At 37.2% G+C, this 115343-nt stretch carries 94 protein-coding genes (2 of these 94 cut by a window edge); 56 read left to right on the top strand and 38 right to left on the bottom strand.

The window, feature by feature from the left end; translation table 11 throughout:
- From OL225_RS15195 to OL225_RS15210, 4 genes are all read left to right on the top strand, one after another.
- Positions 1–451 carry the 3' portion of a carbonic anhydrase gene (locus tag OL225_RS15195; protein ID WP_047376472.1) on the top strand. The gene continues 218 nt to the left of window position 1, outside the view, so the window shows 451 of its 669 coding nt (coding positions 219–669); the start codon falls outside the window, past its left edge; the stop codon is at positions 449–451.
- Between the two features lie 21 nt (positions 452–472).
- Positions 473–772 (top strand): hypothetical protein, encoded by a 300-nt coding sequence (locus OL225_RS15200; RefSeq protein ID WP_047376470.1) that lies wholly within the window; start codon positions 473–475, stop codon positions 770–772.
- 146 nt (positions 773–918) lie between these two features.
- Positions 919–2511, top strand: a complete 1593-nt coding sequence (locus OL225_RS15205) for a SulP family inorganic anion transporter (RefSeq protein WP_264518815.1) — start codon at positions 919–921, stop codon at positions 2509–2511.
- A gap of 52 nt (positions 2512–2563) precedes the next feature.
- On the top strand, positions 2564–3199 hold the full coding sequence (locus OL225_RS15210) for a carbonic anhydrase (RefSeq protein WP_047376466.1): 636 nt from the start codon (positions 2564–2566) through the stop codon (positions 3197–3199).
- A 138-nt stretch (positions 3200–3337) separates the two neighbouring features.
- Here the strand turns inward: OL225_RS15210 and pth are convergent, their stop codons facing one another.
- The 7 genes from pth to mfd form a co-directional block, all read right to left on the bottom strand.
- Positions 3338–3901 (bottom strand): aminoacyl-tRNA hydrolase, encoded by a 564-nt coding sequence (gene pth / locus OL225_RS15215; RefSeq protein ID WP_047376464.1) that lies wholly within the window; start codon positions 3899–3901, stop codon positions 3338–3340.
- Between the two features lie 86 nt (positions 3902–3987).
- Positions 3988–4920, bottom strand: a complete 933-nt coding sequence (locus tag OL225_RS15220; RefSeq protein ID WP_264518816.1) for a hypothetical protein — start codon at positions 4918–4920, stop codon at positions 3988–3990.
- A 101-nt stretch (positions 4921–5021) separates the two neighbouring features.
- Complete coding sequence (locus OL225_RS15225) at positions 5022–5894, bottom strand: hypothetical protein (protein ID WP_264518817.1); 873 nt, start codon at positions 5892–5894, stop codon at positions 5022–5024.
- A gap of 152 nt (positions 5895–6046) precedes the next feature.
- Positions 6047–6784 carry a hypothetical protein gene (locus OL225_RS15230; RefSeq protein ID WP_264518818.1) on the bottom strand — a complete coding sequence of 246 codons (738 nt, stop codon included), beginning with the start codon at positions 6782–6784 and terminating at the stop codon, positions 6047–6049.
- 8 nt (positions 6785–6792) lie between these two features.
- On the bottom strand, positions 6793–7611 hold the full coding sequence (locus OL225_RS15235; protein WP_264518819.1) for a hypothetical protein: 819 nt from the start codon (positions 7609–7611) through the stop codon (positions 6793–6795).
- A 2-nt stretch (positions 7612–7613) separates the two neighbouring features.
- Entirely contained in the window at positions 7614–8435 is an 822-nt protein-coding gene (locus OL225_RS15240; RefSeq protein WP_047376455.1) for a hypothetical protein, read from the bottom strand.
- A gap of 372 nt (positions 8436–8807) precedes the next feature.
- Positions 8808–12176 carry a transcription-repair coupling factor gene (mfd, locus tag OL225_RS15245; protein WP_264518820.1) on the bottom strand — a complete coding sequence of 1123 codons (3369 nt, stop codon included), beginning with the start codon at positions 12174–12176 and terminating at the stop codon, positions 8808–8810.
- A 244-nt stretch (positions 12177–12420) separates the two neighbouring features.
- Between mfd and OL225_RS15250 the strand changes: the two genes are divergently transcribed.
- The 20 genes from OL225_RS15250 (at position 12421) to OL225_RS15345 (ending at position 38519) form a co-directional block, all read left to right on the top strand.
- Positions 12421–12816 carry a hypothetical protein gene (locus OL225_RS15250; protein ID WP_047376451.1) on the top strand — a complete coding sequence of 132 codons (396 nt, stop codon included), beginning with the start codon at positions 12421–12423 and terminating at the stop codon, positions 12814–12816.
- Positions 12817–12998: 182 nt separating this feature from the next.
- Positions 12999–13292 carry a hypothetical protein gene (locus tag OL225_RS15255; RefSeq protein ID WP_047376449.1) on the top strand — a complete coding sequence of 98 codons (294 nt, stop codon included), beginning with the start codon at positions 12999–13001 and terminating at the stop codon, positions 13290–13292.
- Positions 13293–13427: 135 nt separating this feature from the next.
- Complete coding sequence (locus OL225_RS15260; protein WP_264518821.1) at positions 13428–14927, top strand: GH3 auxin-responsive promoter family protein; 1500 nt, start codon at positions 13428–13430, stop codon at positions 14925–14927.
- Positions 14928–14996: 69 nt separating this feature from the next.
- Positions 14997–15359, top strand: coding sequence for a hypothetical protein (locus tag OL225_RS15265; RefSeq protein WP_047376445.1), 363 nt, complete (start codon positions 14997–14999; stop codon positions 15357–15359).
- A gap of 92 nt (positions 15360–15451) precedes the next feature.
- Entirely contained in the window at positions 15452–16687 is a 1236-nt protein-coding gene (locus tag OL225_RS15270) for an MFS transporter (RefSeq protein ID WP_264518822.1), read from the top strand.
- A 303-nt stretch (positions 16688–16990) separates the two neighbouring features.
- Positions 16991–17596 carry a tetratricopeptide repeat protein gene (locus OL225_RS15275; RefSeq protein ID WP_264518823.1) on the top strand — a complete coding sequence of 202 codons (606 nt, stop codon included), beginning with the start codon at positions 16991–16993 and terminating at the stop codon, positions 17594–17596.
- 168 nt (positions 17597–17764) lie between these two features.
- Positions 17765–19837, top strand: coding sequence for a T9SS type B sorting domain-containing protein (locus OL225_RS15280; protein ID WP_047376439.1), 2073 nt, complete (start codon positions 17765–17767; stop codon positions 19835–19837).
- A 102-nt stretch (positions 19838–19939) separates the two neighbouring features.
- The gene (locus OL225_RS15285; protein WP_047376436.1) at positions 19940–22087 is read left to right on the top strand and encodes a T9SS type B sorting domain-containing protein; all 2148 of its coding nucleotides are present in this window, start codon (positions 19940–19942) and stop codon (positions 22085–22087) included.
- 155 nt (positions 22088–22242) lie between these two features.
- On the top strand, positions 22243–23829 hold the full coding sequence (gene dnaB / locus OL225_RS15290; RefSeq protein ID WP_047376434.1) for a replicative DNA helicase: 1587 nt from the start codon (positions 22243–22245) through the stop codon (positions 23827–23829).
- A 65-nt stretch (positions 23830–23894) separates the two neighbouring features.
- A complete protein-coding gene (gene rnhA, locus OL225_RS15295) occupies positions 23895–24371 on the top strand; it encodes a ribonuclease HI (RefSeq protein ID WP_223598432.1) in 477 nt (158 codons plus the stop codon).
- Positions 24372–24535: 164 nt separating this feature from the next.
- Positions 24536–26794 carry a lectin-like domain-containing protein gene (locus tag OL225_RS15300; protein ID WP_264518824.1) on the top strand — a complete coding sequence of 753 codons (2259 nt, stop codon included), beginning with the start codon at positions 24536–24538 and terminating at the stop codon, positions 26792–26794.
- 159 nt (positions 26795–26953) lie between these two features.
- Positions 26954–29212, top strand: a complete 2259-nt coding sequence (locus OL225_RS15305; RefSeq protein WP_264518825.1) for a T9SS type B sorting domain-containing protein — start codon at positions 26954–26956, stop codon at positions 29210–29212.
- A 121-nt stretch (positions 29213–29333) separates the two neighbouring features.
- Positions 29334–29960 (top strand): NAD(P)H-dependent oxidoreductase, encoded by a 627-nt coding sequence (locus tag OL225_RS15310; protein WP_047376427.1) that lies wholly within the window; start codon positions 29334–29336, stop codon positions 29958–29960.
- Between the two features lie 33 nt (positions 29961–29993).
- Positions 29994–31565, top strand: a complete 1572-nt coding sequence (nadB, locus tag OL225_RS15315; protein ID WP_047376425.1) for an L-aspartate oxidase — start codon at positions 29994–29996, stop codon at positions 31563–31565.
- Positions 31566–31579: 14 nt separating this feature from the next.
- Entirely contained in the window at positions 31580–32227 is a 648-nt protein-coding gene (locus OL225_RS15320) for a hypothetical protein (RefSeq protein ID WP_264518826.1), read from the top strand.
- The gene (gene nadC, locus OL225_RS15325; RefSeq protein ID WP_264518827.1) at positions 32224–33084 is read left to right on the top strand and encodes a carboxylating nicotinate-nucleotide diphosphorylase; all 861 of its coding nucleotides are present in this window, start codon (positions 32224–32226) and stop codon (positions 33082–33084) included. Before OL225_RS15320 ends, nadC begins: the two co-directional genes overlap by 4 nt.
- Before the next feature lie 218 nt (positions 33085–33302).
- Positions 33303–35885, top strand: a complete 2583-nt coding sequence (locus OL225_RS15330) for a TonB-dependent receptor (protein WP_264518828.1) — start codon at positions 33303–33305, stop codon at positions 35883–35885.
- 86 nt (positions 35886–35971) lie between these two features.
- Complete coding sequence (locus tag OL225_RS15335; protein ID WP_034691532.1) at positions 35972–36403, top strand: hypothetical protein; 432 nt, start codon at positions 35972–35974, stop codon at positions 36401–36403.
- 67 nt (positions 36404–36470) lie between these two features.
- Positions 36471–37463, top strand: a complete 993-nt coding sequence (locus OL225_RS15340) for an aspartate-semialdehyde dehydrogenase (RefSeq protein WP_255813522.1) — start codon at positions 36471–36473, stop codon at positions 37461–37463.
- A gap of 57 nt (positions 37464–37520) precedes the next feature.
- Positions 37521–38519, top strand: a complete 999-nt coding sequence (locus OL225_RS15345) for a cation diffusion facilitator family transporter (protein WP_264518829.1) — start codon at positions 37521–37523, stop codon at positions 38517–38519.
- A 13-nt stretch (positions 38520–38532) separates the two neighbouring features.
- On the opposite strand, the gene OL225_RS15350 is transcribed toward OL225_RS15345, so the two are convergent.
- Together OL225_RS15350 and xrtF are read right to left on the bottom strand one after the other, a co-directional pair.
- Positions 38533–38973, bottom strand: coding sequence for an exosortase F system-associated membrane protein (locus OL225_RS15350; protein ID WP_264518830.1), 441 nt, complete (start codon positions 38971–38973; stop codon positions 38533–38535).
- Positions 38960–39490, bottom strand: coding sequence for an exosortase family protein XrtF (xrtF, locus tag OL225_RS15355; RefSeq protein ID WP_264518831.1), 531 nt, complete (start codon positions 39488–39490; stop codon positions 38960–38962). Before xrtF ends, OL225_RS15350 begins: the two co-directional genes overlap by 14 nt.
- Before the next feature lie 241 nt (positions 39491–39731).
- Here xrtF and OL225_RS15360 point away from each other — a divergent pair, with 241 nt between their 5' ends.
- The 7 genes from OL225_RS15360 to OL225_RS15390 all read left to right on the top strand — a co-directional run bounded on the left by OL225_RS15360 (position 39732) and on the right by OL225_RS15390 (position 44581).
- On the top strand, positions 39732–40757 hold the full coding sequence (locus OL225_RS15360) for an aminoglycoside phosphotransferase family protein (protein WP_264518832.1): 1026 nt from the start codon (positions 39732–39734) through the stop codon (positions 40755–40757).
- Positions 40758–40789: 32 nt separating this feature from the next.
- Positions 40790–41179: a GxxExxY protein gene (locus OL225_RS15365; protein ID WP_264518833.1), complete on the top strand. Its 390-nt coding sequence runs from the start codon at positions 40790–40792 to the stop codon at positions 41177–41179.
- 85 nt (positions 41180–41264) lie between these two features.
- Positions 41265–41681, top strand: coding sequence for an RNase adapter RapZ (locus OL225_RS15370; RefSeq protein WP_264518834.1), 417 nt, complete (start codon positions 41265–41267; stop codon positions 41679–41681).
- Positions 41682–41751: 70 nt separating this feature from the next.
- Positions 41752–42465, top strand: a complete 714-nt coding sequence (locus OL225_RS15375) for a nucleotidyltransferase family protein (RefSeq protein WP_047376403.1) — start codon at positions 41752–41754, stop codon at positions 42463–42465.
- 8 nt (positions 42466–42473) lie between these two features.
- On the top strand, positions 42474–43226 hold the full coding sequence (locus OL225_RS15380) for a TIGR00730 family Rossman fold protein (protein WP_052184639.1): 753 nt from the start codon (positions 42474–42476) through the stop codon (positions 43224–43226).
- A 58-nt stretch (positions 43227–43284) separates the two neighbouring features.
- Positions 43285–43755: a DUF6702 family protein gene (locus tag OL225_RS15385; protein WP_228408605.1), complete on the top strand. Its 471-nt coding sequence runs from the start codon at positions 43285–43287 to the stop codon at positions 43753–43755.
- A 277-nt stretch (positions 43756–44032) separates the two neighbouring features.
- Positions 44033–44581: an inclusion body family protein gene (locus OL225_RS15390; RefSeq protein WP_047376397.1), complete on the top strand. Its 549-nt coding sequence runs from the start codon at positions 44033–44035 to the stop codon at positions 44579–44581.
- 137 nt (positions 44582–44718) lie between these two features.
- Here OL225_RS15390 and OL225_RS15395 read toward each other — a convergent pair whose 3' ends face one another.
- On the bottom strand, positions 44719–46143 hold the full coding sequence (locus OL225_RS15395) for a DUF5689 domain-containing protein (protein ID WP_264518835.1): 1425 nt from the start codon (positions 46141–46143) through the stop codon (positions 44719–44721).
- Positions 46144–46169: 26 nt separating this feature from the next.
- The gene (locus tag OL225_RS15400; RefSeq protein ID WP_264518836.1) at positions 46170–49046 is read right to left on the bottom strand and encodes a carboxypeptidase-like regulatory domain-containing protein; all 2877 of its coding nucleotides are present in this window, start codon (positions 49044–49046) and stop codon (positions 46170–46172) included.
- 250 nt (positions 49047–49296) lie between these two features.
- On the opposite strand from OL225_RS15400, the gene OL225_RS15405 reads away from it, so the two are divergent.
- Entirely contained in the window at positions 49297–50487 is a 1191-nt protein-coding gene (locus OL225_RS15405; protein WP_264518837.1) for an endonuclease, read from the top strand.
- A gap of 51 nt (positions 50488–50538) precedes the next feature.
- Positions 50539–50958, top strand: coding sequence for a DUF6146 family protein (locus tag OL225_RS15410; protein WP_047376390.1), 420 nt, complete (start codon positions 50539–50541; stop codon positions 50956–50958).
- 71 nt (positions 50959–51029) lie between these two features.
- Here the strand turns inward: OL225_RS15410 and OL225_RS15415 are convergent, their stop codons facing one another.
- Both OL225_RS15415 and rho read right to left on the bottom strand, forming a co-directional pair.
- Positions 51030–51626 (bottom strand): superoxide dismutase, encoded by a 597-nt coding sequence (locus OL225_RS15415; RefSeq protein WP_047376388.1) that lies wholly within the window; start codon positions 51624–51626, stop codon positions 51030–51032.
- A 197-nt stretch (positions 51627–51823) separates the two neighbouring features.
- A complete protein-coding gene (gene rho / locus OL225_RS15420) occupies positions 51824–53653 on the bottom strand; it encodes a transcription termination factor Rho (protein WP_264518838.1) in 1830 nt (609 codons plus the stop codon).
- Between the two features lie 143 nt (positions 53654–53796).
- Between rho and OL225_RS15425 the strand changes: the two genes are divergently transcribed.
- From OL225_RS15425 to OL225_RS15440, 4 genes are all read left to right on the top strand, one after another.
- Entirely contained in the window at positions 53797–54186 is a 390-nt protein-coding gene (locus OL225_RS15425; protein WP_255813508.1) for a DUF4293 family protein, read from the top strand.
- Positions 54187–54354: 168 nt separating this feature from the next.
- On the top strand, positions 54355–55275 hold the full coding sequence (locus OL225_RS15430; RefSeq protein WP_047376383.1) for a M28 family peptidase: 921 nt from the start codon (positions 54355–54357) through the stop codon (positions 55273–55275).
- Between the two features lie 234 nt (positions 55276–55509).
- On the top strand, positions 55510–57348 hold the full coding sequence (locus OL225_RS15435; RefSeq protein WP_264518839.1) for an ABC transporter ATP-binding protein: 1839 nt from the start codon (positions 55510–55512) through the stop codon (positions 57346–57348).
- A gap of 18 nt (positions 57349–57366) precedes the next feature.
- Positions 57367–57714 (top strand): DUF1801 domain-containing protein, encoded by a 348-nt coding sequence (locus OL225_RS15440; protein ID WP_047376380.1) that lies wholly within the window; start codon positions 57367–57369, stop codon positions 57712–57714.
- A gap of 50 nt (positions 57715–57764) precedes the next feature.
- On the opposite strand, the gene OL225_RS15445 is transcribed toward OL225_RS15440, so the two are convergent.
- The 9 genes from OL225_RS15445 to rsfS form a co-directional block, all read right to left on the bottom strand.
- Complete coding sequence (locus OL225_RS15445; protein WP_264518840.1) at positions 57765–59567, bottom strand: hypothetical protein; 1803 nt, start codon at positions 59565–59567, stop codon at positions 57765–57767.
- A 295-nt stretch (positions 59568–59862) separates the two neighbouring features.
- A complete protein-coding gene (locus OL225_RS15450) occupies positions 59863–60183 on the bottom strand; it encodes a helix-turn-helix domain-containing protein (RefSeq protein WP_264518841.1) in 321 nt (106 codons plus the stop codon).
- Position 60184: 1 nt separating this feature from the next.
- On the bottom strand, positions 60185–60598 hold the full coding sequence (locus OL225_RS15455) for a hypothetical protein (protein WP_047376673.1): 414 nt from the start codon (positions 60596–60598) through the stop codon (positions 60185–60187).
- 98 nt (positions 60599–60696) lie between these two features.
- Positions 60697–61689: a helix-turn-helix transcriptional regulator gene (locus OL225_RS15460; protein ID WP_264518842.1), complete on the bottom strand. Its 993-nt coding sequence runs from the start codon at positions 61687–61689 to the stop codon at positions 60697–60699.
- A 431-nt stretch (positions 61690–62120) separates the two neighbouring features.
- Positions 62121–62777, bottom strand: a complete 657-nt coding sequence (locus OL225_RS15465; RefSeq protein ID WP_264518843.1) for a phosphatidylserine decarboxylase family protein — start codon at positions 62775–62777, stop codon at positions 62121–62123.
- A 4-nt stretch (positions 62778–62781) separates the two neighbouring features.
- Entirely contained in the window at positions 62782–63654 is an 873-nt protein-coding gene (locus OL225_RS15470) for a phosphatidate cytidylyltransferase (protein WP_264518844.1), read from the bottom strand.
- 24 nt (positions 63655–63678) lie between these two features.
- Positions 63679–64260, bottom strand: a complete 582-nt coding sequence (locus OL225_RS15475) for an LUD domain-containing protein (protein WP_047376366.1) — start codon at positions 64258–64260, stop codon at positions 63679–63681.
- A gap of 136 nt (positions 64261–64396) precedes the next feature.
- Positions 64397–66418 (bottom strand): ATP-dependent zinc metalloprotease FtsH, encoded by a 2022-nt coding sequence (gene ftsH, locus OL225_RS15480; RefSeq protein WP_047376361.1) that lies wholly within the window; start codon positions 66416–66418, stop codon positions 64397–64399.
- Between the two features lie 21 nt (positions 66419–66439).
- A complete protein-coding gene (gene rsfS / locus OL225_RS15485; RefSeq protein WP_047376360.1) occupies positions 66440–66805 on the bottom strand; it encodes a ribosome silencing factor in 366 nt (121 codons plus the stop codon).
- Between the two features lie 87 nt (positions 66806–66892).
- On the opposite strand from rsfS, the gene OL225_RS15490 reads away from it, so the two are divergent.
- Complete coding sequence (locus tag OL225_RS15490) at positions 66893–67606, top strand: biotin--[acetyl-CoA-carboxylase] ligase (RefSeq protein ID WP_264518845.1); 714 nt, start codon at positions 66893–66895, stop codon at positions 67604–67606.
- On the opposite strand, the gene OL225_RS15495 is transcribed toward OL225_RS15490, so the two are convergent.
- The 4 genes from OL225_RS15495 to OL225_RS15510 all read right to left on the bottom strand — a co-directional run bounded on the left by OL225_RS15495 (position 67600) and on the right by OL225_RS15510 (position 71088).
- Positions 67600–68712 carry an LptF/LptG family permease gene (locus OL225_RS15495; protein WP_264518846.1) on the bottom strand — a complete coding sequence of 371 codons (1113 nt, stop codon included), beginning with the start codon at positions 68710–68712 and terminating at the stop codon, positions 67600–67602. The genes OL225_RS15490 and OL225_RS15495 overlap by 7 nt on opposite strands.
- 6 nt (positions 68713–68718) lie before the next feature.
- Positions 68719–69849 carry a tRNA guanosine(34) transglycosylase Tgt gene (gene tgt, locus OL225_RS15500; RefSeq protein ID WP_047376354.1) on the bottom strand — a complete coding sequence of 377 codons (1131 nt, stop codon included), beginning with the start codon at positions 69847–69849 and terminating at the stop codon, positions 68719–68721.
- Positions 69850–69916: 67 nt separating this feature from the next.
- Positions 69917–70363, bottom strand: a complete 447-nt coding sequence (locus OL225_RS15505; protein WP_264518847.1) for a DUF4296 domain-containing protein — start codon at positions 70361–70363, stop codon at positions 69917–69919.
- A gap of 8 nt (positions 70364–70371) precedes the next feature.
- Entirely contained in the window at positions 70372–71088 is a 717-nt protein-coding gene (locus tag OL225_RS15510; RefSeq protein WP_264518848.1) for a polyprenol monophosphomannose synthase, read from the bottom strand.
- A 242-nt stretch (positions 71089–71330) separates the two neighbouring features.
- On the opposite strand from OL225_RS15510, the gene OL225_RS15515 reads away from it, so the two are divergent.
- From OL225_RS15515 to OL225_RS15550, 8 genes are all read left to right on the top strand, one after another.
- On the top strand, positions 71331–71999 hold the full coding sequence (locus OL225_RS15515) for a DUF4271 domain-containing protein (protein ID WP_264518849.1): 669 nt from the start codon (positions 71331–71333) through the stop codon (positions 71997–71999).
- Positions 72000–72011: 12 nt separating this feature from the next.
- Positions 72012–72752, top strand: a complete 741-nt coding sequence (locus OL225_RS15520) for a uroporphyrinogen-III synthase (protein ID WP_264518995.1) — start codon at positions 72012–72014, stop codon at positions 72750–72752.
- A 163-nt stretch (positions 72753–72915) separates the two neighbouring features.
- Positions 72916–74862 (top strand): T9SS type A sorting domain-containing protein, encoded by a 1947-nt coding sequence (locus OL225_RS15525; RefSeq protein WP_264518850.1) that lies wholly within the window; start codon positions 72916–72918, stop codon positions 74860–74862.
- Positions 74863–74990: 128 nt separating this feature from the next.
- Complete coding sequence (locus OL225_RS15530) at positions 74991–77036, top strand: S9 family peptidase (RefSeq protein ID WP_264518851.1); 2046 nt, start codon at positions 74991–74993, stop codon at positions 77034–77036.
- A 125-nt stretch (positions 77037–77161) separates the two neighbouring features.
- Positions 77162–77500, top strand: coding sequence for a hypothetical protein (locus OL225_RS15535; protein WP_047376348.1), 339 nt, complete (start codon positions 77162–77164; stop codon positions 77498–77500).
- A gap of 549 nt (positions 77501–78049) precedes the next feature.
- Positions 78050–78937, top strand: a complete 888-nt coding sequence (locus tag OL225_RS15540; RefSeq protein ID WP_264518852.1) for a hypothetical protein — start codon at positions 78050–78052, stop codon at positions 78935–78937.
- 1 nt (position 78938) lies between these two features.
- A complete protein-coding gene (locus tag OL225_RS15545; RefSeq protein WP_264518853.1) occupies positions 78939–79778 on the top strand; it encodes a hypothetical protein in 840 nt (279 codons plus the stop codon).
- 1 nt (position 79779) lies between these two features.
- Positions 79780–80607 (top strand): hypothetical protein, encoded by an 828-nt coding sequence (locus OL225_RS15550; RefSeq protein ID WP_264518854.1) that lies wholly within the window; start codon positions 79780–79782, stop codon positions 80605–80607.
- 111 nt (positions 80608–80718) lie between these two features.
- Here OL225_RS15550 and OL225_RS15555 read toward each other — a convergent pair whose 3' ends face one another.
- Positions 80719–81210, bottom strand: a complete 492-nt coding sequence (locus OL225_RS15555) for an SRPBCC family protein (protein ID WP_264518855.1) — start codon at positions 81208–81210, stop codon at positions 80719–80721.
- A 201-nt stretch (positions 81211–81411) separates the two neighbouring features.
- Between OL225_RS15555 and OL225_RS15560 the strand changes: the two genes are divergently transcribed.
- From OL225_RS15560 to OL225_RS15605, 10 genes are all read left to right on the top strand, one after another.
- Entirely contained in the window at positions 81412–82956 is a 1545-nt protein-coding gene (locus OL225_RS15560; protein ID WP_047376335.1) for a sensor histidine kinase, read from the top strand.
- 161 nt (positions 82957–83117) lie between these two features.
- On the top strand, positions 83118–83804 hold the full coding sequence (locus OL225_RS15565; protein ID WP_002982671.1) for a response regulator transcription factor: 687 nt from the start codon (positions 83118–83120) through the stop codon (positions 83802–83804).
- Positions 83805–83882: 78 nt separating this feature from the next.
- Positions 83883–84527, top strand: coding sequence for a hypothetical protein (locus OL225_RS15570; RefSeq protein ID WP_264518856.1), 645 nt, complete (start codon positions 83883–83885; stop codon positions 84525–84527).
- Positions 84528–84546: 19 nt separating this feature from the next.
- Positions 84547–84909 (top strand): hypothetical protein, encoded by a 363-nt coding sequence (locus tag OL225_RS15575; protein ID WP_052184635.1) that lies wholly within the window; start codon positions 84547–84549, stop codon positions 84907–84909.
- 69 nt (positions 84910–84978) lie between these two features.
- Positions 84979–87681, top strand: coding sequence for a TonB-dependent receptor domain-containing protein (locus OL225_RS15580; RefSeq protein WP_264518857.1), 2703 nt, complete (start codon positions 84979–84981; stop codon positions 87679–87681).
- A 460-nt stretch (positions 87682–88141) separates the two neighbouring features.
- Positions 88142–88903, top strand: a complete 762-nt coding sequence (locus tag OL225_RS15585) for a GntR family transcriptional regulator (protein ID WP_264518858.1) — start codon at positions 88142–88144, stop codon at positions 88901–88903.
- Between the two features lie 59 nt (positions 88904–88962).
- Positions 88963–92289, top strand: coding sequence for a glycoside hydrolase family 38 C-terminal domain-containing protein (locus OL225_RS15590; protein ID WP_264518859.1), 3327 nt, complete (start codon positions 88963–88965; stop codon positions 92287–92289).
- Positions 92290–92322: 33 nt separating this feature from the next.
- A complete protein-coding gene (locus tag OL225_RS15595) occupies positions 92323–93261 on the top strand; it encodes an ROK family protein (RefSeq protein WP_264518860.1) in 939 nt (312 codons plus the stop codon).
- A gap of 12 nt (positions 93262–93273) precedes the next feature.
- A complete protein-coding gene (locus OL225_RS15600; RefSeq protein WP_264518861.1) occupies positions 93274–95028 on the top strand; it encodes a class I mannose-6-phosphate isomerase in 1755 nt (584 codons plus the stop codon).
- Positions 95029–95033: 5 nt separating this feature from the next.
- Positions 95034–96386 (top strand): sugar porter family MFS transporter, encoded by a 1353-nt coding sequence (locus OL225_RS15605; protein ID WP_264518862.1) that lies wholly within the window; start codon positions 95034–95036, stop codon positions 96384–96386.
- A 93-nt stretch (positions 96387–96479) separates the two neighbouring features.
- Here OL225_RS15605 and OL225_RS15610 read toward each other — a convergent pair whose 3' ends face one another.
- From OL225_RS15610 to OL225_RS15660, 11 genes are all read right to left on the bottom strand, one after another.
- A complete protein-coding gene (locus OL225_RS15610) occupies positions 96480–96977 on the bottom strand; it encodes a phosphoheptose isomerase (protein ID WP_047376315.1) in 498 nt (165 codons plus the stop codon).
- Between the two features lie 24 nt (positions 96978–97001).
- Positions 97002–99284, bottom strand: a complete 2283-nt coding sequence (locus tag OL225_RS15615) for a GH92 family glycosyl hydrolase (RefSeq protein ID WP_264518996.1) — start codon at positions 99282–99284, stop codon at positions 97002–97004.
- Between the two features lie 21 nt (positions 99285–99305).
- A complete protein-coding gene (locus tag OL225_RS15620) occupies positions 99306–100166 on the bottom strand; it encodes an ROK family protein (protein ID WP_047376314.1) in 861 nt (286 codons plus the stop codon).
- 121 nt (positions 100167–100287) lie between these two features.
- Positions 100288–102696: an endo-beta-N-acetylglucosaminidase H gene (locus OL225_RS15625; protein WP_264518863.1), complete on the bottom strand. Its 2409-nt coding sequence runs from the start codon at positions 102694–102696 to the stop codon at positions 100288–100290.
- A gap of 59 nt (positions 102697–102755) precedes the next feature.
- Positions 102756–104909 (bottom strand): endo-beta-N-acetylglucosaminidase H, encoded by a 2154-nt coding sequence (locus tag OL225_RS15630; protein WP_264518864.1) that lies wholly within the window; start codon positions 104907–104909, stop codon positions 102756–102758.
- Positions 104910–105020: 111 nt separating this feature from the next.
- Positions 105021–106448 (bottom strand): glycoside hydrolase family 125 protein, encoded by a 1428-nt coding sequence (locus OL225_RS15635; RefSeq protein ID WP_047376312.1) that lies wholly within the window; start codon positions 106446–106448, stop codon positions 105021–105023.
- A 31-nt stretch (positions 106449–106479) separates the two neighbouring features.
- Positions 106480–108711, bottom strand: coding sequence for a GH92 family glycosyl hydrolase (locus OL225_RS15640; RefSeq protein WP_264518865.1), 2232 nt, complete (start codon positions 108709–108711; stop codon positions 106480–106482).
- 128 nt (positions 108712–108839) lie between these two features.
- Complete coding sequence (locus OL225_RS15645) at positions 108840–109811, bottom strand: glycoside hydrolase family 130 protein (protein WP_047376309.1); 972 nt, start codon at positions 109809–109811, stop codon at positions 108840–108842.
- Between the two features lie 30 nt (positions 109812–109841).
- Positions 109842–111143: an MFS transporter gene (locus tag OL225_RS15650; RefSeq protein WP_264518866.1), complete on the bottom strand. Its 1302-nt coding sequence runs from the start codon at positions 111141–111143 to the stop codon at positions 109842–109844.
- A gap of 174 nt (positions 111144–111317) precedes the next feature.
- Positions 111318–112943: a SusD/RagB family nutrient-binding outer membrane lipoprotein gene (locus OL225_RS15655; protein ID WP_264518867.1), complete on the bottom strand. Its 1626-nt coding sequence runs from the start codon at positions 112941–112943 to the stop codon at positions 111318–111320.
- 17 nt (positions 112944–112960) lie between these two features.
- Positions 112961–115343 carry the 3' portion of a SusC/RagA family TonB-linked outer membrane protein gene (locus OL225_RS15660; protein ID WP_264518868.1) on the bottom strand. It continues 578 nt past the right edge of the window, so the window shows 2383 of its 2961 coding nt (coding positions 579–2961); the start codon falls outside the window, past its right edge; it ends in the stop codon at positions 112961–112963.

Consider the following 115343-nt stretch of genomic DNA (forward strand, 5'->3'; position numbering starts at 1 on the left):
TTTAGATATGAGTTCCACAGCAGTTATTCAATATGCTGTAGAACATCTGAAAGTAAAACACATTATTGTATGTGGACATTACAACTGTGGTGGTGTAAAAGCAGCGATGACTCCTCAGGATCTGGGATTATTGAATCCCTGGCTGAGAAACATCCGTGATGTTTACAGATTACATCAGGTAGAGCTGGATTCTATTGAAGACGAAAACAAGCGTTATGACAGACTTGTAGAACTTAATGTTCAGGAGCAGTGCATCAACGTGATCAAAATGGCCTGCGTACAGGAAAGGTATATTTTAGAAGAACAACCTATTGTGCACGGCTGGGTATTTGACCTTAGAACAGGTAAGATCATAGATTTGGAAATTGATTTTGAGAAAATTTTAAAAGACATCCAAAAGATCTACAACCTTACAAGTTCAGATTGGGTAATGAGCAGAAAGACGAAGTAGTTTTTCTAAAAAGAATGTAAAATGAAATTCTGGAGTATTATTGTATTAACGTTTTTTCTGAATTTTACAGCGCTGCCAGGCATTGCTGCGGTAGCGGGCTGGGATATTGCAAGAACGAATATCATAATCAACGAAGAAGAACCACATTCTCACCCGTCTTCATTTATTGTTTACGAAAAGACGATTCCGAAACCTTTAGATGTTTTCGACTATCTGAAGTTTTCTGAACCTGATACTCAGGGCATGTCTTTTGTGCTGATAGATGATTCTTTTCATCTTTCACCCTTACTTACTATATTTTCTCCCCCTCCGGAAGCGTAACTCCTATAGTTAGATTTTTTTGATACTATTTCCATATCATTTTTTGATATCGGATACCCATGTACTTTAAAAATTATTTTTTCTCAACTTTTATAATTGACTTATTTAAAAACAAATAAGGAGGTTATACTTTACAGCTTCACATTATGAAAAAGACATCATTAATAGGAGGAATCAAGGAGAATTTTCCTTCAGGACTCGTGGTATTTTTAGTAGCACTTCCGTTGTGTTTAGGAATTGCTTTAGCATCAGGTGCTCCCCCATTATCCGGTATTATTTCCGGTATTGTAGGCGGCCTGGTAGTAGGAACAATCAGTAATTCTAATATTTCAGTTTCCGGGCCTGCAGCGGGTTTAACGGCAATTGTTTTAACAGCTATAACAGATCTTGGCGCATTTGAGCTTTTCCTTTGTGCAGGAATTATTGCGGGACTTATTCAATTGATTTTAGGATTTGTAAGAGCCGGGAGTATTTCCAACTATTTCCCGAATAACGTGATTGAAGGAATGCTTGCCGCTATAGGAATCATTATTATTTTAAAACAGATTCCGCATGCTTTAGGATTTGATAAAGATTATGAAGGTCATGAATCTATCTTTGATAATGGCTTAAACTTCGGATATTTTACAGAATTATTTGGAGCGATCCATCCGGGAGCTATCGTTATCACTTTGGTTTCTGTAGCTATTCTTATCGCATGGGATAAAATCCACGTTCTGAAGAGACTGAAAATGCTTCCGGGAGCTTTGGTTGCAGTAATTGTAAGTATTCTGTTGAATCAGCTCTTTAAAATGTCCGGGAGTTCTCTGGCTATTGAAACCCAGCATTTGGTTTCTTTACCTGTTCCGCAGTCTTTTGATGATTTCAAGAACCTGATTACCACTCCTGATTTTAATGGTTTTACCAATCCTAAAGTATGGATCGTAGGTGCTACTATTGCTATTGTAGCCTCTATTGAAACGTTACTTTGTATTGAGGCGTCAGACCGATTAGACAGACAGAGAAGAATTACGGATACCAATCTTGAGCTTAAAGCTCAGGGAATCGGGAACCTTATCAGCTCATTTATTGGCGGTCTCCCAATGACGTCTGTTGTGGTAAGAAGTTCTGCCAATGCTAATGCAGGAGCAACTTCTAAAGTTTCAGCTATTATTCACGGGATCTTTTTATTGATCTGTGTACTTTCTATTCCTGTTATTTTAAATTTAATTCCATTAGCTACTTTGGCTGCGGTATTAATTTTAGTAGGATATAAATTGGCAAAACCAGCTACATTCAAGCATTTCTGGCATTTAGGAAAATTCCAGTTTATTCCTTTTGTAGCAACGGTTGTAGCTGTTGTAGCAACAGATTTATTAAAAGGAGTAGGAATTGGTCTTACCATCTCTGTTTTCTATATTCTTCAGGGAAATATGAAAAGAGCTTATTATTTAAGCAGAGAAAGGCTGGATGATGCGGATGGAATTAACATAAAACTGGCTGAAGAAGTTTCATTTTTAAATAAGGCAGCTATCAAAAAAACACTTAAAAATATAAAACCAAGTTCTACAGTCATCATTGATGCCAGAAGTACTTCTTACATTGCAACAGATGTACTGGAAATGATTCAGGATTTTGCCAATATCCGCGCAAAGGAACAGGACATCAACGTCGAACTTCTAGGCTTTAAAACTTCATACAGAGATTACGAAAGAAGTGAGGACTCCCATATTCTGGTTACTCACAAAAGAGCCATGTAATCTCCATTTATAATTAATTTTTTTAACTTTAAATTTGATAATAATACATAACATGAAAGCACATACATACGAAACCCAGTCTACAATCACTCCAGAGAAAGCATTAGAGTTCTTAAAAGAAGGAAATCAAAGATTTGTAAACAACCTTAAGGCAAACAGAGACCTTCTTGAACAGGTGAATGCTACCCGTGAAGGGCAGTGGCCGTTCGCTGTAGTTTTAAGCTGTATAGACAGCCGTACTTCTGCAGAGCTTATCTTTGACCAAGGATTAGGAGACGTTTTCAGTATCAGAATTGCCGGTAATTTTGTTAATCAGGACATTCTTGGATCTATGGAATTTGGCTGTAACGTTGCAGGTTCTAAACTTATTGTAGTTTTAGGACACACGAAATGCGGAGCCTTGAAAGGAGGTCTTGACGCAGCACAAATTGAAGGATTGGGAATGGATAATCTTAACCACCTGATCAATCATTTCAACCCTATCATCGATGATATTATCGAAGAGAATGAGGAGCGCTCATCAAAAAACAGCTCGCTTCTGGAAAGGCTTAATCAGCAAAATGTAAAAAATGCAATTGATGATATCCGTAAACAAAGTTCAACACTTAAAAACCTTGAAGCAGAAGGTAAAATTAAAATTGTTGGGGCCAATTACGATGTTGAAACAGGTGCAGTAAGTTGGTTATAAAAGATACACTCATTAAATTTCAATTATAATTTACAGAAAATGCCATCGAAATTCGATGGCATTTATTTTTTATCATGATTTAGATGCGGGCAAATAAAAGTGAGACTCTCCTGTTACCTGGAATCTGCTATCTGTTTTCTATTTTCCATTAAAGGCAGACATTGTATTGTTCAAACCTGCAAAAACGAAAGAAAGGCTCGCCTTAGAAAAAGTTTCAATTCTTTCTGTAAGCTTTTCTGATTCTTCTTCATTCCAGGTTCCTAATACATAATCTACCTGCCGCCCTGCAGAAAAATCAGCAGAGATTCCGAAACGCAGCCTTGCATAGTTTTGAGTCTGCAGTACTTCATTAATATTTTTAAGCCCATTATGGCCCGCATCAGACCCTTTTCCTTTCAATCTTAAAGTTCCGAAAGGTAAAGCCAGATCATCTGTAACGATCAGTACATTCTCCAAAGGAATATTTTCTTTCTGCATCCAGTATTTCACAGCATTTCCGGAAAGATTCATATAAGTATCAGGTTTAAGGATAAAAACTTTTCTGCCTTTATGTTTTCCTTCTGCCAGCCAGCCAAAGTTGGAGGTATTGAATGGTACTTCAAGAGTTTCCGCTATTTTTTCAGCTACTTTAAAGCCTATATTATGTCGTGTATTTTCATATTCTGAGCCTTTATTACCAAGCCCGACGATTAAATATTTCATCAGAAATTTTTTGCAAAATTAAGGGATAAAAAATAAAAAACTCAATCTTAGGAAAGATTGAGTTTGAATATTGTTAAAAAAGTCTTCTATTGTGGTTTGTAGATGTAATTAACGCCATATCCTTTCGTCATATAAGTCTGAGGATCATAAACGTAATTAGTACTCTTTACAATCGGAGTTGGAATAGGTGGCGAAAGATCTGTCACCGACCATCTCTTAGGATTGTTTGGAGATAAAATAAGACTTTCTTTATCATTAATTACTGTAGATAATAGTCTTGAAATCTTGTATACATGTGGCAATAAAGTGAACGGGCTCACCTGATCGTCATAAGCGTAGTATTCATAGCTGTACTTTCCTGTAACAGCACCGAATGCACCTCCAGTCATTGTTCCATAGTTTCTTACCACTTTAGATACATTGTCTCCTACATATGTGTAAGCTGTCTTAGAGTAATCTGTGAAAGCAAGTGGCACTCCTGCTACATCCGGACCATTCTTCATGATGATAGAATCCAGTTTTCCTGTAGAGGTACTGTATTTAATAGTATAAAGGCTTTTCTCTTTTTTCAGTAATGTCTGCGGACCTGGAGTAGTTGCCGGTGGTACTGGCGGAGGTCTTCTGAAGATAGCACGGTTTTCAGAAATCAATTGTAGCTTGCTATTGTTTCCGTAAGTGAATAATTGAGTGTATGATACACTGTCTTTATCCAGTTTTCCGTTTCCGTCAAGATCCAAAAAGCCGTTGAAATTAATCTGGCTGATTTTATCTCCACTATACATAATATTAGTAATTGAGGCACTGTCTGTGATTACTTTGGTCACAAGAAGTCCGCTATACTGATATTCTGCGATAGTATCTTTATCTGTAATTTCTCTGTATAATGCTCTGGGGCCGCTTAATCCTCCTGTATTGTTAAGATCTAACAATGGATTTCCATCCTCATCCAGCATGTCCTTGCAGGAATGTATTGAGGAGAATCCTGCGATTAGTAAAATAAAATAGAAAATTTGCTTCATTTCCTTGTAATTGATTATTTTTTTTGACAAATATAATTTTTTTTTACCTAAAAATTATATGATTATGTTATATTCTGGTAAGATTAATAATTATCTTTCTCTTATAAATTTTTATAAGTAAAAGTAACATTCTGATTTTTCTCAATCACCACATACCCCTGATTATCATAAGAATAACTCTGAGCTGTATTAACAGGAGCAGTCGGTGACGGCAGTTCTATGAACATTGAAGTAGGATTATTCGGAGAAGTCTTATAGAATTGTGCCGGGTTTATCAGACTTCGTGTGATGAAATACACCGTTGGAAGTGTAGAGTAAGGGCTTTTCTGAGCGTCATAGTTTTGAAAGTTGTACTTGCTTACTACCGCTGTCCCCATATTAGGGTTTCCATTGATATCCAATAAACCTTTGGAACAAAGTACCTGAATAACATTTTCTCCGTTATACGTAAATTTATAGTCTATAAACTTGTTATAAGCACTGATTCCGCCTTCTTTTCTCTTCTCAAGAATCTTAGTAAGTTTATTGGTAGTTGGATTATAAGTAAAAGTATAGTCACTTATAACAGAGGCTGCTGGAGTGGCACCCGTTGTAGTAGAAGTGGCATTGTAAATCTTTTTACCTGTAGCATCAGGAACAATATTAAATTCATAAGCAAGACTTGATGCGGCTGAACTTACATATTTAATTTTAGTAATATTTTTATTGGTATACGTTATCGTTCCTGTATAAAAAGCACCTGAAGCAGATTCATCTTTAGAGACTGCAGTCTGTAGATCTCCGGTCACTGCTGCTGTAACATATTCTTCCTGAGAAATATTATTGGCACTAACCTTTGCTAAAACCTTTTTAGGTGGCGGTCCATCATCAGGGTTCGGGATAGATTCTGTGGGATCTGAAGTAGTAGTACATGTTGTCAGAAGCCCAAGAAAAGCAATACCGGCAAATATTTTAAAAAAATAGTTTTTTACCATATAGAATTTTTTTAGCTTGCCCAAATATAATTCAATTTTCGATAATACACTTCAATTTATATGGACAAATTCACAAGAAATAGAGTTAATAAACAAAAAAAATCTAAAAACATAACGTTTTTAGATTTCTAATTATTGTATTATCATAAAAATTAATAAGGCTGCAGTATAGATGTTGTCAAAACAGATTGTGACATATCACTATTAAGATAAGTAGCATCCACAGCTTTTCCTATTCCAAGATTTGTTCCTGAGATCGCTCTTTTAATGCAGGCCACTTTAACGCTATACTGGTTTTTAGGAGTCAGATTCGCAAGAGTAGCATTAAGATTAAAAATCTTGTATGCACCACTATCTCCTAATAAAACATCTGTTCTTACCGCTCTAAGTTTGTCATCTATAAAAATACCGCAGGCAAAACTCGCAGAACTTGTTCCTGTTTTTTGAACCGTAGTCTGAAAAGAAAATGTAGCTTTATTCACCATATTGGTTACAGAAAATGTATCCACTGCTCCGGGAAGCACAGTCCAGTTCCCTGCTAAAGCATCACCATCGTTATAAGGAGTAGTAGCTCCGTTTGGTGCAACAAAAGTAACTCCTGTTTTATCAGCAACGGTATTAATTGAAAAAACAGACATACTTCCCTGCCCATCTGCAATTTTTATCGCCTTCCAGTCATTTGTAATCAGTTCTGCGTTATTGTGAAATATATCACCTGCTGTTCCGGCAGATCCTCTCAGTACATCTGTACCTCCTGTTCTTAATTCTTTTCTAACATTCAGGTCTCCGTTTATATCCAGCATATTAGTCGGATTAGGAGTGTTAATACCCACTTGGGCAGTAGTTGCAACAGCTAACAGAAGTGATGCTACAAATAATATTTTTTTCATAATCCGCTTTAGTTTATAATAGTGTTAAACACTTCTGGAACTTCATACACATCTACTTTAAGAGATGACTGTGAAATAAAGCCATTAATATTACTATATACATTAGTACCTATCGTAAGGGTATTGCTGGCTGCTCCATAAGAACCCAATCTTGTACAGGCCACATCTACGGTGTGATCTCCTTTCGCAAGATTATCTACAATACCAATCTGAGTATGGGTAAGAAAAGGATATGAAGTACTGATTGCTTTTAAGTTTCTCTGTCTCAGATTCACCAGTTTGTTGTCTACAAAAATACCACAGGCATAATCTATTGAAGTATCTGTAGACCCTACTGCTCCGAAGTCTGCCTGTACAACAGTTTCAAATTGAAAATAAGCCTTGCTCTGAGTACTGAATACACTGATCACCTGCGAAAGATTATTTATTTTTTTAAAATTAGTAAGACTGCTGATTTCTTTTCCTTTGGTAAAAGTTCCTCCTCTTGAGGCTAAACTTACTGAGGAATCATCAGAAGAAGTAAATGAAATCCCTACTTTATCTGAAAAAGAGTTGTTGTAGATCAGATAAAATTTATTAGGCTCATATTCAGGAATACGAAGTGATTTCCAGATCGGGGCATAGCCTTCTCCCTGGGAAACCAGTAATTGGTCGTTATTTCCTTGAGAAATTGAGTTATCTGTAGCGTTAAGGACCGCAATTTTATTTCTGAAGTTAAGATCTCCGTTCACATCAAGATTTGCTTTTGGAGCCTCTGTTTTTATTCCTACCTGAGCTGAAACCAAAAGCCCAATGGTCAGAAACAGTGTTGATAATAGTTTTTTCATCATTAGTTTGTTTTATAGCTCACGTATTCAATAACGTCCATTTTCATTGTAGATTCCAAAGTAAATGCACTGGAAGCTCCGTTTGAAGCCTGTACATCACGTCCGATAGCAAATTGTGATGTAGAATTTGAAGTATCAATCTTTCTGCATGCAATCTCAATCGTATGTGCTCCAACGGGAACGTTCTGTTCGGTATAATTAAGGGTAAAGATATAGTCTTGAAGACCATTTTTTCCGCTGTTGTTGTTGGAAGCAATTCTATCCGGGCGTACAGCTACCAGCGTTCCATTTCTGAAAACACCGCAGGTAAATCTCACACTTTCTATCGTAGTAGACGTAGGTGCTTTTATTTCAACTCCTGTCTGAAATTGATAGGTAAGTCTGTTTTTACCATTTTTGATGGTAAAGGTATTTTTAAGACCATCAATCTTTTTCCAGACTCCTTTGGTTGCATCAGTAATATTATCTCCAACACTGTTTTTGTAAATACCATCACCAGCAGTACCATTGGTAAGTGATATAATACCAGCTTGATCTGACGACAGATAAGAGTTGATCAACTTATACTGTCCCTCTTCCATAAAGGAAATGTTCAAAGACTTCCACACGGGAGGCAAACCCTCCCCCTGAGAAACCAAAACCTGGCCGTTTAACCCGGCATTTCCAGCCTGAGTTGAAGTCCCGCCTACTCTAAGTTCTTTTCTTAAGGTGGTTTTTCCATTCACATCAAGAACAGATTTAGGTTTCGTAGTACCTATTCCCACCTGTGCATTGGCATAGAATGAAAGAAGTCCAGCCACGCAGCAATATATAATTTTTTTCATAATAAGGACTGCAAAGGTACACAATGAAGTCCTAAAAATTCCAGTTATACATCCATAAACCTATAGAAATAAACACATTACAACATAGAATTAATCACACATAAAAGTAGAATTATTTCTACATAACTCCACTTTTTACATTTAAAAAAAATCCATTAACGTCTCAAACCCTTACTGTACGGGAATCCACAGAATATTTTTAATCATTAAAAAGTGATTTTAAACCCCTTACAAAGGCCTTAATTCCCTTCTCAAGGAATATTACTCAACAAAAACATGATAACAATCACAAAAAAGCGTATAAAAATCTAAGATTTTTATACGCTTTCTACTCCTTTTACAGATTTGTTTACAAAAAACAAAACCTATAATTTAATTATGTTCAATAATAGCTTTCAGTAATGTATTGACCTCATCTACATTTTTTATCCTTTCCTTCCTCATCATCAGCTGATTACCTTCTTTTCCGGACTTTTCTTTAAGCTGGGCTTCGGCAGGATTTCGGGTTAGATAATTAATAATATGTCTGAATCTATCCGTCTGGTAGAATTTATCCTGAGGATTCCCCGGGAAGTACCCTAAGAACACTCCGTTTTTCATAACAATCTTCTCAAAACCTATATCAGCAGCAAGCCATTTCAGAGAAACGCTTTTCAACAGATTGACTGCTTCTTTCGGCAATGCTCCAAAACGGTCAATCAGCTCAAGTTCAAACTGATGAAGATCTACTTCATTATTAATTTCTGCAATTTTCTGGTATAGCATTAATCTTTCTTCGGTATTGGAGATATAGAAATCAGGCAGCATCAGCTCAAGGTCAGTATCGATATTGACATCTTTTACAGATTTGAAAAGCTTTTGTCTGTCTTCCTCGTTTTCAAACAGACTTTCAAAGTCAGCATCATCTTTCAGTTCTTCCAGTGCTTCCTGCATAAGTTTCTGATACGTTTCAAACCCCATTTCATTGATAAACCCACTTTGCTCAGCACCCAAAAGGTCACCGGCACCACGGATTTCAAGGTCTTTCATTGCAATCTGGAAACCGCTTCCAAGATCAGAAAACTGTTCAATGGCTTCCAGACGCTTTCTGGCATCCGAAGTCATCATATCATAAGGAGGGGTAATCAGGTAACAAAACGCCTTTCTGTTGCTACGTCCTACCCTTCCTCTCATCTGATGGAGATCTGCCATACCAAATCTTTGTGCATCATTGATGAAAATAGTATTGGCATTCGGGACATCCACACCACTTTCTACAATGGTTGTAGAAACAAGGACGTCATATTTTCCTTCCATAAAATCAAGCACATTCTTTTCAAGCTGCTTTCCTTCCATCTGTCCATGTCCTGTAATCACTCTTGCATCCGGAACCAGTCTCTGAATAAGTCCGGCAATATCTTTCAGATTTTCAATCCTGTTATTAATGAAATAAACCTGTCCATCTCTCTGAAGCTCATAAGAAACGGCATCACGAAGAATCTCTTCATTGAATCCAATTAACTGTGTATCTACAGGCTGCCTGTTAGGCGGTGGTGTTTTGATAACGGATAAATCCCTTGCGGCCATTAATGAGAACTGTAAAGTTCTCGGAATAGGAGTAGCTGTCAGCGTAAGCGTATCAACATTATTTTTAAGTGTTTTCAATTTATCCTTTACGGAAACTCCAAACTTATGCTCCTCATCAATAATCAGCAGACCCAGATCTTTAAACTTCACGGAACCACCTACCAACTGATGTGTTCCGATGATAATATCCACTTTTCCATTCTTTAAAGCATCTAAGGTTTCTGATTTTTGTTTCGCCGTTCTGAATCGGTTTACATAGTCAACATTTACAGGAAAATCCTTAAGTCTTTCTTTAAAACTTCTGTAATGCTGAAAAGCAAGAATGGTTGTAGGAACCAAAATCGCAACCTGTTTACCGTCTGTTGCTGCCTTAAATGCCGCACGAATTGCAACTTCTGTTTTACCGAAACCTACATCACCACAAACCAGTCTGTCCATAACAGTATCAGCTTCCATGTCTTTCTTTACATCTATTGTTGCTTTTTCCTGATCCGGAGTATCTTCATAGATAAAACTTGCCTCCAGTTCATTCTGAAGATAAGAATCCGGTGTATAAGCAAAACCTTTTGCTGTTTTTCGCTGTGCATATAATTGAATAAGGTCAAAAGCAATTTGTTTTACCTTCGCTTTCGTTTTTTGTTTCAATGATTTCCAGGTTGGAGAACCAAGTTTGCTCAAAACGATTTCTTTTCCATCCGGTCCGTTGTATTTTGAAATCTTATGCAAAGAGTGAATACTTACATATAATAAGTCTCCGTTTTTATAAGTTAGCTTAAAACATTCCTGAATCTTACCATCATTATTCACTTTTACCAGCCCCATAAATTTTCCTATTCCATGATCAATATGGGCAATATAGTCTCCAATCTTTAAAGACATCAGGTCTTTCAGAGTAAGCTGTTCTGATTTTGCAAAAGTATTTTTGGCTTTATATCTCTGATAACGGTCAAATATCTGGTGGTCTGTATACACAAGCAGCTTGTGCCCATTATCTACAAATCCTTCATGCAGTTCAGATTTAAAGCTTTTAAAAGGAAGTTCGTGTTCAAGTTCTTCAAAGATAGACTCCAGCCTTTCTTTCTGTTTTTCTGTTGAAAAGGAGATCCATGTATCAAACCCACTATGTTGCTTTTCTTCGATATCCTCAATCAGCAGTTCAAAGTTTTTATGAAAAGACGGCTGTGGAAGCTGCTCCATTTTGACTTCAGTAATCTCCTTCAATCCTTCAATCACTGATCCACCAAAGTCAACTGTTTTGAATTTTTTATAATCAAATAAAAACTCCTGATCAGAAATAAAAAGTTCCTGAGGAGTTCTGTGAGCAATATCTTTACTTAATGCATCATATTTTTCCAAAGACTTTTCATAGAAAGTCCTGATCTTCTGCATTCCTATCATTCCATTTTTAGAAACCACAAAACTTTCATTGGGCAATAGCTGCAGCAATGACACTCTGCTGCCTGTAACAGAAAAATTCATATTGGAAACCAATTGAAAATCCTTTACTTTATCTACAGAAAGCTGAGTTTCGATATCAAAAGTTTTAATACTTTCCACTTCATTACCAAAGAATGTAATCCTATATGGTTTTTCGTATGAGTAAGAAAACACATCTACAATTCCCCCTCTTACAGAAAACTCTCCCGGTTCTGAAACAAAATCAGCCTGCTGAAAATGGTAATGAGTAAGCAGTTCGTCTACAAAATCGAAATCAAGCTGATCTCCTACTTTTATATGATGAGAAATGGCTTTAAAATCTTCTTTTTTCAGCACTTTTTCAGACAAAGCTCCGGCATAGGCTACAATGACTTTCGGAGATCTCCCGGAATTGATTTTATTTAAAACTTCAGTTCTTAAAACCAGATTGGCATTTTGTGTTTTTTCCACCTGATAAGGTTCAAGATGGGTAGCAGGAAAATACAGCACCTTATCCTTACCAAGAAGGTCTTCCATTTCTGTATTAGCATACAATGCATCTTCCTTATCATCTACCAGATAAAGAATATTTTTCTTTTGAACCAAAAAAAGTTCAGCCACAAAAACAGAAACTGAAGATCCCGCACTTCCTTTCACAGCAATATGCTGGCTGTGTTCTAACTGAGTAAAAATTTCTTTCCCGAACTCTTTCTGCATCAGATCTGGAAGAAACTTTTCGTTGATGGATTTTAATTGCATAAATAGTAATGATATAAACGACAAAAGCGATTTCGGGAGTTTTCCGAAACCGTTTATGATATACAAAGGTACGGATATTTTTTTCTTCCGATTAAACCAGGATTGACTTTCTGATTCAAAATGAATGATTTAGCTAATAAATCTTAATTTTTTACAATTTTATCTAATAACCCGTTAAAAAAATTCAATTATCACCTAATGGCATAGTGTTTGGCATTTCAAGCCTAACCAAACATTAAGTATTATGAAAAAAGCAATTAAAATCTTAGGAGTGATGATGATGCTGGTATTTACAGCATTATCTTTTTCGTCGTGCAGCAAGGATGATGACCCGGTAAACAATGAATTCTTTGCAGGAACATATAAAGGGAGTATATCTTATAAAGACGGTGGATCTACTAATGTAAGCACAGATAACGGAAGTGTTTTTGTAACGAAGATCGCCAGCGGCACCAAGTATAATTTCGCTTTCTCAAACAGCATTCCGGATCTTAACGGAATAGAGTTTAATCAGGAAGGAGATCATACTCTTGTTATGATTGGTTCTACAGCAACCTCTTATATCAGAATTGACAACAATACGTTAAAAATCCTATACGCAAAGGATGGTAAAACGTGGACAGCCAACTGTACACGCTAGCCTCCTGTCTATTTATATATTATTGCAAGCCTGTTTTCATCTGAAGACAGGCTTTTCTATTGGAAATGAAGTGTTTTAATTTTTTTTTAAGCAGTAATAAACTTTAGTTAAGTTTGAAAATCTCAATTTTCTAGCCTGCTTTTTGTATATCTTTATTCAACAAAAAACAAACATTAATTCTTATGAAAAAACTATTATCTGCAATGTCATTGATCCTTGGATTAGGACTTGCAACTGCTCAGCAGACTGCTCCCGCTACAAGCACTCAGGCTCATCCTCCTGTTAAAACAGCAGTGAAAGCCGCTAAACCAGCAGAAGTAAAAGCTGCAAAACCAGCAATGGATGCAAAAGCAGCAAAGCCCGCTGCTCCTGCCGCCAAGATGAAAAAAGACGGCACTCCTGATAAGAGATATAAAGAAAACAAGCACCTGAAAAAAGATGGTACTCCTGATAAAAGGTACAAGGTGAACAAATAAGCATAACATTAACATATAGTTGTTATTTTCATAATCAAATTTCGAAAAGCCGGTGGAACTTGTTCCATCGGTTTTTTTATGTGAAGCTTCGTAAAAAATGATTCCATATTCTCTACTTATTTATAAATTTGACCCATGTTAAACTTCTTCAAGAAAAATGCAGCGCTGATCTGGGCAAAGAAACATGTTCTGAAAGCAGAGGAATTCAAAAAAAATGCAGAGAAAAACCAGGAGGATTTATTACTTTCTCTAGTTAATACGGCTCAAAAAACACTTTTTGGCCGGGAACATGATTTTGAAAACATCCGTTCTGTGAAAGATTTTCAGGACAGAGTTCCCGTAGCAGATTATGAAGATCTGAAACCTTATATAGAGCGGGTAAAAAAAGGACAGGCCAATATCCTATGGACAGAAACTCCTGAATATTTTGCCAAAACTTCGGGAACAACTTCTGGATCTAAATACATTCCGATTTCCAGAGATGGAATGCCGCTTCAGGTTGCTGCTGCTCAAAGTGCCCTGTTTCATTACATCAGTAAAAAGAACAATGCCGACTTTGTGAACGGGAAAATGATTTTTCTGCAGGGAAGTCCTGAACTGGAAGAAGTTTTTGGAATAAAAACAGGAAGATTATCCGGTATTGTAGCGCACCACATCCCGAATTATCTTCAAAAAAACCGTCTACCAAGCTGGGAAACCAATATCATGGAAGACTGGGAAGCCAAAGTAGATAAAATCATTGAAGAAACGGAACGTGAAAACATGACCCTGATCTCAGGAATTCCGCCATGGCTGATCATGTATTTTGAGAAGTTAACAGAAAAACACGGCAAAAAAATCAAACAGCTTTTCCCGAATCTGCAGCTTATCGTTACCGGAGGGGTCAATTACGAGCCATATCGGGACAAAATGGAAGATCTCCTGGGAGGGAAAGTGGATATCATTCAGACATTTCCTGCTTCTGAAGGTTTTTTTGCTTTTCAGGATGATTATACAAAAGAAGGCCTTCTGCTATTGACCAATCATGGAATTTTCTATGAATTTATTCCTTTGGAAGAATATGGCAAGCCAGGAGCTAGAAGATTAACGTTAAAAGAAATTGAACTTCATAAAGATTACGCCTTAATTCTCACAACCAATTCCGGACTTTGGGCTTATTCTATCGGAGATGTTGTAAGGTTTATCGGCAAAAACCCTTACAGGATTCTGGTAAGCGGCAGGACCAAACATTTCACTTCGGCATTTGGGGAACACGTGATTGCTTTTGAGGTGGAAGAGGCAATGAAAGCTACTCTTGAAAAACATCCGGCACAGATTACAGAGTTCCATCTTGCTCCACAGGTGAATCCTGACGAAGGACTGCCATATCATGAGTGGCTGATTGAATTTGAAAAAGAACCGGAGCATTTAGATACATTCAGAGATGAGCTGGATGCACAATTGAGAGCAAGAAACACCTATTATGATGATCTTATTTCCGGGAATATTTTACAGAAACTGCATATCACCAGACTTAAGAAGAATGCCTTTCACGAATATGCCAAATCTCAGGGGAAACTGGGAGGGCAAAATAAGACTCCGAGATTGGCTAATGACAGAAACATTGCAGATCTCTTAGAAATTTACAAAAATTAATCATATTTTTTCAATTCCAAAAACGTATATTCAAAAAAAATTATAAATTTGAAAAACTAAAAGAAAATAATGAAAGCATCTGTACTGTTGAAATCGTCTTTACTAACATCTTTATTTGTTATTACATCTTGTGCTACTACAAAATACAGCGAAGATATTTCAAAAAACAATTACTCCAATCTTGAAGCCGGAAAGATATACAAAGTAACTATGAGAGACGGCTCTCCAAAGCAGACCATCCTGTTCAGAAACGTTGTTGGTGATAATCTTGTAGGTACGGCAGGTAAAAAAGACAGCACAGAAGTAGTAATCCCTAAATCAAATGTAGCAGCTGTAAAAGACAGAAGGAAGGCAAGAATTGCTGCCGGAGCTACTATTATTGGAGCTGCGGGTGTTGCGGCAATTGTAATCAGTTCTTCAAGAGCAGACTAAAATAGATTTTATCTTTCAGGATATATTTAATATATCTTTTAAAAATCAACATATGAATAGTCCTAAATAAATTTTTAGGGCTATTTTTGTTCATGATTTCCTTTACTCCGTTACAAACATTACAAAATGTTGAATTCAGAAATCTTCTCACTGGGAGATTTTTTATTGTTTTAGCTTTCAGAATGCTGGCCACTTTATTGGGATGGTGGGTATATCAATTAACAAAAGATCCTTTTTCAATAGGCCTTATCGGCCTGTCGGAGGTAATTCCTGCTGTAAGCTGTGCGCTGTATGCCGGACACGTTATTGATATGAATGAGAAAAAGCGACTTCTTCTTATCTGCAATTATGCTTATATTTTCCTGATCGGGCTTCTTCTGGCACCTGCATTTTTTGATGTAGAGATGCATTTCACCGGCCATCAGATCACCTATTATATTTATGGAGTTATCTTTTTTACTGGGATCGCAAGAGCCTTTATCGGTCCTATTGTTCCTTCCATGATTCCTAAAATTGTAAAGAAAGAAAATCTTCCCAATGCGGTAACACTGAACCAGGCCACTTTCCTGATCTCTTCTGTCTGCGGACATGCAGTAGGCGGTATTCTTATTGGGTTTATTGGGGTAAAGTGGACATTGGTCGCTATTTTATCATTAATATTTGTTGCTTCATTATTTTTCTGGCAGCTTCGTAAACAGCATTCGGAATACAAAAAGGAAACTGTAAATGTAGTGGAAAGTATGCGTGAAGGAATCTCTTATATTTTCAAAACCAAAGAGATTTTAGGAGCTTTATGTCTGGATATGTTTGCCGTACTTTTTGGTGGTGCAGTAGCGATGATTCCGGTATTTGCTACAGATATTCTAAATTCAGGAGCCGAAGGTTTCGGATTGCTGAACGCAGCATCTGATATTGGTTCAATGTGTATTATTACTATTTTATCTATTGTTCCACTCCGAAAAAATCAGGGAAAAATACTTCTTGCTGTTGTTACCGGGTTCGGACTTTGTATTATTGGATTCGGTTTATCCAAATTGTATTGGCTGTCTTTCATGTTCCTTGTAATGAGCGGAATGCTTGATGGAATTTCTGTAGTTATCCGAGGTACCATTGTACAGTTAAAGACACCTGATCATATAAGAGGACGTGTTCTCAGTGTAAATTCAATCTTCATTATGTCCAGCAATGAAATGGGACAGTTTGAAAGTGGTGTTATGGCTAAATTACTGGGGGTTGTACGTTCTGTGGTATTTGGAGGCTGTATGACTGTTCTAGTTGCTTTACTTGTGGGGAGCACCAATCCTAAACTAAGAAAAATGCAATATTAACTTATTCTTTATCAATCTATTTCAAATTCCAAACAGTAAAAATAAAAATCCGAAATACTTAAAATCAGAATAGAACGTTTTCTATTCTGATTTTACTTTTATAGACCTTTTTTAAAAATAATTTAAACAATTAGATTTCAAATATTCATTCAAATCAATAATATCTTTACGATCTCCATATAATTTTAACCAACCCATAAAATACCATATTAAAAATCAATATATTACTTTCTTTAAATATATCTCAAAATCTTTAATTTAACGTTAATAATTTTTTATATTTGCCTTATAAAATATCCCCCTATGTACAAACTTTTACTAACTTTGAGCTTTTTCGTCACAGGTTCGCTGATGAATGCCCAATTTTTTTCAGATCAAACCTTACAGCAATCTGTATTGCAATTGAATAATGCAAAAACAGAAAATGACTATGATACTCTTTTTTCTAAGTTTTCAGAAACTAAAACTTCAGAAAAATGGCAGGCCAACTATTATGCTGCAGCAGCATTGTATCTTAAAACAAATTTCCTTTTAAAGAACAGCCCGAACAGCCCTCTTGGAGAGTCTAATGAATCTGCAAGAAAACTTGCTATGCAGGCCCTTGCTTCTGAAAAGAATAACGGAGAAGTAAATATTCTTCTTGCCCTCATCCACTTTCAGAAAATCAGGATAAAAACGGCTACAGATCCCCAAAAGGAGCTAAAGACAGTTACAAGTTTTATGACGAAAGCGGAAACCACTGTAAAGAACAATCCAAGACTTTCTTTCTTAAAAGCTGAAATGGCTGAAAAGCAAGGCAACAAGACAGAAGCGATCAAATTATATCAAAAAGCAGTCACAGAATTCGAAATATCAAATGCCTCATCCAGCTCACCTAACTGGGGAAGACAGCTGATCGGAACAAATTAACAGTAAGAAAATGTATGATCTCCTGAGTGAATCGGGCGGTCAGTTTTTATTTTGACACAAAAGACTTTAATGTTATATAATGTTCACAGGAACCTTTTGTATCAGATAAAGCACCACATTTTTTTAGTAATTAAACAATTTTACTATTTGTTTTTAAAATCAACTCTTATGAAAAAAGCATTACTTGTTTTCTCAATTATATTTTCACATCTTTTATTTGCCCAGTCAGACTGTCCTACTGCAATGGCAGTCTGCGGAAACTCGGATATATCATATACTCCGGGCGGGCATGGAGACATTGCAGAAGACCTGGGCGGATGTTTATCTTCCGATGAAAAGTACTCTGTATGGTACTCGTTTACGGTAGCAACAGCCGGAACTCTTACTTTTGAAATCATTCCCAATGATCAGACCGATGATTATGACTTCGGTGTATATGGACCTAACAAATCATGTGGTAACCTTGGAACTCCAATCCGCTGTTCTTATTCCGGAGCAGCTGGAAACACAGGTCTTAACATGACAGCTACAGACCTTAGTGAGGATGCTTCAGGAGATAAATGGGTGAAATACCTTGATGTATTACCTGGCCAGACGTACTATTTAATTGTAAATAACCACAGAGAGACCGCTAACGGATTCAAATTATCATGGGGTGGAACAGCTACTTTATCTTCTCCATTTACAGATCCGAATATACAGCCTCATCCATTCATTCCACCGGGAATTCCAGGAGCAAACCCTACAGATCCTAGAGAAGTAGTGGTGTGTGCAAACCCTGCAACTTTTGATTTCTCTTCATTAACAGCAGGAATTCTTAACGGTAACCCGAACTTCAGTATTAGTTACCATACAAGTCAAAATGATGCGTTAACAGGTAACAACCCTCTTGTTGGCCCTCAGACAGTTACTCCTGTAGGTGTTTATTTCTACAGTATCAACTACACTGATCCTACTAATCCGAACAGTCCTATTAATAAATGTAGACAGACTGGTAAATTTAAATTTAAAGATGGGACGATCAAGGCAACAAACGTTACTTTAACAAGCTGTAACAACAACAATGCAGGTACGGCAACTTATGACCTTACAACAGCCGCTGTTTTTGCAGATCCTACGGCAACAAAAAAATATTATTATACTTTATATGATCTGAATAACTCAATCAATGAGATCACCAATATCTATCAGTTTGTTTCTGCAGAGGGTAAAATATATGTAAAAGTAACTTCTGTATTCGGATGTACTGATATTGCAGAAATTACTCTTAAGTTCTATCCGCAAATTATTGCAAAAGATGCTGAGCTAAGATCATGTTTTATTGAAGCAAATCCTTCCACAGCTTTATTCAACCTTGATAACGCTGCTGTCATCACGCCACAGGCAGGTATCACGAAAAAATACTTCCCTTCACTGACAGACGCAATAGATGGGACCAACGAGATTTTAAATGCTAATTATATTGCACCAAGCGGCCTGGTATATGTAAGAGTATCTGATACCAGAGGATGTTTTGTAGTTGTAAAAATCGGTCTAACAGTTATTGCACCGGTAACATCCAGTGTTCTGAAAGACAAAATCATCTGTGTAGAAGACACTACCACATTAGATGCAGGTCCTGGATTCAAAAGCTATGAATGGAGCACAGGAGCTACAACACAATCTATCAAAGATGTAGGAGTAGGAGTTTACTGGGTAAAATTAAAAACGGGAGAATGTATTGCCACTCAAAAGGTAACAGTATATCCTTCTGAGCAGCCGGTAGTGACAAACATTGATGTTTCCAACACTACATTAACAATCAATGTAATAGGAGGAACTCCGGATTATCAGTATTCTATGGATAAAATCCTATGGCAAACCTCCAATACATTCTCTAATGTAGCAAGAGGAACATACAAAGTATATGTAAAAGATGCTTATGACTGTGAACCTATCGAAGTGACAATAGTAGTTCCTAACCTGATCAATATCATTACGCCGAACGGAGATGGTGTGAACGATGTTGTAGATTATTCTGCCATTGCAGACAAACAAAATCTGGTATTGAGTATCTTTGACAGATATGGAACAAAAATCCACCAGGGAGATAAATCCAACGGATACAAATGGGACGGAACAATTGCAGGAAAGAAGATTCCGACAGGCACATACTGGTACTCCATAACATGGAATGAGAATGACAAGAAGAATACTCCTTTCAAGTTTTCAGGTTGGATCGTTGTAAAAAACAGAGAATAATCCTTATACAATATGGAAAAGCCGCTTTGGCGGCTTTTTCTTTTAGCAAATCATGATAAAATATATTGATCCCAATTTTGTTTAACAAAAATCGTTTCAACAATGAAAAAAATACTACTTCTTTTTATTTTATTGATAACACAGATAGTCTACTCACAGTCAGATTGTATCACAGCAATTCCCATCTGTGGTAACTCTGATATTTCTTACACCCCTTCAGGACCCGGAAACATTATAGAAATTCTTAATGCAAATGGAGGATGTCTTAGCACCAATGAAAGATATACCGTTTGGTATACTTTCACTGTATCTACACCGGGAACACTTGCATTTAAAATAAAACCTAACGATCAGGGCGATGATTATGATTTTGCTGTATATGGGCCAACAGCCAATGGCTGTGCTTCCTTACAGAATGCAGATCATGTTTTCATACAACCCATAAGATGTAACTATAGCGGTACTCCGGGAGATACAGGTCTGGATCTTACTCTTGCTCCACCCGCAGTATTCCCTACCAATCCTCCTGGTACTACAGCGAGTATGAACAATGGTAAATGGAGCCCTTACATGGATGTATTGGTAGGTCAAACCTATTATTTAGTTATTGACAACTTCAGTAGATCTGTTAATGGTTTTTCTATGGAATGGTCAGGTACTGCAAGCTTAAGCTCTGCATTCAACGATCCGGTTCTTTCACCGAATCCATTCATTCCTCCGGGAATTCCAGGAGCTGCGCCTAACGATCCTAGCCAGGTGATGGTTTGTGCGTTACCAACTCAGTTTGATTTTTCAACACTTTCAGCAGCTATTATTAACGGTAACAATTCTAATTTCCAGGTAACTTATCACAAAACTACCAACGATGCTCTTACAGGAGAAAATCCTCTTACTATAGCAACTGTAGATGGAACAACAACATACTATTACAGAGTAGTATATAAAGACCCAACCAACCCAACCAATCCCGTCAACGGATGTTTCATAACCGGGAAATTTAAGTTTGTCAATGTGGGCATCTCAGCCAATACTGCCACTTTATACTCTTGTAACAATAATGGAGCAGGCACTGCAATGTATAATCTAACAACAGCCAATGTATTTGGAGGAACCGGAGCAACGATTAAGTATTATACGACCGTTACCGATATGAATGCAGAGGTGAATGAAATTACAGATCCAACCCATTATGTTTCTGCAGAAGGGACAGTATATGTAAAGGTTGTTTCTACTTTCGGATGTGTTGCAACCACTACAATCAGATTATCATTCTATCCAACAGTTGTATTGAAAGATGCTGTACTCCAAAACTGCTATATTGATACTGACGTTACCCGTTCAACATTCGATCTTTCTAAAGCTGATATCGGAGTAGCCGTTCCAACCCCTACAGGAACTATTATTAAATATTACACATCAGTAGCTGATGCCAAAGCTCAAACCAACCCTATTACAACACCATTAAATTATCTTTCAGAAAGCAAAACGGTATATGTAAGAGTAGACAATGATAAACAATGTTATTCAATTGCTAAAATAGAGCTGATAGTATTACCTCCGGTAAAATCAGCCGTATTAAAAGACAAAACAATTTGTGCTGAAAGCAAAACAACTTTGGATGCAGGACCTGGATTTGCAAGCTATGAATGGAGCACGGGCGAAACTACACAGTCTATCAGCAACGTGGGAGTTGGTGTTTATTGGGTAAAACTTCAGACTGGAAAATGTTTCACGCTTCAGGAAGTACGTGTTCACGCAAGCCTTCAGCCAGTAATCTCAGGAATCGAAATTACCAACAACAACATCACAGTAACAGCTACAGGCGGGGTTCCTCCTTACAAATATTCTGTAGACGGTGTTAACTGGCAGGATTCCAACATATTCACAGGACTTCCAAGAGGTGAGAATACGATATATGTAAAAGATACTTACAACTGTACTCCTATTCAGGTGACTGTGACAGTTCCTAACCTTATTAACGCAATCACTCCGAACGGAGACAATGTAAATGATGTTATTGACTATTCAGCATTAGCTTACAAGAAAAACCTTATCTTCATTGTGTATGACAGATACGGAAACAAACTTCATGAGGCTAACAGAATGAATAACTTCTCTTGGGACGGAACAGCCTTTGGTAAGAAAATCCTGACAGGAACTTATTGGTACACGATCTCATGGAACGAAAACAATAAAGACAATACAGAAACCAAATATTCAGGATGGGTATTGGTAAAAAATAAAGAATAAGCTATACTTAATCTTCTTGAAAAAATCACCTCAGACCGAGGTGATTTTTTTTATCAACAAGATCAACCTCCTGTTTACAGCATTTTCCGAAAGACTGCTAATAATTTGTTGAATACTATTTTTTTATTATTTTTTAAATAAACTATCTTTGCACCATGGCGCAGAAAGAAACATTATCATCCCTGACACACGGAAACTTTGCAAAAGAATTGTCTATTGCGGATGGAAAAATGCCTCCCAATGCAGTGGATTTTGAAAGACTTGTTATCGGAACTTTTTTGATTGACAAAAAGGGGCTTGACCATTCCATCGACCTTCTTACACCAGAAGTATTTTATGATCCGAGACATCAGGTCATCTTTTCTACCATCCTGAAGCTTTATGAGGGAAACCAACCGGTAGACTTAATGACCATTATTCAGAATTTAAAAAAAGAAGATAAACTAAGCCAGGCAGGCGGTGACCACTATATCATCGATCTGACGATGGGAGTAAGCTCATCTGCCCATATTGAATATCATGTACGTGTTATTCTTGAAAAATATATTTTAAGAAGCCTAATCAATGTTTCTGCCAACGTAATAGATTCTTCCTATAAAGAATCTACAGATGTTTTTGAACTTCTGGATAAAGCAGAACAATCTTTCTTCGAAATTACCAACGGAACAATTAAGAAGGGTTTCGATACAGCCAATTCACTGGTAAAACAAGCTATTGATACAATTAAATCTTTAAAAGATAAGGAGGGGCTTTCAGGGGTTCCTTCAGGATTCCGAGATGTAGATAAAGAAACCGGAGGATGGCAGAATTCTGACCTTATTATTATTGCCGCACGTCCCGCGATGGGTAAAACGGCATTCCTTCTTTCCATGGCAAGAAATATTGCAGTAGGACACAAAGTCCCCATGGCTCTTTTCTCTCTCGAGATGGCATCTGTACAGCTGATCACCAGGATGATTGCTTCTGAAACAAGGATTTCTTCTGAAAAATTAAGAAAAGGAACTTTGGATGATGAAGAATGGCAGAGACTATTCTCCAATGTATCTGAGTTGGAAAATGCTCCTTTATATATTGACGAAACTCCTTCCCTTTCCATATTCGACTTCCGTGCAAAATGCAGAAGACTTGTAATGCAGCATGGAGTAAGAATTATCATGGTCGACTACCTTCAGCTGATGACAGCAGGAAGCAGCGGCGGAAAAGGAGTCGGAAACCGTGAACAGGAGATTTCCATGATTTCACGTTCATTAAAAGCGATTGCAAAAGAACTTAACGTTCCGGTAATTGCTCTTTCACAGCTTTCGAGAAGTGTGGAGGCCCGCCCGGGAAAAAGACCTCAGCTTTCAGACTTGAGAGAATCCGGAGCGATTGAGCAGGATGCGGATATTGTATCTTTCATCTTCAGACCGGAATATTATAAAATTACCGTTTGGGATAATGATGAAGAAGGACAGGAAACTTCTACTGAAAATCAGGCTGAGCTGATTATTGCAAAGCACAGGAATGGTGCCACAGCAGATGTCCGGTTATCTTTCTTAAAACATTTTGCAAAATTCGGTGATATTGAAGCTGCAATGGACGGAGCCGGAGGAGGATATCCTTCTAACTTTGGAGAACCAAGCGGCTTTGACAAAATCAAAACTACCATTCAGCCAGGGGCAGCATTTGATCTTCCGGATAGCTCAAAACTTTCCGGCTCATCCATGAATGACTTTGATGATGATGATGATTTTCCGTTTTAAGTCGAAGACTAATCCAAATTCAGTTTAAATTCACAACCCATAATTCAATTTTTTAAAAAGCAGATTTGAGAATCGAAATTTATACCGACGGGGCTTGCAGCGGAAATCCGGGAAAAGGCGGATATGGAATTCTCATGCGCGTTCCTGAAAAAAATTACCAGAAAACATTTTCCAAAGGGTTTCGGAAAACCACCAATAACAGAATGGAACTTCTGGCTGTCATCACTGCATTGGAAAAACTAAAATCCACAGAAAATGACATCCACGTGTATACAGATAGTAAATACGTATCTGATGCAATCAACCAAAACTGGATTGCGGGATGGATCAAACGAGGCTGGAAGAATGTAAAAAACCCCGACCTCTGGAAAAAATTCGTTGAACTATACAATAAACACACTCCTAAAATGCATTGGGTAAAAGGGCATGCGGGCCATTTTGAAAACGAGCTTTGCGACAAGTTAGCCGTTGCAGCAGCCAATTCTTCTGATCTCGAAATTGACACTTATTTTGAGGGGTTGGATAGCAATTCTTTATTTTAATTTAATTAATATAAATAAGTAATTACTATAACAACATTCACCATTATATCATAATAAACTGTATTTTTTTAAAATATTATTAAAATTTTAGCAAAATTAACATTAAATACATATTATTTAATTGGGATTTAATATCTTTACACATTAATCAAAGTCCCATTTAAATGAATAAAAATCTATTATTGTATTTATCTGTTTTTTTACTTTGTATAGCTGGGAAGTCCTTCGCCCAGACTTATCAGCTTATCGGAAACCCAGTAACTACTACAGGATGGACGATGGTTTCCCCTACCCAGGTAAACACAGATTTTATTCAGCTTACCCCGGATACCAATGACCAATCCGGTTCTATCAGGCTGAATGACCCTATCAATTTAAAATATTGTGATAAATGGAGAGTGGAATTTGATTTCAGAATGGATTCCAACCAAACCTACAACGGAGACGGAATTGCTTTCTGGTATCTTGCCAATCCGCCTGTTGCAAGTGTATTGGGTTCCGGCCTCGGAGTATCTCAAAATGCGGTAGGTCTTGTCGTAGGATTTGACACCTATAATAATACTACAAGCACTACGATGAGCAAGGTTCACGTTGCTTATGGGCAGGTTCAAAATACAAGTGACACCAATAATGTTGAGTTCTTTAATGTTGCAGGAAGCTCTTTTCACTCGCCAGATCTGAATACCACCCAGCCATTTCAGGGGACAACTTATAAACATGTTGAAGTAACAGCACAGGTAAATCCTGCGGCACCTACCAGCTGGATATTAAAAATAACAATAGACGGTAATGTAATTTGTAATCAGTCTTTTGCTCCTTCCGGAACGGCTGCCGCAATGACTGTAGGATATTTTGGATTTTCAGCTTCCACAGGAGGTGCAAGATCAAGACACTCTATTAAAAATGTAAAAATTTATACTGATAAAGTTCCTATTTTACAAAATTCAGCCACCCAGTCTTTTTGTCCCAATCCTACTACCGGATACGGATCTGTAAACCTGACATCTTTCAATTCGCAATTTGTCAATAATCCTTCAAATTACACATTTACTTATTATCCACTGGGAAGCTCCACACCTATTGCTAATCCTGCCAATTATCAATTCAATGCTAATACAACAGTTACAGTTGTCATTAAAGATAATGCAGGCCTGCTTTGTGACAACCCGGATGGTAAGATATTACTGGTTCTTGCACCTTTCAAAGCTGAAGATAAAACCATTACGGTATGTAATAATAACAAAGCCGGCACCGCCACTTTCAACCTGAATACAGCAAATGTAACAGGCGTTCCGGGAGCTGTAAAAAAATATTATAAAACGTTAGCAGACCTCAATGCAGACACTAATGAGATTCAAAATCCCGGCAACTACATATCTGCTCCGGGAGTTGTATATGTAAAAGTAACAACTCCTCAGGGATGTACAGGTTCAGCAAAAATCACGCTGGAATTTTACCCTGACACTCCCGTAAAAGAAGCTTCATTGAGATCATGTTTTATTGAAAACAATATCACCAGTGCTATTTTTAATCTGATGACTGCAGATGTTACCACATTAACCACAGGTGTATCAAAAAAATACTACACTTCCATTGCTAATGCCCTTGACGGAACCAACGAGATTATGAACCCTCTTCAGTACCTATCCACAAGTACTGCCGTTTACGCAAAAGTAACAGACGCCAATGGATGTTTTAATATTGCTAAAATCAACCTTATTGTATTACCACCAGTACCATCATCTGTTCTGAAAGACAAAACCATTTGTATTGGTGAAAAGACAGATCTGGATGCAGGCCCTGGGTTTGACGGCTATGAATGGAGCACCGGAGCAACCACCTCATCTGTTAAAGACCTTGGAGTAGGCGTTTATTGGGTGAAGCTTAAAACAGGTAACTGTATCACTACACAGATTGTAAAAATAAACGCATCTGCAAATCCTGTGATCTCCAGCATTGACATTGATAACAACACGATAACGGTAAATGTAGCAGGTGGAAAACCCCAGTATCAATTCTCTCTGGATGGAGTCAACTGGCAGACCAGCAATATTTTCACCGGATTAGCGAGAGGAGAAGTAAGAGTATATGTAAAAGATTTCTATAACTGTACTCCTGTTGAAGTTCAGATCACTGTACCCAATCTGATTAACGCCATCACTCCAAACGGTGATAACGTAAACGACTTCATTGACTATTCTGCACTTGCTTACAAGAAAAACCTGATATTCATCGTCTACGACAGATATGGTAATAAATTGTATGAAGCCGGAAAGATGAGAAACTTCATCTGGGACGGAACTGCTTCCGGTAAAAAAGTTCTTACAGGAACTTACTGGTACACCATCTCATGGAACGAAAACAATAAAGACAATACTGAAACTAAATACTCAGGCTGGGTATTGGTAAAAAACAGAGAATAAATTTTACTATCAGAAACTACCTCATTTTGGGGTAGTTTTGATAGTAAAAACAACACCTGCTCAATCAGAGATTGGAATCAGATATTGTTATTAGCAATTCAAACATTCAAAAAACAATTTTATTTCTAAGAACAAGTATAACATCACAATCCATCCACTATGAAAAAAGATATACTCATTTTTGTACTGACTATCTTATTATGCTTGCCGGGAAGCTTATTTTCACAAACCTACCAACTTACCGGAAACCCTGTAAATACAACAGGCTGGGATCTTGTCTCTGATGCTATCGTAAGCGGAGACTTTGTAAGACTTACAACCGACCAGACCAGCAGATACGGGGCCGTAAAATTATCCACCCCTATCACCCTGAGCTATTGTGATAAATGGAAAGTGGAATTCGATTTCAGAATTGACGGAAACGGAACTACTCAGTTTGGAAAAGGAGATGGCTTTACCTTTTGGTATCTTGCCAACCCGCCTACAGGATTCGTTTCAGGAGGAGGACTTGGTATTCCTGCGAATGCTTCCGGACTAATGGTTGGTTTTGATATTTTCAACAACACTACTGAAGGCCAGATGAGTAAAGTTCATATTCTTTATGGCACCAATAATACAGCAGGTAACAATATCGAATTCAACACCACTCCTGGAAGCACATACCATTCTCAGGACCTTATCGCTACTCAGCCGTTTGTAGGAGACACCTACAGACACGTTGAAGTAAACGGAGAGACAGACCTTACCAATCCAACAAACTGGATTATTAAAGTAAGGATAAACGGCGTACTTATTGTAGATCAGTCTTTTGCTCCTTCTGGAGGTGCAGTAGGAATGTCACAAGGGTATTTCGGTTTCTCTGCAGCAACCGGAGGAGCCAGTGCAAGACATTCTATTAAAGATGTTAAAGTATTCGTAGATAAAGTTCCTATTTTAAGTAATACGGTAACTCCTTTTGTATGTACCAATCCTGCTACCGGAAATGGTGTAGTAGATCTTACTTCTTTTAACTCTCAATTTGTAAATAATCCTGGAAACTATATTTTCACTTATTATGTTTTGGGAAGCTCAACGCCTATCGCCAATCCTGCGAGTTTCCAATATTCTGGAAATACCACCATCAAGGTTGTTGTAAAAGACCCTACTTCCACTCTTTGCGATAATGGTGACGGAGTCATTCAGCTTAACCCCACCCCATTTGCAGCAACAGACGCCAGCCTTACCGGATGTAATAACAACAATGCCGGAACAGCAACCTTTGATCTTAACTCTGCTGCTGTAACAACTGTTGCCGGAGTTACAAAGGAATTCTACCCTACTTTATATGACCTTAATAATGGTACAAACCAGATTACAAACCCTTCAGCCTATGCTTCTGCAGCTGCTACAATATATGTAAGGGTAACTACTCCTCAGGGTTGTGTAAGTACAGCTAAAGTTACTCTGAACATCTACCCTGTTGTTGTTGTCAACGATGTTGAAATAAAATCCTGCTTTATAGAAACCAATCCATCTATGGCATCTTTTAATCTTACAGGAGCCATCGTTTCCCAGGGCGGACTTACAAAAGAATATTACCCATCATTGGCTGACGCCATCAGCGGAACTAATGCAATCTCTACTCCGGCGGCATACATTGCTCCAAATGGGGTTGTTTACATTAAAGTATTCAGTGCAAACGGATGTTATTCAATTGCTAAAGTGACTTTAACTGTCATCCCTCCAGTTTTCTCAAGAACATTACTAGATCAGACGATCTGTATAGAAAATACAACAACATTAGATGCAGGTGCTGGTTTCAAAAGCTATGAATGGAGCACGGGTGCCACCACTCAATCTATCAAAAATGTAGGAGTAGGCACTTATTGGGTGAAACTTAAAACCGGAGATTGTATTGCCACACAAAAAGTAACAGTATATCCTTCCGACAATCCGGTTATTACCACGGTTGATATTTCAGGAAGTACAGTAACAATATATGCCAACGGAGGAACCCCTCCATACCAATATTCAATGGATAATATCAACTGGCAGGATTCCAATGTGTTTACCAATATTACCAGAGGAGAAGCTAAAGTATATGTAAGAGACGGCTATAATTGTGTTCCTGTGGAAGTCAATATTACGGTCCCTAATCTGATCAACGTGATCACTCCTAATGATGACGGTATTAATGATTTTGTTGATTATTCTGCACTTGCTAATAAACAGAATCTGGAAATAGGGATCTTCGACAGATATGGCTACAAATTGTTCCAGGCTGATAAAACCAATGGTTATAAATGGGCAGGTACCACTAATGGAAGTAAAAAAGTTCCTACAGGAAATTACTGGTATTCTGTTTCATGGAATGAAAATAATAAAAACAGTACTCCGATAAAATTCTCAGGTTGGATTGTTGTAAAAAACAGAGAATAATTACACTTTCCATCACATCAAAAGAATCACCCTGCCAGTCAGGGTGATTTTTTGTATTAACGGGGCGGAGATATTTCATTTTAAAGACTCTTTATTCATATTCAATTCTTAAATTTGTCCTATGAATTATTTGGAAGCTTTAAGCAGAAGATATTCTGTAAAAAAATTCAATCATCAGATTATTCCTCAGGAAACCCTTCACAATATTCTTGAGTCAGGAAAGTTGTCTGCCAGTTCGCTGGGACTTCAGCCGTATAAAATTGTGATTGTTGAGAGTGAAGAAATGAAGCAGAAACTGATTCCGGCTTTCTATAATCCTTCTCAGATATCTACCTGTTCTCATCTTATCGTCATCATTTCAAAGAAAATCATTGAAGAGAACTATATCCGCGGATATTTTAATCATATTTCTGAAGTAAGAGATACTCCTGTTGAACAGCTGGATCCTTTTAGAAATAGTATTAATCAGCATATCACCCAGAAAACACAGGATGAAATCTTCAACTGGGCAGAAAAACAATCCTATATAGTATTGGCCAATCTTATGTATGCCGCTGCTATTGAAAATATAGACTCCTGCCCTATGGAAGGCTTCCGCCAGGATCTTATAGAAGAAATTCTGAATATCAATCCCGAAACAGAAAAAGTAACCGTTACCCTCGCTTTAGGCTACCGTTCTGAAGAAGACCTTTTCCAGCACATGAAAAAAGTAAGGAAACCAAACGAAAAATTGTTTAAATTTATTTAATCGTTTTTAAACGATTGTACCTAAAGCAAGCATATGATAAAAGCGGATGTATTAGTAATCGGTTCCGGCATTTCCGGACTTTCCTATGCCATTAAAGTTTCTGAACAGCTCCCTGATGCCAAAATCATTATTGTCACCAAATCTGATGAAGATGAAAGCAATACCAAATATGCACAAGGAGGTCTGGCTGTAGTTACAGATTTTCAGAATGATAATTTCCAAAAACATATTGACGATACAATGCGTGCCGGTGACGGAGAAAACAAGCGCGATGTCGTAGAAATGGTAGTAAGAGAAGCTCCTGCAAGATTCAACGAAATTGTAGAATGGGGCGCCCAATTTGACATGAAGAACGGCAAATTCGCTTTAGGAAGAGAAGGAGGCCATACTGAAAACAGAATCGTACACCACAAAGATATTACAGGTTTTGAAATTGAAAGAGCTTTGTTGGAAACAGCCAATAGCAGCCCGAATATTGAAATCCTCGACCATCATTATGTAATTGATATCATTACGCAGCACCATGTGCCCGGAAAGGAACTCAACGAAGGAGATATCCATTGCTATGGCGCTTATATTCTGGATGAAAAGTCCAAAACCATCAAAAAAATCACTTCTAAAATAACATTGGTTGCCACAGGAGGAGCCGGACATGTTTATAAAAACACCACCAATCCTACTATTGCTACAGGAGACGGAATTGCCTTTGTAGCCCGTGCAAAAGGAAAGGTTTCCAATATGCAGTATTACCAGTTCCACCCCACAGCTTTGTACAGCAAAATGGATGGAATGCTGTTCTTAATTTCAGAGGCTGTTCGTGGAGACGGAGCAAAATTAAGAACCAAAAGGGGCGAAAAATTCATGCACAAATATGATGAACGTGAAGAACTTGCATCAAGAGATATTGTAGCAAGAGCTATCGATGCCGAAATGAAAATTACCGGAGACGAATTTGTCGGTTTAGATTGTAAGGAAATGAACCATGAAAAATTCTTAGAACATTTCCCCAATATTTATAAAAAATGCAGAGATGAAGGAATTGATCCCTTCACTCAATTAATTCCTGTTGTACCCGCATGCCACTATTTAATGGGAGGTATTGAGGTAGACCGGGACGGACAATCCTCCATCAGAAACCTTTTTGCTGTGGGTGAATGTACCAACTCAGGACTTCACGGAGCCAACAGACTTGCCTCCAATTCATTGCTTGAAGGTTTGGTTTTCGGGCACAATGCAGCTATGAAAACTGTGGAACTTCTGAATGAAAACAGTTTCAACTTTGATGACCTGAAGGCAGTTCCTGAATGGGATGAAGAAGGAATGAAAATCATGGACGAAATGGTCATCGTAAGCTATCTTAGAAAACAGCTTCAGGAAATGATGAGCGACCTGGTAGGTATTGTAAGAAGTAACAGACGTCTGAACATGGCGCTCCAGAAACATCAGGAGATTGCTGCTGCTGTAGATGAAATCTATCACTACTCTATTCTTTCCCCTCAACTGTCAGAATTAAGAAACTTAACAACCGTTGCCCATCTCATCATTACCCAATCTATGGAAATGACAGAGAATAAGGGTGCATTTTATAATAAAGATTTGGTTTAATAAAAATTAAATCAATGAAAACCCTGAATTTAAATATTCTTACAACAGTCAATATTTTATTCTATTCAAGAATGATACTTTCATTGATCTGTGGTTTTATATTATTGAGTTTTTGGGTGAAAGAAGGAAAAACTGATAATTTTTCAAATATAGTTATCCTTGCAGGAATAATATTCTTAGGACTTCTTTTAGGGGTATTTGGAGTAACATTATTAAAAAAGATTATTATCCCCAGATCCAAATATCCTTTAGTTTTAAATCTTTTATGCAATATGAAAGGTTTGGGAAAACCAGATTATTATGGAAGTTTAAAATTCGATTTAAATAATATAATTAAAGATAATAAATTACGCTTAACTCTATATTATATCAATAATCCTCAATATCCGATTTTAACATTTAATAGAGAAAAAATTATTTATTACACTCAAGAATATAATTGGGATAATTTTAAATGGAGCTATAAAGTTATACCACAAGGACGAAACGAAAAACAAATATTAGAGTTTCAGGGTATTAATCAAAACAATATAAAAATAAAAGACAATATAGATTTTGAAAAAATAGATGCAAAGGAAAATGAAGTCCTTTTGCTCTTTAATTATTCACGATTTATTGTTCGGAAAAAGATCTTCCTTTTATTACTAAAATCAAAAATATGAAAAGACCAGCATACGTAACCGATAAAGCATTAAAAACATTTATAAAAAGCGCCCTTGAAGAAGATATTCAGGATGGTGACCACTCTACGTTATCTACCATTCCCCAGGATCTTATACAAAGCGCAAAGCTATTGGTAAAACAGGACTGTATTCTCGCAGGTGTTGAGCTGGCTGAAATCATTTTCAATACTTTTGACAAAAACCTGAAAGTGGAAATTTTCATTAAAGATGGAACTCCTTGTAAATTTGGCGATGTAGCCCTTATTGTAACTGGAAGTGCAAGATCCATCCTTTCCACTGAGAGATTCGTTCTTAACTGTATGCAGAGAATGAGCGGTATTGCCACCCTTACCCATGACTGGGACTCAAGATTGGTAGGTACAAAAACTAAACTTTTAGATACAAGAAAAACGACTCCAAACTTCAGAATGTGTGAAAAATGGGCAGTTGCCATAGGTGGTGGAACCAATCACAGATATGGTCTTTATGACATGATCATGCTGAAAGACAACCATATCGACTACAATGGAAGCATTACCAATGCAGTGGCAATGGCAAAGGATTATGTTAAAAAGAACAAGAAAAAGTTAAAAATAGAGGTTGAAACAAGAAACCTTGAAGAAGTTCAGGAAGCTATCAATGCAAAGGTCGACAGAATTATGCTTGATAATATGGATGTGGAAACTATGAAGCAGGCTGTACAAATGATCAACGGCTCATGTGAATCTGAAGCTTCAGGCGGAATTACCCGCGATATGCTGAAAGAAATTGCTTCAACAGGGGTAACATTTATCTCTGTAGGAGCCCTTACACACTCTGCTGAGAATATAGATTTGAGTCTCAAAGCAGTGAAATAGCGTTGAATTTTTAACAAAAACACCCCCACTTTGTTAAAAATTCAATAACATGACTTTTTTCATAAAAAATTTCGGTTTTTAGTCATAATACTGAATTTCAACCTATTAACATTATTAAGACTGATTAAAAATTAACATTGAGTTAATAATAGTTAAATTTTATTTCGCGAATTTTGCAGAAAATTAAATCTAATTATTACTAATTATTACTAACGATTATGAAATTAATCAACAAATCGATACTAACTGCGGTTATTACATTATCTACAGCTAGTGTTTATTACGCTCAACAAGTTCAGGACACAGTGCAAAAGTCCAAAGATATTGATGAGGTAATTTTAAGAGGTGTAACGGATATCGCTAAAGATAGAAAAACACCAGTTGCAGTGTCTACAATCAAAGCTGCTCAAATCCTTGAGAGACAAGGAAACCAGGAGTTGGTAGAATTGTTAAACACAACACCGTCAGTATATGCTACAAAAGGTGGTGGTGGATTTGGAGATTCTCAGATCACAATGCGTGGTTTTGAATCAAGAAATATTGCAGTAATGGTAAACGGTATGCCTGTTAATGACATGGAAGGAGGTACTGTTTATTTCTCAAACTGGACCGGACTATCTGATGTAACAAGTACGATGCAGGTACAAAGAGGACTTGGTTCTTCGAAATTGGCAATTGCTTCTGTAGGAGGTACTATGAACTTCTTAACAAAATCAGCAGATATGAAAAGAGGTGGAATTCTTAGATTTGGAGTTGGTAACAATGACTATCTTAAAACCTCTTTTGCTTACAACACAGGTAAATCTGAAAATGGATGGTCTTCATCTATCTTGATGAGCAGACAGGCTGGTAGCACTTATATAGAAAACACACAATACGAATCTTATGCTTATTATTTTGCATTAGGTTGGGAACCAAATAAAAAACACAATTTCCAATTTACCCTAACTTCTGCACCACAATGGCATAATCAGAGAACATTCTCTCCAACAATCCAAAATTATATCAAGTACAATCCGGATCAAGACGGAACACCATACAGACAATACAACTCTGATTATGGTTACTACACTGATGCAAATGGAAATAAAGTATCATTAGCTAACAGAGCAAACTATTACTCTAAGCCGGTAATGATGGTAAACTGGGACTGGACAATGAACGAAAAGTCTAAGTTAAGTACAGTTTTATACATGTCTAACGGTAGAGGTGGTGGAACTGGTGAACTTGGTAGAGTTGGCGGAAAAGGAATCACTGATGCTTCTTTCATTGATGGAGGCGGTCATTTCAACTACGATGCTATTTTTGCTGCGAACAAAGCTGTTAACGTAAATACTGCTGGTGCTGGTAGTACTTTGATCCGTAGATCAAGTATCAACTCTCACAACTGGTATGGTATCTTGGCAAATTTCCAACACAAAATTAATGATAACTGGAACTTCTCAGTAGGTACAGATGACAGATATTACTACGGATACCATTATCAGGTAGCTTCTGATTTATATGGAGCTTCAGGATATAAGGATAGCAATAACAAAAATATTGCTCCTAATATTGTTAACAAAACTTATGATTATCAACAGCTAGCTTGGAATCCTTTTGGAGGAAAAACAGCTCCTATCCAAGATCAGATTGGTTACAGTAATGACGGTGAAGTTATCTGGTACAGTGGTTTTGGTCAGGTTGAATTTAATAAAAATGATTTCTCAGCATTCTTGCAAGGATCAGTTTCTAATCAAGGATACCAAAGAATTGACAACTTCATCCAAGATGGTGTAACGAAACAACAAGGACAGGTTGTTAATACAAAAACAGGATTCAAAAACCTTTTTGGATATAACATTAAAGGAGGTGCTAACTATAACATCAATGCTAATCACAATGTTTTCGCAAATGTTGGATATTATAGCAAGCAGCCATTCTTCAACTCTGTATACCCAAGTAACTTCCAGGTAGTTAACCCAACTTTAACTAATGAAAAAATCTTCTCTGCTGAAGTTGGATATGGTTTCAGATCTCAAAAGTTAAGCGCAAATGTTAACATATACAGAACCCAATGGGGAGACAGATGGTTAAGAAGAACTAACCAGACGTTTACTCTACCTGATAATACAACAACTACAGGATACGCAGAAATCAGTGGTATTACTGAAGTTCACCAAGGTGTTGAATTTGATGCTGTTTACAGACCAACTAATTATCTTGAATTCCAAGGTATGTTCTCATGGGGAGATTACTATTATAAAGGAAACGCTACAGGTGCTGCATTTGACGACAACAATAATCCACTTACTTTAGCTGGTACTTCTACATCAACAACTCTTTATTTAGATAAAGTAAAAGTAGGAGGAACAAGTAATAACAGTATTCCTCAGATGACTGCATCATTAGGTGCTACTGTAAAACCAGTAAAAGATCTTAGCATCTTCGGAACTTGGAGATATGTAGGTAAACTTTACTCATCAATTGATATTGCTACATTCTCTAATCAGGCTGCGCAAGAAAAAGGAGTAATGAAGTTACCGGATTTCAATCTGTTTGATGTAGGATTCTCTTACAAAATCAGATTAAGAGACAGCTCTCAATATTTCACTATTGGTGCAAATGTTTACAACTTATTTGATACTACTTATATCTCTGATGCTTCAACAAACGTATTCACAAAAACTAGTGATCAGTTTGCTACAGCAGCTCAATATGAGGCTTATCAATCTTCATTATACAAAGGAATTGATCCTACTAACCGTGTACTTTTCGGATTCGGAAGAACATGGGCAGCAAACTTATCATTCAACTTCTAATAATATCACAATATTAGATTTTATAAATATCAATCCCGGCTTTGAGCCGGGATTTTTGTTATCTTTGTGTACAAAAAAATAGGATTATGGATTTTTACAACATTTTACTTAATGCCCACAAAGGTTTCGGGTATCTTGAAATTCTTTTGGTAACATTATTTGTTATTGCACTTTTAGCTACCATGTTCGGTTTCAGTGGAAAAGTGAACAAATTTTTGAAGAAAACTACTCTATTCACGATGATTTTCTTCCACGTTCAGTTTTTATTGGGAATCATTATGTTGATCACAACTTTTAGCAAAGGATTAAACATGGGAGAAGTAATGAAAAATGCAGCATTAAGATTCCAATATGTTGAACACCCATTCTCTATGCTTATTGCAGCCGTTTTGATGACTATCGTCAACAAAAAGGTAAAATCCAATGATACTATTTCTTTAGGAGTAGTGATTATGGGACTGATTGCGGTAGGTTTATTTGCATTCGCGTTCCCTTGGACAAGAGTCTTTGGAGCTTAAAACAGACAAAGAAATTATATGCGTTATAATTTATAAATAGTTTAATCTTAAATTTTTAATTAAATCAATGAAAGTAGCTGTAGTAGGTTCAACAGGAATGGTTGGACAAGTTATGCTTAAAGTTTTGGAGGAGAGAAACTTCCCTGTAACAGAATTAATCCCGGTAGCATCCGAAAGATCTGTAGGCAAGAAGGTGAAGTATAAACAGAAGGAATTTACCATCGTAAGCATGAAGGACGCTATAGCTGCCAAACCGGATATTGCAATCTTCTCTGCAGGTGGTTCTACTTCCCTTGAATTTGCTCCTCTATTTGCAGAAGCAGGAATCACAGTGATTGATAATTCTTCAGCTTGGAGAATGGACCCTGATAAAAAATTGGTAGTTCCTGAAATCAATGCTGATGTTTTAACAAAAGAAGATAAAATCATTGCAAATCCGAATTGTTCTACCATTCAATTGGTAATGGTTCTGGGACCATTGAACAAAAAATATGATTTAAAAAGAGTAATTGTTTCTACCTACCAATCTGTAACAGGAACTGGTAAGGCTGCTGTAGATCAGCTAAACGGAGAAATCAACGGAGATGATTCAGTTGCGAAAGTATATCCTTATCAGATATTCAAAAATGCATTGCCACACTGTGATGTATTCTCTGATGATGATTACACGAAAGAAGAGATTAAACTGATGAAGGAGCCTAAGAAAATTCTAGGAGATGACACCTTTAACTTAACAGCAACAGCTGTAAGAGTTCCGGTTCAGGGAGGACATTCTGAAAGTGTAAACATTGAATTCGAAAATGAATTTGAACTGGATGAAGTAAGAAAAATCTTATCCGAAACTCCTGGCGTAATCGTAATGGATGATGTGAAAAACAACCACTACCCGATGCCTTTATATTCGGAAGGAAAAGATGAAGTTTTCGTAGGAAGAATCAGAAGGGACCTTTCACAGCCTAAAACGCTCAACCTCTGGATCGTAGCAGACAATCTGAGGAAAGGGGCAGCAACAAACGCTGTACAAATTGCAGAATACCTTGTAGCAAACAACTTAGTATAAACTAACAAAATAAAAAAGAGTCTCAAAATTGAGATTCTTTTTTTTATCAAACTTTATATGAATACCCAGAAAAATACCCACAAAGAGAAAATAGGATTCCAAAAACTTATTGCAGTGTTTGGAGTTATCCTTTTTATCGGAAAGATTATTGCCTGGAAACTCACCAATTCCGATGCAGTATTTTCCGACGCTATGGAAAGTATTGTCAATGTCATCAGTGCATTCATGGGACTTTATTCCCTTCATCTTGCAGCCAAGCCTAAAGATGAGGACCATCCATACGGTCACGGAAAAGTAGAATTCGTGACTTCCGGTATTGAAGGAGCTCTTATCGCTATTGCCGGCGTTATGATCATCTATGAAGGAGTTCACAGCCTTATCGTAGGAAAAACCCTGAGTAAAATAGATCTTGGGATATGGATTATTGCTGCCACTGCAATTATCAATTATCTGCTGGGGTATATTTCTATAAAGAAAGGAGAAAGAGAAAATTCTCTGGTTCTTATTTCATCCGGTAAACACCTTCAGTCCGATACTATTACCACTCTTGGAGTAGTTGCCAGCTTAATTATTGTTTACTTCACCAAAATTTATTGGCTGGACTCTGTAGTAGCACTATCTTTCGGGCTTTATATCATATTCGTAGGCTATAAAATTGTCCGAAAATCTTTAAGCGGCATTATGGATGAGCAGGATCCTGAAATACTAAATCAGGTCATTAGAATCCTTGAAGAAAACAGACACATAGAATGGATTGATGTACACAATATGAAAATCCAACAGTTTGGTTCTTCTCTACACATTGATGCTCATATAACATTGCCATGGTATTATGACCTTCGTGATGCCCATGGAGAGATGGAAAAAGTAATTATTCTTCTTGCCAAAAACATGAAACGAACTATTGAGTTCAATTTCCATATGGATGACTGTAAACCGATTTCATGTCCGGTATGTCAGATCAAAGAATGCCCTGTCCGTGAGAAAGACTTTGTGAAACGCGTAGAATGGACTCCTGAAAATGTAACCAGTGTAGACAAGCATACCGTAGAATAATAGATAAATTCACTTATCTAACCTCTTTATTCATCATCTGTTTTCTGTAATAAAACATGGGAACAATCAGAAGTATAATCAAAGGTTGGATCACAAACCTTCTCATATAAAAAGAAAAAAGATATCCTATCTCGAATCTGTCAGAAATACAATACAGATAAATTGGAAGAGAAATCATAAACACAATAACCATCATTACAGCGCCCTGCAATGTCCATTGTTTATTTTTAAACAACCCATGGATAATCAGGCAGGAAAACAAAAGGTTTAAAACAAATCTAAATAGATGTCCGCCAATCAGCTTTCCCCATTCAAATTCAGGGAATTCGATATTTTTATTTGCTTCATGAAAGTAGTCCAGAAACGGATCATAAAAAATAGTTCCTTCCAGAACTCTTACACTTATCAACCCGCAGATTCCTGCTATAACCAGAAGCCAACTAAGAATTTTCATGTTTTAAAGCAAAAAATTTAATCCAGACCAGCCAAAGTACAACGACACTTCCATAAATAATGGCAGGAAAAATAAAATCATGGAACATTTTCCCATATTCCTTATGATCTGTCATGACGATATTCAATCCTATAATTCTCAGAAGATTCATTATGTACAGTATAATCAACCCTGCCCCGACAAAGACAAAAGTCTTCATTCCTTTATAAAAAGCAAAAACGAAAGAGACAAACAGAATGATAACAGAAACAGCATTGCAGCCCTCCACCATTCTCGTCTCATAACGTTGTTTAACATAAAACCAAACCTGTTCATTCTTTACATCATCATAAAGTTCCGTAGGATAACCTATGGCATTCTGCAAAGCCGCCGCCTGATTGGCAATTACTCTTGAAAAAGAATCCAACCCGGAACTTTTACCGCTATTCAGATAGAACTGATAGGCAAAAAGAAGTACCAGGTAAATAATAATGAAACGCAATAAGATACCTAAAACAGGTTTAAAGTCTTTCAGCATTCTGCAAAGATAAAAATTAGCCTGTAATATCCTGAATTTGAATTAAGAAACTTAAAAAAACACCCATCAGATTCTACAATCGCATACATAATACTGAAAATTTTTCTTTAAAATACTCAGTAAAATAAATATTCAACACTTCTTTCAGATCCTCATTACAGCGGTCTCTTCTCTTCACATTTTCACTTCTTTAAACTATAATTCCCAACTCATGTTAATTTAGTATATTTGTTTCCATATTATGACTTCTGAAAACGCAAAACGATTTTTTGAAAACCATTTAGGTAAAAAATCTTCCGAATTCGTCACATTAGCTCAAAGCGGCTCTGCGAGGGTAAATTTTCTGGCCACTGCCGGCACTGAAAAATACATCATCACGTACAATGAAAATATCCCGGAAAATGAAAGTTTTCTTTACTATTCTGAAGTATTTTCAAATTTGAAACTTAATACCCCTTCTATTCTTGCTGTTTCTGATGACAGAACAATGTACATCCAGGAATTTTTGGGACAGCACACCCTTTCGGAGATTATTACAAAAGAACAGCAATCCCCGGCTGTAAGGTCTTTGGTACAACAGACACTGAAGCGTCTTTTCCAAATGCAGACACAGACACAGGGAAAAATTGATTTTTCAAAAACCTTTGAGTATGAAAATTATGATGAACTGCCTGTGATTCATGATCTTTATTACTTTAAAAACTTTGTAGCTGATTTTCTGGAGCTTGAATACAACAAGTCAACACTTTTAAAGGAATTCAAAAAGATTGCATTCCTCATTGAAAACATTGAGCCTAAAGGAATTATGATCCGTGATTTCCAGGCGAGAAATATTATGGTGAATGAAAAGAATGAAGTGTCTTTCATCGATTACCAGTCTGCAATGAAAGGTCCGTTAATGTACGACGTCATTTCGTTTCTTTTTCAGGCTAAAGCAAACTTTACCGAAGATTTTAAACAGGAAATGCTGGAATTTTATATTCAGCAGTTTGAAGATCCTGAAACAAGAACTCAACTAAAAGATGCGGTGATGCCTATTCAGATGATGAGATTTTTACAGGTTTTGGGTGCTTACGGATTCAGAGGATTGATTCAGAGAAAACAGCATTTTATGGCCAGCCTTGAAAAAGGAATCCAGAATATTACGCAATTTGCCGACTCATGGGAGCAGATGAATGATTATCCGGAGCTGAAGAAGGTAATTCAACAGTTGACATCAGAGAAAGCAAAACAAAAAATTGAAGAAACAATTAATTTAAACCATTAAGAAAGTTTTAAGCTATTAAGAATATTAAGGTTATGACCAAAAAAGAAATTACTCAACTGTCATATGAAATTACTGGCTTTGCCATTAAAGTCCATAAGGCTCTTGGTCCTGGTCTCCTTGAAAGTGTCTATGAAGAATGTTTAAAGATTGAACTTCTTAAAAACGGTTATGAAGTTAAGCAACAGTTGTATTTTTCCATCAATTATGAAGGGATAGAAATTGAAACAAAACTTGTTGTAGATCTCCTCGTCAATGATACAATTATTATAGAGTTAAACTTACCAATACATGAGGCACAACTACTCACTTACATGAAAGTTCTTAAAAAGCCACAGGGCCTTCTTATTAACTTTTTTACGAACAATATTACCAAGTCAATGAAACCCTTTATCAATGAATTTTTCAAAGAGCTTCCTGACTAAATTTTGATTTATCAAAATCTTAACTTACCTTAAAACCTAAATAAATCTTAATGGTTTAAAAATTTAAAAGAAAGAATAAAAGAATATGCTACACATCGAGATACACAGTTTTTCATACAAGAAAGGAGGTATTCCTAAAGACAATTCAGGAAACGGAGGCGGTTTCGCTTTTGACTGCCGTGGAATTTTAAATCCAGGAAGAATTGAAGAATATAAAATTCAGACCGGAAATGACATCGGAGTTCAGGAATATCTGGAGACAAAAACGGAAATGCCAAAGTTTTTAGAATTGGTAAAATCCCTTGTTTCGATCAATATCGACAACTACCTTGAAAGAGGATTTGAACATCTGCAAATCAACTTTGGGTGTACAGGCGGACAGCATAGATCGGTATATTCCGCTATAAAAATCGCTGATTTTATCCGGGAAAAATATCCTGAAGGAACCGAGATCACCCTTCACCACGATGAACAGCCGCAATTGAATATTAGTAATCAGTAATGAGCAATAAGTAATCTTCTTATTACGCTTATTTATTACTCATTATTTATCACTCATTACTTATACTATTATGAAAGCTCTAATTTTCGCTGCAGGAAAAGGAACCAGACTTAAACCGTTTACAGATCATCATCCGAAAGCTTTGGCAAAAGTAAACGAAATTCCACTTCTGGAAAGAAATATTACTTATCTGAAAAGTTTCGGAATAAAGGATTTTGTGATTAACATCCATCATTTCGGAGATCAGATTGTTGATTTTTTAAATAAAAATAATAATTTCGGATGCAGGATTGAAATCTCTGATGAAACCAACGAACTTCTTGAAACAGGAGGTGGCTTGATTTTTGCGAGAAAATTTCTTGATCATGGAGAAGATTTTTTAATCATGAATGCGGATATCCTCACCGACCTGAACATCAATGCGCTGGTGGAATACCATAAAAAGATAAAAGATTTTGCTACTTTAGCGGTTTCCGATAGAGAAAGTTCGAGAAAACTCCTTTTCAATGATGATATGGTTTTGAGAGGCTGGCTGAATGTACAAACTGGTGAACAAAGGCTGGCGGAATTCAACAAAGGCTTTAAAGCCCTTGCTTTCAGTGGAATTCATTGTATCAATCCTACGATCTTCGAAAAAATAAAAAGAACAGGCAAATTTTCTGTTATGGAAGAATATCTGGACCTGATGCAGACCGAGCATATACACGGTTTTGTACACGACAGTATTCTTATCGACGTCGGAAGACCCTCATCTGTAACAGAAGCCGAAAAACATTTTAAATAAATTTTGCAATGGAAATTGATGGAACTAGGGATGAAAGTTTAATAAATCCGGAACTTGACATTAACGAAACAAAACTACATAACAGTTTCAGACAGAAAACCTGGGACGAAACAATCGCCAAAGACAGCTGGATGGTCTTCAAGGTCATGGCTGAATTTGTAGACGGTTACGAAAAACTGGCCAAGATTGGTCCATGCGTTTCTATATTTGGTTCTGCACGGCTGAAGCCAGAGAACAAATACTATGAAATGGCTGTAGATATTGCGGAAAAGATCACCAAATTAGGTTTCGGAATTATTACCGGAGGCGGTCCGGGGGTCATGGAAGCAGGAAACAAAGGAGCTTTCAATGCTAAAGGAAAATCTATCGGACTGAATATTGATCTTCCTTTTGAACAGCATTTTAATCCTTATATCAATAAATCCTATTCTATGAATTTTGATTACTTTTTCGTAAGGAAAGTAATGTTTGTAAAATATTCTCAGGGTTTTGTAGTAATGCCAGGCGGTTTCGGGACATTGGATGAACTTACTGAAGCAATGACTCTTATTCAAACCAACAAAATAGGAAAATTTCCAATTGTTCTGGTAGGAAGTGAATTCTGGGGAGGATTACTGGATTGGTTCAAAGCAACTTTGTTAAAAGAAGGAATGATTGCTGAAGATGATTTGGATCTTTATCGTGTGGTAGATACCGCTGACGAGGCTGTAGCACATATTAAAGCCTTTTATGATAAGTATTCTGTGAATGTAAATTTTTAATTGGCATATTATTTGTGACTTATAACTAACAAGTATGATTGTAAATCTATTAATTAAGATGAAAAAACTTTTATATATATCAGGAATTTTAACATTTTTTGTGTTAATGAGTTTTATGTATGTAGACTTTTTCTCTTCAATGACCAAAGTGGATTATGTTGATGGAAGCAAGACATTGAAGTTTACCACAAAAATGAATACTAGCCACATCTCTGATGCTATCAAAATCAATCCAAACACAGCTGGATTTGAAGCAGAGGTAAAAAAATATGTGAACAATAATTTTGATGTATTTGTCAATGGGGCTCCTAAAACGATAACCTTTACAGGGAGTCAGGTCAGTGGAGAAACTGTATGGGTGTATTTTGAAACCGGAGGCGTTTCAGATATCAACACCTTAAAGATTAAAAATACGATCCTTTTAAGCGCTTTTCCTAAGCAGATCAATCTGGTGAACATTGCCTACAAAGGCAGCCAGAAAACAATGAACTTTCAGAGAGGAAAAGAAGTGAATGAGGTTTCTTTTTAACGTAAATTAGATTTAACCATTATAAAATGGGTACCCTGGAAAGTAAAACTTTTCAGGGTATTTTTTTGTTCACACTCAAACAAATCACATCAAAGAGATTAATTACGTACAAATACCTAATTAACAATTTCAGCATTTACACCGTAAAATATTCAATTTCAGCAATGTACATTTGTATTGTAATTACACCAAGATGTGAAGCCGGAATCACTTAAATAACGGGGCAGAATCTGAAAAGCCAAATGAGTAAGAAAACACCAAACTAAAACCAAATATCATGGACGAACAACTTAAATCATCGAGTCAGGAAATAGATGTCCTGATTGTTATTGACACGGATTATGTAAGAGATACTTATAAAAACCCAAGTAAAGATCCTAATAATCCTACAGGAATTGATCATAACAGCCAGCATATGATTGTTTCCAATGCCAACGCTATTTCCGGACAAGGTTCCGCTGATCTGAATTTCAGTGCAAGAGCCGGAGATACAGTTTCTTTCAGAGGAACATCAATTTATCAGAATTCCGATGATGCTGTCATCATCTACAATATTAAATACTGGTCTGGAGATCAGGTTTTCAACAGTTTTATATACAATTCTGTTGAAAGAAGACAGGCTGCTGTACCTAATTTAAATTCTCAGAATGGTCTTCCTGCCGCTGCTGCCGATATCACTTTTGCCAGTATCGACTCTAAAGTAAAAGCAACAGGGAAAGAGAACTTCTATGTACAGTTTGGACTTTACATTTTAGATCCGAATGACAGTAACAAACAGATCTTGTACGGTTACTTTTACTGGGATCCAACAATTACGGTTAAGTAAACGAAAATAATAAAACCACTGCTGATGTGTGTTTTTCGATGTATTTTATTTAACTCATAAAATAGAATCGGGCAGCTTTTCAAGCTGCCCGATTCTATTTTTAAGAATTGTATCAGAATAAATTTTATCCTAGTGTATTACTCAATTTTGATGTTATCGATCTGAAGATCATAAATACCATCTTTCCCTGTTTTAAGGGCAAACATAGGTTTTCCAGAGGTAATATTAAGATCGGTAAGACCTGTAAGGGTAAGCTCAATCAGCCTCCATTGTCCGTTCGTATTAATTGACCCGGTATATGAATTGGTACTTTCAGGGCTTAAAGTAGCACCTGTAGAGAATGTTCCTAAATTGAATGTATAGAAAGCAGACGTATTAGGAGCTAGTGGTGTTGCTCTGTATACATTGAAAGAAAGTGATTTCCCTGATACAGTACCTTTGATATACATTGTAATTCTCTTTGGAGTTGCTGGTATTCCTGACGCAGCATTCGCTGTAAATACATAGTCATTATTGGCAGGTGTACCTTTAATCTGAAGAGAATTTGTACCGTTATACCCCAAACCACTACCTTGAGATGCATAAGGCATAAGCCCAAAGCTATTTAAACTTGACAGGAAAGATGCCCAGTTTTCAAAATCAGAGCTCGGGAAAAGATTTACGGCATTCGCAGAAGGAAGCTCCGGCTCCCCTGGGGTGAATCTGGCGTTCGGAAAGTTAATATCATTAAGATCTCTTATATAAGCCTGATCTGTGAAAACCGTTGCGTTATTTGAGCTTGTAAAACGGCTTAAAACAAGAACGATATCACCACTTTTTTCATATTTAGGAGAAATTGGAGATTTTCCAAAAGTTGAAAAGTTACTGAAACGAAGATCTAATCTGCCTGCTTTTTTATCCGTAATATAACGATCTCCTGTAGCGGATTCGTCAGCAAAGTTCTTTGTCAGTTCAGGCTCTTCAAACTGAACGTTTTTTATTTTCACAAGCTGGTTAATGTGCGCACCGTTTTTCAGGGCATCAGAGATAAAGTTGAACTCTAATGGTTTCATTGCGGCTACTACAGGCTTCTGTCCGTCGCAAACTCTTGCCATGTAATTTGAAACTTTATTTGGGTTGATTCTACCGATAGGATAATTAGGGTCATAAGTACCTACTTTAATGTTTCCATTAACTCCCTGAACGATCAATCCTTTAAGGTTGATTCTTACTAAAGCTCCTACCGGGTAAGCAAGATATTGGCTTCCACCATCGATATCAATCTCAATACCTTGAGTTGGATTTTCAGGCTTATCCTGAAGGAACATCATTTTGTAAAGATTTGAAGATTCATCACTTGAAGAAACGTAAGCTTCTACGATGAAATCTTCTTTAATGATATCAGCTTCACCGGGTTTTGGTTTTGCAATGGTTGTAATATCAGATAACTGGTGGTTAGCTGCTGCGAATTTGTTCGTACATTTGATTTCCGGCACGTCAAAATCATCAGTTTTTACACAAGACGAGAACGCCAGCATTGAAATGGCTGTAAAGATCGCCGCTTTAAAATATATATTTTTCATTGTTTTCGATTTTTAATTTAATTTTTTTAGAATCTGAATTGAAGGTTAACAAAATAAGATCTACCCTGATTATACCAATATTTAGGAGCGAATACCATATTTCCGCTGTCATAATCATTAGCATAGTCAGTATAGTTAACGTTTCTCGTCTGCTCAAATCCGCCTGTAATAAAGTTTCTGTTATTAAGGATATTATTTACAGATGCTGACACCAATACATAATACTTACCAATCATCCAGGATTTTCCTGCATTCACATTGAAGAAGAATGCTGAAGGTAATTTTGTAGGAGTAAGAATTCTTGCAAGTTCTTCCTCCGTTACATTATCAGAAGGTACTCCCGGTGTATTAGGGTTCATATAGAATCTTTCTGTTCTGGTTACCGGAGACGGATCAAGGAATGAATGTCCGAAGTAGTTCCATGTAGCCCCTACCCACCAGTATTTAGGGCTGCTGTAACGAAGACCTAATGTGTATGCTTCCTGAGGAGTTCCGCCCTGTCTGTAATTTTTAAGGGTTGCTTCACCCATGTTCGTATAAGATCTTGATACGATATTTCCGTTTCCGTCAAGTTCTCTGAATGTTCCAACAGCGTCAGAAGCAAAATAAACAGTAGGGTTATTGGTATAAGTATATTGTCCTACACTTAATAATCCGCTGGCTGTCAAAGTTGGGGTAACTTTCACCTGTGCTCCAAGTTCAATACCCATATTTCTCTTATTGGCTCCTGCCAATACCTGTGTAATGAAAGCACCATCCTGTACAGGAGTCTGATCTCCGCTTTCAGTCAGAGTAGTCAGCTTAACTCCCTGTGCGAAATATCTTTGTACACTTGTTTCATTTTGAGTATTAACCAAGTAACCTGTCAATCTAAGTTTTACAATCGGAGTAGAAATTACATAGCTCAGATCGTTGGCATCTACAACAACGTTCTTGATCCCCGGAGTTGTAACACCACTTACTCTTGTATTAAAATAAATATCATTTAAGAAAGGAGACTGTGAAAAGTAAGCTCCGTTATAAACAAGGAAGTTTCTCCCATTGATTTTATACGTAACCTGACCTTTAACCCCTGCATTCCAGAAGTTTTGGTCTGCTCCTTTTCCGTAAGAAGACTCATACAGATAGTGTTGGAACAATCCTTCTCTGCTGTTCGTTGTATATCCGAATAATCCGGAAATGAAAACATCAAATTTCCCAGTTGAGAATTTGAAAGCAGGGTTTACTTTAAATTCCTGTCTTCTGAAAATATAGCTGTACCCTATTTTATCACCTTCTCTTTTCGCAACATCAGTATCACTTTCTCTTGTATTAAATTTACCCCAAACACTTCCTGCTGTTGTATTGGATGCAAACGGGTCCATATTCAGGGCAAAATCAGCACCTAACAAATCATTTACTTCTCTGTACTGCTCAGATCTGTAGTTTTGGTAAGATAAGTTTAAAATAAAACGGGAAGTATCGCTAAAGTTATAAGTATAGTGAGTAGACAGATTCCATACTTTATCATCTTTTACATCATCCACAAGATAATAAGCTGCTCTTCTTCCGCCTAATAAAGCATTGTATTCTACGTTTCTGTTCGCATTGTAAAGATTATCCCAGTTGATCTGTGTATGAGACTGATCATCATTGGTCCACCAGTCTCTTGTAATTCCGATGTTTGCAGCCTGTTCCGGAGATGGATCTTTATAATTTAGCCAATAGCTTGGTAAATTACGGTAATAGGTTGGAGACGGGTTATTTGCTCTGTACCAATCCAGTCTTGAACTGTACTCTTTCCCAAACTGGTAAGAAACAGACGTCCATAGCTGAGAGTTTTTATTGATTTTCCAGAAATCCTGCAATTGGATCATTGGCTGGAAACCTCTTTTTACTCGTTCATTTCTTTTATCTCCGTTTTGCCATCCCCAATAAGAGTTGTAATGAACTCCCCTGAAGTCATATACTTCCTGAGTGCTTGGACTTGAAGAGCTTCTCGCATATTTAGAACCAATAGCATTTAAGGTCATGGTATGACTGTCACTGAATTTTTTCTCAATACCAATATATCCACTGTATGCATCATAAGCAGTACCATCTTGGATCCCTTCCTGTGCCCATCTTCTCGCAATCATTCCGGTAAATGCCCACCCATTCTTATTCATTCCGGAGGAAAATCTGTAAGATAATCTGTTGGTGTAGTTTCTGTTGGTAAGAGAGTATGTCAGCTGGCTTCCTTTTCTGTACTCACTGGCTTTTGTATTCTTATAAAATACTCCGGTAGTTCCTCCGAAAGCATATTCGGAAGGTGCATGATTAGCTGCAATTTCCGGGTAACGGGTAATTTCGTTTAATCCTCCCCAGGTACTGAAGTCTACATCTCCATTATCTGCAGCAGCCATAGAAACCCCATTGATCATATTCTCACCTGTTCTGCTATCAATTCCTCTTGGGCGGAACCAATATGGTCCTAAATCAAAACTTGCAATCCTGTTGAAAACATCCTGAGATGATTGTAATAATCCTACCGTTGCTGTTTGCTGTGCACCACCGCCATCATTTTCTCCAGAATCTTCTATGATAGCCAACCCCTGATCTGCACCGTTCAATGCAGAATAAAGAGTAATTACTCCAAGATCTTTTCTTTTCTCATCACTGGTTACGTCAAATTCAAAAATTTTAGTTTCAAAATTCGGCTTGGTAACCATAATCTGATAATGTCCAGGCATCAAATCCTTAAATTGGAAATATCCGATTTTGTCTGCCGTTGCATCATTTCCTGCTCCTTTTAAATCTACACTTGCTTGCTCTACAGGTTTACCGTCTGCATCCTTAAGATACGCAAACACAGTTGTCTGCGCATAATAATATGACGCAGGAAGCAAAGTAAATAAAGAGATCAATGATAATTTTTTAATCATGAGTATGTTTATTTTTTTAATACTTTTCTTGTTAATTTTCAACAGTTTAAAAGTTGGGGGCACAAATTTAATCAAATTTTGTAATTCACAATTTTTTTAACAGTATTTTTCCTTAATACTGCAAGCTTTTAAGAATCATTATATAAATGATACTGAGATAATTGCTTTTAAATTTACAAATATTTAAAATGCAATAAATTAAAAAAAGTAAATTTGTAAATTAAATAGTATTAATAATAACTCAAAGAAGATGAAGAGATTTTCGAGTCTGTTTGCCATCATTATTTCGATCATGGCATTTTCACAGCAACAAGGAAAACTGAGAAAAGTAGCTACCGTAGGCTTTTTAAATGTAGAAAACCTGTGGGACACTATCCGTTCAGCAGATTATATTGATGGAACGAAAGACATTAAAAATCCTGCTTTTCACAGAAGTATTCCTATGGATTCTATCAAACTTCTGGAAGCTGAAAAATATGACGGACCATGGAGTGATGGTGCTTTAATTGGAAAAAAAGTAGTGAGAGAACAAGGTGGTTCTGAAGAATTTACTCCAAAAAGCGCAAAGAATTACGGAACCAAAATCTATAAAGCAAAATTGGCCAACGAAGCCAAAGTAATTTCTGAAATGGGAGCACAGTATACCAAAACAGCTCCTGCAGTAGTGGGGTTAATTGAGGTTGAAAACAGACAGGTCATCCAGGATCTGATCAACGAACCTGCTTTAAAGAAATATGATTACGGAATCATTCATTACAACTCTTATGACTACAGAGGAATTGACGTTGCATTGATCTATCAGAAAAGAAGATTCACTCCTACCAATTCATTAAAAAAAGAATTGATAATCTACGGTGACAACGGAAGAAGAGAATATACCAGAGATATTCTTGTTGTAACAGGGTTTTTAGATAATGAAAAAGTGGCATTCTTTATGAACCACTGGCCTTCAAGGAGAGGAGGTGAAGCAATTTCTTTACCTAAAAGAAATGCTGCTGCTGCTTTATTGAAACAACAGATGGATAGTATAAGAGCTGCAGACCCTACAACAAAGCTTTTTGCAATGGGTGACTTTAATGATGATCCTGTAAGCCCGAGTTTAAAAAATCATCTGAAGGCTCAGGCAGCACCTAAAGACTTAAGTGAAGAAACACCATACCTTAATCTGATGTACCCTTTATACAAGAAAGGAGTGGCATCTCTTGCCTATCAGGATGCACCGAACCTGTTTGACCAGATTATCGTTTCTAAAAACGTAATTTCAGATCAGGTAACCAAAGAATACTCTGTATACAAAACAGAAATTTTTGCACCGGCTTATTTAGTCAATAAAGAAGGAAATTATAAAGGCTATCCTTTCAGATCCTGGAATGGAGACCAGTTCACAGGTGGATACAGTGACCACTTCCCGGCATTTGTAGTTCTCCAGAAAGAACCATAAAAAAGTTAGGCACTCTTATTGGAGTGCTTTTTTTATGTAAATACCTTAATCATGAAAAATATTATTTTATTGGTATTGATAGCATTGATACCTTACAGCTGTTTTTCTCAGGAAACACCAAAGAAAGATAAAGAACAACATGAAATGAAGCCTTCTAAAAACGAAGACGGAGAATGGGATCTTACGGTCATTGATACACAATTTGATTATTTTTTGAGTGCAGTTGCCAAACCCATCAGCCAGTATACAGAATCTTATCTGAAGACGAAAAATACATTTTTGGTGAACGAATGGAACAGTTATTATAATTCCGGGAGATACAGAAATATCATAGAATCCGGAATAGATTATGATCCGCAGGAAAATTACGGGATCAAGTTTGAATATAAATTATATCAGGTTTTCGTATATGTGAACTGGAAATATAAACTCAGAATGAATGGATTATCCGGAAGTGATGCAATAAGGTAAATTTTAAATAATACTCAACAAAAAAGGTTCAGAGAAATTCTGAACCTTTTCATTTTTATAATAGCTAAAAATTATTTATTGAATAATTCTTCTACTTTATCCCAGTTTACTACATCGAAGAATGCAGAAACATAGTCAGGTCTTCTGTTTTGGTAGTTTAAATAATAAGCATGTTCCCAAACGTCTAATCCTAAAACCGGAGTTCCTTTAACGTCTGCTACAGGCATTAATGGGTTGTCCTGGTTAGGTGTAGAAGAAACAGATACAGAACCGTCAGCATTTTTTACTAACCAAGCCCATCCTGAACCGAATCTTGTTTTAGCTGCATCAGAAAAATCAGTTTTGAATTTTTCAAGACCTCCATAGTTTTCAATAGCTGCTTTTACATTTCCTACAGGTTCTTTGCTTCCTCCCGGAGTTAAAATTTCCCAGAATAAAGAGTGGTTGAAGTGTCCTCCTCCATTGTTTCTTACTGCTGGCTTGTCAGTTCCTGTCTGGCAGATTTCTTCGATTGTTTTTCCTGCTAGTTCAGTTCCTTCAATTGCTTTATTTAAATTGTCAATATATGCCTGGTGGTGTTTTGTATGGTGGATTTCCATAGTTCTTGCATCAATAGTCGGCTCTAATGCATCATATGCATATCCTAGTTTTGGTAATTCAAATGACATAAACTTTATTTTTAATGTTATAATCCAAAAATAGCCAATATTTAAGGTATTATCAAGGATTGTAGATTACTTTAATAAATCTTTAACATTGATACATTGATTTAGAATGAATTAAGTTTTATTTTTTTTTATTTACAGCCAACAAAAAGCACGAACCAAATGATCCGTGCTTTCTATTTAACAATATTAAATTAAATTTATTTATTCATAGACATCAGGAATTCTTCATTATTGAGAGTTCCTTTGATATTCTTATTTACAAATTCCATTGCTTCTACAGGATTCATTTCAGAAAGATATTTTCTGAAGATCCACATTCTCTGAGAAGTTACTTCATCCAGAAGCAGATCATCTCTACGTGTGCTGGAAGAAATTAAGTCGATAGCAGGATAAATTCTTCTGTTAGCAATTTTTCTGTCTAATTGAAGTTCCATGTTACCAGTACCTTTGAATTCTTCAAAGATTACTTCATCCATTTTAGATCCTGTATCAATCAATGCGGTTGCAATAATCGTCAGAGATCCTCCACCTTCAATTTTTCTTGCTGCTCCGAAGAATCTTTTCGGCTTGTGAAGAGCATTGGCATCTACCCCACCGGAAAGAACTTTACCTGATGCAGGCGTTACCGTGTTGTATGCTCTTGCCAATCTTGTAATAGAATCCAGTAAGATTACTACATCGTGCCCGCATTCTACCATTCTTTGTGCTTTTGCAAGAACAAGGTTGGCTACTTTCACGTGTTTTTCAGCTGCCTCGTCAAATGTAGAAGCGATAACTTCTGCATTTACACTTCTTTCCATATCAGTAACCTCTTCCGGACGTTCATCAATCAAAAGAACCATCATGTATACTTCCGGGTGGTTGGCCGCAATAGAATTAGCAATATCTTTAAGCAACATCGTCTTACCTGTTTTAGGCTGTGCAACGATCATTGCTCTCTGACCTTTTCCAATAGGGGCAAATAAATCTACAATTCTTGTAGAAATCGTAGAATTGTTTCCTGCCAAATTGAATTTTTCTTCCGGGAAAAGTGGAGTAAGATATTCAAAAGCAACACGGTCCTTGATGAATGCAAGGTCACGTCCGTTAACTTCTGTAGGTTTTAATAATGAAAAGTATTTTTCACCTTCTTTTGGAAGTCTTACAATTCCTTTCACGGTATCTCCGGTTTTCAAACCATAATTCCTGATCTGCGCTGTAGATACATACACATCATCTGGAGAAGAGATATAGCTGAAATCTGAAGAACGTAAAAATCCGTAGTTATCCGGTAAAATTTCCAAAACACCTTCTATACTTACCAATCCATCGAAATTGAATTCTTTTTTATGGTCATGCTGCTCTTCTGCCTTTTCAGAATGTCTGTTTTGATTCTGATTTTGGTTTTGATGCTGCTGATGCTGGTTTTGGTTTTGATTTTTATGTTGGTTTCCACTGTTTTGTGGGTGGTTGTGTCCTTTTTGAGGTCTGTTAGCCTGTTGCTGTTGAGGATTGTTAGGCTTTTCTTCAGCCTGAACCGGCTCTTGAGATTCTGTGTTTTTTGGAGCTTCTGTTTTTTCCTGAGATACTTCTGCGTTACCTGTATTGGTAGAAACTCTTTTTCTTTTCTTTTTTGCCTGGGCGCTTGCTGCTGACTCTTCAGTTACTGCAGCTGCTTCAGCTTTGGGTTCTTCCTGTTTTATCTCTTCAGAAGCGGGTACCATTTCTTCTACTTTCTCTTCTGCTTTAGGTTCTTCTGCCGGAGCTTTTATATTTGTTTTTGGCTTGGCTGCTGGTTTTTTGGGAGCAGCTTTTCTTGCCGGGGCTTTAGCAGGTTTATCTGCTGGGGCCTCTTCAGTAGTTACACTGGCGGGTTCTGTGGCGTTGAAATAATCTTTTGCAACTTTAGGGTTAGAAGCCTGAAAGTCAAGAATAGCAAAGATCTTGTCATTTTCATTGCTGGTTCTTGCAACTTTAACGCCCAAATCTTTTAAGATTTTAGTCAGTTCCGTTACGGATTTTGACCTTAACGTTTCTATGTTAAACATATTTATGTAAAAATGTAATTAATTGTGAGTAAGAAAAGTAAGTCCGGCGACTTTGGTTTTCAAGTACATTGTATAATGCAAATCTACACTTATTTTTGAATTGTGCAAAATTTATGTTATTTTTGCCAAGAATTTAATATTCAATGCTACAGAGAATACAAACTATATGGACTTTATTAGCAGTTTTAGCTGCTGTTTTCCTTTTTATAACGGGACAGGATGTTGTCATTTCAGACAGTATTCCTTTACTTAATATTGGCTGTATAGTGCTGGTTATTACCGGAGCATTAAGTATTTTTAGTTTCAAAAACAGAAAAAGACAAATTTTGCTGAATACCATCAGCATCATTATAAACGTTTTGTTGATTGGTGTATTGGCGTACTGGTTACTAAACTTATCCGGAGGAATTCATTTTCCTGAGAAGGGTATTGAGCCGATTTTCCCATTAATTGCGGTAATCTGTCTGCTTATTGCAAACATTTACATCCGTAAAGATGAGAGGCTCGTAAAATCTGTAGACAGACTTCGATAGCCTTACAACGATTTTTTGAGTGAGAACAGCTTCTTTTTAGGAGCTGTTTTTTATTTATCCCATACTCTTAATTGACATCATCTCCTCTGCCAGATCAATTAATTTATGTACATTCATGCAACTTTTCGGTTGTAAACGCGACAAATCATATAATTTTAATAAAAGACAATGAAAAAGCTAACATTTCTTACTTTATCACTATTCTCCATATTTACTTTTGCGCAGGAAGTTTCAAAAGAAAGGGTGAAAACAGTCCTTTCCACACTGGCATCAGATGAAATGAGAGGACGTGAAATCGGAACTCAGGAAAATGAAAATGCAGCCAATTATATAGCGAAGCTTTTCAAAGAAAACAATCTGGAATACTGCACCGGAAAATCCTATCTGGTACCGTTTGATTATAACGGGAAAACGGTATACAATGTCTGTGGTATCAAAAAAGGAAAAACAGATAAGTATCTTGGATTCTCAGGGCATTTTGATCATATCGGAACCAGTGACAAAAGTGGCGACAATATTTATAACGGAGCAGATGATGACGCCAGCGGAATTACTACTCTGGTAGGTATTGCCGATTATTTTAAAAACAAAAAGCCTGAATTCTCTATGGTATTTATGGCATTCAACGGCGAAGAGAAAGGAATGTTAGGTTCAACAGCTATTTCCACAGATAAAAATCTGGACCCTATTTATAATAAGATGACTGCACTTTTCAATTTTGAAATGGTAGCCACAGAATCTCAGTGGGGAAAAAACGCATTATATATGACAGGAGACGGATTCTCTGATCTTGATGAGCTTTTCAATAAAAATGCAGTAAACGGATTAAAACTCAATGCAGATCCTTATGCAAAACAACAGCTGTTCTACCGTTCAGACAATGTAAGCTTTGTAAAAAAGAAAATCATTGCCCATTCATTCTCTACAGTAGACATGACAAAGGCCTCTCATTACCATCACGAAAATGATGACATCAACATCGTAGATTTTGATAATATGACTCAAATCATCAATAACTTTGGAAAAACTTTGGATAAATTGAATCCTAAAAATTTTGCTCCAAAGTATAATGACCAGGTGAATTTTTAATTCAATCATTATATCAAAACCGCTATTTCAGCGGTTTTTTTATTAAACAGTAATACCTTCTTATCTTCTATTTTCACGTCATCATCAGGTTTAATTTATTCAAAAAATAAAGCTTAATACCGCTGAGTTGTAACAAAAAGACATTTTTTGAAACTTATCCATTAAAGTAAAACAGGATTAAGGACGTCTTATCTTTTAATTTTACGTAATTTTGCTATCCAATTTTTTCATTGAATGAACCAATATATTAAAATACTGAAGTTCGCAAGACCTCACCAAAAATACATCTACGGGAGCTTGTTTTTCAACCTTATGTATTCTGTTTTTCAGATTGCTTCCTTAGGAACTATTCTACCGGTTTTGGGAATGCTCTTCGGAACCATTGAGGCTAAAAAATATAGCCATCCACCTGTGTATTCGGGAGAGATTCTAGATTTTTTCTCTTATGCAAAAGAGTACGCCAATTATTATGTTCAGAGTCTAGTAACTGAGCATGGAGCACTTAATGTTTTAGCTTGGCTTTGCGTGATAACGGCTTTTATGTTTTTACTGAGAAACCTTTTCAGATATTTGGGTTCATTTTTACTGATCAATTACCGTGTAGGAGTTACCCAGGATCTTCGTGGGGCGATGTACAGAAAGATTCTTTCTTTACCCGTTTCCTTTTTTACAGAAAGCAGAAAGGGAGACCTGATGTCTCGTATGTCAAACGACGTGGGTGAAGTTGAAGGTAATATTCTGGGAAGTTTAGTAGAATTGATCAATGCACCTTTCATGCTGATAAGCACACTGGTGACACTTTTCTTTTTAAGTACAGAGATGACCCTTTTCTCCCTCCTGGTATTGCCTGTCATGGGAACTATGATTGCTTTAATAGGAAAAAGCCTGAAAAAAGATTCTCACGAAGCCCAAAATGAAATGGGAACTATTTTCTCAATTGTAGACGAAACATTGAAATCTACAAAGGTGATTAAGATTTTCAGTGCAGAAAAAATAATGGACAACCGTTTTATGCAGTCTATGCAGAAATGGATCAACAGCTCCATAAGATTAGGCAGAAAAAAGGAACTTGCATCTCCGATGAGCGAATTTTTAGGTTCGGTTACATTCTTAATTATCGCTTGGTATGGAGGAAAACAAATCATTGTAGAACAAAGTATTTCACCTGCTGATTTCTTAGTTTTTCTGGGTATTTTCTTCCAGATCTTACCTCCTGTAAAAAGTTTATCTCAGTCAATTTCAAATGTACAGAAAGGAGAAGCTTCTCTTGAAAGAGTTTTGGCAATTCTGGATGCTGATGTAAAAATTGATGAAATAGCCAATCCTGTTTCTATCTCAACATTAAATCATTCTATCGAGTTTAATAATATTGGCTTTTACTACGATAAAGATCATACGATTCTTAAAAACTTTTCACTTTCCATTCCAAAAGGGAAAACGGTTGCTCTTGTTGGGCAAAGTGGAAGTGGTAAAACAACCATTGCCAATCTTTTAGCAAGATTCTATGATGTTTCCGAAGGAGAAATCATGATAGACGGAACCAATGTTAAACATTTAAAGCTAGATGAATACCGCAAGCTTCTGGGTATGGTAACACAGGAATCCGTATTATTTAATGATTCCGTTTACAATAATATTCTGATGGGTAAACCTGATGCTACAAGAGAAGAGGTGATTGCTGCCGCAAAAATTGCCAATGCAGATGCATTTATCACTACACTTCCTGAAGGCTATGATTCCAATATCGGAGATGATGGCGGTAAGCTTTCCGGAGGTCAAAAGCAAAGAGTTTCTATTGCGAGAGCCGTATTGAAAAACCCACCAATTATGATTCTGGATGAAGCAACCTCTGCACTGGATACGGAATCTGAAAGATTTGTACAGGATGCACTGGAAAAAATGATGGAAAACAGAACTTCCTTGGTAATTGCCCACCGTCTTTCAACCATTCAGAAAGCAGACTGGATCGTAGTGATGGAAAAAGGTGATATTGTAGAACAGGGAACACATCATGACCTGATCGCTAAAAAAGGGATGTACAACAAGCTTGTTGAACTTCAAAATTTCGACTAATATTTTAATTTAATTAAAATGAACCCTATACAAGAGTATTTCTACAGAATCGAAGAGCCTGAAAGAAGTACTCTTTTATTTTTACGTGATTCTATTTTAGCTTCAGATCCGGAAAATATTACAGAAACATTCAGTTTCGGGCTTCCGTTTATCAAGTACAAAAAGAAAATGCTGTGTTATTTCTATTACAGCAAAAAATACAGGAAACATTACATCAGCTTTTACCATGGTGACAAACTGAATTATCCGGAGCTGATTATGGATGGCAGAAAGAAGTTTAAAATTCTCTTAATTGATCCTGAAGAAGATCTCCCGGTAGAATTTATATTAAGCCTTACAGAAGAGATTAAAAAGTATATAAAATAAAAAACTCCGGCACGAATCATCGTACCGGAGCCATCTTTAAAAAACTTTTATCATTGTGTGTTTATTCCGCTGAATTCTGCCTGTTTGACTGCCCACGCAATCATATTGGCAAAAAGAACCGAATTCTGAACTTGCATTGATCCTGTTGCATATCCGTTTCCGGCATATCCATAAGAAGATTTCTGAACCGGGAAATATCCTCCCGAACTTGGAGCAACAAAAGGCTCAATGGTATTACTTGCATATTGATTTCCGTTCGCATTTTCATTACTTAAAAAACCACCGTCACCAAACCATATAAAGTTTAAACTGGTATTTCTTAATCCTGAAATTCCTGTTCTAGTCGTTGTACTGTTGATAGGTTGTGCATAGCTGTAAGGAACAAAACCGCTTGTCAATCCGGAAACACTTACTGTTGTAGAAGCATCTTCGCCCCAGTTTTTACCTCTCACATCTCCAAAAGGTCCATTAAGGATTGGATCATCGGAATTGGTAAGTGCATAGACAGAGCCCGCTCCTCCTCCATAAGAAGTTGAAATCGTGGGATCAGAGAATATTCCTCTGAATAAGTTCTGCGCAGTACCTGTATCATCTGTCAAAGCAATTACAACTCCTTTTTTATTAAGGTAAGAAGCAATATAACCTGCATCTGTGGCATTAGGTGTATAGTTGTAACCAATTATAACAATATCAGGTTTGTTATTAAGAGCCGTTTGAAGAGCTCCTGATGAAGGAGAGTTTCCCAGAGATATATGTGTAAAACCTTCATATTTAACGATACTTGAAGCCGTTGCTCCAAAGTTCGTTGGAGAATCCATAAGACTTCGTGAAGGACCGGTGTAAGCACTATAACCGTAAGCCGTTTCTAATCCAATATGAAGTACCGTTTTTTTAGGAATCACTACCACTACATTTACAGAACATGTCGTAGATACTCCTCCCTGACTGTCGGAAGTAATTGTAAGTGTTTTAACAGACGTGGAAGACGGAACTCCCGTTCCGCTTAATGTTACATTCTGATTTCCTGTGGATGTAAATGTTCCTGAACCACTGAAAGAAATTCCATCAACCGTATTAGTTGTAATGGTATAACTACCCAATGCCGCAACATTCACAGGCAAGGTAATCGTATTGGAAGCTGTAAGAGCTGTTCCTACTTTATATACTCCATTTACCGTTGCACTTCCACAGCTTATGGTATATGTTCCTGCAGGGCTTAGTACCGTAATAGAAATCGCAGGAGTACAGGTAACAGCTGTTCCGTTGGCTTCAAGAGACACATTATCTGTCTGGATATTCTGAGGAGCTCCCTGCCCTGGAATTTGTATTGTTTTTGTTCCGGTATTTAAAAATACTCCGGTTCCGTAAAAATTGTATCCGTTGGTGGTAGTTCCGGAAATGGTATAATTACCCGGTTTTGTTACATTTACAGCAATGCTCAGGTAATTGGAATTAGTAAGTTCTTTTCCTTTTACATAGCTTCCCACTGCATTGGAAGTGGAGCAGTCTATAGTAAAAACAGATTTACCCATCTGTCCGCAGACACTTTTCCATTCATTATCCGCAAGGCTCCAATAATTGAAACAATCTTCTGTGGTATTATAAATTGTCAAACCATCATCTTTGGACTGATTAATTGTAATAGCATTTCGCTGTGCTTCAGTTAATCTGGGAATAAGGATTCCTTTGTTATTGTTTCCTGAGATAACATCCAAAACAGAATTAGCATTAGGAGTAGTGGTATTAATTCCTACCGCTCCATTATTGGCTTGAGAATAAAATTTTCCAAAGGCAAATAGCAGTGCTATCAGCAATACTTTGATTGGGGGAATTGTAAATTTTGTGTCCATCATTTTTAAGTTATAATTGTTTAATGAGTAAAATTTTCAACTAAGTCATTTAACCGTCACAAAATTATCACCCTCAGACCATTACAAATTAATTTCCCCTACGCAATACTACTCACGCGTAGTAAAACTCACAAAACACCAACAACTTACAATCCTGAAAAAGCATAAATAAAAAGTTGAGTTATTTTATAAAACCCAACCATAAACTAAAAAAATCAAAACTTAAATAATGCAAAAGCAATTATTTTCCATTTATTAAAAAAATAATGGCATTAGATCAAACAAAACATAAAATTATTTATACTTTAAAAATAGTTTTCCACTTTGCAATTGTATTTCTGCTTATTTTAAACTGTTTACCAAGCTGAAGATTGGTAAGCTCGTTCTGTTTTTGATATCTTAGAATTTTCAAAATAGATTCTTCATCATAAGAGCGCAACCTTTGATTATTGAATCCAACCACATATTCCGGTTCTCCAAAAATCATTTGATTAAATTTAAGAATATCAAAAGCTGAATGCAATGTTTCCAGCTTGAGCCTGATGGCTGCATCTATTAATTTTTCTGGGAACTTCTCTTCAAGAATATCGGTATAAATCTGCTTGTAATCAGGAATCATATTATATTTTTTTCATCCATTTATATAAAGTTGTCTTGGGAATTTTATACCTTTCAACCACATCACCGGCTGTCATTGTTCCTGTTTTTATTCTATCAAGTATAAAATCCTTTACCTCCTGTGTATAAATACTTTTTCTAAAAAGTATAGTACTCCCCTTTCCTCTGAATGCATTATCAACTCTTGACTGCGGAGCATACAAAATAAGATGACCGGTATAAAATCTAAAAAAATCAAATTTTAAAAGCTTACACCATTTCAACAGAATATCCGTATCAATACTTTTTGCCTGATACATCATTTCTATATCATCTTCCGGTCTGTCTAAAAATCTGGAGATTCTTTCTATTGAAATCTGATGCTCTTCCACTTTGGTTCGGATCAGGCTTCCAATATGAATGTTCTTAATATTCATCACAATGTTTTTATAAGTAAAAATATTGACAAGAAAAACAAAAAACATCATCACCCGGCACTCAACACTACGTATAAGTAACAAAAATCGGAATTTTGTTATATTTTAATCAAAAAGCCATTGATATTGATCTCAGAGGATATATTCAGTTTCTTCCGGATCCTGTATTTTTTACTTTCTACAGCACGAATACTGTTATTGGTACACTGTGCAATCCTCTTGGTATCAAAATCAAGCTTCATCAAAGCACAGAAATAGAGTTCAGAATGAATGAGATTAGGATTTATTTTTAAAATATCAGGAATAAAATGAGGGAAAAATATCTGAAATTTTTCAAAAAACATAGGTGAATTACTTTCTGCTAAACTTAAAATCTCGTGGATGTTCTCTTCTGAAAGGTGATTAATCAGCATTTGCTGTTTCATCAGTTCTGTATTCGTTTTCACCAAATCTTTGATGGTAGAGTCTTTCTCTTTTTTATCGGAAATCAAACCATGAATCAGTACGTCTTTCTGAGTGATAAAAACTATATCCATCAGGAAAGAGGCAACGGAAAATAAAATATTCAGCAATTTTATTGTTTTAAAATCCTCTTTTTCTATAAATCTGCTTTTAGGCAGGAAATCAAAATCAAAGTAAAGACATGCAATAAAGTTAATACTGATTATGAAAGCAATGAAGAAGATCGCAAAAGCATCTTTCTTATAGTTCAGAAAGAAGGGGACAGCAAATAAAAGGCAAAAATAGAAATACTCTACTCCCGCATTTTTGTAAGTATAAATATTAAAAAAGCTTACTATAAAAGTCAGCAGTACAAATATAAAGATGACAGCCCTTTTCAACACATTTCTGAACCGCTTTGTCTTCCCTTTTATTGACATTAAAAACAACCAGAAAAAGGTAATAACGGTAAGAAATATTGAGATCAACATATCTCCGAAAAAAGTAATAATAAAAATGGAATAAAACAGAAATATGAAAAACAATAAAAGCAGATACCGGTTAATAAGATGGAGATAACTACTTTCAAAATCATCATCCATATTCTCTGTTTCATCATTAATCACCTTAAAGAAAAACTTATAAATCATTTTGTTGTTTTTTTATGTTTTCACAAGCTCAGGTTGGCATCTGTACTACTGATAGCATAAATTCTCCAATATTAATAGCTTTTAAATAAAAACTTACAAAACAAAATATAGGCCTGTAATTTTTAGCGGTAAAAGAATATGATTTGTGTTTTCCAGTTACAATTTACTAAAAATCCAACATTAAAATTATCTAATAAAAAAGCATTTTTATAAAAATTAATGTCTATTTGTTCTCCCTCATTTAAAAATATAACTAGCCTGTGCTTTTTAAACAAGCAAAATTATCAATACAAATAAAAAAGTATTCTTTCCCTGATACGCAATATTACTCACGCGTAGTTAAACTCAAATCAGCAGATAGCCTTTCTCATTCATCTAATAAAAAAGAGGGCCATAAAGGCCCTCTTTTCAGTTTATATACTATAAGAATATTAATTTTCTTTCAGTTTAGCGATAACATCCAAACCTCCTTTTGTAATATCTCCGATCTTGCAGATAATCTCAGTATCCAAAGGTAGGAATACATCCATTCTGGAACCGAATTTAATAAATCCGAACTCATGCCCGGCTTTTGCTTTATCGCCTTCATTACAGTAGAAAACAATCCTTCTGGCCACATATCCGGCAATTTGTCTGAAGACAACTTTATGATTGGTCATAGTTTGTACTGCTACAGTAGTTCTTTCATTCTCTGTAGAAGATTTTTCATGCCATGCTACCAGATATTTTCCCGGGTGGTATTTTTTGTAAATCACTTCCCCTGAAACAGGATATCTACAAATGTGAACATTCAGCGGAGACATAAAAATAGAAACCTGAATGGCTTTTCCTTTTATAAATTCATCTTCATCCACTTCTTTGATCATTACCACTTTTCCGTCCACCGGGGCTATCACGTTTTCTTTGTGATCAAGGATATTACGATCCGGAACTCTGAAAAACCAGAAAACTAAACTGTAAATAACCAACAAAGGTATAATGATCAACAGGGACCATATTTTAAGGAAATAAATTGCTAAAGCGCCCAGGATGATAAAAAGTATGGTCGCAGCGGTAATCGTTCCTTTTGATTCTCTATGTAATTTCATGAGACTAAATAAATTTTTCTAAAATAAAGTACAAATATACGACAGGAACGCAGATAATAAAACTATCCAGCCTGTCTAAAACTCCTCCATGCCCCGGAATGATGTTTCCACTGTCTTTCACACCGAAATTTCTTTTCAACTGGCTTTCTACCAGATCTCCAAGCGGGGCAAAGGCAGCAACCAAAAATCCTACAACCATCCAGTTCCCTCTCAGCTCAGGCTGATAATGTTCAATAAAGTAGGATAAAACCAATGTTAACACTACACCACCCGCATATCCTTCCCATGTCTTTTTAGGAGAAATTTTAGGTGCCATTTTATGTTTACCGAAGAACTTTCCCACCAGATAGGCAAAAGTATCACTACTCCAGATCAGGATAAACAGGAACAGAACCTCTAAAGAGAAACTGTCATTATAACTGGAGAACTTAGGTAGCCCTAATGCAAAACTGAATGGGAGCGCTGCATAAATAACAGTAAAAATAAGTTTCCCGCTGTCAAAGTATAATTCGCTGGGATATTTGAATAAAGTAACCACAGCAATCCCAATCAGCGCCAGCGCCAGTATTTCACTGAGCCTGAAATCAAAAAAGAAATCGTGGTTGAAATATCTTTTGGAAAAAATATAGAATATGAAAATGACTAATGGATATACCACCCATTTTTCATAACCATTACCAAACTTCATGATTTTAACACACTCCCATGTTCCCACAATCAGTAATAGACTCATTAAGCCATAAAAAAGATACTGTTGTTTGATAAGGCCAGGGGCGATGCTGTTCAACAGTTGTGCTCCCAGCGGAGTCGAACAAAGTATAATGACGGCTACATAGACTATACCTGATGCGGTTCTTTGAATGAGATTTTTATCCAAAATTTAAAATTTAGAAGTGATTGCTTAATCTTCAAGCAGCAATAAAAACAGTTTTGTATTGGAATTGGAAGAACTGTCCATTTTAGACTGACTTCCGCTGATGGAAGTAAGGTTCTTGATATTTCCGTTCCTTTTTATTTTCCCCATTGCATCATTCAGGTTGTTTACAATCTGAGAAACATTGGCAATGATGATAATTCTATCGGGAAGTCTTGAAGAATGATAATGAAGAATATTATTATGCGAAAGCATGATCCTGCCATCATAGGCAATCAGGTATTCACATGTGATAAATGCAGCATCGTTAGACGGCTGCAGATCTGAAGTATACGTAGTCTTCACAACATTCAAAAAGTTCTGAAGTTCTTTATCCCAACAGAAAAGGTTGTGAATACCTTCTATTTTGATAATTTGATTTAAAGTTTGTAGAGCCTCCGCTTCATCTGCACAATAATTAAAAAATCCCCCCGAATGCGTAAATAATTGCGCAAACTTATAGTCAAGATCCGCATTTTTCAGCGAATCCCCAAGCTTCTCCAGGCTCTGTTTGTCCTCTTCTTCAGGCTGGTTGGTAAGTTTGCTTACAATCCTCTTGAATAAATTCAACTTAATCTATTTTTAGTCAACTTTATACAAAAATAGAAAATAAATTACAATAGAGTTCAAAATATCTCTTTAAATATGAAAAAACCTGACAATTTTGAAGCTGTCAGGTTTTTGTAAGGTATATTTTTTAAGAGTCTTAAAGCTGTGTCGGGCTTTCTGGAGCCTGTATTTCGCTTTCTTCTTCTTTTTCTTTAATCTGAGGTGTTTCCACTACTATCGGCTGATCTTTTTCAGGAATAGTGTTGGTAACAGGCTTCTCTGTCAATTCCGGATCCCATGCTCTTTTTCCGAATATTTCTTCTAAGTCTTCACGGAAGATCACTTCTTTTTCTAACAATTTATTTGCCAGAGCATCCAGTTTATCTTTATTTTCTTCAAGAATCCTTACCGCTCTTTCATATTGATTTTCGATAATCAATTTGATCTCTGCATCAATTTTAGTAGCGGTTTCTTCAGAATAAGGTTTTCCGAAAGAATATTCAGACTGTCCTGAACTGTCGTAGTAAGAGATGTTACCGATATTCGGGCTTAATCCATAGATTGTTACCATTGCCTGAGCTCTCTTCGTCACTGTTTCAAGGTCAGAAAGTGCTCCTGTAGAGATATTGTTGAAGATTACCTGCTCTGCGGCTCTACCTCCCAATGTTGCACACATTTCGTCCAGCATTTGCTCAGTAGTCGTAAGCTGTCTTTCTTCCGGAAGATACCATGCTGCTCCTAAAGAACGACCTCTTGGAACAATCGTTACTTTTAAAAGTGGTGATGCATGTTCTACCAACCAGGAGATTGTAGCGTGGCCTGCTTCATGGTAAGCAACTCTTCTCTTTTCAGATGGCTTGATTGCCATATTCTTCTTCTCAAGTCCACCGATAATTCTGTCTACCGCATCCAGGAAGTCCTGTTTAGTAACAGAAGTATGGTTATATCTCGCTGCGATCAATGCTGCTTCATTACAAACATTAGCAATATCCGCCCCACTGAATCCAGGAGTTTGTTTTGCTAAGAAATCCCTGTCTACATTATCATCAAGCTTGATTTTTTTCAAGTGAACATCAAAGATCTGTCTTCTTTCATGAAGTTCCGGAAGATCTACATAGATAGAACGGTCAAAACGACCTGCTCTCATTAATGCTTTATCCAGAATATCTGCTCTGTTGGTAGCTGCCATTACAATGACATTAACATCTGTTCCGAAACCGTCCATTTCGGTAAGAAGCTGGTTCAATGTATTCTCTCTTTCGTCGTTTCCGCCTGAGAAATTATTTTTTCCTCTTGCACGTCCGATAGCATCAATCTCATCAATAAAGATGATTGCTGGAGATTTTGCTTTAGCCTGGGCAAAAAGGTCTCTTACTCTGGAAGCTCCTACCCCAACAAACATTTCAACGAAATCTGAACCAGAAAGTGAGAAGAACGGAACTTTAGCTTCACCTGCAACAGCTTTTGCCAATAATGTTTTACCGGTTCCCGGAGGGCCCACTAAAAGAACTCCTTTAGGAATTTTACCTCCCAATTTTGTATATTTTTCAGAGTTTTTCAAGAAATCCACAACTTCCTGAACTTCTTCTTTAGCACCTTCCAATCCTGCAACATCTTTGAATGTTACCTGAATTCTTTCTTTTTCGTCGAAAAGCTTCGCTTTAGATTTACCGATAGAGAAGATTTGTCCGCCAGGACCTCCGCCTCCACCCATCTTTCTGAAAAGAAGGAAGTAGAATAATCCCAGAATGGAAATCCAAACCAGCGCAGGAACTAAGATGTCCATCAATGCACTCTTACCGGTTCCGTAATCTTTAGTTGTTTTAATAACCGGATTACTGGCTTTCACCTGCTCAAATTTTTGAAGGAAAAGTTGAAGGTCTCCATATTTCACAGAAAAATCTGCTTTAGGAGCCATTTCGAAGGCAGAAAGGGGGTTGTTTTCTTTTCCGGCTTTGGAAACCATTGCTGATTTCGCTTCTTTTGTTAGGAAAACATCAGCTTTCTCTATGTCTTTGTATATAATTATATTCTGGACTTTCCCCGCCTGCATTTCTCTAAAGAAACCATCTTCATCAATAGATTTTGCGCTATCACCTCCAAGGAAATTGGAGCCAAAGAAGAGCAAAAGAGCTATGATTGCAATTGGAAAGAACCAGTTGAATCCTTTATTATTCATTTAGACTTTTTAAAATTTTTATTATTCATTTTCAATTTTGGTAATGACTGCGTCACCCCAAAGCTCTTCTATATCATAGTACTCACGTACCTGTTTCTGAAATATATGAACCACCACTGAAACGTAATCTACCAATACCCACATTGCATTTTCAGTACCTTCTACGTGCCAAGGTCTGTCCTGCAGTTCGTTTCTTACTTTTTTCTCAACACTTCCTGCCAATGCAGCCACCTGTGTATTTGAGTTTCCACTACATATCACGAACGTTTCTGCTACGGAGTTTTCGATGTTTGAAAGATCGAAGATCATAATGTCTTCTCCTTTTACATCCTGGATAGCTTCAACGATTTTATCTATTAACGCTTGTTTTTCTGCTGTTTTATTCATTAAAAAAATACTATAATCTGCAAATTTATTGTTTTTTCTTTACTTTAACCTTACTTTTACCCTCTTAATGTCTTAAAGTTTTCTTAAATGAGCCAACTCTTCTACCTGAAAGAATGTTCTTCTACTAATGACGAAATATCAAAGTTTTTACTTTACGAAAATTCAGATTTTATTGGACTGCATACTTTTAATCAAACTAAAGGCCGTGGTCAGTATGGAAATGTCTGGACTCAAACTGCTGGAAAAAACCTGGCTTATACGCTGGCAGTGAACACTCAGAACATCTTGTGCTCCGATTTTATATTCAATTATTATACCGCAATGGTTATCCGGGATTTCCTTGCCAATTTGTCTGAATCAGAGGTAAAAATCAAATGGCCGAATGATATTATCCTTAAAGGTAAAAAAATCGTTGGAATTTTAATAGAAAAGAAAAAAATTAATCAAAATAATTATTTCATCATAGGAGCAGGGATCAATATTCTTCAGGACAAATTTGATGAAATATCCAATGCAGGATCACTCCTGACGCAGACAGGCAGTCAATTCGGCCTGGAAGAAGTTTCATTAAACCTCCATGAATATTTGTCTGAGAAACTGAAAAACATTCCTTCTGATCAGGAAATTCTGGATGGATTCAATGCTAATCTTTTCAGAAAAGATATGATCTCTGTCTTTGAGATTGAAAAAGAGCGACAAAATGGCATCATCCGAAATGCAGACGAAAAGGGTGAACTCTGGATTGAACTGGAAGACGGAATGCGTTCCTTTTATCACAAGGAAGTAAAATTACTTTACTGATTAGCTCTTTTGATATACAGATAAAGGGTAAGCGGCAAAAACACCATATTAGGCAGCCACATTGCCACAGCGGGAGACAAACTTTTATTTTCTGACACTACTTTCAAGGCTTCAAATGAAAACACGAAAATAAAAGCCAACGAAATTCCTATTGCAAGGTTAATCCCTAATCCTCCTCTCTTCTTTTGTGATGACAGTGAAAGTGCCAGGAAAGTCAGAATAATGATAGAAACAGGCATTGATGTTCTTTGATGAAGTTCATTCAGATAAGAGTTCAGGTTACTGTTTCCTCTTGCTTTTTCTCTTTCGATAAATTTTAAAAGTTCCGGAGTGGTTTTATTTTGCCCCAAAAGCTCGTTAGGGAAAAGCTCTTCCGGTGAGTGCCCGTAGTTTTTCCTTAATTCTATCCCGTTTCCGAGTTTTTCGGTATTGTCTTTATTGATTGTTTTTTCCAGATAATTATTTAAAACAAACTGCTTTTTGGTTTTATCCCAGTACACTTCGCTTGCTTTCAGCTCATAGGTCATTTTTCTGTCTTTATCATATTTCTGATAGACAAAGCTTGATCCTCTTTTTTCTCTTTTATTCCAGGAATCCACAAAAATATATTCTGTTTTGCTCAGCTGTGAAGAGGCCGGAGCTGTTCCTAAAATCTTTTCTTTATTGGCTGCATTATAGGTATACGCTTCCAGTTCATTTTTCTTGATATTGGCCCATGGGAGAACCATATGATAAACCACAAGGGCAATCAGTCCAATAAAAATGGAGGTTACCAGATAAGGTTTGGAAAATCTGTAAAAGCTGGCTCCACTACTGATAATAGCAACAATTTCAGTATTATTTGCCATTCTGGAGGTAAAATAAATTACCGAAATAAACACCAGAATAGAAAGGAAAGTCACTACAAGATTGATAATCCAGAAGGGATAAAAATGGATAAGAAAATAGGTTAGATCCAGTTTAGGATCAATAGCCTTTGCATTTTCTATTCTTGGAATCTTCTGCTGAACATCAATTACCAATACGACTATAGACAACAACACCAACATGAAACTGAAAGTTCCAAGGTATTTTTTAATGATATATCTGTCTACAATTTTAAGCATATTCTCTTATAGTCTTTGTCTAAGAACTGGCACCACAGAGTTTTTCCATTCGTAGAAATCTCCTGCCATAATATGTTCTCTGGCTACTTTTACTAAATCAAGATAGAAGGCAAGATTATGAATCGAAGCGATCTGTTTTGCCAGATATTCTTTAGATACAAACAGGTGGCGAAGATACGCTTTTGAATATTCTCGATCTACAAAACTGGTCCCAAATTCATCTAAAGGCGAAAAATCGCGCTTCCATTTTTCATTTTTAAGGTTCATCACCCCCTGCCATGTGAAAAGCATTGCATTTCTTGCATTTCTTGTCGGCATTACACAGTCCATCATATCAATTCCCAGTCCGATGGACTCAAGGATATTCCATGGAGTTCCTACTCCCATCAGATATCTTGGTTTTTCTTTTGGAAGGATGTCTGTTACTTCATCAGTGATTCTGTACATTTCCTCTTCAGGCTCTCCTACAGAAAGTCCCCCAATGGCATTTCCTTCGGCTCCTGCTTCAGAAATTACTTCTGCAGAAATTTTTCTAAGGTCTGAATAGGTAGATCCCTGAACAATAGGGAAAAGTCTTTGTTTGTATCCATATAATTCAGGATTATCATTAGTCCATTCAATACATCTTTTCAGCCAACGGTGGGTAAGCTCCATAGATGATTTTGCCTGGTTATAATCGCAAGGATAAGGAGTACACTCATCAAAAGCCATAAAAATATCGGCTCCGATCTGTCTTTGAATCTCCATTGATCTTTCCGGGGAGAACATGTGGTAACTTCCGTCGATATGAGATTTAAATCTCGCACCTTCTTCAGTCATTTTTCTGTTACTTGCCAGTGAAAATACCTGAAAACCTCCTGAATCAGTAAGGATAGGAAGGTCCCAGTTCATGAATTTATGTAAACCACCCGCATCCTGCATCGTCTCCATTCCCGGGCGAAGGTAAAGGTGGTAAGTATTTCCCAGAATAATCTGAGCTTTAATGTCTTCTTTTAATTCTCTCTGATGAACTGTTTTCACACTTGCTACAGTTCCCACAGGCATAAAAATAGGAGTTTGAATCTTCCCGTGATCTGTGGTAATCTCCCCTGCTCTTGCTTTTCCTTCAGAGGTTTTTTCTATATTAAAAAATTTCATCTCTCTACTTTTTTAATTCACCTTGTTATCAGTGATTTCTTATAGGTTAGAAACTTTGGTAATGTTTTTACCTTACCAAAGGTATTACAGCTCCGTTTTGTTTCAGTTTATCCTTTACGTATTTATCTGCTTTCGGATCTTTTTTCAGCAATATTTCCTGTGCATCATTGGCGATCCCATCCATTTCTTCTTTGATAACGTAATACTTGAAGCTTTCTACAAAGTCATCAGACTTTACTTTATGTGACTTCAGAACGGCTCTAGTACCGGCTTCCATATTTTTATCAGGATATACATAGATTGCCTGATCATTGATTGCAAGATCTGCAATAATCTCTGCCATTACGCCTTTATCGACCAGATTTTTAGGCTTATCAATATAATCGCTGCACGAAAACATGCCCAGCAAAACGAAAATAAAGATCAGCTTTTTCATCAGTTTATTTTTATAATTTTTAATAGTCTGATGGAACTTCGCATATACATATTCCTTTGTCTGAAGAGAACTGTTCATGCTTTGTTTCATAGTCTATTGATGATTGATTTCCACTTTAAGTTTAACACTCCAAAAACTGCTTCATGAATAATACCGCCATTCATTTTACTTTCTCCTAAAATTCTATTGGTAAATATAATAGGAACTTCTACAATTCTGAAGCCTTTTTTAAATGCTCTGAATTTCATTTCTATCTGAAACCCGTAACCTTTCAGTCTTACATTATCCAATCCTATTTCTTCCAATACATTTCTTGAAAAACAGACAAATCCCGCTGTAGTATCATGAATCGGAAGTCCCAATACGAACCTTACATATTTTGATGCAAAATAAGACAGCAACACTCTTCCCATTGGCCAGTTCACCACATTCACTCCTTTTGAGTAACGGGAACCTATGGCCATATCGGCATTCCTGCATGCTTCAAACAATTTCGGCAGGTCATTGGGATTATGAGAAAAATCGGCATCCATCTCAAAAATATAATCATATTTATTTTTGATAGCCCACTTAAATCCATGAATATATGCCTTTCCCAACCCATCTTTCACATGTCTTATTGACAGGTGCAGATAATGCGGATATTTCTTCTGCAATTCTTTTACAACTTCTGCTGTTCCATCCGGAGAAGTATCATCCACAACCAGGATATGAAAGTCATCTTCCAATGCAAAAACCGCGGAAATAATATTTTCAATATTTTCCTTTTCGTTGTATGTGGGGATAATGACGAGTTTTTTCATTTCAGTTTGCAAAGATAGTTTATTTAACCTTTTTATTTTATACAAAATAATCTATAATTTTGCAAAAATATTTCTCAGGGATTAAGCGGATGAAACAGAAACTTTTATTCAACAGATCTGAACAATACGTAAAATCGATGAGAGCAAATATTTTAACTACGGATACATGAAACAGGTGACAGGAAAATCTATGCCGGATTGTGCTATCAGAAGTTAAATAATAAATAATAAAAACTTAAATTTTGCCATCATCACAACACTTCATCAATCACGTAAGAATACCTGAAAATAATGATTGGGTAATCTTTATTCTAGTGGGCTGTATATTTTTATATGTTTTTATGATGAACGTCATAGAAAGGGATGCCAGTCTCAAAGATTTTCTGCTTCAAAAGTATTTTGATGCCAGTAACAACCTTCCCAGCTGGATTATCACTTCATGTGTGACGACGCTCACCTTATCTGTTTTAATTTCGCAGTACATTCCTATTGTACCGAAATATATTGCCGATCTTCAGCTTTTGGGGTATCAGCTTAATAAATTCGGGTATACTTTGCTGGCTGTACTGTTTTTTTATTTAGTAAAATCAACATTCGGTTTTTTATTTTATCAAAGTATAGGGGACGGAAAAAAATGGCCTATTTTTTATTTTACCTCCACAAAATTTTATTTCATTCTTACATTTTTGCTAATAATTCTTTGTGTAGCCCATTATTACTTCCCTATAGACAGAAATAAAATGTTCTTGTATTATTTGTGTTTCTTTTCTTTTGTATTCATTTTCAAAGTTTTTTTCTACTTATTTCACAAGAACAAGATTCTTCCCGAAAAATGGTATTATAAATTTTTGTATATTTGCACCCTCCAAATCGCACCATTATTATTGCTTTGGAAGTTGTTATTTTTTTAATAAATGTCAATGATGAGAATAAAGTCTATATTGGTTTCTCAACCAGCGCCTAGTGAGTCTTCTCCATATTTGGATATAGCGAAGAAGGAAAAAATAAAGATTGATTTCCGTCCATTTATCCACGTCGAAGGGGTTGACAATAAAGAGCTCAGAACACAGAAAATAGATCTGACGCAGTATACCGGTATTATTTTTACCAGTAAAAATGCGATTGATCATTACTTCAGACTTGCGGAAGAACTTCGTTTTGCCGTTCCGGATACAATGAGATATATCTGCCAGTCGGAAGCAATTGCCAACTACCTTCAAAAGCATATTGTGTACAGAAAAAGAAAAATCAGCTTTGGGGAGAAAAACTTCTCAGACCTGCTTCCTCTTTTCAAAAAATTCCCAACTGAAAAATATCTGTTACCATCTTCAGATGTTTTGAGCCCGGATATTGTGAAAACCATGGATGCCTCTAATGCAGACTGGACAAGAGCAATCATGTACCGTACCGTATGCAGCGACCTTACAGATATCAACATTAAAGATTATGATATGTTGATCTTCTTTAGCCCGCAAGGAATTAAATCTCTACAACAAAACTTCCCAGACTTCAAGCAGGATGAAACCAAGATCGGCGTTTTCGGAAACACGACTTTGGCTGCTGCAGAAGAAGCAGGATTACAAGTAGACCTTATGGCCCCTACGAAAGAAACACCTTCTATGACGATGGCTTTAGAAAAATATATTAAAGCGCTTCATAAATAATTTAGTATAAAATAAATACAGCCATCTTTTCTTCATTGAAAAGATGGCTTTTTATTTTAAAACTGGTTAAAATACTACACATTAAAACCTGTAAATCAAATAGTTACATGATATTTTTTTTCTTGATGGATTGAAATTTTCATTACATTTAAGAAAAAAAAATATGAAAAAATTATTATCCTATTTACTCTTTTTTACCATTGTATTTGTAAATGCCCAGAATGATAACTGTTCGGGAGCAATACCGCTAACGGTAGGCACAGACTTTACTTCTGGAGCGCTCACCTCTACAAATTTAAATGCTACTACTGACGGCTCTTTACCTACATGCAGTTCAGACGCGGCTGATAATGTATGGTTTACGGTAATTGTACCACAGAGCGGAAATCTCAAAATAAAAACAGGACAAGCCTCCGGTTCATTATTTGATGATTCAGTACTTACTGTTTACAGTGGCAATTGTGGTACTTTAACCGAAATTGAATGTAATGATAATGATGGCAGCTCTAGCTTTTCGTCAATATCATTATCCGGTCAGACTCCTGGAACTACCTTATATATAAGTGTCTGGAAATATGATTCCAATACTGACAATGGAGAATTCCAGATTTCAGCCTATGATCCCCTTCCTCCTGCCAATGATAACTGTGCACAGGCAATACCATTAACAGCAGGAACAGATTTCGCTTCAGGAGCCATCACTTCAAGCAACGCAGAAGCAACAACAGATAGCTCTCTGCCATCCTGTGATCCGGATGCTATTGATAATGTCTGGTTTACAGCAGTGGTACCACAGAGCGGAAATCTAAAGATAGAAGCACGGGAAGCTTCAGGCTCTTCATTTTATAATCCTGTACTTACCGTTTATGGAGGGACTTGCGGCTCACTAACAGAAATTAGCTGTAGTGATGATATTAATTCCCCGATCTCATTAACCGGACAAACTCCAGGCACCACCTTGCATATAAGTGTCTGGAAATATGACTCTTACTCAAACAATGGAGAATTCCAGATTTCAGCCTATGATCCTATTCCTCCCGCTAATGATAACTGCGCACAGGCAATACCATTAACAGTAGGAACTGATTTTGCTTCAGGAGCCATCACTTCAAGCAATGCAGAAGCAACTACTGACGGCTCTCTGCCATCATGTGGTCCAGATGCTGTTGACAATGTCTGGTTTACAGTAGTGGTACCACAGAGCGGAAATCTAAAAATAGAAGCACAGGAAGCTTCAGGCTCTTCGTTTTATGACCCTATACTTACCGTTTACGGAGGAACTTGCGGTTCACTAACAGAAATTAGCTGTAGTGATAATATTAATTCCCCAATCGTATTAACCGGACAGACTCCAGGCACCACCCTGCATATAAGTGTCTGGAAGTATGACTCTTCCTCAAACAATGGAGAATTCCAGATTTCAGCCTATGATCCTATTCCTCCCGCTAATGATAACTGCGCACAGGCAACACCATTAACAGTAGGAACTGATTTTGCTTCAGGAGCCATCACTTCAAGCAACGCTGAAGCAACTACTGACGGCTCTCTGCCATCATGCGGTTCAGATGCTGTTGACAATGTCTGGTTTACAGTAGTGGTACCACAGAGCGGAAATCTAAAAATAGAAACAGGAGAAGTCTCCGGCTCATTGTTTGATGATTCAGTACTTACTGTTTACAGCGGCAATTGTGGTGCTTTAACCGAAATTGATTGTAATGATGATGGCAGCTCTAGCTTTTCGTCAATATCATTATCTGGTCAGGCTCCTGGAACTACCCTGTATATAAGTGTCTGGAAATATAGTTCCAATACAAACAATGGAGAATTCCAGATTTCAGCCTACGATAATACGGCATTATCTACACATGAAGTTACTGGAAACAGTAAAAAAATCCAGGTATCTCCAAATCCTTTTACTGATATCCTTACCGTTTCCAATATCTCTGAAGTAAAATCGATATCAGTAGTGGATGCTTCAGGAGACTTGGTTAAAACCATTGAAAAACCTTCCTCATCGCTACAGCTTGGAGATTTAAAAGAAGGGGTGTATTTACTTATATTAAAACTAAATGATGGAACTGTAAAAACCATTAAAACAATAAAAAAATAACCCTGTCTTACAATAATAATCACAAAGGCTATCAAAAATCTGATAGCCTTTCTTATATTTGAACAAGAATTAACATTGAATATAGCGTCTCAATAAATATTACAGACGCAAATAATTAAAAATATAGGATGAAAGCTCCACAGGCAAAAAAAATAGAAAAAATATTAGAAACCCACGGCGATAGAAGGATTGATAATTACTTTTGGCTGAATGAAAGGGAAAACCCTGAAGTCATCAAATATATTGAAGAAGAAAATGCCTACGAAGAATTCATCATGAAAGATACGGAAGCTCTTCAGGAAGAGCTTTTTGAAGAGATGAAGGCTCGTTATAAAAAAGATGATGAGTCTCTTCCTTATTTCTTTAATGAATACTGGTATATTGTACGCTATGAAGAAGGTAAAGAATATCCTATTTTCTGCAGAAAGCACAAAAGCCTTGACAATGAGGAGGAAATTGTACTTGACGTGAATATTTTAGCAGAAGGCAAAGAATTTTTTGAAGTAGGAAGTGTAGCAGTAAGCCCTGGTAATGAACTGGCTTCTTTTTCTTCAGATGATGTAGGGCGAAGAATTTATACACTCAATTTTAAAAATTTAAAAACTGGAGAAATTCTGCCGGACACTATCCCAAATACAACTGGAAAAGCAGTTTGGGCAAATGATAACCAGCATGTTTTCTACATTAGAAAAGATAAGAGTCTCCGTGCTTTCCAGGTATACAGACATCAATTAGGAACTGATTCTGCTGATGATGTTCTGATCTTCCACGAAGAAGATGACACTTTTGATGTTAATGTATTTAAAACAAAATCTTTACAGTATATTTTCATTGCAAGTTCAAGTACTATTTCTGATGAGCATCGTTTTATCCCTTCTGATAATGTATTTGCAGAATGGACAGTAATACAACCAAGAATAGATGATCTCGAATATTCCGTAGAGCATTATGAAGATGAATTCTATATTATCACTAATGCTGATGATGCAATTAACTTCAAAATTGTAAAAGCAAAGATTGACAACTGCAGTATGGAAAACTGGGTAGATGTTATTCCACACCGTGCGGAAGTTTTACTGGAAGGTTTTGAAATTTTCAAAGATTATCTGGTACTTGAGGAAAGAGAGAGAGGTTTGCTCCAGATCAAAATTATTGATGAGAAGACCCAGGAGTCTTATTATTTACCTTTTTCTGATCCAACTTATACAGCCTATATTGGGATCAACCTTGAATTTGACACTGAGATTCTCCGTTATGGTTACACATCTCTTACACAGCCAAGTTCCACTTACGAGTATAACATGAAAGACAAAACCACCAAACTTCTGAAACAACAGGAAGTATTAGGTGGAAAATTTTTTCATGAAAATTATATTTCAGAAAGAATATGGGCAGACTCCAGAGATGGGGAAACAAAAGTTCCAATTTCTTTAGTATACCATAAAGACACCAAAAAATCTGCTGACACCCCACTTTTGCTGTATGGATATGGAAGTTATGGGCACACCGTTGATGCCAGCTTTTCAAATGTAAGATTATCTATTCTGGACAGGGGCTTCATTTATGCTATTGCTCACATCCGTGGTGGAGAATATCTGGGAAGAGAATGGTATGAAGATGGAAAAATGTTATTCAAGAAAAATACATTTTTTGATTTCATTGATGCAGGAAAACATTTAATCAAAGAAAATTATACATCATCGAGACATATGTATGCGATGGGAGGAAGTGCCGGAGGACTATTGGTAGGTGCTGTGGTCAATTATGAACCTCAGTTATTCCACGGAATTGTAGCACAGGTCCCTTTCGTAGATGTTGTTTCCACAATGTTGGATGATACAATCCCATTGACTACCGGAGAATATGATGAATGGGGAAATCCAAATGACGAGGAGTATTATCATTATATGAAAGACTACTCTCCTTATGACAACGTAGAAGCCAAAGATTATCCTCACATGCTTATTACTACAGGATTCCATGATTCTCAGGTACAGTATTGGGAGCCTGCAAAATGGACGGCAAAGCTAAGAGAATTAAAGACAGATGATAATATTTTAGTCTTTAAAACTGACATGAGCTCTGGACATGGAGGAGCAAGCGGAAGATTTGAATCTCTGAAAGAAGATGCTTTAGAATATGCATTTCTGTTAAAAATAAATGATAATTCATAAAAAAGCAATTTTAACAGATATAAAAACAAAACCTGAAGAAATACTGAAAGTAACTTCTTCATATAGAAAATGCTAAAGGAATGACTTTATCATTTATCAATTATTATTTATCATTTAAGTATACTATGAACGAGTCCGAATATTGGAAAAAAATAGAACAGTTCTTTGAAGACAATTTCCAGACTGAGAAGAATCCGCCCATTGAAACCCTTTTATTTTTAATTGGGCTACAGGAGCTGGGAAGCGGCCAGCAAAAATACACTAAAGAGGACAAGGTAAACCTGATTCACATTGCAGTCTGCAGACTGCTTGAGCCCTTTGGATATTATAAATTCACACACTATGAAGATGGATGGCCGCAATTTGACAAACTGGAAGAACTTCCGGAATTAAAGCCCAATGAGCAGAGCTTGCTTATGAAAAAGGCGATTATTCAGTATTTTCAGGAAGAAGAATTGATTTAAGCAGAAAACGTATCGATTTAGAGTTTTGATAAACATTCAATCCAATAATTATCAAAACCGATCCGAATAACAACACTTTATTAACGAAATAGAGGCAAGCTAAAACTTGTCTCTATTTTTTTTAAACAAAATTAACATGATTATTTAAATAATAAATCAAAAATCAAACTATGATTTAAATTTTAAATCAATTCATTCCCAAACCATTACCAAAATCCTTTCTTACAAATAAAATGTATTACACACAATATTTCAGATTTTGATTGGATGGTACCACATTAGAGTTGTATTTTGGTCACACTAAGACCACATTCTTTTGGCCCTTTTCTATGGCCAATTTCCCTCAGAATATTATGGTCAGTTTTTTCTGATTTATACTTCATTCTTAAATCTGAAAAAAGACAAGACAAGTGATAAACCCGGTTCACATGATGAGCTGGGGAGGATAAGATTTGAATAAAAATTACATCAATCAAACAATAAAAAAACAAAGTATTTCGTGAAAAATTCTTCTGAAAAACAGATTAAAATTTAAATAGAAATCAAACCATGAAAAAAATTAACACCTCTTTGATGTTGGTCATTGTTAATTTAGCTTTTTCGCAAGTAGGAATTTCGAAAAACCTTACTGCTGAGATTCACAACAAAGCTATTTTACAGGTAGACGGGAAGTACGGAGGCAAAAATTACGGCATGATGCTTCCTGAAGTATCTTCTCCTGACAACCTTCCGCTCAATGCTCCACCAGCTTCTGATGCAGAAATGACAGGTATGATGATGTTTGAGAAAACACATGCAACATTTTACTCTTATGATGGGGCAAAATGGAACAACGAACCTACTGCAGCAGATTTTAATATGAAACAATCCAGATTTTTGTCCAGTTCTGACGAAGAAACAAGTGTAGTCTGCGTTCTTCTCGGATGTGGAAGACATGTGGGTCTTGGATTTAGTGCCCCTGTTGACGGGCAGCAATCTTACAACAATCTTGGGATAACAAGAGAAACGGCGGTTGTTCCGGGAGGAGGCCTCTATACAGACAAGAGTTTTGACAATGCAAAATTCGTTGTCAATCAGGCGGGCGTTTATGAAATTTACTTAAATGTACCATCCAAAACAGGTGGTGCAGTCTCTTTAACCAGTGGTCCACAGTATCAGCTAAGAGCTTATCTTAAACAATCTGACGGCAGCTATAACGAGGTCAAATTAACCACATTTTTTCCTGACTATTATGGAGTTTTGGGAATTGGCGGAGACACTAACACTGCTGCTTTTACAACAACCCGAATCCGTTTGAATCCGGGCGATTATATTGTTCCAAGAATCCATTCTCCGCTTGCCACCGTATCTGTAGTTGTTACATTAACGGCGGCAACCAATGTGAATATCGCCAAGTTCTATCCAAGAGAAATAATGTTTACCAAAGTAAGTGATTAAGATGACAAAAAAAGCAATTATACTCAATATATTTATTTTAACAGCGCTGGGAAGCATGGGAAAAGCCCAGGTGAAAATAGGTGATCATCCTGAAAAAGTACATTCAAGGGCACAGTTACAGGTTGAAAGTAAGACCAAAGGAATTATCCTGCCCATTGTTGAAAATCATACTGAATTACCCAATTATAATGCCTCTCACCCTGATCTGTATGAGAATAACCCCAGCGACAACGGATTGGTATTTTATAACAAAGAAATAAAAGATGTTGTAAAATACGACGGCTACCGATGGGTAGCAGCCACCGAAAGGAGTATTAAAAATTATAAAAACTTAAGTATTCTGGGATCAAATGCGGCAGATTTAGCAGTTGCCAATGTATTGGGGATCACAGGACGACCTACTCTACAATTCAATATTCTAAGTAACATTGACAGAAATAACATCAACAACCTTGGTGTTACTGTAAATGCCAACGGAGAAATCACTATTCCTGCCGATGGGTTTTACAGAATTAATCCATCAGTGAAAACAAGCAGTGCCGGCGGTCTTTCTGTTGGAAATGCTGCTACAATTGTATCCCTTCAGGCACTCTATGTAAACGCAGTGGGAGAAGGCTGGCAAAAAATTCACGAAAACAGTTTCTTACTTTATGGATTGGTGGTTACAGCAGGCAGTGCTAATTCTGTGAACAGTTTTTCCACCACCAAATATCTTCATGCCGGAGACCAGATCCGCTTAAGAGGAGGAATCCAGGCCGACACGGGTTTGAACCTCGGAACCGGAGTGAATTTTAAAATGAATGATAAAGACACTTATATCTATATTGAAAAACTGAACTAATATGACAAAGAAAATATACACCCTCACCCTTTTACTGATGGCTGTACTGTTCTTCTCTCAAGTTACAGTAGGCAGTCATAGCAGCCCAAGTACAAACGCTATGTTCAATGTTGTCAACAAAGAAGACAATGCCACAAATTCTAAAGGGATGATGATCCCAACAGTAAATGATGAAACCGAGCTGCCTCTTTACAACGCAAGCGAGCCCGATCATTTTAATGATGATTCCAACATGCAGGGAATGATCCTATACAGAAAGGATATTAAAAGAGTGGTTGTTTATGATGGCGAAAAATGGAAACCTACTTTTTATGAAAGTGGAGGAAAGACAACCCGAGCCAGCATGAATCCTTCAATGGCTGAAAGTAATTTTCCTTCTGTAACCTGTGTACTTATCGGATGCGGAGAAAAAGATGTCCCTTTTGGGTTTTATGACAGCACTCAGGATACGGATAAACTTGGTATCATTGACCCTCAAGGCATTGTGAATAGTAATTTTAATAACTTTACTTTTAAAGAATCCGGATTTTATAAAATTTTGATCAGTTTAAAAGTAAAGACTTCAGGAATACACGTTAGTCCGCCAACAATTTCCTTCAGGGCTTTAAAGAACGGAAATGTACTTGCAAGAAATGATGTGCCTTTAAATGAAGCAATCTTAATTACTGCTGGCGCAAATAGAGTTGGAACTATGGAATTTCTTTCCATGTTTGACAAAGGAGATCAGTTGAAAGTTCAGGTTTCAGGAGGTGTTTCTATTCTTACTGTGGCAGATGTCTACAAAATTGTTCCTACAGACGGAACTTTTATCAGTATAGAAAAATTGTAATTCAAAAATAGGATTCAATTCAATAAAAATAATAAAACAGGATGTTCATTGGAGCATCCTGTTTTTATATTATAAAATTCATCTGACATCATTCTTTTACATGAGAGCATATCAACTGATCAGTTCTTCCAATTGTTTCAGTCCCATTTTAAATCCTTCTTCAAACCCCATATCAAGGATCTTTTTCATCACTTCCGGAGAATGGTAATGGATATTAATGGTCACTTTAGTTCCTTCTTCCACTCCGGTAAAACCTATCAACCATTTTGATCTTGGAAAATCTTCATTGATGTTTCCTTTTTCATCACAGAAAGCACTCATCCAGTCAAGGCTTCTGTGTTCCGTAATTTCGCCATACTGAGACTGAGCGTACATAGGTCCTTTCTCCCCGTTTGGCCCTACCATTGCATACATCCAGATTCCACCTTCTTTAAAGTTTTGGCTTACTGTTTCACATTTCCAGGGTTTAGGTCCCCACCATTGATCCAATAATTCGGATTGGGTGAAATGATCCCATACCGTTGAAACATCAGCCTTATAAATTTTCATGACATACGTACTGGCCGCATCAAAATCTTTGTTGAAAATGATATTAGATTCCATATATTTTTATTTTTAATAAAGTTAACACTTTATTTATTGAAAGGGACTTTTCATATGACAAGTAAAGGATAATTCATAAATAATTGTTAAAAAACACTCTTTTAAGAAAAAAAAAACAATTATTTGGCTCGTTTTTTGTTTAAGTAGTCTTAAAAAAATTAATTTTAACATTCATTTTTCCAAAACATATATAATTAAATAATGAATAACAAATTCATCCCAATAATTTCAGTGTTTATGACAATCTCACTGATTGTCTTTGTGACGCTCCAATTTTATTGGTTGAAAGGCTATTACGGTGTACTGGAACAGGATTTTTCAAATAAAGTGTATGCTGTTTTGGAAAGTACTTCACAAAATATTCAAGAGATTGAAGCGGACAAGTACCTGAACCAGGATTATAAAGACTTCAGAAAAAATATTCTTGCGAACAGTAAACAGCCGTCCTTAACTACTATTCAACAGGTAGAAGACTCCGGCACTCAGAGACAGATTATTTACTCTAAAAACATTATTGAAAAAACACAGCTGCCAATTTCTCAAAAAGGGGATTCTATTAAACTCACCACCTTGTATACAGACGAAGCAGCCTATAAAATAAAGAGAGATACTACCAACCGTGAACTTCTTACCACAGATATCAATCAGGAGATTGAAACTGGAGATTATTCCATGAAAGAATTTGTGAAAGTATATGGAAACAATCTTCCTATCACCAAAAGAGTAGATCCGAAAACGCTTGATTCCGTGATCGCTAAAGAACTTAAAATAAGAGGAATATCTGCCAAGTTCGGATATGGAGTTCTTGACAGAAACAACAAGCTTACAAGCATTGTGAATAAAGCTTACAAAGAGAAAAAAGACAGTAATATCTACAGCTTTCCTCTTTTTGCAGACAAAAAAAACACATTGTACAGCCTCGCATTGGTGTTCCCTAAAAAAGAATACTCCCTGGCGATGAACAACTGGCCGATGCTTCTGGGAACATTTCTTTCTCTTCTTACTATTCTTGGAATTTATATTATTTCCATCAATTATATGATGAGGCAGAAAAAGCTTGCTGAAGTAAAAACAGACTTCATCAACAACATGTCTCATGAGTTTAAAACACCATTGGCAACCATTTCCGTAGCAACGGATTCTTTGGCTAATGATAAAATTGCCACCAATCCGGATAAGGTAAAATACTATTCCGAACTGATTAAGCAGGAAAACTTAAGGATGAAAAAGCAGGTAGAAAATGTGCTGAATATGTCCAAGCTTGAACGAAATGAAGTAGAACTGTTTTTAAAAGAAACCAATGTAAGGGAATTGATCAAAAGAACTACAGAATCTTTCAATCTTATTGTGCAGCAAAGAAACGGAACACTTACGCAAAAGTTCAATGCCACCCATTATAATTTTAAAATAGATGAATTCCACATCTCTAATATGCTGGTCAACCTGCTGGATAATGCCAATAAATATTCTCCAGAAGCACCGGAAATACATGTGGAAACAAGAAATGAAGGACACTGGTATATCATTGAAATTTCCGATAAAGGAATGGGAATGGACACCCAGAATAAAACCAAAATTTTCGAAAAATTCTTCAGGGAAGAAACCGGAAATATTCACAATGTAAAAGGACAAGGATTAGGTCTTTCCTATGTGAAGAAAATTGTAGAACTACACAAAGGACAGATTATCGTTGACTCTCATAAAGGAAATGGAAGTACGTTTACGATAAAACTGCCAATGGGATAAAATGCAAATGATGAATGATAAGTTATCGATGATAAAAAACTTACTTCATATCAACTATCAATGATCATTTATCAATTATAAAAAGTTTAACCAAATATCAAAATATAGAAGATAGAGTGAGAAAGTTCATTCTTAATTGTTAATTATTAATTATTAAAATTATGAGCAACAGAATATTATTAGTAGAGGACGATCAGAGTTTCGGGGCAGTGCTTAAAGATTATTTGACGATCAATAATTTTGAAGTAACACTTGCCACTGATGGGGAGCAGGGACTTAAAGAATTTACAGAAAATGAATTCGACATCTGCATATTTGACGTAATGATGCCTAAAAAAGACGGGTTTTCATTGGCTGAAGATGTAAAAAAGATTGATAAAAATACACCGATCATATTTCTTACGGCAAGAAATATGAGAGAAGATATTTTGAAAGGATACCAGTTGGGAGCGGATGATTATATTACAAAACCTTTTGATACTGAACTTCTTTTATACAAAATAAAAGCAATTCTTCAGAGAAGTTCTACATTGGAAAATGAGGAGCAGGAGCAGTTTAAAATCAGTAATATTTTCTTTGACTCTATGCTGAGACAGTTGAAAGTAGGTGATAAAGAATACAAACTTTCTCCTAAAGAAAATGAATTATTGAAGCTTCTTTGTATTCACAGAAACGATTTTATGCCTAGAGATCTTGCTTTAAGAAAGATCTGGAAAAAGGAAAATTACTTTACAGCAAGAAGTATGGACGTGTATATCGCGAAGCTTCGTAAGTTATTAAAAGACGACGAAGGGTTGGAAATTATCAACGTTCACGGAGAAGGATTTAGACTTTTGGTAAAAAATTAATCCAAAAATCAAATTATAAGTATAAAATTAGCAAAACAATTGAAAATGTTTTGCTAATTTTGTTTCATACCCATGGATATGAAGAATACATTTATAGGTTTGATCGCTGTATCACTATTAGCTGTATCCTGTAAAAAGGATGAAAGAGCTACTTATTTAAAAGAAGAAGCCAATGCCGGACAACCCAGCGTTGCCCTTAATACAACCTCAAAAACAACACTAATGGACCAGGCGGGCATTCCATCTGTCTCCACTCCTGCTCCAATGGCTACGGCCCCAGGTATGAACCCTCCACACGGACAACCCGGCCATCGATGTGATATTCCGGTAGGACAGCCTTTGAATGGTCAGCCTGCTGCCGCTACTCCAGCTACACAAAATATCAATACAAACGGAAATAATATTGTCCAGATTGATCCGAATGCTGTATCACCAGGTAAAATCACCCTTGACAACAATGGAAAACAGGCAAAAACAGCTCCGGGGATGAATCCTCCGCACGGACAGCCCGGGCACCGATGTGATATTCCGGTAGGACAGCCTTTAAACAGTAAACCTGTTCCGGCTCCACAGGCTGCACAAAATGCAGTACAGACTACTCCAAGTCCTGCTCCCGCACCGGCGGCGCAGAATCTGGCAATGGGAGAAAAACCAAAATTAAACCCTGCACATGGTGAACCTTGGCACAGCTGTTCTCTAAAAGTTGGTGATCCTTTGCCATAAATTTTGTATTTTTGCAGATATGAAGCTGTTTCACCTACTTGCAATTGTATTTTGCCTGGGAGTTTTTCTAATTCCCAAGGACAATTTCTATATGCAAGGGATGCAGGAAACATGCTGTAAAGCAGAATCTTCCAAGAAAATGGACTGCTGTAAAAATCATTCTTCAAAAAAAGACAGCAAACATGACAAAACAAAATCATGTAATGATGACTGCTGTTCATCATGTGTTGCCTGCTACACTTTTATTGAAACCCCTTTTTCAAAAAATCTACGTCTGGAACTGTCTTATTACAAAGCGAATAAGAATGCTCAGTTTCGATATTCAGATCCTTATCTTTCAGACCGTTTAAAGGAAATCTGGCAGCCGCCTAAGATAGGTTAATTAAAATATCATGGGTTCATTATACTCTGTAATGGACTGTTTTTTAATTAATTTAAACTTTTAAACAAAATGAAATTACCTATTTCCAGGTTGATACTTGGTGCATTATTCCTATTTACACAATTTATATCTGCTCAGACACTTTCAAAAAACCAGTTCAAGGTAAAAGGGAACTGCGAAATGTGCAAAACAAGAATTGAAAGTGCCGCCAAAAAAGCAGGCGCAAAAACAGCCGTTTATTCTGTTGACCTGCAGACACTCACTTTAGAAACAGACAAGGTATCTACGGATGATATTCTGCAAAAAGTGGCTGAAGCAGGCCATGATAATGAGAAATTCAAGGCTCCGGATACAGTTTACAATAGTCTTCCGGGATGCTGCCTGTATAAAAGAGATCTGCCATCTCAGGCGGAAACACATCATGAACACCATACCAGTGCTAAGGTTTCTGATAAAAAAGAATACGAATTCTATGTAAGAGGAAACTGTGCATCCTGCAAAGCCAGAATTGAAAAGGCATCCAAAGATGCAGGAGCCACTGCTGCAGAATGGAATGCAGAAAAACAAACAGTTACTTTAAATTTTGACCCGTCAAAAACTTCATCAGATAAGATTTTAAAGGCTATTGCTGATGCAGGACATGATAACGAAAAATATAAAGCTTCAGATGCTGTTTACAATGGCCTTCCGGGATGCTGTCTGTATGACAGAGAGTTTACTTTTGGCCAGCCTAATCCAAAAGTGCATTACGAAGAAGCAGCAAAACATGAAGATCATAATGACAATGCAATCTCTTCAGCTAAAGAAGATCATTCTCAGCATGAAAAAAGCATTGATGGTGTTGTCGTAACAGGTTCTAAGGCAGCAACAGCTTTAAGTAAGAAAGAAGCCGGACTTGTTTTTAATATTGATAAAAAAGAACTTTTAAAAGCAGCCTGCTGCAATCTCTCTGAAAGTTTCGAAACCAATGCAACCGTAGATGTTTCTTTCAGTAATGCAGTTACCGGAACAAAACAGCTGAAAATGCTTGGTCTGGATCAGAAATATACCAGCTTAACTAAAGAACAGTTACCTGAAATCAGAGGACTTGCTTCTGCATATGGCTTAAATTTTATTCCGGGAAGATGGATTGAAAGTATCCAGCTTACTAAGGGAGGAAGCACTGTAACGAATGGTTATGAAAGCATCACAGGGCAGATTAATACTGAACTTTTGAAGAATGCGAAAACTCCGGAAACTTCACTGAACCTTTTTGCTGATTTCAATGGGAGAGCTGAAGTGAATATTACCAATGTCTCCCCCATCAACGATAAATGGTCACAAACTTTTCTTCTTCACGGAAACGGAACTTTCGGGAATACGGATATGAATAATGATGGTTTTCTGGACAGACCGAAAGGTACCCAGATCAATGCAGCGTATTTACTGAACTATAATGATCTTGAAAAATCAGGGTTCGGATCTCACTTCGGAATTAATTTTATCAGAGATGAAAGAACGGCAGGACAGGTTGGTTTTGATAAAAAACTTGGTCAGGACAAGCAGCCTTTTTACGGAGTAGGAATCGATATTTCGAGATTCCAGGTTTGGAATAAGACAGGATATGTTTTTAAAGGAAAACCTTACCAGAGTATCGGCTGGATGAACCAGTATGTGTATCATCAGCAGGATAGCAACTTCGGGTTGAGAAATTATGCAGGACAGCAGCACACTTATTATTCCAATTTAATCTTTGAAAGCATCATTGGAAATACCAACCATAAGTATAAAGCGGGAGCAAGTTTCTTATACGACGGTTACAAAGAAACCTATTTATTGAATGATTTGAGAAGAAATGAAATTGTACCGGGAATTTTTGCTGAATATACTTTAACTGGTTTAAAATATACTTTAGTAGCAGGTTCCAGAGTAGATTTTCATAATCTGGCAGGAACACAATTTACACCAAGACTTAATTTTAAATATGATTTCACACCTCAGACTATTTTAAGACTTTCTGCGGGAAGAGGATTCAGAACTGCGAATGTATTTGCAGAAAGCCAACAGTATTTTGCTTCAAACAGAGCGATTAATATTTTACCAAACGGAGGAAATATTTATGGTTTAAGACCTGAAATTGCCTGGAACTATGGTGCCAGCTTACAGCAGGAATTCAAATTATTCGGAAGAAAATCCAGTATCATCGCAGATTTCTTCAGAACAGATTTCCAGGATCAGGTATTGGTGGATCTTGACAAATCTCCTCAGCAGCTAACGTTCTATAATCTGGAAGGAAAATCCTTTGCGAATTCATTTCAGACACAATGGGATTTCATGCCTGTAAAAAATCTTGAAGTAAGACTTGCTTATAAGTATTATGATGTAGAGGCTGATTATATCGGAGGACGAAGAGAAGTTCCTTTCATGGCAAAACACAGAGGGTTTGTGAACTTGGCCTATTCGACCAACAAGAGTGATAAAGGAGGATTCTGGAGTTTTGATACTACTTTAAACTGGGTAGGAAAGCAAAGACTTCCTGATACTTCAACCAATCCGGCAGAGTTTCAGTTACCGACTTATTCGGAATCTTACGCGGTTCTTAACGCTCAGATTTCAAGAAACTTCAATAAAAAGATCAGAGCTTACTTAGGAGGGGAAAATCTTACTTCTTATTATCAGAAAAATGCGATTGTAGATTTTAAAAATCCTTTCGGAAATTATTTTGATGGTGGAATGGTATACGCACCGATTATGAAGGCAAACTTCTATGTAGGACTGGATGTGACATTTTAAAAGCTGGAAGCTGGAAGAATTAAGCTGGGAGTACTATTAGCGGGTGAAATTCTTATTTGGGATGAACCACCTGTATAAAAATTCTAAATAAACAAAACCTTATAGGTCTTAGAGGTCTATAAGGTTTATTTTTTGCCATCATATTTTTTGTGGAATATGTTTTAAACGCAAAGAAAGGTAATTCAAATCTATTATTTTTAGGGAGCTAAGAATTTTGACTTTGCCGCAGAAGAAGCTTTATGAATATCTCATTCGCTTAGAAAGAATCAATGAAATTGATTCCACTCCTTACCTCCTGGAATATTCATTCTAAAAAATAAAACTTTGCGTTTCAGAAGAATCAATTCATATTATATTTCAACAATGTTCTCTCCCTGGCTTTTGCATCTTTTATTTTAGAAATAATTAAAAAAATCTTCACCAAATCAAAAAAATACTATATTTACACTTTCTTATATGTATGAACATACTAACTCAGGATTTTACAATTGATCATAACAGCAAACTCCCTCTGCATGTACAGGTAGAGGATCTTTTCCGTAAACTTATCCAAATGGAGGTTTATAAAAAGGGAGCTTTATTGCCCAAGGAAGTAGATCTTGCCAATCTGTGGGGAGTTTCCAGAAATACCATCCGCCAGGCTACTAACAAGCTTGAGAACGAAGGACTGATCATCCGTAAAAAAGGAATCGGAACCCGTGTTGCTGAAAAGAAAAGTCTGGTAACAGGCCTGGATCATTGGTACAGCTTTACCAGAGAAATGCATGAAAAAGGAATCCATGTCATTAATCAGCTGCTGAAAACAACTATGGTGCAGCCCAATGAAGAAATATGTAATTTCTTTCACTGTACACCAGACAAAAAAATATTCAAACTTTCAAAGTTAAAAGGAGAAAGCTCCGGAGATCCAATTGTATATTTTGAAAGCTGCTTCCACCCAAGGATAGGAATTGATAAAAATGATGACTTTAATATGCCGTTATACAGCATGCTGCAGGAACATCATGGAGTAACCGTACATCGTTCCCGGGAAAACATAAGTGCCTGCCAGGCTGGTTCTGTGATAGGAAAAAAACTGAAAGTACCTGCTTCTTTTCCGGTATTGAAACGTGAGCGTTTTGTGTATGACATCAATGGTAAACCTGTAGAGTATAATGTGGGATATTACCGTTCGGATAAGTTTACTTATACCATAGATATTAATAAATCTCCGGGAAAATAATATTTCCGGGCAACTAATATGTTCAAACATTCTAACATATAATTATAAAAACTAAGCTTATGTATAACAGGTATTTTATTTTGCTTGTATCTTTCCTGATAAGCAATATTGCATATGGTCAGAAAAAAGTGCCCTATTTTGGCAATATACAGCCTATAAACGGATACAACCGTGAAATAACGGGTGAAAACATCGATTATTTTTCTGCATTTCCGGATCATGCCACCCGTGCACTACTTACCCGTACCACGGATGGTGCAAAAACTATAGAATGGGAAACAGCTCCTGCACCACAAAAAAATACCGGCCCTTATGTATATTTCAGCTGGTTAGTTTCACATTCATCGGGAACCAGCGGAGGAATCCGAAATTTTGATCTGTACATCAATGATCAGAAAGCATTAACCCTCAGCACCTACCCTGCCAATCAACGTCCGGATTGGATTTCAAAAGCTGCTGACAGTACTGCTTTTGTATTCCATCAAACTAAAATGGACGGTCTGAAAGATTCTTATGGGATTGCATATCTGCGGGTTCCCATCAGTAAAATAACTCCAGGAAAACCTCTTCGTTTAAAGCTGGTAGGCCAGGCTCAAAACAGCCGGGATTGGTTTATGACTTATAAGTTTACTTTTGAGGAAAAAATAGACGCTTCTTCTACTCCCTTTATATTAAAAGACGGAAAACGCCTGATCAATCTTACTACTTTACATTTTGGTCCGGATCAGAAGATAACGGCAACAATAGATGGTAAAAACAATCATTCTTTCACTATGCCGGACGGAATCAAGACATTCGATATTCCTGTTACATTATCGTCTGAAGGAGGTGAGGTACAACTGGTCGTAACCTCAGGAAAAAAAGAACTTCTCCGAAAAAATATTGAAGCCGGAAAAGTAGTGCCCCGTACACTCTATTTCATCCATCATTCTCATACAGATGTAGGATATTCTCATCTGCAGGCCGAGGTAGAAAAGATTCATACCCAGAATATCTACGATGCCATCAAAATGGTTGAAGAAACCAAAAATCTTCCGGAAGAAGCCCGCTTCAAATGGAATGTGGAAGCCCTTTGGGATGTAGAAAACTTTATGAAAAATGCCAATGCTGAGGATAAAAAATCTTTTGTAAAAGCAGTAAAAGAAGGAGGAATAGGTCTTTCTGCCATGTACGGAAATATTTTGACGGGACTAAGCCAGCCGGAAGAACTTTTCCATTATACAGAATATGCCCAAAAACTTGAAAAAGAATTTGACTTAAAGATCAACAGTGCGATGATGTCTGATGTACCGGGATTTGCCTGGGCATTAGTTCCGGCCTTAACTTCATCCGGAGTAAAATATTTTTCCAGCGGACCTAATTATTTAGGAAAAACGAATCCTTATCTGGGTGACCGCGTAGGAAATTTTGTAAAAAACTGGGGTGATAAGCCTGTATGGTGGCAATCTCCCTCAGGAAAAGAAAAAATATTATTCTGGACTGCAGGAAGAGGATATTCTTCATGGCACGGTGTACATCCTGGAGCTGTATTTGAAACCGGACAGAAAAAAATTGCAGAGTATCTGAATGATCTTACCCAAAACAATTATCCTTATGATATGGTACAATGGCGCTATAATATTGTTGCAGATAATGGACCAATAGATCCTTCCGTTTCCAGATTTGTAGATGAATGGAATAAAAAATATACTTCACCTAAAATCATTTTGAGCACCAATGAAAAGATGTTTGAGGTATTTGAAAAAAAATATGGTGATCAGATTCCTGTAGTAAAAGGTGATATCAGCCCTTATTGGGAAGACGGTGCAATGTCTACCGCAAAAGAAGAGGGAATTAACCGGAACAGCAGCCTGAAGCTGCAGCAGCTTACAACACTTTATGCCATGCTGAACCCAGCTCAATATAATAACCAAAAGTTTTATGATGCCTGGAGAAATGTTATTCTTTTTCATGAGCATACATGGGGAGCATTCAACAGTATTACAGCTCCGGATCTTCCGTTCGTGGCAGATCAGTGGAAAGTGAAAAGACAGTTTTCTCTTGATGGAAATTCTCTTGCGGAAAAGTTAGAAAAAGAACTGTTGCAGCCTCTTACTGATCCTTCTTCCAAAACAATTGCCGTTTTCAACACCTCATCATGGACAAGAAGCGGTATGGTTACAATTCCGGAAACGGTTTTGGGAAATGCTGTACAGGATATTTCCGGAAATAAAATTCCTCTTCAGAAATTGCAGAACGGAACCATGGCCTTCTTGGCTAAAGATATTCCTGCATTAGGATCTGTAGTCTATACTGTCATCAAAAATAAAGCAGCAACACCAAGTTCTTTTACAATTACAAACACTGGGATTTCCAATGGAAAAGTGTCTTTGACGTGGGATCTTAAAACAGGAAGTATTACCCGCTTTACAGATAACAATTCAACAAATTATGCGGGAAGCTTCAATGATCAGGGATTGAACAGCTATTGGTATGTAGCAGGATCTGATCCCAAAGAAGCTGTATCAAATGCAGATGTAAAGGTAAAAGTACTGGAAAATGGTCCTGTGATCGCAAGGGTTTCAATTACATCAGAAGCTCCCGGAGCTAAAAAATTAGAAAGAATCATTACGCTTACGGCCGGAAGTGATGAAGTAGCGCTGGAAAATATTGTAGATAAAAAACCTGTCCGTACAAAAGAATCTGTTCATTTTGGTTTTCCCTTCAATGCCGATTTTAAAAATATCACCATAGATGCTGGTTATGGAACAATGAAATATCTTACAGATCAGCTTCCCGGCTCCAATATGGATTACTGGTACAGCCGCCGCTGGGTAGATGCATCCTCCGCACAAAAGGGAATGCAGTGGATGATGCTGGAAACCCCATTGATTGAACCAGCAGAAATGATTGATGAAAGAATGACTATTGATAACAGCCACAAAAAATGGAAAGATAAGGGAACTCCGGGAACGACTCACTGGTTCAGCTATGCGATGAACAACTACTGGCATACCAATTATAAAGCAGATCAGGAAGGGCCGGTGCATTATCATTATACGCTCCGCCCGCATGAAGCTTTTGATGCTGTAGAAAATGAAAAGTCTGCAACTGCTTTTACACAGCCTCTTATCGCTATTCCTCTCAAAGAAAAATCACCTGCAGGGAAAAGTCTTTTCCGCATGAATAATGATAATATCGTAGTGACAAGTGTTACCCCACAGGAAGATAAGGGTTTTCTCATCAGGCTTTACAACCCTTCTGAAAAAGAACAGACTGCTGCTTTCTTATGGGAACAGCTTAAACCATCAAAGATTACTGAGCTTAAAAGCGGGAAAGTATTGTCTCCCGACGAAAAGATTAGTTTGTCCGGAATGGATGTAATAGAAATCAGAATAGCTCTTTAATTTTTTATTTTAAAACATTTAAAACAACAGCAGATGTCAAAGCCAGTAATTGCTATAGACATGGGTGGAACCAGAATTAAAACAGGAATCATTCAAGGTGATACTGTCTTATCTTCTGCATCCATTGATGCTCATTCCGGTAAAGGTCTCCGGCAGAGACTTCCTTTCATACAGGAAACCGTGGAAAATATGTTACATCAACTTGGACTTTCCACCGCAGATATTGCAGGACTGGGAATAGCTTCTCCGGGTATTGTGGACAGTATTCAGAAAAAAATTCTTTCTATTGATAAAAAATTCGGAGATGCTCCTGATATTGACCTGAATAAATGGTGTTCAAAGACATTTGATCTTCCTTTTACTATAGAAAATGATGCCCGATCTGCATTATTGGGAGAATGGAAATATGGAAATGCAAAAAACTATGACAATGTTGTCTTGATGACATTGGGAACCGGAGTTGGAAGTGCTGCTATTATAGAAGGACAATTGCTGAAGGGCAAGCATTTCACAGCCGGCATATTGGGTGGACATTCTGTAATCAACTATAAAGGAGATTCCTGCAATTGTGGAAATAAAGGTTGTGTAGAAACTGAAGCTTCAACCTGGAATCTTCCGGCAATGGCAAGGTCACATAAAAATTTTATCGGAAGTAAACTGTCTGAATCTCTTGCTATTGATTATGAACTCGTTTTCAGACTTGCTGAAGAAGGTGATATAACCGCTTTACAGCTGCGGGATCAAAGTTTACAGGCATGGTCTGCATGTGCCATTAACCTTATCCATTCCTATGATCCGGAAGTCCTTGTACTGACGGGCGGAATTATGGGCAGCAGTTCACAGATTATTCCCTACATCAAACAATATATAGATACTCATGCCTGGACTCCGTGGGGAAAGGTACACCTTACAGAAGGAGCCTTTTCCGGTACCGCAGCTTTGCTCGGAATTGCACATCTTGTTAATCATTAATAAAAAACCCGAATGAAATCAAATTTCAATAAGTTTCCTGTCATTAAAATACAAAACCATACCTGCGTAACAGGCTGGGAAAATATTTTCAGAGAAATTAAAAAAAATACGCCTAAAATAATTGCCATTGAATGTTATCCCGGAGTTTTTCTCCAAGAGATCATTACTTCTGTGCAGGAATTCTTAAATCCCGAGTGGATCATTGATACTTCAGAAGCAATGAAATCTGAAGACGACATTGCCGCAATGGTACAGGAATATGTTACAGATGATCCTGTGTTTGGCTATATCACACAGTTGCAAATGGAAGATTATTTTGATTCTTCAAAAGTATTTGAAATTCAACAAGAAATCGATAAAACCAAAGACTATACAGTAGTTATAGGGCCTGGAGCAACTTTGCTTACCAGCCAGCCTGATATTACCATGTATGCCGATATGCCACGATGGGAAATACAGATGCGTTTCCGAAACAACACAGCATGCAATCTGGGCAGAACCAATTATACCGATGCTTTTTCTTACCAATACAAACATGCTTATTTTGTAGACTGGCGCATATGTGACCGTTATAAAAAAAGAATTCTGAATACCTGTCATTTTGTTTTGGATACAACCATCCCTAACCAACCTAAAATGATAAGTACCGAGGCTTTGTTTCAAGCTCTTCAGCAAACAGTACAACAGCCATTCAGAGTAGTTCCCTTCTTTGATCCGGGGCCATGGGGCGGCCAATGGCTGAAAGAAGTCTGTGATCTGGACAGAAATGCACCCAATTTTGCCTGGGGGTTCGATTGTGTACCGGAAGAAAACAGTCTGTTATTAGGATTTGGAGATCAGATTGTAGAAACCCCATCCATTAACCTTGTATTTTTCCAGCCGGATGCTTTACTTGGAAAAGAGGTCTATGAAGGTTTTGGGGATGAATTTCCTATTCGTTTCGATTTTCTGGATACCATGGAAGGAGGAAACTTAAGTTTACAGGTACATCCATTGAAAGAATACATCAAAGAAAAATTCGGAATGTCTTATACTCAGGATGAAAGCTATTATATGTTGGATGCCGGAGATGATGCTTTTGTATATCTTGGGCTGAAAGAAAATGTGGATCCTGATCGTATGATGAAAGCGCTTACTGCAGCTCAAAATGATCACCTCACTTTTGATGCTGAAGAATATGTCCAAAAATGGCCCGTCCGCAAACATGATCATGTATCAATCCCAGCCGGCACTGTACATTGCTCGGGAGCCAATTCTGTAGTACTGGAAATAAGTGCTACCCCTTATATTTTTACTTTTAAACTCTGGGATTGGGGAAGAATGGGACTGGACGGTAAGCCCCGCCCCATATCTCTTGAACACGGCAAAAATGTAATACAGTGGGACCGCACCACTTCTTGGACCCAAAAGCACATCCTGAACCTCACAGAACAGGTTTCTGAAGGAGAAGGATGGCGTGAAGAACGTACCGGACTGGATGCCTGGTCATTTATTGAAACCCGAAGACATTGGTTTACCCAAAAAGTTCATCATCACACGGAAGGTATTGTGAATGTACTGAATCTGGTAGAAGGCCGTGAGGTCATTATTGAGAGTCCGGACAACCGCTTTGAGCCCTATATTATTCATTATGCTGAAACCTTCATTGTTCCTGCTCACGTGGGAGCTTATACCATTACGCCTCATGGCGAAAGTGCAGGTAAGGAATGTGTAACGATAAAAGCCAGTGTCCGTACAGAAATGATTGCAGGTAAGGTTTTAAAATAAACGGTATGTCAACAAACACCTCTTCAAATATTATTTATAAATCAACTCTGGTAGCTTCTGTAGGTGGTTTATTATTCGGCTATGATACTGCTGTGATCTCGGGAGCCATTGGTTTTATGAAGATTTATTACCAGCTTTCTGATGTGATGACTGGCTGGGTAGCTTCCTGTGCTTTACTGGGCTGTATCATCGGGGCAATGTATTCCGGGAAACTCAGTGATCAGGTGGGAAGGAAAAAAGTATTAATGCTTTCTGCCCTGTTATTCACTATTTCTTCTGTAGGAACAGCCCTGGCTTCCAGCCTCTGGATTTTTGTTATATTCCGGATTATTGGCGGCATGGGAATCGGGATTGCTTCAATGCTTTCTCCGATGTATATTTCAGAAATGGCTCCTGCAGCTATTCGGGGGCGTCTGATATCGATCTTTCAGCTGGGAATTGTGACAGGTATTCTTGTTATTTATTTCGTGAATGCTTATATCGCAGGTATTCATGATGAAAACTGGAATATTTCTACAGGATGGCGCTGGATGTTCGGATCGGGAGTGATTCCGTCAATTATCTTTATCCTGTTACTGCTTACCGTACCTGAAAGCCCTCGCTGGCTGGCAAAACAGAAAAGGAATACTGAAGCATTGGGTATTCTTACCCAAATAAATGGATCAACAGCTGCTCAGGAGGAACTGATGTCTATTAATGAATCTCTGAAAGATGAAACTCCATTTTCTTTTTCCGATATCAAAGAGCCGAAATTAAAAAGGGCCCTTATTATTGGTATTTTACTCGCTGTATTTTCACAGATTACGGGAATCAATGCCATTATGTATTATGCTCCTGAGATTTTCAAATCAACAGGTGTAGGATCAGATTCTGCATTTATACAGACCATTCTTGTAGGCGTTATCAACCTCATCTTCACTTTCGTGGCTATAAAATATGTAGATCTCTGGGGCCGGAAAAAGCTTCTTCTGCTGGGAATCTCCGGGATGGCTGCCTGCCTGTTTATTGTAGGTTTTGCTTTTTATGCTCAGCAGCAAGGATATCTGGTGCTCATCGCAATCCTTGGTTATATTGCCTGCTTTGCCATGTCATTGGGGCCTTTGACATTTGTTGTAATTGCTGAAATTTTCCCTACAAAAGCCCGTGCTACGGCAATGTCTGCAGCTACTTTCTTTCTTTGGCTTGCCGTATTTCTGGTGTCTCAAACTTTTCCCGTTCTTATCGGAACTGTAGGGAATGCCTATACGTTCTGGATTTATATGACAGTTGCTATCATTACCTTCTTCTTTATCTGGAAAATGATTCCCGAAACCAAAGGAAAAACATTGGAAGAAATAGAAAGAAACTGGGAAGAATAAACACCTGTTTACAATTTCCGTTTCAATAAAAAATCCCGTTTTAGTGCCCTATGACTTACTAAAACGGGATTTTTACTATTTACTTATTTTGGATTATCTTCCAAAATCATCCTGTACTCTTACGATATCATCTTCGTCTGAAGGATTGGAGGCATCGGTGTGCTGCCAGATTTCAGCTACAATTCCCCAGCCTGCAAGACCTATCAGTCTGTGTCTTTCACCCTGCTGAAGTTTCACCTGATCTTTTGGACCATATTCTCCCAATTCTCCTTCTTCATCGGTATTGCTTCTTTTGATTCCTACAGTTCCTTCCACTACCTGCCAGATTTCGGCTCTTCTGTGGTGGTACTGCCAGCTTAATCTTGCTTCCGGAGCAACGATAAGAATTTTCGGGCTTAACTTTCCTCCTATTCTCAGGTTGTCTACATCAATCCCATCAAAATACTGATTGGCAAAATCCTGAGCCTGTGTTTCATCAATTACAAAGAAACCTCCCCATGGTCTTGTATCATCTTTTGCTGCGATGTTAAAACCCTGTCCCTGCAGCATGCTCTCTACTCTCTCGAATATTTCTTTTTTTTCTGTACTCATACAGCTATATTTTTAATTTTAAAATTATTTATTTGATTCTTCTTTTGACATTGAATAAGGAAAATCTTTTTCCTGTGAACCTCTTTCTTTATTGGGCTTGTTATCCATTTTAAAATCTAAAACAGCTCCTTTCACAAGTTCTTTATGGCTAAGCCAGTTTTTAGAATAAGGCTGCTGGTTTACATTCAGTGATTTTACATATAGATTTTCAGCATTGTTTTCCGGAGCTTTTATTTCAATTTTCTTACCATTTTCAAGATGAATGGTAGCTTCTTTAAATAAAGGTGCACCTAATACATACTGATCCGTTGCAGGCGTTACCGGATAAAATCCTAGAGCTGAGAAAATATACCAGGCTGAAGTCTGTCCGTTATCTTCATCCCCGCAATATCCGTCTGGTGTTGCATGATACAGTTTATTCATCACCTGTCTCGCCCAATATTGGGTTTTGTAAGGAGCTCCTGCATAATTATACAGATAAATCATGTGCTGAATAGGCTGGTTTCCGTGGGCATACTGACCCATATTCATGATCTGCATTTCTCTGATTTCGTGGATTACTCCTCCGTAATAGCTATCATCAAAAACCGGCGGCAATGAAAATACCTCATCTAATTTGGCTTCAAATTTCTTCTTTCCTCCCATCAGCTCTGCCAAACCGTCGATATCCTGGAAAACCGACCACGTGTAATGCCAGCTGTTTCCTTCCGTAAATGCATCTCCCCATTTGAAAGGATTGAAAGGTTTCTGGAAATTGCCATCTTTATTTTTACCACGCATCAAACCTGTTTCCTTATCAAATACATTTTTGTAATTATAAGCTCTTTTCTTATAAATATCAATCTCTGAAGCAGGTTTTCCCAGTGCTTTTCCTAACTGATAGATTGAAAAATCATCATAAGCGTACTCCAATGTTCTTGCTGCATTTTCATTGATTTTCACATCGTAAGGTACATAGCCTAATGTATTGTAATATTCTACTCCTGCACGGCCTACAGCTTCTATAGGACCTTCATTATTCGCTCCGTGTTTTACTGCCTGCCAAAGAGTTTCTGTATCATATCCGCGAAGTCCTTTGATGTAAGCATCTGCTACTACGGAGGCAGAATTGTTTCCAATCATAATATCAGAATATCCCGGGCTGCTCCACTCCGGCAAGAAACCGCCTTCTTTGTAAGCATTGGCCAATCCTTCCTGCATTTCCACATTGATACTAGGGTAAACAAGGTTCAGGAAAGGATACAAAGCACGGAAAGTATCCCAAAATCCAGTACCTGCAAACATTCTTCCGTCTGCAATTTTGCCGTTGTAAGGACTCCAGTGTTTTATTTTGTTCTGAGCGTCTACTTCATATAATTTCTGCGGGAAGAATAAAGTTCTGTATAGAGAGGAATAAAAGGTTCTCATCTGCTGATCGGTTCCTCCTTTTACCTCTATTTTCCCTAATGTTTTGTTCCAGATATTTTTAGCATCGGTTTTTACCTGTTCAAAATTTCTGTTTCCGATTTCTCTTTTAAGATTCAGTTCTGCCTGTTCAAAGCTGATGAATGAAGAGGCTACTTTTGCATAAACCGTTTCTTTATTTTTAAGTTTAAATCCTACTACAGCTCCGGTGTGATCACTGGTAATTTCTAACTGATCATTAACCAGTTTATCATCTTTCCAGGTTTTTGTGAGTTCAAAATCTTTATCAAATTGAATAACAAAGTAGTTTTTAAAGTTTTCGTATTTCCCGGTAGAATATCTGGTTGTATATCCCAGGATTTTTCTTTCCTTCGGTAAAATTTTGATGTAAGAGCCTTTGTTCAGGGCATCAACCACTACGTAAGCACTGTCTGTCTTTGGAAAATCGAATTTAAAATAAGAAGCTCTTTCCGTAGGGGTAAATTCTGTGGTCACATTGATGTCAGCCAGATAAACACTATAGAAATAAGGTGTCGTAACCTCAGCTTTATGGCTGAACCAACTTGCTCTCTCGTCTTCTTTAAACTTCACTTTTCCTACTCCCGGCATGATGGCAAATGCGCCATAATCGTTCATCCAGGGAGATGGCTGATGAGTCTGTTTAAATCCTTTTATTTTATCTGCATCGTAAGTGTATGCCCATCCATCGCCCATTTTACCAGTCTGTGGTGTCCAGATATTCATTCCCCATGGAAGTCCGACTGCCGGATAAGTATTTCCATTAGATAATGAAGGTTTGGATTGAGTTCCCATCAAAGGATTCACGTAGTCTACGGGAGATACATTCTGACCTAAAGCCCAGGCCTGTAATAACAGTAAGCAAGTAGAAAATATAAACTTCATTGTATCTTTTCGTTTGTTCATTTATATAAGCTTTTTTAATGCATAGCTGGCAGCTCCAAGAATGGCTGCATCTTCAAATATAGCCGAAATTTTAACCTGCAAGTTAATATTATTCTTTGTTAAATTCTGAATAAATCTTTGCTCAAAATGAGGATAAGCCTTGGCAATATTCCCTCCTATAACTAAAACTTCCGGTTTGTAATGGTCTACATATCTGACAATAAATTCTGAGAAAGAGTCTGCATATTCATCAAATATTCTGGTTTGCATTTCAGCTGGTTTATCCAACAAATCTTTAGTTCCTGAAATTTCTTCTCCGGTAAGTTCTTTATAGCGGTTCACAAACCAACGTGTTGCCAGATAATCTTCACAGATAGAGTCCCTGAAAGGAGAATCCCATAAATCTTCATCCGTAGCAAACTCTCCGTTGAAGAAAGTTGTTCCCAATCCTGTTCCAAGAGTCACCCCAAAAATTCTGTTGAAACCCTGAGCACAACCTCCAAATACTTCTCCCTCCATAAAGGCGGCGGCATCATTTACAAAATGAATCTGCTTCTGGGAAATATCCAGTCTTTTTGCCAGCTCTTCTTTAATATTTACCTGATAGATATCAATAAATTTTCCCTGCTGCATCAGTGATATTCCGTTGTTATAATCGAAAGGTCCCGGCATTGCAATACCAATTAAAAGATCTTCTTTTACCAGATCATGAGCCGCTTTATGAATAGCCGAAACCCATGCGGAGAAAATAACTTCTTTATTTTCAAAAGCATCTACATGTTCTCTTACATAGGTTGATGAAATGATTTCACGTTTTTCCGGATCTACCTGAGCCAGCGTGATATGCGACCCTCCAATATCTATTCCTACTATATTCTGCATTATTTATTATTTTAAATTCAAGACATTCCTCTGACTGAAAAAACAGACAAACAGAAGTACACCCCTGTCTGTCTGCTTTGTATTTCAGACTTATTTTAGCAACTATTTTATTATCTGAATCTTACTTCACAATTACTTTACCAGTTGATATTACTTTACTATTTGCGGATGTAATCTTGTAAATATAAGTACCACTGATTAAATCCTGTGTATTCACTGCATTATTATTTTGATTAATATTCTGTTTTTTGAACAATTTTCCTGAAGCATCATATAATGCGACTTCACTCGTTGAGCTGTCACTGATAGCAAAATGAATGTCATTTCCTTTTTTAACAGGGTTTGGATAGACAGCGCTGTTCTCTTTTACAGATTCAATATCTTTTACTGCAAGAGAAGAAGTGCAGGCAACATCTGTTCTCCAGTTGGCATCTGTCATATTGATCAGGGTTGCAAAATGAGTGTTAGCCGTAGCATCTAATGCACCTAAGCCGCTTCCTTCATCCATTTTCCAGTTGGCTTCAAGACCTGCGGAGTTGGCAGGAACATTACAGCTGTTACTCAGAATTTCCTGTGGTGTTAATGCTTTTTTCCAGACTCTGAATTCATCAAGAAAACCATTAATTGTACGGGAATTGTCATAGTTTCTTCCCAGATAAAGGATTCCGTTTGCTGTAAAGTTACCCGTTACTGCAAAACTTGCATCAAGATTACCATTCACATAAATTTTCATGGCTGTTCCATCATAAGTAGCTGCTATATGATACCATGTATTGGTGTTGAATGCTGTATTCGTATTCAATTTTACCTGTGACGAACCGAAACTCAATATAAACTGAAGTTTGTTATTCGCCAGGTTTCCGTCTCCAAATCTAAGCATTGCAGAGTTGTTATCTCCTACTTCTACACCCATCACGGACGAAATATATGGGAAACCTGTTTTGAAAGCATTTACTTTTACCCATCCTTCAAAGGTTACTGCGTTTCCACTCAGGTTAAATTGTCCTGCATTAAGATAATTGGTACTTCCGTTGAAGGCAAGGGATCTTGCTCCAGGGCTTGTAACAGGAGCAAAACCACTGTTGAATGTTCCTTCTCCTGAATAGGTACTTGTAGTTCCTCCCGCACATGAAGCCTGTACTTTCCATACATAGCCTGTATTAGGTACCAGGTTTTGTAATGAATAGGAATTGGTTGTAATATTCGGAATTTCAGACCAGGTTGTGGCTGCTGCAGTTTTATATTGCAGTGTATATGAAGCTGCATTTCCTGCATCCCATGATAGCTGGGCTGTATTACCAAGGAAACTTCCGGAAGTTAATCCTGATGGCGTAGTGCAGCCACTTCCGGAGTTAAACCTTGGTGCAAAAATATAAGTACTTGTTAATGTAGGAGAACAGTTGGACTGTATTCTCCAATCATAATTGGTATTCAGGGTAAGGTTGTTGATGACAATATTATTTCCTGAATAATTGTTAGCCACATTCGTCCATACCGTTGAATTGGCTGGTTTATAATCAATATTATAAGACTGTGAAGCGTTGGAAGTCCAGTTCAGCTGAGCTGAAGTTCCTGTCACGTTAGAAACATCCAGTCCCAATGGCGGATCACAGGTTTGCCCCTGAGACCATGAATATAACTGACCGCTTAAGAGTGTATTTTCATTATAGAGAATATTGGAACCTGTACTCAGATAGCTGGCTACATTAGTTCCCGGCAAATCGTACCACATAAATACACCATATTGGTCATTTTTTGTACTGGTAGCTAAGCTTGCCAGTGTAGTGGCAGAAGTTGAGCTTGGATTGGAATTTTGTATCCAGGTTGCTGCAGCTGAGATTTTGGATTTATTAAGAGGAGGAACTACAGGTGCGTTGTATGTACTGTACATAGCATTCCATGTGTAATTGATATAATTTCCTGCTAAGTCTCCATTATAAGTTTGTCTTGTGGTAGCAGGTCCATAATAATAGAATGTAATCAGTTTATCCGGCATTGCTGCTTTCAATTCCTGCAGAAGCATGACAAAAGAGCTGTTATTAGGCTGTCCTGTTCCGTTATTTCCGTATCCTGCATATTCATCATCAAGGTCTACTCCATCCAGACCGTAGGTATAAACAGTGTGAGCGACCTGCAGAGCGAAGTCTTTTGCCGCCGCCTGGTTAGGAAAATTAGAAATTCCTGCTCCCTGATGATTTCCTAAAAGATCGAGTAATACTTTTATTCCTTTTTGCTGTAAAGGTTTTACATAGGTGTTAACATCATTCAGTACTTTTGTAACGTTATTATTATTTGAGATATAAGCACGATTCTTAGAAACATCGTAGTTGATATTCGCTGCAAAAATAATGGCAACATCAAAAAGCTGTCTGTTGGTATTCTGCAAAGTATAGGAACCGGCGTTCAGCATATTATTGTTGTTCACTTCCACATAGCAGACTCCCAAAGGATCAAGCTGCTGTGCTTTGAGCAGCGGGGCTGTCTGGAGCATCAGGGCCATTAAGGGAATAAAAAAGGATTTTTTTCTCATAGTATATCAATTTTGTAGTAGAAAAAATCATTGGGCCGAAGCCCAATGACTGAGTTTTATTATTTTACAATTAGTTTTTCGGATTGTTTTAAGCTTCCATCATGAGATTCAAACTGAACGATGTAGTTTCCTGCTGAGATTCTGCTCAATTCATATTGATTGTTTCCTGAATTCAGCGATTTTGTGTCTACAATTCTTCCATTAAAATCATATACCGTTAATTTTCCTTTGCTGTATTCATCCGGAACAGAAACTGTAAGTGATGAAGATTTGCTTACCGGATTAGGATATAACTTAATCTGATTTTTAATGCTTCCCTGTCCTTCGCTTATTGCCTTTTGATTTCCTGCTGTTCTGGCCAATAGTGAACTTCCGGTTGTACATGGCACATCTGTTCCCCAATTAGAAGAATCAACTCCTGTTAACGTTAAAGTCACACCATTTCCGGAAGTATCCTGAACTGTAGAACCACTTCCTTCATTAAACTTCCAGTAAGCAGCCAGTGAAGTGGCAGGAACAGAAACATTACACATATTCTGACTGATTTCCGTCTGGCTCAAGGCGCGTTTCCAAACTCTTACCTCATCTATTTTACCATTGAAATTTCTAGATGTATTATATAAATATCCTACGTTGAATGCACCTGTTGAATTCACACTTCCGGTCTGTGCTTTAGTTGCATCCAGAACACCATTGATGTAAATTTTCATATTGGCACCGTCATAGGTAGCCGCCACATGATACCAGGTATTGGCATTCAGAGCTGTTGCAGAAGCCAGTTTTTGCTGTACATTATTAATACTTACCACAAACTGAAGTTTATTATTAGCAAGGCTCGCATCTCCCAATCGTAAAAACGCAGAATTGCTGTCGCTTACTTCTGTTCCCATGATCGAGGAAATATATGGTGATGCTGATTTGAATGATGAAGGTTTGATCCATCCTTCAAAAGATAATGCAGAGCCGCTTAAATTCATGCTTCCGGCTGCTCCAGATTCACTGCTTCCATCCAGAGATAATGCGTAAGAACCTGTAGGCGTTGTTCCTGAAGTGCTTGTAAATCTTGGAGCAAACATATAGGCACTTTTCACACTGCAATTGGTTCTGATTCTCCAGTCATATTCGGTATTGGCTGTTAATCCGGAAATTGTTACAGAAGTAGAGCTTGTTGCAGACACAGCATTCGTCCATGTTGTTGAAGAAGCTGGTTTGTAATCAATATCATAAGTGTTGGTTCCTACGGCTGACCAGTTCAGTTTTGCGCTTGTTCCCGTAAGATTACTTGTGTACAACCCGATAGGCGCATCACAATTGGTTCCTTGTGTCCACGACTGTAAAGTACCGCTTAAAACAGTCTGCTCTCCGTATAATGTCTGAGTTCCTGCAGAAAGTTGTGACGTTTCATTCGTTCCATGCAAATCATACCACATGAATACTCCGTATCCTCCATTTTTGGTCTGTGTAGCAAGGCTAGTGGTTGTAGAATTGGAAGTGTTTCCCATCCATACAGCTGCCGGAGAGATTTGTGCTTTGGTAAGAGGAGGTACATTGGGTGCAGAGAATGTTCCGTACATTGCGTTCCAGCTGTAATTGACGTTGTCTCCTACTCTCGCTCCGTTCCAGGAAAGTCTTGAAGCGGCATCTCCATAATAATAGAATGAAATAATCTTATTGGGTAATAATGCTCTCAGCTCCTGAACAAGCATGACAAAAGAGCTGTCGTTAGGCTGGCCTGTTCCGTTTTTTCCATATTCTGAGTATTCATCATCAAAATCAATTCCATCAAGACCATAGGTATTCACTGTATTGGCAAGTTGCAATGCAAAGTCTTTTGCGGCTTCACGGGTAGGAAAATTACAGATCCCTGCACCCTGATGATTTCCCAGAATAGTCAACACTACTTTCATTCCTTTCTGCTGAAGCGGCTTTATGTAGGTATCTGCATTGGTAAGAACTTTGGTAACGTTGTTATTGGAATACAGATAAGCTCTTCCACGGCTGGTATCATAATTAATATTGGCCGCAAAAATATTTACAACATTAAACAGATAGCTGTTCGATGTCTGCAGTTTGTACGCTCCTGCATTCAGGAGATTGTTGTTATTCACTTCCACATAGCATATTCCGGTAGGATTAAGCTGCTGTGCGTTAATCAGAGAACCAGACTGAAGCATCATGGCAACCAGTGCGGTAAAGATGGATTTTTTTTTCATTGTATAATTTTTTTAAGGTGTTTTTGGTGTGTAAATTTTATATAGCATTCCCCTGATACCTTCTTTTTCGGGAAGGAATCTCGGATGAATAAAACCATATAAAAGGGTGTGCTATGTCAGTAGCTCAGGGTTTTCGTTAAAGGTTTTCCATAGTAATTCTCCAAATAACGTGTTGGCCCATGCAAACCATTCTCTGGTGAACTTTTTGGAATCGTCTTTATGGAAAGATTCATGCATAAAGCCTGTTCCTCCGTGCGTTTTCTGTAAGGTATCTATACACCATCTGATCTCACTTTTGTCATTGGTAGTGAGTGCTTTCATTATGATACTCATTGGCCAGATCATGTCAAGCCCGATATGTGGACCTCCTATTCCTTCTGCCAGCTTACCTTTGAAGAAGAACGGGTTGTTTTCTGACCACACAAATTTTCTTGTATTCAAATAAACAGGGTCATCAGCTTTCACCGCATCCAGATAAGGTAATCCTAACAAACTTGGGCAGTTCGCATCATCCATCAGGTTGTAGCTTCCGAAGCCATTCACCTCAAAAGCATATATTTTTCCAAATTCAGGATGATTGTAAATTCCGTATTTTTTGATGGCTGCTTCTACCTCATCAGCAAGGCTGTTCAGTTGTTGAGCCAACGTTTTTTCATTTTTAATTTGTGAAACCATTTCCGCAGCCTGGCGTAAGCTTACTACCGCAAATAAGTTGGAAGGGATCAGGAATCCATAGATGGTAGCATCATCACTTGGACGGAACATAGAGCTGATAAGCCCTACAGGTTTCGTTGGATAACCATATCCTCCCATAGGAACACCGTCTGTTGCCCAAGCCGTTGTACGCTCGAATTTGTAAGGTCCAAGATCATGTTTTCTCTGCTGTTCTGTAAAGGTCTGCAGGGTAAGTTTAATTCCTTTCAGCCAGTTAGCATCGAAAGGTTTGGTATCTCCTGTAGTTTTCCAGAAGTGGTATGCCAGACGGATAGGATAGCAAAGAGAGTCAATTTCCCATTTTCTTTCATGGGTTCCCGGCTTCATATCGGTATGATCATATTCTTTCCATTTACTGATCTTCTGATCATCGTTATAGAAAGCATTCGCATAAGGATCTTTCAGAATGAACGTAGTTTGTTTATGGATTACTCCTGAGATCAGTTTGTGCAGTTTTTCATCTTTTTTCGAGAACTGCAGATAAGGAAAAACCTGTGCGGAACTGTCACGAAGCCACATGGCATCAATATCCCCAGTGATCACATAGGTATCCGGTGTTCCGCTGGTTTCTGTATAGTAAACGGTAGTATCTAGTGTATTCGGGAAGCAGTTTTCAAAAAGCCAGCTCAGCTCTTTGTTTTTTACTTTCTTTTTAAACGCTGCAATAGCACTTTCTACGGATTCGCTGGTAAAATGTCTTTTATCTTTAGGAACACGGACAACAGGAAAATCGTCCAGCACTAAATTTTTAGCAAAAACATTCTGAGTAAACAGCAATCCGGCTCCTGCCAGTGCACTTGTTTTAATAAAATTTCTCCTTTCCATTGATACTTTGTTTCGTTTATTTTTATTAGTCTTATTTTACAGGTTTGCTTCCCATTACGAATCTCAATTCACCACCGTTCATGATATCGCTGTGGTTCAGTTCCCAGCTTTTGTATTCTTTTCCATTCAGGAACATTTTCTGTACATAGATATTCTTGTCAGATATTTTGTCTGCAATTACGGTGAATGTTTTTCCGTTTTCAAGCTTTAAAGAAGCTTTCGGGAATTGTGGTGCTCCGATGGCATAAACAGGTTTCCCAGGTGTCACAGGATAGAATCCTAATGATGAGAAAATATACCACGCTGACATTTGACCGCAGTCTTCGTTGTTTACAATTCCATCAGGTTTTGCAGCATACATATTGTCGCGGATAAATTTCACCATTTTCTGAGTCTTGTAAGGACTTCCTGCATAATTATACAGGTATGGAACATGATGCCCCGGTTCATCCCCGAATCCTAAAGATCCGATGAATCCTGAGATATCTACGTGCTGCTCTCCTTCCATATGAAGCGCTTCTGTAAAAGTTTTATCCAATTTTACTTCAAATCCTTTTTTCCCTCCGTACAGATTCATCATTTCGTCAATCTGATGAGGAACAAAGAAATCATATGCCCAGATGTTTCCGGAAACCCAGTGTGGCTGCAGTTTCTTCCAATCATTAAGGGTAAAATCTGCTAAGAATTTTCCGTCTTTCTGTCTTGGCCAGAAGTGATTATTTTCTTTATTGAAGGTATTCAGGAAGTTCATAGAACGTTTTTTATATACCTCTGATTCTTCTTTTTTACCTAATTTTTCAGCAAGCTGTTGAATACACCAGTCATCATAGGAATATTCCAGTGTAGCAGAAACAGAAGCTCCGTTTTCTGATGGAGTGTAGCCTAATTTAATATAATCATTAAGACCGCCACCACCATCGCTGCTGCTCATTTTATCCGTTAAAGAAGCATCTTTCATCGCAGCAAATGCTTTTTCAGCATCAATACCAGGAACTCCTTTTGAAATAGCATCCCAGATTACCGAAGCACTGTGATATCCTAACATACAGAAATTATCATATCCGCAAAGCTCCCAGATTGGCATATGATCTTTACGATCGGTATATCTGCTGATCAGAGAGTTGGCAAATTCTTTCGTATGTTTCTGATCCATAATCGTCAACAGCGGGTGTGTTGCTCTGAATCCATCCCAGTAAGAATAGGTGCTGTAGTTGGTGAACCATTTTGTATTCATGTTTTCCTGAGCGGCAACATAGTCTCCATTAACATCCATATATAGGTTGGGTGCAATGAAGGTATGGTAAACCCCCGTGTAGAAAATTTTTCTCTGGCTGTCGGTTCCTCCTGTCACCTGAAATCTGCCGATCAGATCTCTCCATGTCTTTTGAGCGGTTTCTTTTGCTTTTGCAAAGTCTACATTTGTTGCTTCTGTATCAAAATTTTCCTGTGCGTTTTCTGTACTCACCGGAGATAAAGATACTTTAACTTCAATGCTTTCCTGATCTTCTGTTGAGAATCTTACAAAAGCTTTAGCATCTTTGGCAAGGGCAATTTTTTCATCATTTTTGATTTTTCCGTCAGCATAAACGCCGTAAGACTTAAACGGTTTGGAAAACTCCATTACGAAGTAAGCAAACCGTTTACCTCCCCAGCCGTTGCTGTAGCAGTAACCTTTGATTTTATTATTGCCTTCTACACTCACTAAAGTATGATAGATATTTCCGAAGATTTTATTAGTAGGATCAATAATGATATTGGCTTCACTACTTTTCGGGAAAGTATATTTATGAAATCCGACTCTTGGGGAAGCGGTAAGCTCTGCTTTAATTCCATAGCTGTCCAGCATTACTGAATAATATCCCGGAGACGCTATTTCTTTATCATGCGTGAATTTTGAACGGTAGCCTGTCTCAGGATTATCTTCAGATCCCGGCACCATTTTTACCTGTCCTACAGTAGGCATTACCAAAATATCTCCAAGGTCTGCCCATCCTGTTCCACTCAAGTGGTTATGACTGAATCCCATGATCGTTTTGCTGCTGTAGTGATATCCGGAACACCAGTCCCAGTCACCGCTTTTCGTATTCTGATCCGGGCTCAGTTGTATCATCCCGAATGGCGTAGTTGCCCCCGGAAACGTATGCCCATGTCCTCCTGTTCCTATGAAAGGGTCTACCCAGGATAAAACATCATTTTTATTTTGCTGGGCACTGGCTACAGACATCAGGGTGGTAAAAAAGCAGATTAACAGTTCTTTTTTCATGATAAGAGAGGTATCGGAGATTTTTTTGTTTAAAAGTTGGTTTAAAAATAGGAAAACCATTATAAAATTCCCAGTAAAAGGGAAAATTAAGATGATTAACCTATTTTCCTAAACTTTATATTACTGTATTAAATTGAATTCTTTTTCATAAAATCAATAATTTCTGAGATATATCCAAAGGCAATAGCAACCACGGTATCAGCAGCACCATAATATACTGTTACTTTGTCCCCTTCAGTCAATGCTGCGCAAGGGAAAACCACATTTGGTACATCTCCTGTCAGTTCATACAATTCAGCCGGAGCCAACAGGTAAGGCTTCGTTCTGTACAATACTTTTGTAGGGTCTTCAAGATCAAGCAAAGCTGCTCCCATTGAATATCTGAATCCTCTGCAGGTATTGATCACTCCATGATAGAAAAGCAGCCATCCTTCTTCAGTTTTGATAGGAACCGGCCCTCCGCCGATTTTCGTGCACTGCCATGCACTGTCTTCGAAAGGAGTTACTTTCATCACACAACGATGCTCTCCCCAGTATTTCATATCAGGGCTGTAGCTGATATAAATATCACCGAAAGGCGTATGTCCGTTATCACTCGGACGGCTCAACATGGCATATTTACCATTGATTTTTTCAGGGAACAAAACTCCGTTTCTGTTGAATGGAAGAAAGGCATTTTCGCACTGAAAAAATTCTTTAAAATCAAAAGTATATCCAATTCCGATGGTAGGACCATTGTACCCGTTGCACCATGTGATCCAGTAGCGGTCTTCTATGAAGGTTACGCGGGGATCATATTTGTAATCGGATTCAATCATATCCGTATTTCCTGCCTGCATTTCAATAGGGTCATGGTTGATATCCCAATTGATTCCATCTTTACTGAAACCAGCAAAAATATTCATCTGTACGGCCTTGTTATCACAACGGAAAACTCCTGCAAATCCATCTTCAAAAGGGATCACCGCACTGTTGAATATACTGTTGGATGTTGGTATCGCGTATCTGTTAATGATCGGGTTTTCGGAAAACCTCCACATGATATCATTGCAACCTTCCGGGCGATCCTGCCAAGGGATCATTACTGATTGAGCTGTCATAAAGTATTTTTTACTTTTTATTTTTAATTATTATGAGTTGATTTGTTGTTCTTTCTGATTTTCCGGATGAGGAAAAGGAACGAATAGGGTAGCTAAAAATGCAGGAATGGTAGCAATCAATACCCAGATAAAGAATATTTTGTACCCAACCCAGTCACTGATCATTCCGCTGAACATACCTGGAATCATTACACCAAGATTCATAATTCCTGTTGCAAATGCATAATGGGCCGTTTTGTGTTTTCCGGGAGCTATCTGCTGCATCATGTAGAGCATCAACCCTACAAAGCCAAATCCGTATCCGAAATATTCCACTACCACGGCAATTCCTACCGGTAAAAGGTCTGCCGGCTGATAATAAGCCAGTAATGCATATACCACAAATGGAATATTGAATGCACAGCACAGCCATATCAAAGACCTTTTCAATCCGCGGGCTGAGATGAAATACCCTGCCAGTACAGAACCTAGAATAAATGCTGCAGAACCATATGTTCCATAAATAAGTCCGATATCAGAAGTAGATAATCCCAAGCCTCCTGAAGTTCTTGAAGCTTTAAAAAATAAAGGTGCAATTTTGATGGCAAATCCTTCTGCAAAACGGTATAGAATAATGAATAGAATACACCACAGAATTTTCTTTTTGGTGAAGAAAGAAGTAATAACTTCCAACAGTTCTTCACGAACATTTCCTGCAGTTTTCCCATCTTTCTGCTCTTCTTTGTTTTCTTTTGGCAGAATGAAATAATGATAAATAGCCAATACAAAAAACAGTAATGCATAGATCACCATAATGATCATCCAGGCATGCGTAACGCCTTTTGTTTTTTCTAAAACACCAGCGAAATAAACCAGTGCTCCACTGCTGATAATCTTGGCAAGATTGTAAAATGCACCCTGCCAGCCAATATATTTTGCCTGCTCTTTATTGGTCAGAAAGCCAATATATGTTCCGTCCGCTACCACATCATGAGTAGCTCCACAAAATGCCACTACTGCAAAAAGTGCAATACTGTATTTGAAAAAATCATGCATTGGCAGGCTTAAAGCTACTAATGCAAACAGAATTCCTATCGCAAACTGAGTAAAAACAACAAAGAATTTTTTGGTTTTATAAATCTCCAGGAACGGGCTCCAAAGTGGCTTTAATGTCCAGGAGAACATCACAAGGGCTGTCCAGAATGTAATCTGTGCATCCGAAACACCCATATCTTTATACATGATTCCTGAAACCGCATTAATGGTTACAAAGGGAACACCCATTGCAAAATATAATGTGGAAATCCAAAGAATTGGCTGAATCCGACGGGTTCCGGAGTTGTTTTTTCCCATATTTAAAAATAAGATTCTAAATAAAAGAGAACATCTCAACAATTCATTCAGGCTAAAAAAACGAAACTATAAATTTTTTGGAGATTCTACTCTATTCTCCCGCCTCAATGAATGTATCAAATAAAAATCTGATGTTGAGATGTCTCTTTATTAATGAGTGATTCTGAATATTTTTTATTTCTTATCCCACCAAAGTTTTGTACCTCCGGTGTCAGGCCCGTTCAGCATTTGAGCAGCCTGCTGGTAATTGTATAATGACGTTTTAGTATCAATAGTGAAAGGAATTCTTCTGATCATTGCTTCTGTACTGATGGCTCCACCACTGTCATTTTTTCTTACTTTGAAAAGAATCGGATATCCTGTTCTTCTCTGCTCAGCCCATGCTTCCGGTCCGTTTGGATAAAGAGAAAGCCATTTTTGGGTAATGATTCTTTCTAATTTTCTTTCGTTGGTATCCCCGTTATTCCATGCAATGGTAATGGTACTTAGCTGAGGATGTCCCAAACCGATGTTATTGTCTGCATTTTTCGGATCTACATAAGGTGCTTCTGTAGAAGTGTTATCCGCAAGGTAGGTTGCAACGCTCGCACTTTTCCCCCATTCTCCAAAAGACTGCTGAACTCCGGTAGTATAGTTGGCTTGAATATCACCTGCTCCGGCATAACCTCTCAAGGCAGCTTCTGCTTTCAGGAACCATGTTTCTGCGGCAGTGAATAATTTCATTTTACCATCAGTACCGGAAAAATAATCTCCGCTGGCAGATTTTGCCTGTGGCTGAGAGAATCCTCCGTAAGTTGATTTACCATTTAATAAATCAATTCCCTGGCGTACTCCTATATATTTTCCTTGTAGGCTAGCATCTGATGCCGGAATAGCATATGCTGAAAGTCTTGGATCATTATATCCATTCATATAAGCCATCAAAGGAGCTCCTATTAAACAGTCTCCCCATGAATAAATAATAAAGCTTAATTCTGACTGTCCTACGCTGATCAATGCATTGTCCGCATTATCCGTAATCAATCCTGCTGTTGAAGCCAGTGCCTCTTCTGCATATTGTTTAGATTTCGCCGGATCAGCATAGCTCATTCTCATGGCTAGTCTCAGCTTTAGTGAATTGGCAAATTTTGCCCATTGAGCCATATTTCCTCCATACACTAAGTCTGCACTTTTCAGTGAAGTTTTATCTTCAACATTCTGTGTTGCTGACATGGCAATTACTTTCTGTAAATCTGTAATGGCTGCAGTAAGATCAGCAATAAAATAATTGTAAGCCTCCTGTTGAGAGTCAAAATCCGTAACTCCGTTAGGGTTTGGTTTTTCATATTTGCTGTAAACTACAGGGCCGTGGCTGTCTGAAACTCTTGCTGCTGTAATGACTTTCAGAATCTTTTTCACAGCAAGTGTTCCGGTAAAATCTACCCCCGGATAGTTCCCCTTAGCAGCATTATCAATAATAATAGAATAATTGAAAATATCTTGTTGTCTGGCAATAATTCTGTTATTCCATCCATCCATCATCGAGTAAGTAAGGTTATTTACCCCTCCGTTAAATGGTGTGGCTGTACTGAACATTCCGCTGTACATATCTGCACTCAGGTTAGGATACAGCTGATAATCTGCCTGCAGCCCTCTCTGGATAGATTTCATAGGGTTCACAACAGCAATAAAATCTGCATAAAAATTTTCAGGCCCACCTAATTTTTCCTGATTATATTGGTCAAAGTCATTGGTACATCCCGAAGCAGAAAACAGTACTGCAGCTCCAAACACCAATGTTTTAATAGTATTGATTTTCATTGTCTTAATTGTAAAAGTTAGAAGTTAGCTTTTAAAGATAATCCGATAGATCTGGTAACCGGTAGACCGAAAGAATCTACTCCTACCCCACCAGGTGTATTTCCTGATACCTGCTCCGGATCAAACGGTGCTTTCTTATAGAAGAAAAACAAGTTGGTTCCTACTAAGCTTACTGTTGCATTTTTCAGATATTTTGAGTTGACATCAAACATATATGAAACAGATGCCTGACGTAAACGGATTGTTGTAGCACTATATAAATACGCTTCATCAACTCCTTTCCCGAATCCTTCTGTTGTTCCTACTGCTTTATAATAATCTTTTGCATTCGTCAATCCTGTATAAGTCTGTCCTGCGTTTGGAGTTCCTGGTGCGTACACTGCATGTGGAATAGATACACCTCCGGCATCTCTTGCATCAGCAGTGGTTTGGCTTACTCCATATAAATCATTGGCTTTTTCTGTAAGCGATAATACTTTACCTCCGAATTTACCATCAATAAGGAAAGAGATTCCCAGTTTACCAATAGTAAAGGAGTTATTGAATCCCATGATAAATTTAGGGTTCGGATTACCCAAATAAGAAGGAGTACTCTCTGCCAAAGGAACACCTTTTTCATTCACAAGAATACGGCCCTGATCATCTCTTTTAAATTTGATTCCATAAAGGTCTCCAAAAGAACCTCCTAATTTTAATCTTGTATAATCACCACCACCTGTTAGTGAAAAAGTCAGGTCTTTGGAAACATTGATACTTGTTGGTAATAATTCAACAATCTTGTTTTTATTTGCCGATGCATTCAAAGTAGCCGTCCATCCGAACTTTGACGAATCAAAAATCTTGTAGGATAGTGAAGATTCAAAACCTGTATTTCTGATTTTTCCTGCGTTGATGTAGTATGATCCTGGAGCTAATCCTCCTAAATAGGAAGGAATTGTTGTTTCCAGTAATTGGTTGCTCGTATTGGAGTTATAATAAGTAATATCAAAATTTAATTTGTTCCCCAACATTCTCAACTCAGTTCCGGCTTCAAATGTTTTGTTAAGTTCCGGCTTTGGAAGCAATGCCTCAAAACCTGCTCCGGTAGCAAAAGAACTCTTAGGATATACAATGGTTCCTGCATCTACTCCATAAACATACCCTTTGTTATATTCAACCATTGCATTGGTAATATTGGTAGGTAACCCCAAACCAACCGTTGCATAAGATCCTCTTACTTTCCAGAAATTAATCACTTCCGGAAGTTTGAAAATAGAAGACAATATTGCGTTTGCTCCTACAGATTCATAATCAAACCCGGTTCTCCCTGTTAATGCTAAAGTAGAATCCCAGTCGTTTCTGAAAGTCATGTCTACATAGAACATATTTTTATACCCTACGGAAGCACTTGCAAAAACAGACTGTACCTGTTTTTTCATATTTGTATAGGTATTATGATATCCATCTCCAGGCGCTCTGTTTACATTCCACTGAAGGTTATTCAAAGTGAAAAGATTTGGATTGGCCAGATAAGCATTATCAATTTGTCCTATTTTATTTCTGGTAGTATTGATACTTCCTCCTACGGTAAAATCTAATGAAATAGATTCACTTATTTTAGGACTACCAATTAATAGAACATCTCCGTAAGTAGAAGAATTTTCGTATGTATTTTTAAGCATTCTTCCATTAGTACCGTTGGCTAGTAAGCTAGGTGCTGAGAAAGCTGCAATATCACGCTGGCTGTCTGAAATATTCCAGCTGTAGTTCCCTCTTACTCTTGCTGTTAACCAAGGATTGATCTGGTAAGATAAGGAAAGGGCTCCGTATGTATTTTTGTTACTTACTGTCACAGGGTTTCTGTTTAAGATCCAATAAGGATTCTGTGTCACCGGATTTCCTTTGAAGCTTCCGTCAGGATTTACTTCCCACCAGTTTTGAGCCGGCAAAAATCTCGTTTTATCCAGATAAGAGTAATTATTCTCTCCATATTGGTCAAAATCTACGCCTCTTGGCAACCAGTACAAACTCGTCAAAGGAGAAAAAGATGCTCCCGGAGTCTGTCTGTTCTTACTTTCCTGTAGTGACCCGATGAAGTTGGCATCTAATGTCAGTTTATCATCCAAAAACTTACTTGAATTTCTGAAAGAAACATTGTACTGATCAAAATATGACATGGGAACCACTCCTTTGTTGGTAGTATTTCCGATAGAGAAATAACTTGTTGACCTCTCATTTCCTGACTGGAAAGAAAGACTATTTACCCATGTCGTTCCTGTCTGAAGAAAGTCTTTAAGATAATCCTTTGAAGATCCTCTTGCTCCCCAGCTGTCTACTGCCTGTCCAGGTTGTGATCCTGATACAGAAGGGTCATAAGACAGATAACTATGCTGCAGTTTTGGAAGGCTATACGCTCTGTCT

Source organism: Chryseobacterium viscerum (assembly GCF_025949665.1).
GTDB lineage: Bacteria > Bacteroidota > Bacteroidia > Flavobacteriales > Weeksellaceae > Chryseobacterium > Chryseobacterium viscerum_A.

What these genes read in the sequence shown, in the direction of transcription:
- OL225_RS15540 (WP_264518852.1), top strand. Translation starts at nt 78,050, where the DNA reads ATGAAAAAAATTAACACCTCTTTGATGTTGGTCATTGTTAATTTAGCT.
- tgt (WP_047376354.1), bottom strand. Translation starts at nt 69,849, where the DNA reads ATGAAATTTTTTAATATAGAAAAAACCTCTGAAGGAAAAGCAAGAGCA.
- OL225_RS15405 (WP_264518837.1), top strand. Translation starts at nt 49,297, where the DNA reads ATGAAGAGATTTTCGAGTCTGTTTGCCATCATTATTTCGATCATGGCA.
- OL225_RS15595 (WP_264518860.1), top strand. Translation starts at nt 92,323, where the DNA reads ATGTCAAAGCCAGTAATTGCTATAGACATGGGTGGAACCAGAATTAAA.
- OL225_RS15510 (WP_264518848.1), bottom strand. Translation starts at nt 71,088, where the DNA reads ATGAAAAAACTCGTCATTATCCCCACATACAACGAAAAGGAAAATATT.
- OL225_RS15320 (WP_264518826.1), top strand. Translation starts at nt 31,580, where the DNA reads ATGAAAACCCTGAATTTAAATATTCTTACAACAGTCAATATTTTATTC.
- OL225_RS15615 (WP_264518996.1), bottom strand. Translation starts at nt 99,284, where the DNA reads ATGAAGTTTATATTTTCTACTTGCTTACTGTTATTACAGGCCTGGGCT.
- OL225_RS15360 (WP_264518832.1), top strand. Translation starts at nt 39,732, where the DNA reads ATGACTTCTGAAAACGCAAAACGATTTTTTGAAAACCATTTAGGTAAA.
- OL225_RS15560 (WP_047376335.1), top strand. Translation starts at nt 81,412, where the DNA reads ATGAATAACAAATTCATCCCAATAATTTCAGTGTTTATGACAATCTCA.
- OL225_RS15260 (WP_264518821.1), top strand. Translation starts at nt 13,428, where the DNA reads ATGTTAAACTTCTTCAAGAAAAATGCAGCGCTGATCTGGGCAAAGAAA.
- OL225_RS15435 (WP_264518839.1), top strand. Translation starts at nt 55,510, where the DNA reads ATGAACCAATATATTAAAATACTGAAGTTCGCAAGACCTCACCAAAAA.
- OL225_RS15205 (WP_264518815.1), top strand. Translation starts at nt 919, where the DNA reads ATGAAAAAGACATCATTAATAGGAGGAATCAAGGAGAATTTTCCTTCA.
- OL225_RS15410 (WP_047376390.1), top strand. Translation starts at nt 50,539, where the DNA reads ATGAAAAATATTATTTTATTGGTATTGATAGCATTGATACCTTACAGC.
- OL225_RS15335 (WP_034691532.1), top strand. Translation starts at nt 35,972, where the DNA reads ATGGATTTTTACAACATTTTACTTAATGCCCACAAAGGTTTCGGGTAT.
- OL225_RS15465 (WP_264518843.1), bottom strand. Translation starts at nt 62,777, where the DNA reads ATGAAATTACATAGAGAATCAAAAGGAACGATTACCGCTGCGACCATA.
- nadC (WP_264518827.1), top strand. Translation starts at nt 32,224, where the DNA reads ATGAAAAGACCAGCATACGTAACCGATAAAGCATTAAAAACATTTATA.
- OL225_RS15330 (WP_264518828.1), top strand. Translation starts at nt 33,303, where the DNA reads ATGAAATTAATCAACAAATCGATACTAACTGCGGTTATTACATTATCT.
- OL225_RS15345 (WP_264518829.1), top strand. Translation starts at nt 37,521, where the DNA reads ATGAATACCCAGAAAAATACCCACAAAGAGAAAATAGGATTCCAAAAA.
- OL225_RS15275 (WP_264518823.1), top strand. Translation starts at nt 16,991, where the DNA reads ATGTACAAACTTTTACTAACTTTGAGCTTTTTCGTCACAGGTTCGCTG.
- OL225_RS15200 (WP_047376470.1), top strand. Translation starts at nt 473, where the DNA reads ATGAAATTCTGGAGTATTATTGTATTAACGTTTTTTCTGAATTTTACA.
- OL225_RS15545 (WP_264518853.1), top strand. Translation starts at nt 78,939, where the DNA reads ATGACAAAAAAAGCAATTATACTCAATATATTTATTTTAACAGCGCTG.
- OL225_RS15270 (WP_264518822.1), top strand. Translation starts at nt 15,452, where the DNA reads ATGATTTCCTTTACTCCGTTACAAACATTACAAAATGTTGAATTCAGA.
- OL225_RS15520 (WP_264518995.1), top strand. Translation starts at nt 72,012, where the DNA reads ATGAGAATAAAGTCTATATTGGTTTCTCAACCAGCGCCTAGTGAGTCT.
- OL225_RS15495 (WP_264518846.1), bottom strand. Translation starts at nt 68,712, where the DNA reads ATGCTTAAAATTGTAGACAGATATATCATTAAAAAATACCTTGGAACT.
- OL225_RS15555 (WP_264518855.1), bottom strand. Translation starts at nt 81,210, where the DNA reads ATGGAATCTAATATCATTTTCAACAAAGATTTTGATGCGGCCAGTACG.
- OL225_RS15350 (WP_264518830.1), bottom strand. Translation starts at nt 38,973, where the DNA reads ATGAAAATTCTTAGTTGGCTTCTGGTTATAGCAGGAATCTGCGGGTTG.
- OL225_RS15280 (WP_047376439.1), top strand. Translation starts at nt 17,765, where the DNA reads ATGAAAAAAGCATTACTTGTTTTCTCAATTATATTTTCACATCTTTTA.
- OL225_RS15570 (WP_264518856.1), top strand. Translation starts at nt 83,883, where the DNA reads ATGAAGAATACATTTATAGGTTTGATCGCTGTATCACTATTAGCTGTA.
- OL225_RS15300 (WP_264518824.1), top strand. Translation starts at nt 24,536, where the DNA reads ATGAATAAAAATCTATTATTGTATTTATCTGTTTTTTTACTTTGTATA.
- OL225_RS15655 (WP_264518867.1), bottom strand. Translation starts at nt 112,943, where the DNA reads ATGAAAATCAATACTATTAAAACATTGGTGTTTGGAGCTGCAGTACTG.
- OL225_RS15370 (WP_264518834.1), top strand. Translation starts at nt 41,265, where the DNA reads ATGCTACACATCGAGATACACAGTTTTTCATACAAGAAAGGAGGTATT.
- OL225_RS15505 (WP_264518847.1), bottom strand. Translation starts at nt 70,363, where the DNA reads ATGAACAGTTCTCTTCAGACAAAGGAATATGTATATGCGAAGTTCCAT.
- OL225_RS15340 (WP_255813522.1), top strand. Translation starts at nt 36,471, where the DNA reads ATGAAAGTAGCTGTAGTAGGTTCAACAGGAATGGTTGGACAAGTTATG.
- OL225_RS15450 (WP_264518841.1), bottom strand. Translation starts at nt 60,183, where the DNA reads ATGATTCCTGATTACAAGCAGATTTATACCGATATTCTTGAAGAGAAG.
- OL225_RS15535 (WP_047376348.1), top strand. Translation starts at nt 77,162, where the DNA reads ATGAACGAGTCCGAATATTGGAAAAAAATAGAACAGTTCTTTGAAGAC.
- OL225_RS15230 (WP_264518818.1), bottom strand. Translation starts at nt 6,784, where the DNA reads ATGAAAAAAATATTATTTGTAGCATCACTTCTGTTAGCTGTTGCAACT.
- OL225_RS15645 (WP_047376309.1), bottom strand. Translation starts at nt 109,811, where the DNA reads ATGACAGCTCAATCAGTAATGATCCCTTGGCAGGATCGCCCGGAAGGT.
- OL225_RS15250 (WP_047376451.1), top strand. Translation starts at nt 12,421, where the DNA reads ATGAAAAAAGCAATTAAAATCTTAGGAGTGATGATGATGCTGGTATTT.
- OL225_RS15575 (WP_052184635.1), top strand. Translation starts at nt 84,547, where the DNA reads ATGAAGCTGTTTCACCTACTTGCAATTGTATTTTGCCTGGGAGTTTTT.
- OL225_RS15415 (WP_047376388.1), bottom strand. Translation starts at nt 51,626, where the DNA reads ATGTCATTTGAATTACCAAAACTAGGATATGCATATGATGCATTAGAG.
- OL225_RS15565 (WP_002982671.1), top strand. Translation starts at nt 83,118, where the DNA reads ATGAGCAACAGAATATTATTAGTAGAGGACGATCAGAGTTTCGGGGCA.
- OL225_RS15490 (WP_264518845.1), top strand. Translation starts at nt 66,893, where the DNA reads ATGAGCCAACTCTTCTACCTGAAAGAATGTTCTTCTACTAATGACGAA.
- OL225_RS15225 (WP_264518817.1), bottom strand. Translation starts at nt 5,894, where the DNA reads ATGGTAAAAAACTATTTTTTTAAAATATTTGCCGGTATTGCTTTTCTT.
- OL225_RS15525 (WP_264518850.1), top strand. Translation starts at nt 72,916, where the DNA reads ATGAAAAAATTATTATCCTATTTACTCTTTTTTACCATTGTATTTGTA.
- OL225_RS15390 (WP_047376397.1), top strand. Translation starts at nt 44,033, where the DNA reads ATGGACGAACAACTTAAATCATCGAGTCAGGAAATAGATGTCCTGATT.
- OL225_RS15400 (WP_264518836.1), bottom strand. Translation starts at nt 49,046, where the DNA reads ATGATTAAAAAATTATCATTGATCTCTTTATTTACTTTGCTTCCTGCG.
- OL225_RS15580 (WP_264518857.1), top strand. Translation starts at nt 84,979, where the DNA reads ATGAAATTACCTATTTCCAGGTTGATACTTGGTGCATTATTCCTATTT.
- OL225_RS15365 (WP_264518833.1), top strand. Translation starts at nt 40,790, where the DNA reads ATGACCAAAAAAGAAATTACTCAACTGTCATATGAAATTACTGGCTTT.
- OL225_RS15600 (WP_264518861.1), top strand. Translation starts at nt 93,274, where the DNA reads ATGAAATCAAATTTCAATAAGTTTCCTGTCATTAAAATACAAAACCAT.
- OL225_RS15610 (WP_047376315.1), bottom strand. Translation starts at nt 96,977, where the DNA reads ATGAGTACAGAAAAAAAAGAAATATTCGAGAGAGTAGAGAGCATGCTG.
- rsfS (WP_047376360.1), bottom strand. Translation starts at nt 66,805, where the DNA reads ATGAATAAAACAGCAGAAAAACAAGCGTTAATAGATAAAATCGTTGAA.
- OL225_RS15650 (WP_264518866.1), bottom strand. Translation starts at nt 111,143, where the DNA reads ATGGGAAAAAACAACTCCGGAACCCGTCGGATTCAGCCAATTCTTTGG.
- OL225_RS15440 (WP_047376380.1), top strand. Translation starts at nt 57,367, where the DNA reads ATGAACCCTATACAAGAGTATTTCTACAGAATCGAAGAGCCTGAAAGA.
- OL225_RS15265 (WP_047376445.1), top strand. Translation starts at nt 14,997, where the DNA reads ATGAAAGCATCTGTACTGTTGAAATCGTCTTTACTAACATCTTTATTT.
- OL225_RS15385 (WP_228408605.1), top strand. Translation starts at nt 43,285, where the DNA reads ATGAAAAAACTTTTATATATATCAGGAATTTTAACATTTTTTGTGTTA.
- OL225_RS15640 (WP_264518865.1), bottom strand. Translation starts at nt 108,711, where the DNA reads ATGAAAAAAGAACTGTTAATCTGCTTTTTTACCACCCTGATGTCTGTA.
- OL225_RS15460 (WP_264518842.1), bottom strand. Translation starts at nt 61,689, where the DNA reads ATGATTTATAAGTTTTTCTTTAAGGTGATTAATGATGAAACAGAGAAT.
- OL225_RS15375 (WP_047376403.1), top strand. Translation starts at nt 41,752, where the DNA reads ATGAAAGCTCTAATTTTCGCTGCAGGAAAAGGAACCAGACTTAAACCG.
- OL225_RS15620 (WP_047376314.1), bottom strand. Translation starts at nt 100,166, where the DNA reads ATGCAGAATATAGTAGGAATAGATATTGGAGGGTCGCATATCACGCTG.
- OL225_RS15425 (WP_255813508.1), top strand. Translation starts at nt 53,797, where the DNA reads ATGCTACAGAGAATACAAACTATATGGACTTTATTAGCAGTTTTAGCT.
- mfd (WP_264518820.1), bottom strand. Translation starts at nt 12,176, where the DNA reads ATGCAATTAAAATCCATCAACGAAAAGTTTCTTCCAGATCTGATGCAG.
- dnaB (WP_047376434.1), top strand. Translation starts at nt 22,243, where the DNA reads ATGGCGCAGAAAGAAACATTATCATCCCTGACACACGGAAACTTTGCA.
- OL225_RS15285 (WP_047376436.1), top strand. Translation starts at nt 19,940, where the DNA reads ATGAAAAAAATACTACTTCTTTTTATTTTATTGATAACACAGATAGTC.
- OL225_RS15585 (WP_264518858.1), top strand. Translation starts at nt 88,142, where the DNA reads ATGAACATACTAACTCAGGATTTTACAATTGATCATAACAGCAAACTC.
- ftsH (WP_047376361.1), bottom strand. Translation starts at nt 66,418, where the DNA reads ATGAATAATAAAGGATTCAACTGGTTCTTTCCAATTGCAATCATAGCT.
- OL225_RS15605 (WP_264518862.1), top strand. Translation starts at nt 95,034, where the DNA reads ATGTCAACAAACACCTCTTCAAATATTATTTATAAATCAACTCTGGTA.
- OL225_RS15550 (WP_264518854.1), top strand. Translation starts at nt 79,780, where the DNA reads ATGACAAAGAAAATATACACCCTCACCCTTTTACTGATGGCTGTACTG.
- OL225_RS15255 (WP_047376449.1), top strand. Translation starts at nt 12,999, where the DNA reads ATGAAAAAACTATTATCTGCAATGTCATTGATCCTTGGATTAGGACTT.
- OL225_RS15210 (WP_047376466.1), top strand. Translation starts at nt 2,564, where the DNA reads ATGAAAGCACATACATACGAAACCCAGTCTACAATCACTCCAGAGAAA.
- OL225_RS15395 (WP_264518835.1), bottom strand. Translation starts at nt 46,143, where the DNA reads ATGAAAAATATATATTTTAAAGCGGCGATCTTTACAGCCATTTCAATG.
- OL225_RS15625 (WP_264518863.1), bottom strand. Translation starts at nt 102,696, where the DNA reads ATGAGAAAAAAATCCTTTTTTATTCCCTTAATGGCCCTGATGCTCCAG.
- OL225_RS15220 (WP_264518816.1), bottom strand. Translation starts at nt 4,920, where the DNA reads ATGAAGCAAATTTTCTATTTTATTTTACTAATCGCAGGATTCTCCTCA.
- OL225_RS15310 (WP_047376427.1), top strand. Translation starts at nt 29,334, where the DNA reads ATGAATTATTTGGAAGCTTTAAGCAGAAGATATTCTGTAAAAAAATTC.
- OL225_RS15380 (WP_052184639.1), top strand. Translation starts at nt 42,474, where the DNA reads ATGGAAATTGATGGAACTAGGGATGAAAGTTTAATAAATCCGGAACTT.
- OL225_RS15240 (WP_047376455.1), bottom strand. Translation starts at nt 8,435, where the DNA reads ATGAAAAAAATTATATATTGCTGCGTGGCTGGACTTCTTTCATTCTAT.
- OL225_RS15445 (WP_264518840.1), bottom strand. Translation starts at nt 59,567, where the DNA reads ATGATGGACACAAAATTTACAATTCCCCCAATCAAAGTATTGCTGATA.
- OL225_RS15305 (WP_264518825.1), top strand. Translation starts at nt 26,954, where the DNA reads ATGAAAAAAGATATACTCATTTTTGTACTGACTATCTTATTATGCTTG.
- nadB (WP_047376425.1), top strand. Translation starts at nt 29,994, where the DNA reads ATGATAAAAGCGGATGTATTAGTAATCGGTTCCGGCATTTCCGGACTT.
- xrtF (WP_264518831.1), bottom strand. Translation starts at nt 39,490, where the DNA reads ATGCTGAAAGACTTTAAACCTGTTTTAGGTATCTTATTGCGTTTCATT.
- OL225_RS15635 (WP_047376312.1), bottom strand. Translation starts at nt 106,448, where the DNA reads ATGGAAAGGAGAAATTTTATTAAAACAAGTGCACTGGCAGGAGCCGGA.
- OL225_RS15530 (WP_264518851.1), top strand. Translation starts at nt 74,991, where the DNA reads ATGAAAGCTCCACAGGCAAAAAAAATAGAAAAAATATTAGAAACCCAC.
- rho (WP_264518838.1), bottom strand. Translation starts at nt 53,653, where the DNA reads ATGTTTAACATAGAAACGTTAAGGTCAAAATCCGTAACGGAACTGACT.
- OL225_RS15455 (WP_047376673.1), bottom strand. Translation starts at nt 60,598, where the DNA reads ATGAATATTAAGAACATTCATATTGGAAGCCTGATCCGAACCAAAGTG.
- OL225_RS15630 (WP_264518864.1), bottom strand. Translation starts at nt 104,909, where the DNA reads ATGAAAAAAAAATCCATCTTTACCGCACTGGTTGCCATGATGCTTCAG.
- pth (WP_047376464.1), bottom strand. Translation starts at nt 3,901, where the DNA reads ATGAAATATTTAATCGTCGGGCTTGGTAATAAAGGCTCAGAATATGAA.
- OL225_RS15590 (WP_264518859.1), top strand. Translation starts at nt 88,963, where the DNA reads ATGTATAACAGGTATTTTATTTTGCTTGTATCTTTCCTGATAAGCAAT.
- OL225_RS15235 (WP_264518819.1), bottom strand. Translation starts at nt 7,611, where the DNA reads ATGAAAAAACTATTATCAACACTGTTTCTGACCATTGGGCTTTTGGTT.
- OL225_RS15430 (WP_047376383.1), top strand. Translation starts at nt 54,355, where the DNA reads ATGAAAAAGCTAACATTTCTTACTTTATCACTATTCTCCATATTTACT.